The sequence below is a fragment of the Arthrobacter sp. CG_A4 genome (assembly GCF_035985125.1).
Lineage (GTDB): Bacteria > Actinomycetota > Actinomycetes > Actinomycetales > Micrococcaceae > Arthrobacter.
Map to the genome: position 1 here is coordinate 1 of NZ_JAXCID010000008.1, position 112,625 is coordinate 112,625.

The 112,625-nt window shown below is 67.3% G+C and carries 110 protein-coding genes, 1 tRNA gene and 2 pseudogenes (1 of these 113 running past the window's edge); 63 read left to right on the forward strand and 50 right to left on the reverse strand.

From position 1 onward, the window contains the following. From RCH07_RS05075 to RCH07_RS05090, 4 genes are all read left to right on the forward strand, one after another. The coding region (locus RCH07_RS05075) for an RHS repeat-associated core domain-containing protein (protein WP_326966391.1) at positions 1-588 on the forward strand (588 nt) is incomplete at its 5' end. A gap of 21 nt (positions 589-609) precedes the next feature. Further along, a complete protein-coding gene (locus RCH07_RS05080; protein ID WP_326966392.1) occupies positions 610-993 on the forward strand; it encodes a hypothetical protein in 384 nt (127 codons plus the stop codon). Then, complete coding sequence (locus tag RCH07_RS05085; protein WP_326966393.1) at positions 990-1,130, forward strand: hypothetical protein; 141 nt, start codon at positions 990-992, stop codon at positions 1,128-1,130. The genes RCH07_RS05080 and RCH07_RS05085 overlap by 4 nt, the downstream gene beginning before the upstream one ends. Before the next feature lie 32 nt (positions 1,131-1,162). After that, on the forward strand, positions 1,163-1,714 hold the full coding sequence (locus tag RCH07_RS05090) for an RHS repeat-associated core domain-containing protein (protein WP_326966394.1): 552 nt from the start codon (positions 1,163-1,165) through the stop codon (positions 1,712-1,714). A 1,710-nt stretch (positions 1,715-3,424) separates the two neighbouring features. Here RCH07_RS05090 and RCH07_RS05095 read toward each other — a convergent pair. Further along, positions 3,425-4,741, reverse strand: coding sequence for a S8 family peptidase (locus RCH07_RS05095; RefSeq protein ID WP_326966395.1), 1,317 nt, complete (start codon positions 4,739-4,741; stop codon positions 3,425-3,427). Positions 4,742-5,221: 480 nt separating this feature from the next. On the opposite strand from RCH07_RS05095, the gene RCH07_RS05100 reads away from it, so the two are divergent. Continuing rightward, complete coding sequence (locus tag RCH07_RS05100) at positions 5,222-5,971, forward strand: GAF and ANTAR domain-containing protein (RefSeq protein ID WP_326966396.1); 750 nt, start codon at positions 5,222-5,224, stop codon at positions 5,969-5,971. A 315-nt stretch (positions 5,972-6,286) separates the two neighbouring features. Here the strand turns inward: RCH07_RS05100 and RCH07_RS05105 are convergent, their stop codons facing one another. Then, the gene (locus RCH07_RS05105) at positions 6,287-6,436 is read right to left on the reverse strand and encodes a hypothetical protein (RefSeq protein WP_326966397.1); all 150 of its coding nucleotides are present in this window, start codon (positions 6,434-6,436) and stop codon (positions 6,287-6,289) included. A 551-nt stretch (positions 6,437-6,987) separates the two neighbouring features. Between RCH07_RS05105 and RCH07_RS05110 the strand changes: the two genes are divergently transcribed. Next, complete coding sequence (locus tag RCH07_RS05110; RefSeq protein WP_326966398.1) at positions 6,988-8,361, forward strand: alpha-amylase family glycosyl hydrolase; 1,374 nt, start codon at positions 6,988-6,990, stop codon at positions 8,359-8,361. On the opposite strand, the gene RCH07_RS05115 is transcribed toward RCH07_RS05110, so the two are convergent. Next, the gene (locus tag RCH07_RS05115; protein ID WP_326966399.1) at positions 8,349-8,600 is read right to left on the reverse strand and encodes a DUF2630 family protein; all 252 of its coding nucleotides are present in this window, start codon (positions 8,598-8,600) and stop codon (positions 8,349-8,351) included. The genes RCH07_RS05110 and RCH07_RS05115 overlap by 13 nt on opposite strands. 264 nt (positions 8,601-8,864) lie before the next feature. On the opposite strand from RCH07_RS05115, the gene RCH07_RS05120 reads away from it, so the two are divergent. Continuing rightward, complete coding sequence (locus RCH07_RS05120) at positions 8,865-9,287, forward strand: VOC family protein (RefSeq protein ID WP_326966400.1); 423 nt, start codon at positions 8,865-8,867, stop codon at positions 9,285-9,287. A gap of 70 nt (positions 9,288-9,357) precedes the next feature. Continuing rightward, on the forward strand, positions 9,358-9,705 hold the full coding sequence (locus RCH07_RS05125) for a cytoplasmic protein (RefSeq protein WP_326966401.1): 348 nt from the start codon (positions 9,358-9,360) through the stop codon (positions 9,703-9,705). Positions 9,706-10,075: 370 nt separating this feature from the next. Here RCH07_RS05125 and RCH07_RS05130 read toward each other — a convergent pair whose 3' ends face one another. The 6 genes from RCH07_RS05130 to RCH07_RS05155 form a co-directional block, all read right to left on the reverse strand. Next, positions 10,076-10,528 (reverse strand): cupredoxin domain-containing protein, encoded by a 453-nt coding sequence (locus RCH07_RS05130; protein WP_326966402.1) that lies wholly within the window; start codon positions 10,526-10,528, stop codon positions 10,076-10,078. Positions 10,529-10,571: 43 nt separating this feature from the next. Further along, entirely contained in the window at positions 10,572-11,213 is a 642-nt protein-coding gene (locus tag RCH07_RS05135; RefSeq protein WP_326966403.1) for a hypothetical protein, read from the reverse strand. Between the two features lie 48 nt (positions 11,214-11,261). After that, the gene (locus RCH07_RS05140) at positions 11,262-11,963 is read right to left on the reverse strand and encodes a class F sortase (RefSeq protein WP_326966404.1); all 702 of its coding nucleotides are present in this window, start codon (positions 11,961-11,963) and stop codon (positions 11,262-11,264) included. 24 nt (positions 11,964-11,987) lie between these two features. Next, positions 11,988-12,761, reverse strand: coding sequence for a CHRD domain-containing protein (locus RCH07_RS05145; RefSeq protein WP_326966405.1), 774 nt, complete (start codon positions 12,759-12,761; stop codon positions 11,988-11,990). Between the two features lie 181 nt (positions 12,762-12,942). After that, a complete protein-coding gene (locus RCH07_RS05150; RefSeq protein ID WP_326966406.1) occupies positions 12,943-13,374 on the reverse strand; it encodes a hypothetical protein in 432 nt (143 codons plus the stop codon). Positions 13,375-13,418: 44 nt separating this feature from the next. Further along, complete coding sequence (locus RCH07_RS05155; protein WP_326966407.1) at positions 13,419-13,832, reverse strand: cupredoxin domain-containing protein; 414 nt, start codon at positions 13,830-13,832, stop codon at positions 13,419-13,421. 485 nt (positions 13,833-14,317) lie between these two features. Here RCH07_RS05155 and RCH07_RS05160 point away from each other — a divergent pair, with 485 nt between their 5' ends. The 6 genes from RCH07_RS05160 (at position 14,318) to RCH07_RS05185 (ending at position 22,557) form a co-directional block, all read left to right on the forward strand. Continuing rightward, positions 14,318-14,527 (forward strand): hypothetical protein, encoded by a 210-nt coding sequence (locus RCH07_RS05160; protein WP_326966408.1) that lies wholly within the window; start codon positions 14,318-14,320, stop codon positions 14,525-14,527. An 84-nt stretch (positions 14,528-14,611) separates the two neighbouring features. After that, a complete protein-coding gene (locus tag RCH07_RS05165) occupies positions 14,612-15,430 on the forward strand; it encodes an alpha/beta fold hydrolase (RefSeq protein WP_326966409.1) in 819 nt (272 codons plus the stop codon). Then, entirely contained in the window at positions 15,427-16,098 is a 672-nt protein-coding gene (locus RCH07_RS05170) for an esterase/lipase family protein (RefSeq protein WP_326966410.1), read from the forward strand. The genes RCH07_RS05165 and RCH07_RS05170 overlap by 4 nt, the downstream gene beginning before the upstream one ends. Positions 16,099-16,206: 108 nt before the next feature. Continuing rightward, a complete protein-coding gene (locus RCH07_RS05175) occupies positions 16,207-18,255 on the forward strand; it encodes a putative bifunctional diguanylate cyclase/phosphodiesterase (protein WP_326966411.1) in 2,049 nt (682 codons plus the stop codon). Positions 18,256-18,370: 115 nt separating this feature from the next. After that, a complete protein-coding gene (mgtA, locus tag RCH07_RS05180; protein WP_326966412.1) occupies positions 18,371-21,106 on the forward strand; it encodes a magnesium-translocating P-type ATPase in 2,736 nt (911 codons plus the stop codon). 101 nt (positions 21,107-21,207) lie between these two features. Further along, positions 21,208-22,557 carry a phosphoribosyltransferase gene (locus RCH07_RS05185; RefSeq protein WP_326966413.1) on the forward strand — a complete coding sequence of 450 codons (1,350 nt, stop codon included), beginning with the start codon at positions 21,208-21,210 and terminating at the stop codon, positions 22,555-22,557. A 25-nt stretch (positions 22,558-22,582) separates the two neighbouring features. Here RCH07_RS05185 and RCH07_RS05190 read toward each other — a convergent pair whose 3' ends face one another. From RCH07_RS05190 to RCH07_RS05200, 3 genes are all read right to left on the reverse strand, one after another. Further along, entirely contained in the window at positions 22,583-23,284 is a 702-nt protein-coding gene (locus RCH07_RS05190; protein ID WP_326966414.1) for an SRPBCC family protein, read from the reverse strand. Beyond that, the gene (locus RCH07_RS05195) at positions 23,281-23,721 is read right to left on the reverse strand and encodes a hypothetical protein (RefSeq protein WP_326966415.1); all 441 of its coding nucleotides are present in this window, start codon (positions 23,719-23,721) and stop codon (positions 23,281-23,283) included. The genes RCH07_RS05190 and RCH07_RS05195 overlap by 4 nt, the downstream gene beginning before the upstream one ends. 106 nt (positions 23,722-23,827) lie before the next feature. Then, a complete protein-coding gene (locus tag RCH07_RS05200) occupies positions 23,828-24,292 on the reverse strand; it encodes a universal stress protein (RefSeq protein ID WP_326966416.1) in 465 nt (154 codons plus the stop codon). A gap of 203 nt (positions 24,293-24,495) precedes the next feature. Here RCH07_RS05200 and RCH07_RS05205 point away from each other — a divergent pair, with 203 nt between their 5' ends. Together RCH07_RS05205 and RCH07_RS05210 are read left to right on the forward strand one after the other, a co-directional pair. After that, positions 24,496-25,368: an NAD-dependent epimerase/dehydratase family protein gene (locus RCH07_RS05205; protein ID WP_326966417.1), complete on the forward strand. Its 873-nt coding sequence runs from the start codon at positions 24,496-24,498 to the stop codon at positions 25,366-25,368. Positions 25,369-25,434: 66 nt separating this feature from the next. Next, positions 25,435-26,466 (forward strand): aldo/keto reductase, encoded by a 1,032-nt coding sequence (locus tag RCH07_RS05210; RefSeq protein WP_326966418.1) that lies wholly within the window; start codon positions 25,435-25,437, stop codon positions 26,464-26,466. A 122-nt stretch (positions 26,467-26,588) separates the two neighbouring features. Here RCH07_RS05210 and RCH07_RS05215 read toward each other — a convergent pair whose 3' ends face one another. After that, positions 26,589-26,798, reverse strand: a complete 210-nt coding sequence (locus RCH07_RS05215) for a hypothetical protein (RefSeq protein WP_326966419.1) — start codon at positions 26,796-26,798, stop codon at positions 26,589-26,591. A gap of 58 nt (positions 26,799-26,856) precedes the next feature. After that, entirely contained in the window at positions 26,857-27,999 is a 1,143-nt protein-coding gene (locus RCH07_RS05220; protein WP_326966420.1) for a DNA alkylation repair protein, read from the reverse strand. Between the two features lie 87 nt (positions 28,000-28,086). Here RCH07_RS05220 and RCH07_RS05225 point away from each other — a divergent pair, with 87 nt between their 5' ends. Both RCH07_RS05225 and RCH07_RS05230 read left to right on the forward strand, forming a co-directional pair. Continuing rightward, the gene (locus tag RCH07_RS05225; RefSeq protein WP_326966421.1) at positions 28,087-28,869 is read left to right on the forward strand and encodes a phosphatase PAP2 family protein; all 783 of its coding nucleotides are present in this window, start codon (positions 28,087-28,089) and stop codon (positions 28,867-28,869) included. 41 nt (positions 28,870-28,910) lie between these two features. Next, entirely contained in the window at positions 28,911-29,219 is a 309-nt protein-coding gene (locus tag RCH07_RS05230; protein WP_326966422.1) for an MmcQ/YjbR family DNA-binding protein, read from the forward strand. Positions 29,220-29,297: 78 nt separating this feature from the next. Here RCH07_RS05230 and RCH07_RS05235 read toward each other — a convergent pair whose 3' ends face one another. Then, positions 29,298-29,882: a dihydrofolate reductase family protein gene (locus RCH07_RS05235; RefSeq protein ID WP_326966423.1), complete on the reverse strand. Its 585-nt coding sequence runs from the start codon at positions 29,880-29,882 to the stop codon at positions 29,298-29,300. Between the two features lie 77 nt (positions 29,883-29,959). On the opposite strand from RCH07_RS05235, the gene RCH07_RS05240 reads away from it, so the two are divergent. Next, a complete protein-coding gene (locus tag RCH07_RS05240) occupies positions 29,960-30,541 on the forward strand; it encodes a TetR/AcrR family transcriptional regulator (RefSeq protein WP_326966424.1) in 582 nt (193 codons plus the stop codon). A 247-nt stretch (positions 30,542-30,788) separates the two neighbouring features. Beyond that, positions 30,789-32,306 carry a glycoside hydrolase family 1 protein gene (locus tag RCH07_RS05245; RefSeq protein ID WP_326966425.1) on the forward strand — a complete coding sequence of 506 codons (1,518 nt, stop codon included), beginning with the start codon at positions 30,789-30,791 and terminating at the stop codon, positions 32,304-32,306. 15 nt (positions 32,307-32,321) lie between these two features. Here RCH07_RS05245 and RCH07_RS05250 read toward each other — a convergent pair whose 3' ends face one another. Beyond that, on the reverse strand, positions 32,322-33,401 hold the full coding sequence (locus RCH07_RS05250) for an App1 family protein (RefSeq protein ID WP_326966426.1): 1,080 nt from the start codon (positions 33,399-33,401) through the stop codon (positions 32,322-32,324). 243 nt (positions 33,402-33,644) lie between these two features. On the opposite strand from RCH07_RS05250, the gene RCH07_RS05255 reads away from it, so the two are divergent. The 4 genes from RCH07_RS05255 to RCH07_RS05270 all read left to right on the forward strand — a co-directional run bounded on the left by RCH07_RS05255 (position 33,645) and on the right by RCH07_RS05270 (position 37,091). Beyond that, positions 33,645-35,438: a glycoside hydrolase family 15 protein gene (locus RCH07_RS05255; protein ID WP_326966427.1), complete on the forward strand. Its 1,794-nt coding sequence runs from the start codon at positions 33,645-33,647 to the stop codon at positions 35,436-35,438. A gap of 432 nt (positions 35,439-35,870) precedes the next feature. Then, entirely contained in the window at positions 35,871-36,632 is a 762-nt protein-coding gene (locus tag RCH07_RS05260) for an SDR family oxidoreductase (protein ID WP_326966428.1), read from the forward strand. Between the two features lie 40 nt (positions 36,633-36,672). After that, a complete protein-coding gene (locus tag RCH07_RS05265) occupies positions 36,673-36,978 on the forward strand; it encodes a Pr6Pr family membrane protein (RefSeq protein WP_326966429.1) in 306 nt (101 codons plus the stop codon). After that, on the forward strand, positions 36,966-37,091 hold the full coding sequence (locus RCH07_RS05270) for a hypothetical protein (RefSeq protein ID WP_326966430.1): 126 nt from the start codon (positions 36,966-36,968) through the stop codon (positions 37,089-37,091). Before RCH07_RS05265 ends, RCH07_RS05270 begins: the two co-directional genes overlap by 13 nt. Here the strand turns inward: RCH07_RS05270 and RCH07_RS05275 are convergent. After that, complete coding sequence (locus RCH07_RS05275; protein WP_326966431.1) at positions 37,088-37,498, reverse strand: sterol carrier family protein; 411 nt, start codon at positions 37,496-37,498, stop codon at positions 37,088-37,090. The genes RCH07_RS05270 and RCH07_RS05275 overlap by 4 nt on opposite strands. A gap of 414 nt (positions 37,499-37,912) precedes the next feature. Between RCH07_RS05275 and RCH07_RS05280 the strand changes: the two genes are divergently transcribed. Continuing rightward, a complete protein-coding gene (locus RCH07_RS05280; RefSeq protein WP_326966432.1) occupies positions 37,913-38,353 on the forward strand; it encodes a hypothetical protein in 441 nt (146 codons plus the stop codon). Here RCH07_RS05280 and RCH07_RS05285 read toward each other — a convergent pair. The 3 genes from RCH07_RS05285 to RCH07_RS05295 form a co-directional block, all read right to left on the reverse strand. Further along, complete coding sequence (locus tag RCH07_RS05285; protein WP_326966433.1) at positions 38,350-38,739, reverse strand: hypothetical protein; 390 nt, start codon at positions 38,737-38,739, stop codon at positions 38,350-38,352. The two genes, RCH07_RS05280 and RCH07_RS05285, sit on opposite strands and share 4 nt — an antisense overlap. Positions 38,740-38,879: 140 nt before the next feature. Further along, positions 38,880-39,896: an asparaginase gene (locus tag RCH07_RS05290; RefSeq protein ID WP_326966434.1), complete on the reverse strand. Its 1,017-nt coding sequence runs from the start codon at positions 39,894-39,896 to the stop codon at positions 38,880-38,882. Between the two features lie 36 nt (positions 39,897-39,932). Then, positions 39,933-41,525 (reverse strand): molybdopterin-dependent oxidoreductase, encoded by a 1,593-nt coding sequence (locus RCH07_RS05295; RefSeq protein WP_326966435.1) that lies wholly within the window; start codon positions 41,523-41,525, stop codon positions 39,933-39,935. A 210-nt stretch (positions 41,526-41,735) separates the two neighbouring features. Between RCH07_RS05295 and purD the strand changes: the two genes are divergently transcribed. Both purD and RCH07_RS05305 read left to right on the forward strand, forming a co-directional pair. Beyond that, positions 41,736-43,052: a phosphoribosylamine--glycine ligase gene (gene purD, locus RCH07_RS05300; protein WP_326966436.1), complete on the forward strand. Its 1,317-nt coding sequence runs from the start codon at positions 41,736-41,738 to the stop codon at positions 43,050-43,052. A gap of 17 nt (positions 43,053-43,069) precedes the next feature. Continuing rightward, entirely contained in the window at positions 43,070-43,996 is a 927-nt protein-coding gene (locus RCH07_RS05305; protein ID WP_326966497.1) for a phosphoribosylaminoimidazolesuccinocarboxamide synthase, read from the forward strand. 36 nt (positions 43,997-44,032) lie between these two features. Here RCH07_RS05305 and RCH07_RS05310 read toward each other — a convergent pair whose 3' ends face one another. After that, positions 44,033-45,313: a helix-turn-helix domain-containing protein gene (locus RCH07_RS05310; RefSeq protein WP_326966437.1), complete on the reverse strand. Its 1,281-nt coding sequence runs from the start codon at positions 45,311-45,313 to the stop codon at positions 44,033-44,035. Positions 45,314-45,453: 140 nt separating this feature from the next. Between RCH07_RS05310 and RCH07_RS05315 the strand changes: the two genes are divergently transcribed. Then, the gene (locus RCH07_RS05315; RefSeq protein ID WP_326966438.1) at positions 45,454-45,696 is read left to right on the forward strand and encodes a hypothetical protein; all 243 of its coding nucleotides are present in this window, start codon (positions 45,454-45,456) and stop codon (positions 45,694-45,696) included. Positions 45,697-45,870: 174 nt separating this feature from the next. Here the strand turns inward: RCH07_RS05315 and RCH07_RS05320 are convergent. The 5 genes from RCH07_RS05320 to RCH07_RS05340 all read right to left on the reverse strand — a co-directional run bounded on the left by RCH07_RS05320 (position 45,871) and on the right by RCH07_RS05340 (position 53,396). Further along, positions 45,871-45,947: transfer RNA gene (locus tag RCH07_RS05320), tRNA-Pro, on the reverse strand. 106 nt (positions 45,948-46,053) lie between these two features. Beyond that, positions 46,054-47,883 carry an ABC transporter ATP-binding protein gene (locus RCH07_RS05325; RefSeq protein WP_326966439.1) on the reverse strand — a complete coding sequence of 610 codons (1,830 nt, stop codon included), beginning with the start codon at positions 47,881-47,883 and terminating at the stop codon, positions 46,054-46,056. After that, positions 47,880-49,754, reverse strand: coding sequence for an ABC transporter ATP-binding protein (locus tag RCH07_RS05330; RefSeq protein ID WP_326966440.1), 1,875 nt, complete (start codon positions 49,752-49,754; stop codon positions 47,880-47,882). Before RCH07_RS05330 ends, RCH07_RS05325 begins: the two co-directional genes overlap by 4 nt. Before the next feature lie 405 nt (positions 49,755-50,159). After that, positions 50,160-51,107, reverse strand: coding sequence for a metallophosphoesterase (locus RCH07_RS05335; RefSeq protein WP_326966441.1), 948 nt, complete (start codon positions 51,105-51,107; stop codon positions 50,160-50,162). 6 nt (positions 51,108-51,113) lie between these two features. Beyond that, the gene (locus RCH07_RS05340; RefSeq protein WP_326966442.1) at positions 51,114-53,396 is read right to left on the reverse strand and encodes a transglycosylase domain-containing protein; all 2,283 of its coding nucleotides are present in this window, start codon (positions 53,394-53,396) and stop codon (positions 51,114-51,116) included. A gap of 37 nt (positions 53,397-53,433) precedes the next feature. Between RCH07_RS05340 and RCH07_RS05345 the strand changes: the two genes are divergently transcribed. Genes RCH07_RS05345 through RCH07_RS05355 form a run of 3 tightly spaced genes read left to right on the forward strand, consistent with a single transcriptional unit; the run spans position 53,434 to position 55,108 of the window. Beyond that, positions 53,434-53,589, forward strand: a complete 156-nt coding sequence (locus RCH07_RS05345) for a hypothetical protein (protein ID WP_326966443.1) — start codon at positions 53,434-53,436, stop codon at positions 53,587-53,589. A 2-nt stretch (positions 53,590-53,591) separates the two neighbouring features. Then, positions 53,592-54,179: a RidA family protein gene (locus RCH07_RS05350; protein WP_326966444.1), complete on the forward strand. Its 588-nt coding sequence runs from the start codon at positions 53,592-53,594 to the stop codon at positions 54,177-54,179. A gap of 17 nt (positions 54,180-54,196) precedes the next feature. Further along, positions 54,197-55,108 carry an NUDIX hydrolase gene (locus tag RCH07_RS05355; protein WP_326966445.1) on the forward strand — a complete coding sequence of 304 codons (912 nt, stop codon included), beginning with the start codon at positions 54,197-54,199 and terminating at the stop codon, positions 55,106-55,108. Positions 55,109-55,666: 558 nt separating this feature from the next. Here the strand turns inward: RCH07_RS05355 and RCH07_RS05360 are convergent. Further along, the gene (locus RCH07_RS05360) at positions 55,667-56,344 is read right to left on the reverse strand and encodes a Crp/Fnr family transcriptional regulator (protein ID WP_326966446.1); all 678 of its coding nucleotides are present in this window, start codon (positions 56,342-56,344) and stop codon (positions 55,667-55,669) included. 238 nt (positions 56,345-56,582) lie between these two features. Between RCH07_RS05360 and RCH07_RS05365 the strand changes: the two genes are divergently transcribed. Beyond that, the gene (locus RCH07_RS05365; protein WP_326966447.1) at positions 56,583-57,767 is read left to right on the forward strand and encodes a MarP family serine protease; all 1,185 of its coding nucleotides are present in this window, start codon (positions 56,583-56,585) and stop codon (positions 57,765-57,767) included. 62 nt (positions 57,768-57,829) lie between these two features. On the opposite strand, the gene RCH07_RS05370 is transcribed toward RCH07_RS05365, so the two are convergent. The 6 genes and pseudogenes from RCH07_RS05370 to acs form a co-directional block, all read right to left on the reverse strand. Continuing rightward, positions 57,830-58,945 carry a DUF2332 domain-containing protein gene (locus tag RCH07_RS05370; protein ID WP_326966448.1) on the reverse strand — a complete coding sequence of 372 codons (1,116 nt, stop codon included), beginning with the start codon at positions 58,943-58,945 and terminating at the stop codon, positions 57,830-57,832. Positions 58,946-58,947: 2 nt separating this feature from the next. Continuing rightward, the gene (gene aroQ, locus RCH07_RS05375; protein ID WP_326966449.1) at positions 58,948-59,421 is read right to left on the reverse strand and encodes a type II 3-dehydroquinate dehydratase; all 474 of its coding nucleotides are present in this window, start codon (positions 59,419-59,421) and stop codon (positions 58,948-58,950) included. Positions 59,422-59,515: 94 nt separating this feature from the next. Further along, positions 59,516-59,737 carry a hypothetical protein gene (locus RCH07_RS05380; protein ID WP_326966499.1) on the reverse strand — a complete coding sequence of 74 codons (222 nt, stop codon included), beginning with the start codon at positions 59,735-59,737 and terminating at the stop codon, positions 59,516-59,518. A gap of 123 nt (positions 59,738-59,860) precedes the next feature. Further along, a pseudogene (locus RCH07_RS05385) lies at positions 59,861-59,986 on the reverse strand (SRPBCC family protein); the annotation flags it as partial. 4 nt (positions 59,987-59,990) lie between these two features. Continuing rightward, positions 59,991-61,223 carry a protoporphyrinogen/coproporphyrinogen oxidase gene (locus RCH07_RS05390; protein WP_326966450.1) on the reverse strand — a complete coding sequence of 411 codons (1,233 nt, stop codon included), beginning with the start codon at positions 61,221-61,223 and terminating at the stop codon, positions 59,991-59,993. A 178-nt stretch (positions 61,224-61,401) separates the two neighbouring features. Beyond that, positions 61,402-63,432 (reverse strand): acetate--CoA ligase, encoded by a 2,031-nt coding sequence (gene acs, locus RCH07_RS05395; RefSeq protein WP_326966451.1) that lies wholly within the window; start codon positions 63,430-63,432, stop codon positions 61,402-61,404. Positions 63,433-63,991: 559 nt separating this feature from the next. Here acs and RCH07_RS05400 point away from each other — a divergent pair. Genes RCH07_RS05400 through RCH07_RS05410 form a run of 3 tightly spaced genes read left to right on the forward strand, consistent with a single transcriptional unit; the run spans position 63,992 to position 66,913 of the window. After that, positions 63,992-65,413 carry a hypothetical protein gene (locus tag RCH07_RS05400; RefSeq protein ID WP_326966452.1) on the forward strand — a complete coding sequence of 474 codons (1,422 nt, stop codon included), beginning with the start codon at positions 63,992-63,994 and terminating at the stop codon, positions 65,411-65,413. Between the two features lie 10 nt (positions 65,414-65,423). Then, a complete protein-coding gene (nth, locus tag RCH07_RS05405) occupies positions 65,424-66,218 on the forward strand; it encodes an endonuclease III (RefSeq protein WP_326966453.1) in 795 nt (264 codons plus the stop codon). Then, entirely contained in the window at positions 66,215-66,913 is a 699-nt protein-coding gene (locus RCH07_RS05410) for an NUDIX hydrolase (RefSeq protein WP_326966454.1), read from the forward strand. Before nth ends, RCH07_RS05410 begins: the two co-directional genes overlap by 4 nt. Positions 66,914-67,288: 375 nt before the next feature. Here RCH07_RS05410 and RCH07_RS05415 read toward each other — a convergent pair whose 3' ends face one another. Together RCH07_RS05415 and RCH07_RS05420 are read right to left on the reverse strand one after the other, a co-directional pair. Beyond that, entirely contained in the window at positions 67,289-67,609 is a 321-nt protein-coding gene (locus tag RCH07_RS05415; RefSeq protein ID WP_326966455.1) for a YegP family protein, read from the reverse strand. Positions 67,610-67,656: 47 nt separating this feature from the next. Further along, positions 67,657-69,381 carry a bifunctional 3'-5' exonuclease/DNA polymerase gene (locus RCH07_RS05420; RefSeq protein WP_326966456.1) on the reverse strand — a complete coding sequence of 575 codons (1,725 nt, stop codon included), beginning with the start codon at positions 69,379-69,381 and terminating at the stop codon, positions 67,657-67,659. 220 nt (positions 69,382-69,601) lie between these two features. Here RCH07_RS05420 and ssd point away from each other — a divergent pair, with 220 nt between their 5' ends. The 7 genes from ssd (at position 69,602) to RCH07_RS05455 (ending at position 75,193) form a co-directional block, all read left to right on the forward strand. After that, positions 69,602-70,711 carry a septum site-determining protein Ssd gene (ssd, locus tag RCH07_RS05425; RefSeq protein ID WP_326966457.1) on the forward strand — a complete coding sequence of 370 codons (1,110 nt, stop codon included), beginning with the start codon at positions 69,602-69,604 and terminating at the stop codon, positions 70,709-70,711. A 125-nt stretch (positions 70,712-70,836) separates the two neighbouring features. After that, positions 70,837-72,096, forward strand: a complete 1,260-nt coding sequence (locus tag RCH07_RS05430) for a TadA family conjugal transfer-associated ATPase (protein ID WP_442784776.1) — start codon at positions 70,837-70,839, stop codon at positions 72,094-72,096. Beyond that, positions 72,093-72,932 (forward strand): hypothetical protein, encoded by an 840-nt coding sequence (locus tag RCH07_RS19260; protein WP_442784775.1) that lies wholly within the window; start codon positions 72,093-72,095, stop codon positions 72,930-72,932. The genes RCH07_RS05430 and RCH07_RS19260 overlap by 4 nt, the downstream gene beginning before the upstream one ends. Next, positions 72,929-73,537, forward strand: coding sequence for a type II secretion system F family protein (locus RCH07_RS05440; RefSeq protein WP_326966460.1), 609 nt, complete (start codon positions 72,929-72,931; stop codon positions 73,535-73,537). Before RCH07_RS19260 ends, RCH07_RS05440 begins: the two co-directional genes overlap by 4 nt. 347 nt (positions 73,538-73,884) lie before the next feature. Then, positions 73,885-74,169, forward strand: coding sequence for a DUF4244 domain-containing protein (locus tag RCH07_RS05445; protein ID WP_326966461.1), 285 nt, complete (start codon positions 73,885-73,887; stop codon positions 74,167-74,169). A gap of 245 nt (positions 74,170-74,414) precedes the next feature. Then, positions 74,415-74,822, forward strand: a complete 408-nt coding sequence (locus RCH07_RS05450) for a TadE family type IV pilus minor pilin (RefSeq protein ID WP_326966462.1) — start codon at positions 74,415-74,417, stop codon at positions 74,820-74,822. Continuing rightward, entirely contained in the window at positions 74,819-75,193 is a 375-nt protein-coding gene (locus RCH07_RS05455) for an Rv3654c family TadE-like protein (protein WP_326966463.1), read from the forward strand. The genes RCH07_RS05450 and RCH07_RS05455 overlap by 4 nt, the downstream gene beginning before the upstream one ends. Before the next feature lie 55 nt (positions 75,194-75,248). On the opposite strand, the gene RCH07_RS05460 is transcribed toward RCH07_RS05455, so the two are convergent. Then, positions 75,249-77,648 carry a DEAD/DEAH box helicase gene (locus tag RCH07_RS05460; protein ID WP_326966464.1) on the reverse strand — a complete coding sequence of 800 codons (2,400 nt, stop codon included), beginning with the start codon at positions 77,646-77,648 and terminating at the stop codon, positions 75,249-75,251. Positions 77,649-77,698: 50 nt separating this feature from the next. Next, positions 77,699-78,391, reverse strand: coding sequence for a GNAT family N-acetyltransferase (locus tag RCH07_RS05465; protein WP_326966465.1), 693 nt, complete (start codon positions 78,389-78,391; stop codon positions 77,699-77,701). A 171-nt stretch (positions 78,392-78,562) separates the two neighbouring features. On the opposite strand from RCH07_RS05465, the gene trhO reads away from it, so the two are divergent. Then, the gene (gene trhO, locus RCH07_RS05470) at positions 78,563-79,456 is read left to right on the forward strand and encodes an oxygen-dependent tRNA uridine(34) hydroxylase TrhO (protein WP_326966466.1); all 894 of its coding nucleotides are present in this window, start codon (positions 78,563-78,565) and stop codon (positions 79,454-79,456) included. A 119-nt stretch (positions 79,457-79,575) separates the two neighbouring features. On the opposite strand, the gene RCH07_RS05475 is transcribed toward trhO, so the two are convergent. Together RCH07_RS05475 and RCH07_RS05480 are read right to left on the reverse strand one after the other, a co-directional pair. Next, positions 79,576-80,121 carry a DUF6023 family protein gene (locus RCH07_RS05475; protein ID WP_326966467.1) on the reverse strand — a complete coding sequence of 182 codons (546 nt, stop codon included), beginning with the start codon at positions 80,119-80,121 and terminating at the stop codon, positions 79,576-79,578. 156 nt (positions 80,122-80,277) lie between these two features. Beyond that, positions 80,278-80,739 (reverse strand): hypothetical protein, encoded by a 462-nt coding sequence (locus RCH07_RS05480; RefSeq protein ID WP_326966468.1) that lies wholly within the window; start codon positions 80,737-80,739, stop codon positions 80,278-80,280. A gap of 162 nt (positions 80,740-80,901) precedes the next feature. Here RCH07_RS05480 and RCH07_RS05485 point away from each other — a divergent pair. From RCH07_RS05485 to proC, 7 genes and pseudogenes are all read left to right on the forward strand, one after another. Next, positions 80,902-81,671: pseudogene (locus RCH07_RS05485) on the forward strand (MerR family transcriptional regulator). 10 nt (positions 81,672-81,681) lie between these two features. Further along, a complete protein-coding gene (locus RCH07_RS05490; protein WP_326966469.1) occupies positions 81,682-83,319 on the forward strand; it encodes a DUF7059 domain-containing protein in 1,638 nt (545 codons plus the stop codon). Between the two features lie 179 nt (positions 83,320-83,498). Then, positions 83,499-84,224 (forward strand): ArsR/SmtB family transcription factor, encoded by a 726-nt coding sequence (locus RCH07_RS05495; protein WP_326966470.1) that lies wholly within the window; start codon positions 83,499-83,501, stop codon positions 84,222-84,224. 161 nt (positions 84,225-84,385) lie between these two features. After that, a complete protein-coding gene (gene topA, locus RCH07_RS05500) occupies positions 84,386-87,124 on the forward strand; it encodes a type I DNA topoisomerase (protein WP_326966471.1) in 2,739 nt (912 codons plus the stop codon). A 48-nt stretch (positions 87,125-87,172) separates the two neighbouring features. Next, positions 87,173-87,625: an SseB family protein gene (locus RCH07_RS05505; RefSeq protein ID WP_326966472.1), complete on the forward strand. Its 453-nt coding sequence runs from the start codon at positions 87,173-87,175 to the stop codon at positions 87,623-87,625. A 39-nt stretch (positions 87,626-87,664) separates the two neighbouring features. Further along, positions 87,665-88,711 (forward strand): Ppx/GppA phosphatase family protein, encoded by a 1,047-nt coding sequence (locus RCH07_RS05510; protein ID WP_326966473.1) that lies wholly within the window; start codon positions 87,665-87,667, stop codon positions 88,709-88,711. Positions 88,712-89,473: 762 nt separating this feature from the next. Beyond that, positions 89,474-90,307 carry a pyrroline-5-carboxylate reductase gene (gene proC, locus RCH07_RS05515; RefSeq protein WP_326966474.1) on the forward strand — a complete coding sequence of 278 codons (834 nt, stop codon included), beginning with the start codon at positions 89,474-89,476 and terminating at the stop codon, positions 90,305-90,307. Between the two features lie 18 nt (positions 90,308-90,325). On the opposite strand, the gene RCH07_RS05520 is transcribed toward proC, so the two are convergent. Together RCH07_RS05520 and RCH07_RS05525 are read right to left on the reverse strand one after the other, a co-directional pair. After that, positions 90,326-90,964: a potassium channel family protein gene (locus RCH07_RS05520; protein ID WP_442784777.1), complete on the reverse strand. Its 639-nt coding sequence runs from the start codon at positions 90,962-90,964 to the stop codon at positions 90,326-90,328. A 40-nt stretch (positions 90,965-91,004) separates the two neighbouring features. Beyond that, positions 91,005-92,435 carry a TrkH family potassium uptake protein gene (locus RCH07_RS05525; protein ID WP_326966476.1) on the reverse strand — a complete coding sequence of 477 codons (1,431 nt, stop codon included), beginning with the start codon at positions 92,433-92,435 and terminating at the stop codon, positions 91,005-91,007. A gap of 103 nt (positions 92,436-92,538) precedes the next feature. Between RCH07_RS05525 and RCH07_RS05530 the strand changes: the two genes are divergently transcribed. Both RCH07_RS05530 and RCH07_RS05535 read left to right on the forward strand, forming a co-directional pair. Then, the gene (locus RCH07_RS05530; protein WP_326966477.1) at positions 92,539-93,762 is read left to right on the forward strand and encodes an acetoin utilization protein AcuC; all 1,224 of its coding nucleotides are present in this window, start codon (positions 92,539-92,541) and stop codon (positions 93,760-93,762) included. Between the two features lie 72 nt (positions 93,763-93,834). Continuing rightward, on the forward strand, positions 93,835-94,374 hold the full coding sequence (locus RCH07_RS05535; protein WP_326966478.1) for an ArsR/SmtB family transcription factor: 540 nt from the start codon (positions 93,835-93,837) through the stop codon (positions 94,372-94,374). Positions 94,375-94,774: 400 nt separating this feature from the next. Here the strand turns inward: RCH07_RS05535 and RCH07_RS05540 are convergent, their stop codons facing one another. Next, entirely contained in the window at positions 94,775-96,142 is a 1,368-nt protein-coding gene (locus tag RCH07_RS05540; protein WP_326966479.1) for an alpha-hydroxy acid oxidase, read from the reverse strand. Positions 96,143-96,263: 121 nt separating this feature from the next. On the opposite strand from RCH07_RS05540, the gene RCH07_RS05545 reads away from it, so the two are divergent. The 3 genes from RCH07_RS05545 to RCH07_RS05555 all read left to right on the forward strand — a co-directional run bounded on the left by RCH07_RS05545 (position 96,264) and on the right by RCH07_RS05555 (position 97,650). Further along, positions 96,264-96,953 (forward strand): FadR/GntR family transcriptional regulator, encoded by a 690-nt coding sequence (locus RCH07_RS05545; protein WP_326966480.1) that lies wholly within the window; start codon positions 96,264-96,266, stop codon positions 96,951-96,953. Between the two features lie 180 nt (positions 96,954-97,133). Continuing rightward, positions 97,134-97,346 (forward strand): helix-turn-helix domain-containing protein, encoded by a 213-nt coding sequence (locus RCH07_RS05550; RefSeq protein ID WP_138768374.1) that lies wholly within the window; start codon positions 97,134-97,136, stop codon positions 97,344-97,346. A gap of 205 nt (positions 97,347-97,551) precedes the next feature. Continuing rightward, complete coding sequence (locus RCH07_RS05555) at positions 97,552-97,650, forward strand: 30S ribosomal protein bS22 (protein ID WP_003792170.1); 99 nt, start codon at positions 97,552-97,554, stop codon at positions 97,648-97,650. A 283-nt stretch (positions 97,651-97,933) separates the two neighbouring features. On the opposite strand, the gene RCH07_RS05560 is transcribed toward RCH07_RS05555, so the two are convergent. Beyond that, positions 97,934-98,752: an HAD family hydrolase gene (locus tag RCH07_RS05560; protein WP_326966481.1), complete on the reverse strand. Its 819-nt coding sequence runs from the start codon at positions 98,750-98,752 to the stop codon at positions 97,934-97,936. Positions 98,753-98,862: 110 nt separating this feature from the next. Here RCH07_RS05560 and RCH07_RS05565 point away from each other — a divergent pair, with 110 nt between their 5' ends. Then, positions 98,863-99,129, forward strand: coding sequence for a glutaredoxin family protein (locus tag RCH07_RS05565; protein ID WP_326966482.1), 267 nt, complete (start codon positions 98,863-98,865; stop codon positions 99,127-99,129). 90 nt (positions 99,130-99,219) lie between these two features. Beyond that, complete coding sequence (locus RCH07_RS05570) at positions 99,220-99,915, forward strand: redox-sensing transcriptional repressor Rex (protein ID WP_326966483.1); 696 nt, start codon at positions 99,220-99,222, stop codon at positions 99,913-99,915. Positions 99,916-99,961: 46 nt separating this feature from the next. Here the strand turns inward: RCH07_RS05570 and RCH07_RS05575 are convergent, their stop codons facing one another. From RCH07_RS05575 to RCH07_RS05585, 3 genes are all read right to left on the reverse strand, one after another. Beyond that, on the reverse strand, positions 99,962-100,654 hold the full coding sequence (locus RCH07_RS05575; protein WP_326966484.1) for a hypothetical protein: 693 nt from the start codon (positions 100,652-100,654) through the stop codon (positions 99,962-99,964). Between the two features lie 252 nt (positions 100,655-100,906). Then, positions 100,907-101,752: a hypothetical protein gene (locus RCH07_RS05580; RefSeq protein WP_326966485.1), complete on the reverse strand. Its 846-nt coding sequence runs from the start codon at positions 101,750-101,752 to the stop codon at positions 100,907-100,909. 247 nt (positions 101,753-101,999) lie between these two features. Beyond that, entirely contained in the window at positions 102,000-102,548 is a 549-nt protein-coding gene (locus RCH07_RS05585; RefSeq protein WP_326966498.1) for a YceI family protein, read from the reverse strand. 206 nt (positions 102,549-102,754) lie between these two features. On the opposite strand from RCH07_RS05585, the gene RCH07_RS05590 reads away from it, so the two are divergent. Genes RCH07_RS05590 through ccsB form a run of 5 tightly spaced genes read left to right on the forward strand, consistent with a single transcriptional unit; the run spans position 102,755 to position 107,905 of the window. Beyond that, positions 102,755-103,420: a histidine phosphatase family protein gene (locus RCH07_RS05590; protein ID WP_326966486.1), complete on the forward strand. Its 666-nt coding sequence runs from the start codon at positions 102,755-102,757 to the stop codon at positions 103,418-103,420. Between the two features lie 2 nt (positions 103,421-103,422). Next, positions 103,423-104,049 carry a TlpA family protein disulfide reductase gene (locus RCH07_RS05595; RefSeq protein ID WP_326966487.1) on the forward strand — a complete coding sequence of 209 codons (627 nt, stop codon included), beginning with the start codon at positions 103,423-103,425 and terminating at the stop codon, positions 104,047-104,049. Positions 104,050-104,064: 15 nt separating this feature from the next. Beyond that, positions 104,065-104,820, forward strand: a complete 756-nt coding sequence (locus RCH07_RS05600; RefSeq protein ID WP_326966488.1) for a cytochrome c biogenesis CcdA family protein — start codon at positions 104,065-104,067, stop codon at positions 104,818-104,820. Beyond that, the gene (locus tag RCH07_RS05605) at positions 104,820-106,799 is read left to right on the forward strand and encodes a cytochrome c biogenesis protein ResB (protein WP_326966489.1); all 1,980 of its coding nucleotides are present in this window, start codon (positions 104,820-104,822) and stop codon (positions 106,797-106,799) included. The genes RCH07_RS05600 and RCH07_RS05605 overlap by 1 nt, the downstream gene beginning before the upstream one ends. Beyond that, positions 106,799-107,905 carry a c-type cytochrome biogenesis protein CcsB gene (gene ccsB / locus RCH07_RS05610; protein WP_326966490.1) on the forward strand — a complete coding sequence of 369 codons (1,107 nt, stop codon included), beginning with the start codon at positions 106,799-106,801 and terminating at the stop codon, positions 107,903-107,905. Before RCH07_RS05605 ends, ccsB begins: the two co-directional genes overlap by 1 nt. A 488-nt stretch (positions 107,906-108,393) precedes the next feature. Here the strand turns inward: ccsB and RCH07_RS05615 are convergent, their stop codons facing one another. Both RCH07_RS05615 and RCH07_RS05620 read right to left on the reverse strand, forming a co-directional pair. Next, positions 108,394-109,524, reverse strand: a complete 1,131-nt coding sequence (locus RCH07_RS05615; protein WP_326966491.1) for a hypothetical protein — start codon at positions 109,522-109,524, stop codon at positions 108,394-108,396. Positions 109,525-109,813: 289 nt separating this feature from the next. Next, on the reverse strand, positions 109,814-110,293 hold the full coding sequence (locus RCH07_RS05620; RefSeq protein ID WP_326966492.1) for a PLD nuclease N-terminal domain-containing protein: 480 nt from the start codon (positions 110,291-110,293) through the stop codon (positions 109,814-109,816). A 200-nt stretch (positions 110,294-110,493) separates the two neighbouring features. On the opposite strand from RCH07_RS05620, the gene RCH07_RS05625 reads away from it, so the two are divergent. Further along, positions 110,494-110,817, forward strand: coding sequence for a DUF4229 domain-containing protein (locus RCH07_RS05625; protein WP_326966493.1), 324 nt, complete (start codon positions 110,494-110,496; stop codon positions 110,815-110,817). Here the strand turns inward: RCH07_RS05625 and RCH07_RS05630 are convergent. After that, positions 110,814-111,695, reverse strand: coding sequence for a 1,4-dihydroxy-2-naphthoate polyprenyltransferase (locus RCH07_RS05630; RefSeq protein WP_326966494.1), 882 nt, complete (start codon positions 111,693-111,695; stop codon positions 110,814-110,816). The two genes, RCH07_RS05625 and RCH07_RS05630, sit on opposite strands and share 4 nt — an antisense overlap. 48 nt (positions 111,696-111,743) lie before the next feature. Then, positions 111,744-112,625: the 3' portion of an AMP-binding protein gene (locus tag RCH07_RS05635; protein WP_326966495.1), read on the reverse strand. Its footprint extends 273 nt past the window's final position; only the last 882 of its 1,155 coding nucleotides appear in the window; its start codon lies beyond the right edge, outside the window — the gene reads right to left on this strand; the stop codon is at positions 111,744-111,746.

Sequence of the window (112,625 nt, forward strand, 5' to 3'; positions counted from 1 at the left end):
CTGATGCTCCGCACCAGCTCCGGGATGCAGTCCCTCTACATCTACGACGGCACCGGCAACCCCGCCGCCCTGATCACCAGCACCCCGACCATCGCCTTCGCCTACGACTACGACCCCTACGGCGTCCCAACCCTCACCGCCGACTCCGGCGGCCTCGGCACCACCCAAAACCCCTACACCTTCAAAGCCGGCATCCAGGACCGCGTCACCGGCTGGGTCAAATACGGCCAACGCTGGTACAACCCCACCCACGGACGCTGGACCCAACAAGACACCCTCGACACACCCCTGAACCCCGCCAACGCCAACCGCTACGCCTACGCCGCCAACGACCCCATCAACAACGCAGACCCCACCGGCAACTACAGCCTCTTTAGCGATGAGTATTGGAACTGTGTTGGCGGAGTTGTCCTGGCAGATACAAAGGAAGGTCTATTTTGGGGGGCCGTGGGCGGCGGCTTCGTTGGTTCTTTCATTGGAGGAGTGGGAGCGTTTCCGGGCGCCGTGATTGGCTCCGTCGGAGGCGCCCTTGGGAACGGTGTCCTCAGAGGCGGTGTCTGGGGATCCATAAGTTGCACCTGGCAGTGAAGACGTCTAGAAAGGGCTCACGTGAAGTACCGCAAAAATGATGAATTTTCGACTTCGCTGGATAAACAACGATCCAAAGAAGCACTTTCCGGGCACTTCAAATCATTGCGTCTTCGAACGGAGGAAACCGCCGACGGTTTGGAAGTTCATTCCGGATCGGACGCGATGTTTCGACTCCTTGGCCCCCTTGGGACTAGACGCATCCCAGTCGGTCTGACTATTCAACTCGAGGCCCAAAATGGACGGACGCACGTAAAATCAAGCGCGTTTGACCGGCTGGGGTGGTATCTCAACGACCACTTGGTCTTTGGTACAGAAGAGGCACTGGAACGGAAGCTCGAAAGCCTCTTACACGAGGTTCGTTCAGCTCTTGGGGAAGGCCGACAATCGAAGACCATCACTTGACCCCAATTGCATTCTGCGAAATCCCCACGGTGTCCCAGACCACCCCGAACGGGACCTACAAAGTCGCCTATGGCCGCACCGACGCCCAAGGCCTGCCCGTGATCGAGCAATACAAAAAGGACAACCTCACCGCCTAGTCGAACACGATCCGGTCACCGGGGAGGCCCTGATGCTGCGCACCAGCTCCGGGATGCAGTCCCTCTACATCTACGACGGCACCGGCAACCCCGCGGCCCTGATCACCAGCACCCCGACCATCGCGTTCGCCTACGACTACGACCCCTACGGCGTCCCGACCCTCACCGCCGACTCCGGCGGCCTCGGCACCACCCAGAACCCCTACACCTTCAAAGCCGGCATCCAGGACCGGACCACCGGCTGGGTCAAATACGGCCAACGGCGGTACAACCCCACCCACGGACGCTGGACCCAACAAGACACCCTCGACACACCCCTGAACCCCGCCAACGCCAACCGCTACGCCTACGCCGCCAACGACCCCATCAACAACACAGACCCGACCGGCCGTAATACCTGCTCGCAGTCCGGAGCAACCACTGCCGCCCTCGGTGTTGCCGCAGCTGGCCTCGCGTTCTGGGGCGGAGTGGCCACGGGCACTATAGCCGGGGCGCCGGCGGGGGCTGTCCTGGAAGCAGGTGCCCTTGCGACGGGGGTCGCGGCCGCTGTTTCCGGTGTCATCACGTTCTTTGCATGTAGCTAAGAAAGGAGTCGCTGTGCTTGCAGTGGGATTGGCCGGCATTGCAATGATCATGCTGGGCGCCGTGTACTTTATGCGTCATCCCCGGTCACGGGGGGAGCGGATCGGTCCTGCACGCGCCTGGACAATTCTCGCAATCCTCGCAGGACTCGTTCTGCTGATGCTTTTTGTTGTCGTGACGGTTTCCCGAGGTTCGATTTGACCCGTTGGTCCTAGCTCGACCTGAGTATTTCCTTCGGTCACAGTGCGGCCATGGATGCCCCATCCCCGGCGGACATTGGCAGTTGTCATTCTTTCGGCGGTGCATCGGGAAGGAGTCATCCCCCTGATCATCGCGACCGGCAGGGACAGCGGGCAATGTGGCTGCGCCGTTAGTGAGGGGTGCTCCCTATCGGCTACGCCGCCAACGACCCCATCAACAACAGTGATCCCACCGCCAAAATCTATTCGGAACTGTGGTGGGGGCCATCGTGGGAGGAGCGATTTCCGCTGCAGGAATTGGAGCGGTATGCGCACTCACCGCTGTTGTCGGATGCCTAGTCGGAGCAGCCGCGTTTGGCGCACTGGGCGGAGCCATCCTCGGGGGTGCCAATGCTGCTTCTGAGGGAGCAACCAATGAAGAAGCTGGTCGCCAAACCGCCCTCGGAGCCGTAGGCGGCGCGATCTTCGGAGTGTTCGGAAAGCTATAATTTTGGGAGGAGAAAAGGCATTGACTCTATTTGGAGGGCATAGAACCTTGAGGATCGTTGTAATTGGAATCCTCGCGGTCATCATCTGGGGCCTCGTAGGGTTCCTGATAGGCGGATGGCCACAAGCGCTTCTTTTCGGTTTTGTCGGAGGCCCAATATTGGCAGGGTTTGCCATCCTTCCACTCGTGATGAAGTCGAAGTCCGGGCGCTCTCCACGGAGGCCCAGATAGGCGGCGACTGCTACATTGTCGACAGCGACCATGCCCACACGAAAGGTCATTTATCGCATGGGCATGGCGTCTGCCGCGAGACCCTCCACCGTACCGAACGCCCTCCGCCACGGCCCGACCATCGCCTCATGACAGCTGGCCCAGACCTCACCGCACCCCCTGTACGCCTACACGTGCCATGAACGGCTGGTGTGCCTGGCTGGACGGGCAGGGCATGGACCTGCTCACCGTCACCCGTCCTGTCGTGGACGCCTACAGGCACATCCTCACCAGGGACCGGCCACCGTCGTGGCCCGACTGGCCGCGCTCTCCAGTTTCTACCGCTGCGCGCTCTCGGCCGGGCTGATCCCGGGCAATCAGGTGGAACTGGTCAAACACCCGTACGGCGTCCCGAACCTCACCGCCGACTCCGGCGGTCTCGGCACCAACCAGAACCGTTACACCTTCAAAGCCCGCATCCCGGACCGCGTCACCGGCCGGCTGGGTCAAATACGGCCAACTCTGGTACAACCCCACCCTGGGCCGCTGGACCCAACAAGACACCCTCGACGCACCCCTAGACCCCGGCCCATGCCAACCCCTACGCCGCCAACGACCCCATCAACAACAGCGAGAGAGACACCCAGCTGGAGGTCCTGCGCGGACTCGGCGCTCACACCGCCCAGGGCTACCTCATCTCACGCCCGCTTCCGCCCCAAGAGCTCGACCAAGCCCAAGATATTCCTGTCAAAGTCCACTCCGGACGGAAAACGGTGTCCCAGCGATAGTAGGGGGATCCGCTCCTGCCGGGCCGTTCAGTACTTGGCGATCTGCGCCAGATAGCCGTAGTACTGCCCCTCGATCGGGTGGAACGGGTCGCCGTCGAAACCGAAGTCGCGATTGTTCCTGTTGTAGGCCTCGGTGTGGTCCAGGAACTGTGACATCACGTCCTTGCCCGAGCCCTCGCATTCCTCGCGGCTGATGCACAGGGCCACCGATCCCGCGACCGCGGGACTGGCGAAACTGGTTCCGTGGGCCACCGCGTAGCCTCCGGGCGCCGTTGACGTTATGCAGACCCCGGGGGCGGCGAGGGTGTGGGCCTTGTCCTTTCGCTGGCTGGCGAAGTTCGAGAAGAAGGCCGGGCGGTCGTCCAGCTGGCCCAGCCGGGACCAGTCCTCCGAGCCGCAGACGGGAGCGGCCAGGCCTTCGGCTTTTCCATCGAAGTCGGCCATTGCTGTGGCGGTCAGCACCTCGTCGTAGGTGGCGGGGACGGTTCCGGCGATGTCCTCAGCTGAGTTACCGGCCGCGACGGCGTAGACCACACCGGCCTTGACCGAGCGGCAGATGGCGAAGTGCATCGGATCGATGCCCTTTCCGCAGCCGGAGGTATCGGCGCCCGGGCCGCCGATGCTGATGTTGGCCACCTGGATGTCGTTGGCTTTGTCCCTGTCCTTGCGCGTCGCCGTCACCCAGTCGATGGCGCAGATGAGCATGTCTTCGGTGATGACACCGTCGTCGTCCCCCACGCGCACGGACCACAGCGGGGTCCCCGGCGCCGTGCCGATCACGCCCAGCTTGTTGTCCTTGGCTCCGATCACGCCCGCCACGAAAGTCCCGTGGCCCACGGGATCCGTGGGCGTCACCTTGACCGGGGATCCGGAGGAACAGTCGATTCCGCCGCGCACATTCAGGTCCGGATGGGTGCCGTCGATTCCGCTGTCGATGACGGCGACATTGACGTTGACAGACGTCTTGCTGCCCTGCTGCTCCGCATCATCGGGCGGATTTCCGCCGAGGCGCAGCCACCAGAAAGGCGCCAACTGGGTGCTGGACTCCGGGTCCTTCGGCTTATCGAAGGTCCTGGCCGCTGCGATGAAGTCGACGCCCGGTTCAGTTGCGAGGCGTGCCGCCGTGGCCACAGTCATCGTGGCGGCGTAGCCGTTGACGGCTTCCCGGTAGACCGTGGACACGGTGAGGCCGTAGGTGCCCTGTTGGGCCGCGGCCGCGACAGCCGGATCGAGGCCGTCGTGGAGGACCACGATGTATTTCTGTTGCAGCTCGGCAGCGGCTGAGGGGACAGCGGCTGCGAATCCGCCGCCCGTTGCCAGCGCCGCAGCCGCGAGACTGGCCACGATTCGACGGAGCCAGGACCTGATTCTGGGGGGAGCGGCGTTCGCCCGGTATCGGCCTGGCAGTGCGGCTGCCGGTTCCGGCCGTGCTGGTGATGCCTGACGGCGGGTTGCGCTGAACATAGTGGCCTCCAGTAAGCGTCTTCGCTTTTGAGTGCCCCCTGTCCTAGCTTAGGCCCGCAGCTTTGTGATGCAGCCGGACCTTAGGGAAAACTTCGGACAGCCACCGGGCGGAGGCGGACGACGGCGGGATGTTCCCGCCGTCGTCGGCCTCCGGCGTTTCGATCAGCGCCCCTCCATGGCAACACCCTCATACTGCAGAGATAAGGCCGGATTGCCGCCAATCTCCTGCGAGGAACACGCCCGGTTAAATCCTCGTCCCAAGTTCTCCCGCCGGCCGTCGCGCGGCGGAGTATATTTCGAAGTGAGGCAGGATTATTCGAGCCGACGTTCGAGCCGGCACAGGCATAAGGAGGCGTCAGGATGGTTTCCAAGTCAGCGGAAACCGGTGACCGGACGACGGCGGAGCAGGACGCGCCGGCGATGAGCGCGGCTGACCTTGCCGCCCGCCTCGGCAATATCGCACGGGAGTTGCAGCAGGAGGATGACACGGATTCTATGCTGGCGGGAATCGTTCATGCCGTGCTGGAGTTGGTGCCGCACGTAGCCGAAGCCTCGGTCAGCCTGATCAGCGGCCGCCACGAGATCGACTCGCGGGCGGCGTCCGGCGATCTTCCGCGCCGGGTGGATGCCCTCCAAAGCCAAACGGGTCAGGGGCCGTGCATGGACGCGTCCTATGAGAAACGCGTCGTGAGCGTCCCGGATCTCAGCAAAGACCAGCGCTGGCCCGATTTTTCCCGGGCGGCCTACGACCTCGGAGCGCGGAGCATGCTTTCCTTCCAGCTGTTCGTTGACGGCGCCCACCTCGGCGCCCTGAACCTCTTCGGCAATGAGGTCGGCGTATTCGACGCCGAATCCGAGCGGATCGGGGCCCTGGTTGCAGCCCATGCGGCGGTGGCCGTGGCCGGTAGCCAGCAGGTCAGCCAGCTCACCCACGCGCTGGATACGCGGGACCTGATCGGCCAGGCCAAAGGCATCCTCATGGAACGGTTCAAGATCACCGCCCATCAGGCGTTCCTGCTGCTCTCACGGGCAAGTTCGGAGCTGAATATCAAGCTCCACGACGTAGCGGAGCAGCTGACTGTCAGCGGGGAAATGACCAAGAAGCGCTGAACGGCGTTCCGGCGGATCTGCTAGCCGGCATTTTCTCTAGTTCGTCGGGGGTCTGGGCACGGTGGCCGGGCTCAGGGACATGCCCCGCGCCGGGGACAGCGGATGGACATAGTGTCATTGTGCCCAGTCCCGGGTGCGCAGAATGGGCATGTCCCGCTGGACTGGACACCGGCCCAAGGGGACATGCCCCGCGCCGGGGGCAGCGGATGGACATAGTGTCATTGTGCCCAGTCCCGGGTGCGCAGAATGGGCATGTTCCCCGGCGCGAAAGGTCCAGGCTCCGTCTGACCTCCGACGAACTAACGAAAATGACCACTAGCCGGCTGACTTTGGCAGGCTCCACGCCGCGACCGCCACTGCGCCGCCGTTGACGATGTCTAGGGTCTTTGTTGAGCTGCTGCGGGCCACTCCGGTGAAGGAGGCGATCAGGACGGAGCCCACCTGGGTGTCGCCGGCGGTGGCCATGGCATTCCAGCCGAGGAAGGCCTGGGCTGTGGCGCCCGGATGCGGAATGAAACTCGAAACTAAGAGTCGAAGTCAGACACGGGCTTCGGCGTCTTGACCTTCGCCCTCAGCGCAGAAGCAGCCCGGTCACACCTTTTCCGCTGCGTGGGCTCCGGCGGCGGACCAGTCCGCGGAGGCGACCAGCGGGGCCCACGCGGCAATGATTGCCAACAAAATCAGAAGCAGGAACCAGCGCGGCCAAAAAAACGGCCCCCGCCGCACGTGCTTTGGTGACAACGCCTGAGTCCCCATGTTCCCGTCCCTTCAAATCTCCGCTGGTCAACCGTGGTGACCGCATCTCCGAATCCTAGGGCCTGCGCCTTGGAACTTCCTTGAGAACCGGGCCAGTTCATTCCTGACGGGCCGGAATGTGCCGGAGACACCGATCGGAGCCGCCGGTAAGCCGCCGGCCGCGCTCCGGCTGCCCGGCGTCGCCCGGCAGCCGGCAACCGCCGGCGTGGACTGGCAGAATGGGGAACTGACGTATTCTTCGAGGAAAGGCCCGTGCAGCCATGACGGAACCAGCTGTGCCGGAACCAGCTGTGCCGGAACCAGACTGGGTCCGGCACGCCGTATGGTGGCAGGTCTATCCCCTGGGATTCACCGGCGCGGAAAAAGCGGCCCTCCCCGTGGATGCGGCGGTGCAGCACCGCCTCCTGCAACTGCTCCCGTGGCTCGACTACGCGGTGGAACTGGGCGCCTCCGGCATCGCCCTCGGCCCCATATTTGCCTCCGAGACCCATGGCTACGACACCACGGACTACTTCCGGATCGATCCCCGGCTCGGTGACGACTCCGACTTCGACGAGCTGATCCGGGAGGCCCACGCGCGCGGCCTCCGGGTGCTGCTGGACGGCGTGTTCAACCATGCCGGCCGTTCCTTCCAGCCGTTCCGGGACGTCCTGGCACAGGGGCCGTCCGCCGCCACCGCACCGTGGTTCCGGCTCGAATGGCCCGCCGCCGGCTGGGCTCCGGGAGCGGAGCCGGGCTACGCGGACTTCGAGGGCCACCACCACCTCGTCGCGCTCAACCATGACGAAGCCGAGGTTGCCGAGTTCGTCGCCGGGGTCATAAAGCACTGGCTGGGACGTGGTGCGGACGGCTGGCGGCTGGACGCGGCGTACGCCGTTCCGCCGTCGTTCTGGTCCGTGGTGGTGGGCGCCGCGAAGAAGGACTTCCCGGAGGCCTACGTCGTGGGCGAGTACATCCACGGCGACTACGCCGCTGAGGTCCGCGCCGGCTCGCTCGATTCCGCCACCCAGTACGAGCTGTGGAAGGCTGCCTGGAGCTCGCTCAATGACGGGAACTTCTACGAACTTGCCTCGGCGCTGGAGCGGCACAACGCCCTGCTGAACACTTTCGTGCCGCTGACCTTCGTCGGCAACCACGACGTCACCCGGATCGCCAGCAGACTCACCGACCCGGCCCTGCTCCCGCTGGCGCTCGTGGTCCTATTCACCGTGGCCGGCACACCGTCCATCTACTCCGGCGATGAGCAGGGCTTTCGCGGCATCAAGGAAGACCGCGCCGGGGGAGACGACGCCGTCCGGCCCGCTTTCCCGGCCGAGCCGTCCGGACTCTCCGCCGTTGGCCGGCACATCTACGAACTGCACCGCCAGTTGATCGGCGTCCGACGGCGGCACGCCTGGCTGCATGCGGCCCGCACCGAAGTGCTGGCCCTGAGCAACGACCACCTGGTCTATGAAGCCAAGGGGGAGGGATCGTCACTGACGGTTGCCCTCAACCTCTCGCCCGCAGCGGCGGAACTGGAGGTGCCGGCGTCGGCCGCGGTGGTCCTGGCCGGTGAGGGGTACCTGCCGTCCGGGCGGAACGTCGTCGCGATTCCGCCGCGAGGCTGGGCAATCCTGGGCGGTCAGGACTCGTAGTTTTCAACCTGCCGGACGGGGCGCGGTGCCGCCTCGTCCGGGTTCTCGCCGTACTGCAGCTTCGCCCGCCGCTGCCGGAGAAGGTCCCAGCACTGGTCCAGGTCCTCTTCAACGCTCTTCAGCCGCGCGTGCTCCGAGCCGTGTTCATAGTCCGGTGAGGAGGAGGGCGCCTTCTCGCGAAGCGCCTGTTCTTCCTCCACCAGCGCCGAGATTCGCTCAAGGATGTGCTGTTCGTCCATGACGGCCTTCTTTCTGCGTAGCGTCCTCCCGCCAGCGTAGCGAGCCGTCGGCGCGGGGGCCAGAGCGCGGCTCGTGGCATGAATCCTCGGGAAGCGGCCGGGACCTGGCGCGCGTTCGCTGCTGCGGGCACGGCCGAATGGACTTCGGCAGACAGCTACCCAGAACGGCTGATGTGGGGCAGGATATGCCGTGTAAAAGTGCGCCGATACCGCGGCCGCAACATGGCACCCTGGCCGGCGCCCCAGCTGCAAGGAGTCACAGACATGACCACACTCAACCCGTACCTAGGCTTTCGCGACAATGCGAAAGAAGCCATGACTTTCTACCAGTCGGTGTTCGGCGGTGAGCTGACCATGAGCACCTTCGGCGACTACCACGCGAGCGACGACATTGCCGAACAGGACAAGATCATGCACGCCATGCTGACGACGGATAAGGGCATGGTGCTGATGGCAGCGGATACACCCAACAGCATGGCCTACACCGCAGGCGGCAGCGTCGCGGTGTCCCTCAGCGGCGCCGACGACGCCGAACTGCGCGGCTACTATGACAGGCTCGCCGACGGCGGAACCGTCACCGTGCCGATGGAGCAGGCACCCTGGGGGGACGTCTTCGGCATGTGCACGGACAAGTTCGGCACCGACTGGATGGTCAATGTCGGTCCAGAGCCGGGCGTGAATCCGTAGTGGGGCCGCGGTCGTCGCCGGCCCGTCGGCCTCTGGCGTGCTCCGCGCCCGTGGGCGTAGGCTCTCGCCCATGGGTAAGGATCCGGTAGCAAGCAACCCCCGGCTGTATCGGGTGGTCTTTGAAAACGAACGTGTACGGGTACTGGAGTACACCGACACACCGGGCGACAAAACTGCTGATCATCACCATCCGGACAGTGTGATGATCACGCTGAGCTCCTTCCGCCGCCGACTGTCCGGTCACGGCGACAACGTCGACGTCGAAATCCCCGCCGGGACGGCGCGTTGGCTGCCCGCCCAGGACCATTCCGGTACGAACATCGGCGACACCGCCACCCACACCATGTTCGTGGAACTCAAGGAACCGGCCCCGGCCCCGGCCGAAGGTCCGGAACCCCTCGGCCCCGCTTCGGACTAGCGGCCGCCATGTGCTCCGTTTGGATACCTGCACCCACGGTGTTGCTGCGCCTGGCGGGAGTTTCTTGGTCAGCGGCCCGAGACTTGTATCCGTGCAGGTCAGAGCCGTTTGGGCGTGGCCTGGGTGCTTGACCTAGCTTGTTAGGGCCCACTTGGAGGTTGAAGATCTTGGTGAGCTGGTCCTGGATCGGGGTGATCTCGGCGATACGCCAGTGGTCGTGGGTGGTGGCCAGTATCCGTTTGCCGAACACTTGGGTTTCCCATGCGATGCGAACGGTTTCGTTGCCTTGACGGCAGCGTCGTCAAATAACGGGACGGGTAGCACAGCGGCTGAAATTGGTTCGGCGCTGGTAGAGATCTCCCGTGGGATCCTATTTCACTGTGAGGGTTCCGCGCATGTTGCCATGGAAGTTGCAGTGGTAGGGGTAGGTGCCGGGTTTGGTCGGTGCGGTGAAGGTGCCGGCGCCGGGTTTGATGTTGGCGTCGAACGCGGAGCCGGCGTCAGCGGTGATGGTGTGCGCTTCAAGATCTTCGTTGGTGACGGTGATCTCGGCTCCGGGGCTGACGGTTTCGGCTCCCTGGTATGTGAAGCCCTTGATCAGGATTTTTGTCGAAGCCGCCGCGGCGGCTGAAGAGGCCGATCTGGGGGTTGAGGGAGTTGTTTCAGTGGTGGGGGCCGGGGCCGATGTTGGCTGTTCTGCCGCTGGTGGTGTTGCTGTCGTGCCGGGCCCGGACATGCCGGGGTTTCCGCAACCGGAGAGAGCCAGCGCCGCCGCTGCTGCGGCGAGTCCGAGCGCCCGGGTTGTTCTGATGTCGGCGGTCATGATGAAACCTTTCGTTGGCTCCGGGTGGTGGTGCGGAGGGGTGTCAGGGGTGTTCGATCCAGCAGGCGAGGATGGTGGTGGAGAGCTGGTAGGCCAGGGCGTTCCTGGTGATGCTTTCCGGTCCGATGGTGGCGGGAAGGCCGCTGGCGTCGACGTGCAGGATGAAGTTGTCTTTTTGGAAAATGGCTGACCCATCGGCGGTTTCATAGGCCGGGAAGCCCAGATTCGCGAGGCCTTCGATGGGTTTGGCTTCTTTCGCGAGGGCCTGCATCCCGTCGAAGTATTTCAATGCCGAGGCCTTGTCGGTGGCTTCCTGGACGGAGATTACCAGTGACCCTTCGTCCAGGTGGTAGGTGCAGGTGTAAGTGTTGTTAGCCCAGTCGTTGATGGTGTGCGGGTCCGAGTCCAGGTCCAGGATGGACGTGAGCCTGTCTTTTGGCTGGTTTCCGCAGACCATCAGAGCAGCGTCACTGGGACCGTTTTTGGTTGAGCCGGGCGAGGACGTTCCCCCGCCGTGATGCCCGCCGCCGTGGCGGTCTGTGTGCCCTGCCTCGGGGGAGGCTGCGGACGGGGCGGGCGTCGACACCCCCGCCGGCGCGGACACGGACCCGGCAGCGGCTGCGCAGCCAGAAAGCAGCAGAGCGGACAAGGCCAGGGAGGCCAGCAAAGTTTTGCGGTGTTTCACAGCTTTTTCCGTCCTGGCCGCCCTGTCCTTTCGGGTCAGCGGCCGTTGTTAGGCTTTGAGTTTGGCGTAGATGACGTAGTTGTCATCGAAGAGCCCGGTGGTGGGGTCGTAGCCGTCGCAGGTGATCAGCCGGAGTTCGGCGCCCGGCGTGTTTCCGTAGACCTCGAGGGTGGGGAATTGGTTTTTGCTGTAGAGGGCTCCGTGGTCAACGGTGAACACGGCGGTGCTGCCGTCAGTTCGTGAAATGTTGATTTCGGTACCGGGGGTGAGCTTCCGCAGGTCCGCGAAGACTCCGGTGTTGCCGCCGAGTGCGTTGACGTGGCCGAGCATCACGGAGGGGCCGCGTTCCCCGGGGGTGGGGGAGTTGTTATACCAGCTGGCGGGTGCGCCGCTGCCGGTGTCCGGTGGGACTTCCAGGGACCCGTTTTCGCGTAGTCCCAGCTGGAGGAGATTTGTTCGGACCCCGATCGAGGGAATGCTCAGGTTGACGGGAGCGGAGGCGCCGAGCACCGGCGGAAGCTGCTGTGCGGGCAGAACCTCCGCGGGGGCGGGGGGTGGTGTGGCCGCAGTTGTCGGGGGAGGGACGGTCGGGGTGGCCGAGGCCGAAGCCGAGGCTGCAAGGGAAGCGGGCGGGGCGGACCCGGCATCGGTGGTTCCGGCGGCGCAGCCGGCCAGGGACAGCAGGAGCAGAACCCCGGCCGCCACCGAGGCCCGGAGGCCTCCGTGGCGGCCGGGATTCTTGGTTCTCACAGTAGTGATCCGTTCAGTCGGTGCTTAGGCTGCCGCGCCGGCCGTGATGCGGCGGCGCACGACGTAGGCTCCGCCGGCGAGGGCGACGAGGACGAGGCCGCCGCCGAGGGCGAGGGCTCCGGTGTCGGTGCCGGTTTCCTGGGTGACGCCGGTGTCAGCGCCGCCTGCGGGCATTTTCATCTGACCGGCCTTCAAGGTCCCGCACAGGGCAGGGGACGTGGCGGCCAGCGGAAGGCTCGGAACGATGTCGCTCTTCGCCGCCTGGGCGGCAGTGCTCAGCGTGGCCGGGTCCAGGCCGTGGACGACCACAACCGCGGTTCCTGCTTTCAGGGATGCCTGGGTCTCTGCGTTCAGTTCGAACGTGCGGTCGACGGTGTAGGACGCGCCCTGGCCGGCGAGCTTAAGATCCGTACCGGCTGCCGGGCTGGTGTCGCCACTGGTGGAGAGCGTGGTCTGGATGGGGCCGTAGGACGGGTCACCCTCGGTGGTGGAGATGACCTTGTCGCCGTCCTTATCGGCCGAGGGGGCCGGGCAAACACCCTGCTTGCCGCCGTGGATGTGCTGGACGTGCGGGTAGGGGGCGTCCATGAAGGTTGCGGGCATCCCCGAAACCTTCAGGACAACGTGGGCCTGGTTGCCCGTGACATCAACAGTGATGGTGCCGGAGCCTGCACTGCCGTTGAGCTGACCCAGCGTGGACTGGTAGGACTGGTCCGCGGCCATGGCCGGGGAGCCGGAAAGGGCCAGGGCGGCCAAAGCCAGGGTGGGGACGGCCATAAAGCGAAGTGTCTTATTCATGGGGAAATCTCCTTTGTACACGCGCATGTGATGTTGGCGCCCCTGAAGAAGGGGCCACCGGTACTTCGGAGCAGTACCGGGAAAGGATGGGAATGAATATGGTCGCCGCCACATATTTCCTGGCAGGGCTCTGCCTGCCCGTCGCCCGGCGGACTTCCAGGGCCCGGTGAACATGCCTGGATCAGGCGGCTGAAGCACTGCGGCGGCGGCCCCGGGCAGTTGGCCGTGATCCCGGCAGGCTCGTCTGCAGCAAGACGTATCCGGCCACAGCCAAACCACCCGCGGCAGCTTCAGCCGCGGCCGTGACAACCTTGGCAACGTACCAGACGGGTTCATACATGGCAGGCAGCGGACCAAGGGCTGGGATTTGGACATACCGGTAGAGGATGACTGCGGCCAACGATGACAGGGCCACCACTGCTGCGGCCGCGAAAGCGGTCCGTGACCCCTTGAGTAGAACGAACACCGCGGCCAGGACCGCGACTCCTGCCTGGATCAAAAAGAGTGTGCCTTGCCCGAGGCCGCCCGGGGCGGCTTGCTGGTAGCCCGGTGCGAGCTGGACATGGACCACGGCACTGGCGACCAGGCCCGCCGCGACAAAGATACGCAGCACCCAAACGGTGTACTTGCGATTGGCTGGGTTTAGTTCCGACCGGTTCATTTCACGACCAGCGTCCCGGTCATCTGCGGATGAAAACTGCAGATGACTCCGTACTCGCCCGGGTCATCGGGCGCCCGAAAAATCACCGTCGCGCCGGCGGGGACCTCAATGTCGAATCCGCCCTGGTCCTTGGCGGTCAGGGTGTGGGGGGCGCTGTCCGCGTTCGTCACCGTCACCATCGCCCCCGGCTTCACCGACGACGGAACCTCGTAGGCGAAGTCCCGGATCGTAATGACCGCCTCAGCGGCCTGCGCCGAAGCATTGGATGACGGGGCCGAGGAACTGCCGGCGGCAGGCGGCGGGGATGACGGATCCCGCCCCTGTGCGGCGCACCCCGTAAGGCCGACCAACGACACGGCCGCAGCTACGGCTAAAATACGATTTATTGCTTTCATGATAATCCCCTTCACAGGGGTGTTATTCTCCGCGCACGCCGGACGACGCGCTCATCAGGAAACTACCCCGCGCACCTTATTCGCCGCCGCCGCCCCGACGGACTGCCCGGCCGGCATCCCGGCTGTATGTTTCCCAAGGATTCGAGGCGCCGCAGCAACTTGGCTGGCCATGATGCCGGGAGAAAGTTTCCTGATTAGAAACACAGCACGCTTACGGTCTGCATAGGGTGACTCCAGCGGGCGCGTTATCAGCATCGACAGGTAGGGCCCCTTCGCGTGGTCTACGGGCGTGGCTCCGGGCGTGTTGTTCCCCGGACGCGAGCAAAACACAAATAACCCGGATGCTCCCCCTCCGGCGCCAGAAACCGCCGAATTCGTGTTCGACGCGCGGGCGTCCTGCGGGTCCGCGTGTTCCCCTCCTGCCGGGGGCACGGCTATCCTGTAAACGGCCAGGGCCCCGCACAGTCGAGTCCACCTTTCCTGGCCAAGAGAGGCATGCAATGACCGAGAAGCTGCACCTCAAGCCCGAAGACGAGTTTCCTGAGGACCTCAGCAAGGTGAAGGACCAGGATCTGCAGGTCCTCGACAGCCAGGTCCAGCGCCAGTTGGACTACGAATACGTGGCCGAGGGCGCACCGAATCCGGAGACCGAGTTCCGGCACTATGACCTCGACGAGGAGTTCAGCGAACGGGACAAGCGCGACGAGTAGCCGGGGCGGTTCTGTCAGTATGCTTACTAGGCACCGGTAAAGCGGAACCGAACAAGGCAGTACAGAACAGAAACGAGTCCCACCATGAGCAGGCCCGACCGAATAGAGATCGAGGCCGCAGGCCACGTCGGCCATGTGTTCGCTTCCCGCCGTCCGTCCGCCCTGGCCCCGTTCCCGGACAAAGCGCAGGCAAGGCTCGCTGTGGTGCTCATCCACGGGATCGGCGCCTCGCACCGCTACCTGCGTCGGCTCCACGCGCTACTGGCGGAATCCGTGGACACCTACTCGATCGACCTGCCCGGTTTCGGCGCCACGCCCAGGCCTGAACACACTCTCGCGGTCGCCGACCACGCCACGTACATCCTCGGCGCCATGGAACAGCTCGGTGTGCTGAAGTTCGTGATCGTCGGGCACTCGATGGGAAGCCAGTTCGTCACGGAGGCCGCCCTGCAGCAACCTGGGCGGATTCCCTACGTGGTCCTGATGGGACCGGTGGTGGATTCGAAGCGCCGCACCGTGGCACAACAGACCCTGGCGCTGGGCCTCGACAGCCTGCTCTACGAGAGCCCCTCCTCGAACGCTATCGTCTTCACCGACTACCTCCGCTGCGGGCCGCGCTGGTACCTCAAGACCCTGCGGGTGATGATGGATTACCCCACGGACCAGAAGATCACCCGCGTCACGGCGCCGGTCCTGGTGCTGCGCGGCGCCAACGATCCGGTGGCCTCCACCGACTGGAGCCGCCGGCTGGCCGAGCTGGCCCCAAAAGGACGGATGCTGGAAATCCAGGGAACTGGCCACGTGGTCCAGCACAACCGCGCCGCCGAGGTGGCCGAGGCCATCACGGCCTTCGCCGGGCTCCGAACCGCGGCCACCTACACTCCGCAGGCAAACCCGGCATGAGCGGCCCGCTCCAGGCCGCCCGCTGGTGGTGCCAGGACTACCTCTATGCTCTCCGGCGGCAGCTGGGCAGCGCGGTTTCCAGGACGCGCCCGGTCGATTTCCTTAGCGGAACCGGCCGGCCCGTCGTCGTCATTCCGGGAATCTATGAGGACTGGCGCTTTATGCAGCCGCTCGTGAAGCGACTGCACGACGCCGGGCACCCCGTGCATGTGGTGACGGTGCTGCAGCGGAACCGGCTCGCGGTCCCCCAGGCGGCGGAGCTGATTGCCGGCTACCTCCGGGACAGGAATTTGAAGGACGTGATGATCGTCGCCCACAGCAAAGGCGGGCTGATCGGCAAATACGCGATGATGTCCCTGGACCCGGACGGGCGCATCACGGGCATGGCCGCCGTGTGCACCCCGTTCTCCGGCTCCCGCTACGCGGCCTTCATGCTGCTTCCGAGCCTGCGCGCCTTCTCGCCCCGGAACGCGGTGACCGTGCAGCTCTCGCGGGAGGAACGCGTCAACCAACGCATCACTTCCATCTACGGGATCTTCGACCCGCACATCCCCGAGGGCAGTTTGCTGCCCGGCGCCCGGAACATCCGGCTGGAAACCGCCGGCCACTTCAAGATCCTGGCTCACGAGGACACCATAGGAACCATCCTCGACGCGGCGGCTGTCTAGCGCCACGTGCGGCGTTCCGGGGGTCAAAGGTGGGTTACCCTGTCAGTGAACCCACCTTTCCCGCAACCCGTTTCCCGCAACCCGGACTGACTATTCGAAGGCTCAAGCATGGCTTATCAGGGACGGCCGCATCCGGTGGGGCCCGGTGCCTCGCTCGATGTAGCCGACGGCATTCCCCGGGAGCTCCTTGACCGTGCTTTCGCGGCCACCTCGGAGATCTCCCTCATTACAGACGCGCAACAGAACATCCTGCACGCGAGCCGCTCCTTCACGGCCATCACCGGATACTCCGAGGTCGAGGTACTCGGTACCAACTGCCGCATGCTCCAGGGCCCCGGAACCGCGCCGGAAGCTGTAGCGGATATCCGGGCGGCCCTGGCCCGGGGCGAAAAGATCCAGCGCGAGGTCCTCAATTACCGCAAGGACGGATCTCCGTTCTGGAATGCCCTGAAAGTCACACCACTCCTGGACGAGAGGGGCCAGGTCACGCACTTCGTGAGTGTGCAACGGGACATCAACGCCCGGATGGCCCTGCACGAACAGCTCCGCTTCCAGGCGACCCACGATCCGCTGACGGGCCTGCCCAACCGCGCCGCCCTGGACGCCCACCTCCTTAGGGTATTGGACACCGACGGCGGCTCCCGGCCGGTGTTCGCCGTCGGCCTGATAGACCTCGATGGGTTCAAAGGAGTCAATAATTTCTACGGCCATGAGGCCGGGGATGTCATCCTCAAGGACTGGGCCGCCCGGATGCAGGCCCGGCTCCAGCCGGGGGAGTTCCTCGCCCGGCTGGGCGGCGACGAGTTTGTCCTCGTGATTCAGGACGCCCCGGAGACTGAGGCACCGCAAACGCTGGCCGCCGCGCTGCAGCGGCTGGGGCTCAGCGTCGAATCACCTTTCAAAGCCGCCGGCGATGAGATCTTCGTGGCCATGAGTGCGGGTTTGGTGCTCTCGCCGCGCGACGGATCTGACATGCGCACCCTCCTGCTCAACGCGGACGCTGCCCTCAAGCTGGCCAAAGCCCGCGACGGCGGTCCGTCCGGCTGGTGGAAGCTGGCTAAGGGAACCGCTGGGAACACGCCTGCTCCCGGGTCTCCTCCGCCAGCAGCAACGTCCACGGCAGGGAATGCCCAGGGAGCCGATGGCGGCGGGGAATTGATGGACCTATACCGCGAACGCCTTTTCGCCGGCGGACTGGAGATCTTCATGCAACCCGTTGTGGATCTCCGGGACGGGAGCCTGTACCTGTTCGAATCACTTGCCCGGCTCCAACTGGAAGACGGCAGCCGCGTTCCCCCGGCCGCGTTCCTCCCCCATCTGGGCCCGGCCCAGATCGCCCGGCTGTTCCGGCTCGGACTGGACCAGGTGCTGGCGCAGCTCGCCGAATGGGACGCCGTGGGGCTCTCCACCAAGGTTTCAGTCAACCTCGCGCCGTCTACGCTGCTGGACCCGGATTGCCCGCGGTTCATTGAAGAGGCCTTGGTGCGGCACGGAATTGCGCCGCAGCGGCTCGTCCTGGAACTGCTCGAGACTGAGAGCATCGGCTGGGACATGCTCAGCGGTCCGCTCAACCGGCTCGTCGAGCTGGGCGTCGGTCTCGCCATGGATGATCTCGGAGCCGGCTACAGCAGCCTCAAACGCCTCTCAATGCTTCCTTTCACCGCCGTGAAGATTGACAGGGACATGCTCACCGGCCTGCACAGCAGCCCGCTGGAAACGCTCAGCCTGATCGCAACTCTGGTCCAGATCGGCCGCGATTTCGGCATGGCTGTTGTCGCCGAAGGCCTGGAAGACCTTGGCATGACGGAGGCTGTGGCCGTGCTCGGCGCCCAGTACGGCCAGGGCTATCACCTCGCCTGGCCGATGCCCGCTGCCGAGGCGCCCGGCTGGTCGACGGATTTCGAATCCCGGATCGTCCCACGCCAGATCAGGACCGCGCTGGGCGCCCTGGCGTATCACTGGAAGTTCGTGCGTCTCGGTTCCCCACACCCGGCCACGATTCTGGAGTGCCCGTTTACCGCCTACCTCGAATTCCGTGGGGCCCGGCCGGGCGATGTTGACCGCTGGCACACCCAGCAGCACCGTGCGGCAGGCAGCTCCGGGGCCAGCCAAATGATTGTTGATTGGTTGATCAGCGAAATCCGCGGCGGTTCCTGACGGCTGGAGGTCACGCCAAGTGCCCGCCCGGGGCCGGGGAATCGGCGTGCATGCGAGGAAGTATTCAGCTTTCGGACGTAACCTAGGCCTAACACGACACTTGAACGGATCCTGCATGCCACAGCTCGATCTACGGGAGCAATCAGTCCCGTCGCTGGCGATCGCCGACGCCGCCCGCCGGCCCGCGGACGAGGTGGTGGCGCGGCTTGGTTCCAGTGCGCTCGGCCTCGGCAGCGAGGAGGCATCGAAGCGCCTCGCCGAACACGGGCCAAACGCGGTGCGCACCCACCGGGCCAGCGGCTGGGCGGTCCTGGGCCGGCAACTCCGCAGCCCCATCCTCATCCTGCTGCTTATCACGGCAGGGCTGTCGCTTGTCCTGGGCGACGCCACAAACTCGATCGTGATCGGCGTGATCCTGCTGGTCAGCGTGGGTCTCGGCTTCAGCAATGAATTCCGTGCCGAACGCGCCGCCGAGGCGCTGCACACCCGAGTCACCCACCGGGCCGTCGCGGTCCGCGACGGGGCCGCCGTCGAAATCGAAGTGACCGCCCTGGTGCCCGGCGACGTCGTGCATCTGTCCATTGGTGCGATTGTCCCCGCCGATATGCGGCTGCTGGCGGCGCAGGACCTGCTCTGCGATGAGAGCATCCTGACCGGGGAGTCGTTGCCGGCTGCCAAAGATCCCACACCGGTGGCCGGCACCGCTGCACTGGGGGACTTGACGTCGTGTCTCTTCATGGGGACCGTGATCCAGTCCGGAAACTGTACCGGCGTGGTGTTCGCCACCGGCGGGCGGGCGGAATTCGGGCGGATCGCCCTTGGCCTTGGGGAGCGGCAGCCCGAGACTGAATTCCAGCTGGGTCTCAAAAGGTTCTCCTATCTCCTGCTGCAGGTGGCCGCCGGCCTCACCTCGCTGATCTTCATCGCGAACCTGCTGTTGCACCGGCCCGTGATCGAGTCGCTGCTGTTCTCGCTCGCAATCGCCGTCGGGATTACGCCGCAGCTGCTGCCCGCCGTCGTCAGCACCAGCCTGGCCACCGGGACCCGGCAGCTGGCCAAACGCGGGGTCCTGGTCAAACGGCTGGTCTGCATCGAGGACCTCGGCGACATGGACATCCTCGTCACGGACAAGACCGGGACGCTGACCGAGGGCCAGATCAGCTTCACCTCCGCCCTTCCCGCCAGCCCCGGCGTCGCGCCCGGCGAGCTGCTCACCCTGGGACTATTAGCCACCGAGTCCGGTTACGCAGAGTCAAAGGCGTCCGCGGTGGGCCTGAATCCGCTGGACGCCGCGCTGTGGACCTCCGCCGACGCCGCGGACTTCGAGCCTGCCCGGTATGAACGGCTCGACGTCATCGACTTCGATCACGTCCGTCGCCGGACCAGCGTGCTGGTGAGTGAGGCGGGTGCCCCGGCCTACATGGTTACCAAGGGATCGCCGGAGGATGTGCTGGCTCTCTGCGCGGACACACCGGCCGGCGTGCAGGCAGTGCTGGATGAACAGTTCGACGCCGGATCCCGGGTGGTTGCCGTCGCCACCCGGGCAGCCGAGGGCCTGACGGCGATCGCGCCGGCGGACGAAAAGGACCTGGTCCTCGCCGGTTTCCTCATCTTCCTGGACCGGCCCAAGGCCACCGCCCGCGCCTCGCTGGACCGGCTCGGGCAGCTCGGCATCACGGTCAAGATCGCCACCGGGGACAACGCCAAAGTGGCTGAAAAGGTGTGCGCCGAGCTGGGGGTGCTCTCCGGCGGAACGCTGACCGGCGCCGCGGTCGAGGCACTGTCCGATCCGGAACTGGCCGACGCGGCACGCGAGGCGAGCATCTTCGCCCGCGTCTCACCCGAGCAGAAGGCCCGGATCATCCGGCTGCTGCGGCAGAGCGGCGGCTCCGTCGGGTTCATGGGTGACGGCGTCAACGACGCGCTGGCGCTGCACGCCGCGGATATTGGCATCTCCGTGGACAGTGCCACCGACGTCGCCAAGGACGCCGCCGACGTCGTGCTGCTGGACAAGGACCTGGGCGTCCTGGCCGAGGGCGTGATGGAGGGCCGGCGGATCTTCGCCAACACCATCAAGTACGTGCTGATGGGCACGTCCAGCAACTTCGGTAACATGTTCAGCGCCGCGTCGGCCTCCGTGGTCCTGAGCTTCCTGCCGATGCTGCCGGGGCAGATCCTGCTCAACAACCTGCTTTACGACGCCGGCCAGCTCGCCATCCCGGGGGACCGCGTGGACAAGGAGCAACTGCTGGCACCCTCGCACTGGGACATCGCCTTCATCCGGCGTTTTATGTTCCTCTTCGGCCCGATCAGCTCTCTATTCGACTTCGCCACCTTCGCCCTGATGCTGTTCGTGTTCAACGCGGTCCCGGGCGAATTCCGCGCCGGCTGGTTCATCGAGTCCATCGCCACGCAGACACTGATCATCTTCGCGATCCGGACGCGGCGCGTGCCCTTCTACCGCAGCAGGCCCTCCGCAGGGCTGCTGGGCGCCTCGCTGGGGGTGGTGTCCCTGGGCATCTTCCTGCCGCTTTCGCCGCTGGCCGGTGTGTTGGGCTTCGATCCGCTGCCGGTGCCGTTTTTCCTGGCCCTGCTGGGGATGGCCGCGGTCTATCTGGTCCTGGTCGAAGTGGCTAAACGCTGGTTCTTCGCCCGCGCCGCCCAGCAGCTTGTCCAAGTCAAGTCTGCGGGCGCCCCCCGCCGCGGCGGCACCCACCACATCGCGCGCCGCGCCGCCCGGTTCAGCACCGCGGCGGCAGGGCCATTCCTCCGCACCCGGGTGTTTCACAACCGGGGTCCCGGCCGGAGCCGAATCCGGGCACAAAGGCCCTCACCTCCCGGCGGTTCCTGACCCATAGTGGGAGGGAGCGGCCACATGGCCTGTTTTCCCGGCCTGCGGAGCGTATGCCTGGATGAGCCCACGGCCGCTGTCCCGACTGGAAAGCCATGCTGATGAGCATTTTCGAAGACAGGGTCGACGCCGGCCGGCAACTGGGGAGGCGGCTGGTGGAACTGCGGGGCCAAGATGTTGTGGTCCTGGGCCTACCCCGCGGCGGTGTCCCGGTGGCGTTCGAGGTTGCCGCGGCGCTGGACGCGCCCCTGGATGTGATCGTGGTGCGCAAACTCGGCCTTCCTTACCAGCCGGAGCTTGCCATGGGGGCGGTCGGCGAAGGTGGCGCTCGGGTGCTGGAAGAGCATGTACTCGCGCATTCCCGGGTATCCCAGCAGGAGTTAACAGCCGTCGAAGAGCACGAACGCGCCGTGCTGGAGAACCGGGTGGCCCGGTTCCGGAAGGGACGGACCCGGCAGGACCTCACCGGACGCACCGCCGTGATCGTCGATGACGGCATCGCCACTGGATCCACTGCCCGGGTGGCTTGCCGGGTCGCGCGGAAGCTCGGCGCCGCACGGGTGATCCTGGCCGTGCCGGTGGCTCCGGCCGATACCTTGTCGAGCCTGTCCGAGCCGGATGAGCTGGTCTGCCTGGCCACGCCCCAGCAGTTCTCCGCCGTCGGCTGCCACTACCGGGACTTTTCACCGACCGAAGACGGCGAGGTGGTGCAGCTTCTCGACGCCGCAGCCAAGCGCCTGCAAGCCTCGCCGCCTGTTTCCAGCAACGGGACGGGTGCCGCAGCCCAGCATGCCGCGGACTTGGATGAGGACGTGGAGATCCCGTGCCACGATGTGCGGCTACAGGGCCGGCTGCACCTTCCCGTTCCGGCCCGGGGAGTGGTGCTGTTCGCGCACGGAAGCGGCAGCAGCCGGCACAGCCCGCGGAACAGGTTCGTCGCGGGCATGTTGCAACAGGCGGGGCTTGGCACCTTGCTGCTGGACCTGTTGACGCCTGGCGAGGAACGCAACCGCGCCAACGTCTTCGACATCGACCTGCTGGCGCGCCGGCTATCTGCGGCCACTGACTGGCTCGCCATGAGGGACGACACCGCCTCCTGCAGGGTGGGCTACTTCGGCGCGAGCACAGGCGCCGGTGCCGCACTACTGGCGGCCACGGAACCCGCCGCGAGGATTGACGCCGTCGTCTCCCGCGGCGGCCGACCGGACCTGGCCGGGCCCCGGCTCCCGGCCGTCCGGGCGCCTACCCTCCTGATCGTGGGCAGCTACGACCACGAGGTGCTCGAACTCAACCGCCAGGCGAAGTCCATGATGCGCTGCCCCAACCAGTTGGCCGTCGTCCAGGGCGCCACCCATCTCTTTGAGGAACCCGGCACGCTGGCGGCGGCCGCCATTCTCGCCAGGGACTGGTTTGTGGAATACCTGTTGCCCCCCGGGCAACGCCGGCGATGAAGCTTGTCTTAGCCGATTTCGCCGTTTACCTCCCGTACCTCGGCGGGCGGCTGCCCTCGGCCCGGGACTTAATGCCAAGAAGCATACGCCGCTCCATCAGGAATTGCAGCGGTTCCAGTAGCGGGCGGAAGACCAACCCCAACGGCAGGGGTGAATAGTCGTATCGGGTGCGGGACAGTAACCGCGTGGTGCGGGCGTCCACCGGCAGCAACACGAAAGTCCAGCCCAGCTCGAGTCGCGGGCCGGTGGCCGCACCGTCGGAGGAGGTGATCCTCCCGGTGCGCGGATCCATCGTGCCGCCGAGGGCCAGCACGGACGCGGTCTCCAAGCGCCGGACCGGAATCCCGACGTCGGGCGCCAGCGGGATGACATCACCGACGTCGAGCTGCTGGAATTCCGGGAGGATCCCGTCCGCGCTGTGCATGCCCAGGCCTGCTGCGTTCTCCAGCGCATCGTAGCTGTACATGCCACCCCGCCCTGCTCCCAGCTGGACGAGCCACGGCCAGATCCGTTCGGCCGGTGCCGCGATGGTCACGGCCCGGGTGGTCTGCATACGCGGCGTCCGCACCAGCTCGTCACCGGGCAGCGGTCCGGCGGCCTCCTGCACCGTCGCACCCCACTTCAGCAGCCGGGGCCGGACGGCGAGGACATAGACGCCGGCTGCCGCTGCCGCGGCCAGGGCCGCCAGCGGGCCACGAATCCGGATTGCCGGCCGGGAACTGCTCATGGTGTAGCTACTTTCTGCAGCTGGTGCTGGTCTCGCCAATGCGCGGTGGCGGACGGGATGAGGAACGCCAACGCCGGAACACTCCAGAACCAGAAGCCCCAGCCGAACAGCATGAGCCCCAGATGAAAGGCGATCACGCCGGCCCACCCGGCGCTGGCCCACGTTCCGCCGCCGAGCAGTAGCAGCCCTAAGGTGAGCTCGCCGAGGCAGAGTGCCAAGCCCCAAAGCGCGGGGTTCGACATAAAGACGTCGCGCCAAGCGGCGGTGATGAAGGGCAGCAGGGCTTCGTCGGCGAAGTGGCGGTAGAATTCCGGTCCCGCGGCCACGATCCCCAAGTGGATACCGCCGGTGAAGAGGAAGAATGCGCCCACTATCTTTCCGGGCAGCCCGGTGGTCCGCCGTTGCCGGGCTGTCCCGGGTGCCTGAATCTGTGCCATCGCTCCTACCTTTCCCGGGCAAGTGACAGAAGATGCCTCGCAGCGGTGGGGAGAGTGACCGAAGCGGTGGGAATCCAGAGCCCCGGGACCGGCCACCGGCTCAATGTCATCCCCCAGCCTGGTCTTCTCTTGCCTCCTGGCCGACCACGAGCACCGGGCAGTAGGCGTGGGCAGCGCAGGCGCCGCTCACCGAACCCATGACCTGGGCCAGGAACCCGCCCCGCCCGCGCCTGCCGACCACCAGAAGTTGGGCGTCGCGGCTCTCATCGACGAGGACCTTGGCCGGTGGGCCAAACTTCACCGTCCTGGTCAGCCCATCCGGCAGGGCGCTGCCGAAAGCCCGTTCAAGGGACTGGTCCACGAGGCGCTTGGCCGTCTCCTCCAGTTCGGTGGTGGTAACCGTCCGCTCTTCGGGAAGGTGGGAGGCGAGGAAGAAATCCGATGTGCCCACGCAGGTGATAACCTCCAGCGGGGCGTTCAGGCCCGCCGCCATGCGCCCGGCGAGCCGGAGCGCCGTCGTCGAAAACTCTGAACCGTCCACGCCCACGACTATCCGCTGATCAACATTCATGGCCCCCAGCCTGCCCGGTCTTTCCGGCAGCGGCTAGGGCCAAAAGTCATGCGGAAGTCACCCCGCGTGCTGCACCGCACCCGGATGTGGGGAACTCATTGGTCCTGCGCTTGTTCCTACGACGCGGAGGATCAGCCGAGGGGGCTGTGCACCGTCCCCGGCCCGCTCTAGGGTGGAACAGACCCTACCTAAGAGGAGTACTGATGAGAGTTGCTGTTACCGGAGGAAGCGGAAAGCTGGGCCGGAGCGTCGTCCGGCGGCTGAGCGAGGACGGCCATGAGGTCACCAACCTGGACCGCGCCGGTGTGCGCGGCCACGGCTACACCGAGGTGGACCTGCGCAACTACGGCCAGGTGGTTGATGTGTTCTTGGGGCTGGAGGACCGCCATGCGGGTTTCGACGCCGTCGTGCATCTGGCCGCTATCCCGGCCCCCGGCCATGCACCGGACGCCGCGACGTTCGAGAACAATATGCAGGCCACGTACAACGTTTTCCAGGCCGCCCGCCGCGCCGGGATTAAGAGGATTGTCTACGCCTCCAGCGAGACCGTGCTGGGGCTGCCGTTCGACGTCGACCCTCCCTATATCCCGGTGGATGAGGATTATCCGGCCCGGCCGGAGAGCACCTACTCGCTGGTCAAGCACCTCGAGGAGCAGATGGCCATCCAGCTCACCCGCTGGGACCCTGAGCTGAGCATCACGGGCCTGCGGTTCTCCAATGTGATGGATCCCGAGGACTATGAGGAGTTCCCCGCCTTCGACGCCGACGCGACCCTGCGCAAGTGGAACCTCTGGGGCTACATCGACGGCCGCGACGGCGCGCAGGCTGTGGCCCGCGCCCTGGAGCACGCGAAGCCCGGCTTCGAGGCGTTCATCATCGCCAACGAGGACACCGTGATGAGCCGGTCCAGTGCGGGCCTTGCCGCGGAGGTGTTCCCGAACGTCCTGGTGGTCAAGGAGCTCGGCGAGCACCAGACCATGCTCTCGATCGACAAGGCCAAGCGGCTGCTTGGCTACGCGCCCGAGCACAGCTGGCGGAACTATCACCCGCTCCGCACCACCCCGACCGAAGACTGACCCGAAGACGGGCCCGATTGAAGACGGACCCGCACACCACTGACACGGACAATACTGAGGAGAATCATGCAATACCGCACCCTGGGTAACAGCGGCGCCGTGGTCTCCAGCTATGCGCTGGGTACCATGACGTTTGGCGCCGAAGCCACCGAGGAGCAGTCCCACGCCATCCTCGACGACTACCTCGCGGCGGGCGGCAACTTCATTGACACCGCCGACGTCTACGCCGCCGGCGTCTCGGAGGAGATCATCGGCCGCTGGCTCGCCGCCCGCCCGGAAGCCCGCGACGAGGTGGTGCTGGCCAGCAAGGGCCGCTTCCCGATGGGCACGGCCCCGAACGACGTCGGCACCTCCCGCCGGCACCTGACCCGGGCGCTGGATGATTCGCTCCGGCGGCTGGACGTGGAACAGATCGACCTGTACCAGCTGCACGCCTGGGACCCGGTCACCCCGCTTGAGGAATCGCTGCGGTTCCTGAACGACGCCGTCAGCAGCGGGAAGATCGCGTACTACGGCTTCTCCAACTTTCTGGGCTGGCAGCTGACCAAGGCCGTGCACCTGGCCAGGGCCCACGGCTGGAGCGAACCCGTGACGCTGCAGCCGCAGTACAGCCTGTTGGTCCGCGAGATCGAATCCGAAATCGTGCCCGCCTCGCTCGACGCCGGCATCGGCCTGCTGCCCTGGTCGCCGCTGGGCGGGGGCTGGCTCTCCGGCAAGTACAAGCGTGATCAGCCGCCCACCGGTGTTACAAGACTGGGCGAGAACCCGGACCGCGGTATGGAGGCCTGGAAGGGCAGGAACGCCGACCCGCGGACCTGGGAAATCATCGAGGAAGTCGAACACATTGCCGGCCGGCACGGCGCAAATCCTTCGCAGGTGGCGCTGGCGTGGCTGGCGGACCAGCCGGCCGTGAGCTCGGTGATCCTGGGGGCCCGTACGACCGAACAGCTCGCCGACAACCTTGAGGCCGCGGAGCTCCGGTTGACCGAAGGGGAGATGATGCGGCTCAGTGAGGTCAGCCGGCCGCGCGTCGGAGTGTATCCGTACGGGCCGCTGGCGCAGGAGCAGCGCAGCCGGAAAATCGACGGCGGCCGCTGAAACAGCAACGCGGGGTCACTTAGCGCCTATCCGACCGCAGTCGATGGGCGCTAAGTGACCCCGCGTTGGTTCTCCGGGGCTGGGATTTCAGGCCTGCGCCGAAGGCACCCCAGACTTCCGGCTCAGTGAATGAGCTCCCGGGTCATGCCGAACGGGACCTGGTCCGTGAGTGCCGCGGTGTAGTGGCCCGGCTTGTGGCGCGTGAGCAGGATTCCGTGCGTCCCCGCGGCCATGGCGAGCTGCTGCAGCCCACGCACAGCGTCGTTCAGGCGGTCGTCCAGGACGTGCCGGTTGTCGACCTGGATCTCAATGGACTCGGTACTGATGGTCATTGCACTGTCTTTCTTGGCATACTTCGCGTCGGCCCCAACAATTCAAGCGACAGTAACGTCATATTTGTGGGTCCGTCAAATCACCATGCGGGGTCGTGAACGCGGAGGTGTGGACCACAAACCCGGTCGGGGCGTAGCGTACGCCGTTGACCTGCAACTCCAGCATATGCGCACCTGAATAGTGCACCCTGGTGGTCATCTGGCGGAAGGAGTGGCGCTTGGCGAACGTCCGGGTCTCGCCCGGGGCGAGGACGGGGGTTCCCAGCTTGAACACCTTCACGGCCAGGGTGCCGTTCGCCTTGGCATAGTGCACCGCATAGTCGACGGCGAGGCGCGCCTCCGCGGGGCCGTTGTTGGTGATCTCAAACTCAAAGCGCAGCTCGCCGGGGAGCTCGACGTCGGGGCGGTCCAGCCGCGGCGGTGTGACGGCGAGCGACGCCGGCGGGAATCCCAGCAGCTCGAGCGCCCCCGGGTGGGCCTTCTTGAGCAGCGTGCGCAGCCCGTGCCGGACCACCTTGGGCGTGTTGTCATCCGGCGCGGCCATCCACGCCGTGGCGGTGGCCACCATCAGATCCGGCGCGTGGCGGGCGAGGTCGTTGAGGTGGTTCGCGACCGAGCGCCGGACGTCCTCCACCGGGTCCCGGTACAAGGCGTCAAGAATCGGCACGGTGGCGGACGGCCGGGCCGCGATCCCGGGGACCCGGATCGCCCAGGGCAGATAAGGCCGTGTCCCCTCGCTGGCGAGCCGGCGGACGTGCCAGTCCGGGTGTGAGGTCCAGCCCCGGACGACTGTCAGCGCCCGGTCCAGATCCGCGGCGAGGAGCCGCCTGACCGCAAACTCAGCGGTGAGCCGCGGCGTCAGTTCGGCGAGCAGCCGCAGGCAGTCATCGAAGTCGCCGGGAGCCGGTGAGGTGAGGGCCAGCGCGACGGCGGTTTCCGTCACCGGCCAGATCATCCAGCCGGTGAAGTCCGGTTCGTCCAGGGCGCGGCGGAAGGTGCCGGCCGCCGTCGGGTAGTCCTGGGGAAGATCCGCGAGCAGGGCACGGCTCACGAGGTCTGTCCGTTCCCGTAGGCTCAGCTCGTCCAGCCCTCTGCCGGCCACGGCCAGCTGGGCCCAGCCGGTGCCGGGCGACGCCGCGGTAAGGATCCGGCGCAGCGCGCCGACAACAGCCGGGTTGATCAGTTCATTCATGGCGCCCATTGGTTCAGGCTATCGGCACCGACGGACCGCCGATCCACGGTAATCTTCAGCGGTAGTCAACACACGGCGCAGAGGCGGGAACCGGGCATGGCGGAAAAGCACACGGGGAAATCACCGGGCTGGTGGCGGACCTTCCACGACAAGTTTGTGGTGGAGGAACGCTTCATCAGCGGACCTGCCCGGGACAGTCTGTACCGGACCGCCGTCGGGCTCATGCTCCTCGGCACCGTGCTGTTCGTCGTGATCCTGGCCGGCGTCCTCGTCCAGGGCGGTCTCACCGCCCTGGACGAACCGGCCCGGTCCTGGCTCCTGACACTGCGCTCCGAGACCCTCACAACCAGCATGATCATCCTCGCGATCGTGTTCGGTCCGGTTGCCCTGCCGGTCATCGTCCTGGTGGCGACCGTCGTCTGGGGGGTGCTGGCACGGCATGCCTGGCGTCCCCTCCTGCTGGCCGCCGCCATGCTGACCGGGGTAATCCTTGCCCAGATCATCGGGCGCACCGTCGGCCGGGAACGGCCGCCCGTGGACCTGATGCTCTTCGGCGCCGACTTCACTTTCTCCTTCCCGTCCGGGCATGTCCTCGGCGCGTCAGACTTCCTGCTGGTCGGCACCTTCCTGATTTTCTCCCGCCGGCGCAACCACAAGGCCGCCCTGATCGGGTTCGTCCTCGCCGGCATCGGGGTCTTCTTCGCGGCCATCAGCCGGCTCTACCTGGGCTACCACTGGCTCACTGATGCCCTTGCCTCGGTGTCCATTTCGTTTGTGGTGCTGGGCGCGGTTATCGCGCTGGACACCTGGCGGACCGCTCGGGTCCGCGGTGAACGGATCACCGGCACGCTTTCGAAGGCAGACTCGAGCGGGGACTAGCGGCCCCTTGTTCGTCCGGGGCGGCGGTGCCACAGTTGACCATGGCCACCGAAGACGACGTCCGCCGCGCTGCCCTGGCACTGCCGGGTGTGACCGAGCGGCCCAGCTGGGGCCAGCCGGCCTGGTTTGCAGCCACGCTCATGGCCCGGATCTGGAAAGACGGTGTGCTCACCGTTAAGACCGAGGAACGGGAGGCCCTGGCAGGGACGGCTCCGGAAACCTATTTCTGGACCCCCCATCACGAACGATCGCCGCAGCTTGTCCTGGTCCGGCTGGACCGGATCGACGTTGAAGAGCTCGGGGAACTGCTGGAGGAGTCGTACGGAATCGCCGGCGGAAGACGGCGTTAGGCACCGCCCAGCTGCCTGGTCGGCGCGCTGCTGGTTGCCTGTTGCCTCATCTATTGATGGTGGACTGGCGACTGGCCTTCACTCCTGGCGCTGAGTTCCGGTCAGGTATGTCGCGAGGTTGACCCCGCCCGGCAACGGCTCGATTCCGACGGCCTGCAATTCGCGGGGCCGAGCGTCGCCCCCGAAGAGCGGGATTCCGCTACCCAGCAGAACCGGATTGATTTTCAACTGGATCTCATCGATGAGGTCAACGAGCTGGCCGGCAAGTTCGCCGCCGCCGCACAGCCAGATGTCCAAGCCAGGCTCGTTCTTCAGCTCGGCAATCTGCACGGCGATGTCGCCTCCCATGACCTCGACACCGGACGGCTCAGGGAGATCCTGATGGGCGACGACGATCTGCCGCAGATGCGGGTAAGCACCGCTGGCCAAGCCAGCAGCCACGGCCGGGGCGTGGGTGCGGCGACCCATGATGACAGTGTCGAAACGACGAGGTGCTTCCGTCACGCCGAATGTTTCTCGCAAGTGCCCCGGGCAGGTTTCGGGGTAGCGCGCAAAGATGTTCGCCAGGGTTTCAGACTGCACGGGGAAGCAAGCGACGTCGCCCGCTGGGTCGGCAATGAAGCCGTCGATCGAGGTGGCGACGTAGTACACAAGCCGGCGCATAAAAGACTCCAATCAATACAGCTGTTGTAGTTGCCCCTAATGTACAACATCTGTAGTGATTGACGTAGCCTGTCAGCATGGTTTCCAACCCTGGCCGTAGAGTGAACGTCACTGACGCAGCTCTCCTGATCCTCGGACGTGACGGCAGCCGTGCCCTCACCCACCGGGCCGTAGACAGACTTGCAGAGGTTCCCTCGGGAACCTGCGCCAACTACTTTCCAACCCGCGCGGCCCTCCTGCTCGCCATGGCCCAGCGCATCTTCGATCGACTTGGGCCTGACCCGGATCACCTCCTGCAGCTCGAGCAGGTGGCGGAACAGGACGCGCTAGCGGAATACGCGGGTTACGTCGTGGAGCGCCTCACCCTCAATCCTGATCTGGCCCGCGCCCTCATCGAACTGCGCCTTGAGGCCTCCCGCGCGCCAGAGGTTTACGAGGCCCTCGCGCCGTTCCTGCGTCAGGGCCTGAGTGACGACCTTGCCTTCCATCACGCCCGGGGCCTTGGTGGCGACCCGCTCGTGGTCCTTCTTCTGCACCACCTCGTGAACGGCATCCTGCTCGACCACCTCACGATTCCCCTCGACCCCAAGAACGATCCCGTGGCCACCGCCAAAGAGGCAGCCGGGCGTATTGCTTTGAAAGCCGCCAGCTCCGAGTGACCCTCGTCGTACGACCGTCAGGTAGCCATATGGCCCCCACTTACTCCGGGGCGGGCCGCTGGCCCCGGCCGGGGCTCTGGGCCAGCGGGTCAGGGCCACCAACTCATCAGAAACCCGGCGCTGGCGCACCCGTTTTGCGGAAATATTAGCTGAGGCGGCGCGACGCTGGGCCCCGGGTCGTGGCGTGAGACGCCGGCGAGGCCTAAAATCAGTCTACTGCCTGAAACTACATAAGGGACCCCCGCCGATGAATGCCTCCGCCAAGGACCTGGCCGCGCTGCTTCCGCCCCGCTTTACCCTGGGGGTGGCGACTGCCGCTTTCCAGATTGAAGGCGCACTGGACGAGGACGGACGCGGCCCCTCGGGGTGGGACGTTTTCGCGGCCAAGCCCGGCTCGATCGTGGACGATCACAGCCCCGCCGTCGCGTGCGACCACTACCACCGGATGCCCGAAGACGTGGCGCTGATGCGGGAACTCGGGATCGACTCGTACCGGTTCTCGCTGTCCTGGTCCCGCATCCAGCCCGGCGGCAGCGGCCCGGTCAATCACGCGGGCCTGGACTTCTATGACAGGTTGATCGACCTGCTGCTGGCCAGCGGGATCGCACCGATGGCCACGCTGTACCACTGGGATACGCCTCTGGAACTGGATGCGGCCGGCGGCTGGATGAACCGGGACACGGCCTATCGGCTGGGTGAATTCGCCGCCATCGCCGCGGACGCCTACGGAGACCGCGTGACGCGCTGGGTCACCGTCAACGAACCCGCCACCGTGAGCACCAATGGCTACATGCTGGGAATGCACTCGCCGGGCGAAACCCTGATGCTCAAGGCGCTGCCGAGCGTTCACCACCAGCTGCTGGGCCACGGGCTGTCGCTGCAGGCGCTCCGGGCCGCCAATGTGCCGGGAGAAATCGGGATCACCAACGTCTATTCACCGATGGTGCCCGCCTCGGTCAACCCGCTGGACAAAGTCAGTGCCGGCCTGATGGACGTGGCCCAGAACCGGCTGTACGCGGACCCCGTCCTGCTCGGCAAGTACCCGGATAGCATCCGGATCGCCACGTTCTTCTCTTCGTTCAGCCCGTCCAGCGAGGACATGGAACTGATCTCGCAGCCGCTGGACTTCTACGGGCTGAATTACTACATGCCCACGCGCGTGGCGTCCGGCCCGGGCGAGGGTGCCGTGCCCGAGGGTATGGCCGCGGCGATGGGCGATGACCTGGGCGGCACGGCACCCGGCTCCCCACTCCACATCGCGTCGTTCCCGGATACGGAAACCACCGCGTACGGCTGGCCGATCAAACCGGAATACATGGCCGTTGCCCTGTCCGAAATGGCCGAGCGCTACCCAGACCTGCCGCCGGTCTTCATCACCGAGGGCGGGGCGAGCTTTAAGGACCTCGAGATCCGGGACACGGACGGCCGGCTCATCGTCCCGGACGAGCGGCGCGTGAACTTTCTGGCCGACCACATTGGCAGCGCCATCGAAGCGACGTCGCCCGGCGGCCCCGCGGAGTCGATCGATCTGCGCGGCTACTATGTATGGTCCCTGATGGACAACTTCGAATGGTCCGGGGGCTACAAGCAGCAGTTCGGCCTGCTGCACGTGGACCGTGAAACGCTTGACCGCACACCGAAGGCCTCCTACTACTGGCTCCAGGAGCTGCTCGCGGCGCGGCGCGGGGATGTCGTCCCGGAGTCTCCCGACGCCGGTGTCCCGGCGGAGGCGTCCGACGTCGACCGCTTCCGTACGGTGGGCTAGCACCGCCCGGCTGGGCTAGCGGGGCGGCTGCAGCAACTCGAGGTCCTGGAGGCCTTTCGCCAGGCCTGCGCCGTCGGGGGAGTAGATCCATGGCACGGTGGAACCGGTGTGGTCGCCGGAATCCGTGTGGCCGCCGGCCAGCACGGCTTCGCCGGCGGAGAGCTGACGGATGCCGATGGCGGCCACGCGGTCCGCATGCTGCCGGGCGAAGTCGGAGTAGATGGCCTCGTCATGCTGGCCGTTGTCCCCGAACAGCAGCCAGCGCATGTTCGGGAACTGCTCGGCCAGCAGGTCCAGGTTCCGCCGCTTGTGCTCCTGCCCGCTGCGGAACCAGCGGTCCTGGGTCAGGCCCCAGTCGGTGAGCAGCAGCGAGCCGGCGGGGTACATGTTGCGGCTCAGGAAACGCGCGAGCGTCGGCGCCGCGTTCCAGGGTCCGGTGGACACATAGATCACCGGCGCGTCCGGGTATTCCACCGTGAGCCGGTCCATCAGCACGGCCATGCCGGGCGTCGCCATCCGGGCCCGCTCGTTCAGGACGAAGGTGTTCCACAGTGCGAGGAAAGGTCGCGGGACGGCAGTGAGCATGATTGTGTCATCGATGTCAGACACTATGCCCAGCCTGGTATCGGCGGAAACGACGTAGATTCTGGCTTCCACCGGCTCGGTTCCCTCGGCCCGCAAAACGGCGGTGTGCCACCCAGGACTGAGGGACACCCTGACCACCGTGTCCACGATGCCGCCGCGGTCCGCGTCTACCAGGGCGGTGACGCCGCCGATTTCGATCACCACCTCGGTGAACTGGATCGGCACACTAGTGAAAGCCCGCCAGCCGCGGATGTTCTGGTTGCCGTTCTGGGCTGCATGTTCCGCCCGGCTCCCGGGGGCCAGCCTGGTGGTGAGGACCACGCGGCCGAGTACGCGGACCCATTCGGTGGATCCGTACCCCTGGTACGCGATGGTCTGCGGGATGAAGTTCCAGCGCCGGGCTGCCTTCAGGCGGAGGGCGTTGACCGCGTCCGCGACCGAGTGGGCCAGCCGGAACGCACGGTTGCCGGACACCGGCTGCTGCTGGGGGGACTGCGACGCCAATTTCATGCCTCCACTCTCCCACAGAGATGCGGCGGCCCGGGTACCGCGGCTGCGCGGACCGGCCGCCGCCTCATGCTGGCGACGGCGCAGACGTAGCGCTTCCTGTGAGGCGTCCGCAGCCTACCGGCGCTCGCCTCTGCCGGCTTTCCGGGATGGCGGGGACACCACTCGATCGTCCTTTCACCGCGGATGGCAGGAGGAGGCACAGGATCCTAGGCCCGGTGAGGGGTGTGTGGCACTGTAAGTGCCATGGCCCGCATCGAGGATTATGCAATGGTCGGCGATACCCACACCGCCGCCCTGATTAGCACCGAAGGTTCCATCGACTGGCTGTGCCTGCCGCGTTTTGACTCGCCGGCCTGCTTCAGTGCCCTGCTGGATACGCCCAGGGCGGGCCGCTGGCTGCTGGCGCCGGAAGGCGGTGGCGAATGCACACGGCGGCATTACCGCAAGGGCACGCTCATCCTGGAAACCGAATGGGAGACGCCCACCGGCAAGGTCAGGATCATCGACTTCATGCCGCCCCGCGACGGGGCCGCGGACCTTGTGCGGATTGTGGTGGGGGTCCGCGGCTCGGTCCGGATGCGGGGCGAGCTGGCCCTGCGCTTCGACTACGGCCACATCGTTCCCTGGGTCCGCCACGACGAGAACGGGATCCACGCTGTTGCCGGGCCGGACGCCGCCTACCTCGTGACGAAGGCGCCCCTGCGGGGCGAGCGCCTGCAGACAATCAGCGAATTCACCATCAGGGCAGGGGAGCGCCTGCCGTTCGTGCTGACCTGGACACCGAGCCACCTGTACCGCCCGCGTGCCGTGGACCCGGAAGCAGTCCTCGCGGCCACCGAGAAGTTCTGGCAGCACTGGTCCGCAAAGTGCAAGATCACGGGCCCCTACCGCGAAGCGGTCCAGCGCTCACTGATCACGTTGAAGGCGTTGACCTTCGCGCCCACCGGCGGGATTGTGGCGGCCATAACCACGTCCCTGCCGGAGGAGCTGGGCGGCACCCGGAACTGGGACTACCGCTTCTGCTGGCTCCGTGACGCCACGCTGACGCTCCAGGCGCTGCTGGCCGCGGGCTACACCGAAGAGGCTGCCTCCTGGCGGGACTGGCTGCTGCGGGCGGTGGCGGGGGACCCCGCTGACCTGCAGATTATGTATGGCCTCCACGGTGAGCGCCGGCTGCCGGAGCTGGAACTGCCCTGGCTGCAGGGCTATGAGAAGTCCGCTCCGGTAAGGACGGGCAACGGTGCCGCGGGGCAGTTCCAACTGGATGTCTGGGGTGAAGTGCTGGACTGTCTGTCGCTGACCCGGAATTCGCTCCTGACGAGCACGGATGAATCCTGGGACGTCCAAGTGGCGCTGATGGAGCATCTCGAGACCGTGTGGAGCCGGCCGGACAACGGGCTTTGGGAGATGCGCGGACCGCGGCGGCATTTCACCCACTCCAAGGTGATGGCGTGGGTAGCGGCCGACCGCATGGTCAAGGGCGTCCGGGACTTCGGCCTAACCGGACCGGCGGACCGTTGGGAGGACCTCCGCGATACCATCCATGCCGAGGTCATGGCCAAAGGGTTCGACGCCGAACGGAACACCTTCGTACAGTCCTACGGCGGGCCGGAGCTCGATGCGAGCTTGCTGCTGATCCCGCGGGTGGGCTTCCTTCCGCCGGATGATCCCCGCGTCATCGGGACCATCGACGCGATCCAGCGCGAACTCACCCACGACGGCTTCCTGCTGCGCTACCGACCGGCAGAAAGCGACGACGGGCTGCCTGGCGAGGAGGGAGTGTTCCTCGCCTGTTCGTTTTGGCTGGTGGAGGCGCTGCTGGGCGTGGGCCGGCATCACGAGGCCAGGGAACTGTTCGAACGGCTACTGGCGCTGCGCAACGACGTCGGGCTCCTGAGCGAGGAGTGGAGTGTCGAGGACGGGCGGCAGCTGGGCAACATGCCGCAGGCGTTCAGTCACTTCGCGCTGGTGCTGAGCGCCATGGAGCTCCATGACGACGGCTTCCACCGCAGTGACATCCCGCTCCTGGGCAGCTGACCTGACTGTTGGCGTTTCCGGCCAACGGCGTACTACCACCATCACCGTCTGCTGGCTTTGGTGATTTTGGCTATCCGAAGAGGCATATGGAGAGTTTTCCGCAGAGCGGCCATGAGTCGGGGCGGGTGCCGCGGCTCGCCATCGATAGGTCGTCCAGGGCTGCCGCCGCGTCCGGGGACAGCCGCCGGACGCAGTCCGACGTTCCAGCCCAGTTACTCCGTTCCGGAACCCGTTTCCGCACAAAGGACCCGCGGGATCCCGCGGCATTCCGCGGGTGCCGGCTGGCGCGCGTGGAAGTAACTGGGCGGGAGCGTCGTGCCGGCACCGCGGAGTTTACGCGGAACACTGCCGCGGGCCGTCATCTCGGCATACGCTGGCGGGGCACCCGTCCATCCAAACCAGCCGCCCGGCACACCGCCACAGGAGACCGCCATGACACCCCACCATCAGCTCGGCCCGGTCGCGGTTGTCACCGGGGCCGGCTCCGGGATCGGCAGGGCAGTGGCCCGGCTCATGCTGGCCGAAGGCTACCGGGTGGCGCTGGCCGGCCGCCGCGGGGAACAGTTGCTCGAAACCGCCGCGGGCCATGCGCAGGCGCTGGCAGTTCCGTGCGACGTCACGGTGCCCGACGACGTCGAGCGGCTTTTTACCGCCGCGCTCCAGCGCTGGGGCAGGGTGGATGTGCTGTTCAACAACGCCGGCGTGTTCGGCCCCTCCGCCGCGGTGGACGAAATCAGCCTCGCGGACTGGGACGCCACCGTAGCCGTGAACCTGACCGGGTTCATGCTGTGCGCCGGGGCCGCGGTCCGGGTCATGAAGGCGCAGTCGCCGCGGGGCGGCAGGATCATCAACAACGGCTCGATCGCCGCGCACTCGCCCCGTCCGCGGACGGTCGCCTACACGGTGACGAAACACGCCATGACCGGGCTGACCAAGAGCATCGAGCTGGACGGCCGCGGCTTCGGCATCACCTGCGGGCAGATCGACATCGGCAACACCGCCACCGGACTGATGGAGACCATCGGCGTCGGGGACGGGGCACTCCAGGCAGATGGCTGCCGCCAAGTGGAGCCGACGTTCCCGGTCGCGGACGCCGCCCGTGCTGTGCTGTTGATGGCCGGAATGCCGCCCTCCGCGACCGTGGGATCCGTGCTGATCACGGCGGCCGGGATGCCGTTCATCGGGCGCGGTTAGCTGAACTGTCGTCCGCGGATGGTCCGCTGGTGGTGCGGCCATGGTTTACATGACTATCACGGGGATTGTTTACTCCCTGCTGCTGAGCGACGTTGAAGTCAATACGCCAATTCCCTGGGTGAATGTTGTCCTGCACTTCACGATTCCCACGGTGATGGTGATCGACTGGCTTGTGGACCTGCCCAGAATCCGGGTCTCGTTGCGTGAATCCCTGATCTGGCTGGCGTTTCCGCTGCTATATCTGGTGTATAGCCTGCTGCGCGGGCCGATCGTTGGCTGGTACCCGCACCCGTTCCTGGCCCTCGGGACAACGGCTACGCGTCCGTGGCGGTCATGTCGGTCCTGATCGGGATCGGATCCTTTGTCTTTGTTGCCATCGCCGCCTGGTCCTCGCGTTTGCAGAACGCCGTCCCGCACCCGGCGTCGGCGAGTCCCTCGAGCCTGGACCGGGCGGTTTAGAGCGGCAGCAGCCCGGACAGGTCGGCGCGCAGTCCCGAGGCGGCCACCTTGCCGGCGGTGACGGCGTCGGCCCAGCTCAGTTGTCCGCTGACCATAGCCAGCCAGGTGGCGGCGTCGCACTCGATGACGTTGGGTGGGGTGCCGCGGGTGTGGCGGGGTCCCGCCACGCACTGCGTCACGCCGAACGGCGGAACCCGGACCTCCACCGAGTTCCCGGGCGCCCGGGCGGTGACTTCCTCCAGGGAGTAGCGCACCGCCGTCGCGAGCGTGCTGCGCGGGAGGGGGGCGGCCGCTTCGGCGACTGCGCCGGTTCCCGTGGAGCCCGACGCCGGGGCGTTGGCTTTAAGCCACGCGTCCAGTGCGGCGCGGCCCTCGTCTAGAGCTATCCGCCGTCTTTGAACAACCACAAATATTCCCTCCCGGCTATTGGCAATAGCCGCCACCGGCGGCCTATTCCACCCTACGTCACCCGGCAATTCATCGGATGTTAATGAACTGAACGGCTTTCTGTCCTCAACATACGAAGCTGAGTATTTTGGCCCGAAGCGGGCGAGGATTGCGGGATCTGAATACAAGTGGAATCCGGCATTAATCACGTAGTCGATTTGCTAGCGTGGCTCGCTTTCGGACGGCCATGCTCGAAGTACAGCTCGCCGAGGCGACGGCAGCATTTGACGGCGCGGACGGCACCAGAAGGTGGATCGTGGAGCGCGGCACCGGATATCCAGCCGGGAATAATGGCAGTAATGGATCGAACGACATGGGGGATCACTCGCCTTTTACGTCCCATTTCTCGTTGGCACAGCAGTGAAGGTCCGATTATGCGTACTTTCGACATTTCGCAGAACTCCGCCCAAACGACATTCGACTGGTCCACTCTCAGCGACTTCTACGCCGAGGCGTCACCCTACTTCCCGGTTGCAATCGCCGGCGCCATTGTCTGGGGCCTCTGGCTCTACCGGTTCATTTTCTCGCACCGGGCGCGGCCAATTGTGTCGGATTTCCAGGCCGCCACCTCGGTGATTGTCCCGTCATTCCATGAGGATCCCGACATTCTTATGAGCGCGCTGGAGTCCTGGCGGCAGCAGCGGCCCAACGAGATCATCATTGTGCTTGACGTCGAGGATCTGGCGGCCTACGGACGCATCACCGCGCTGGGCGATAAGACCATCCGGCCCGTCCTTTTCCACCACGTGGGCAAACGCTCGGCGCTCGGCGCCGGCGGCCCTGGCCGGGCCGCCGCCAGTGCCGCGGTCAGTTAATCGGCGGTGGACACGGTCACCGTGCCGCCGGGGTCGGGGTCGGGGTCGGGGACCGGTGCCGGGGGTGCCGTTGCCGCAGCCCGCGTCGGAGGGTCCGCCGACGCCGTCGGGCCGGCCGCCGTGGGGACGGCACCCGCCGACGGGCCGACGTCAGACGGTGCAGCACCCGCCGACGGGCCGACGTCGGACGGTGCGGGGGCCTCGGGTGCCGGCGTCCGGGGTTCGGCCGCCGTGGCGGGGGAGGTCCGGGCTGTCAGAACCGTGGCGGGGTACAGCTGGGCGGAGGGAACGGCGCCGAGGGCCAGCACCATCACGCCGGTGGCAAGGATGGGCCAGAGCTGCAGTGCCCGGAGCCGCAGCGCAGAGGGCTGATCGGCATTCACCATGCTGCTCCGTCCGGTAGCAGGGGCTCTGTGGCAGGTCCAGCTGCCAGGGATCGAAGGTGCCAACCGCGGCATACCGGGGCCGGAACTATCCAGACTGCCTGATCCCGGTCCATGAGTCCAGCACTGGCCGGTCCGTGACACTAATCCAGCAGTGCCGAAACGGCGCGGCCCAGCCGGATTTTGCCCACCGGCCGGCCGCCGCCAAGCACGGGGTCGACGACCTTTTCCAGCACGCTTGCCACCTCAGGGATCTCGACGGCGCCGGCAGCCGCGAGCAGGGTCAGCCCCACCAGCGTCGTCGCCCGGATGTTGCCGTCGAGGATCTTGACGGCAACGGACGCCCCGGTGGGGGTCGCCATCACCAGCACGCCCTCGGCGCCGATCTTGGCGAGGACGCCGAGGTCGTCCATGACGATTGTGTTGCACCCGCCCTTGCCCTGCACGGCCCATGGGTAGTCCAGCATTGAGGTGGCGATCGTGGCGGCGCGCGCATTGGAGTTCTTGTCCCCGGGGGCTTTGGCCAGCTTTGAAAAGGCCCGGGCCAGCCCGGTCAGCGAAACGGCAGCGACGGGAGCGCCGCAGCCGTCGATGCCGAGGTGCGCGATGCTTTCGCCGCAATACTCTTCGATGACCGAGCGGATGCTCTGCTGCAGCGGGTGGTTGGGTTCGAGGTAGCTGTGCGTATCCCAGCCGTTTTCGGTGCAGGCCCACAGGAAGGCGGCGTGCTTGCCGGAGCAGTTGAAGGCGAGCCTGGATTTGCCGCGCTCGGAACGGACCAGCCAGTTCCGGGCGGTCTCGTCCTCAGGCCAGGCCGCAGGGCACTGCAGCTGCTCTTCCTTGACACCGGCGGCCTTGAGCATGCCCTCGACGACATCCATATGGTCAAGCGAGCCGACGTGGCTGCCGCAGGCGATCGCTACCTGGGCGCCGCGCAGCGGGACGCCGGACTGCATCGAGGCGAGGGCCTGCAGCGGCTTGAGCGTGGACCTGGCGTAGATGGGGGTGGTGATGTCGCCGAGTTCGGTGACCACAGTGCCGTCGCCGGCCATAACCACGGCAGCGCCGATATGGCGGGATTCGACAAAACCGCTGCGTTCTACCACTGCCAGTTCGACGGCGGACTCGACGGTGAAGGTGGCACGCGAATTCAGGGGCATGCAGCAAGTCTATGGTGCACTGCGGGGATACCCCGGCTATTCCACGGTCACCATGACGGACTGCCAGCCGGACGCGCCGTCGGGCACCGGATCCGCCCGCTTTTCCGTCTGCACTTCGCCGCTTGCATCGGTGGCGCGCGCTTTGATGTAGTGCGGGCCGGGGGTGGCCTCCCAGTCGAAGGACCACTGCCGCCAGGTGATGACGGAGGCCTCCGCGGAGAGTACAGCCTCGGTCCAGGGCCCGCCGTCGATCTGCACCTCGACCTTGGTGATACCCCGGGTCTGGGCCCAGGCGGTGCCGCCAATGGCGACCTTACCGGCCGGGACCTTGGCGAAGGATTTTGGCACTTCCACCCGCGCCATGGTCTTGATCGGGCCACGCTCGGACCAGCCGCGCTGCGTCCAGTAGGCCTTGCTGTCGGCAAAACGGGTGACTTTCAGGTCCACCACCCATTTGGTTGCGGAGACGAAGCCGTACAGCCCCGGGACTACCATCCGGACGGGATAGCCGTGGTCGAGCGGCAGGGCTTCGCCGTTCATGCCGATGGCCAGCATCGCGCCGCGGTCGTCCTGGAGCACCTCCAGCGGGGTGGAGGCGCTAAAGCCGTCCACTGAGGTGGAGAGCACCATGTCGGCGCCGTCCTTGGGGCGGGCCATCTTGAGTACCTCGCGGATGGGCATGCCCATCCATTTGGCGTTGCCGGCCAGGTTCCCGCCAACCGGGTTTGAGACGCAGGTCAGGCTGACATGGGATTCGATCAGCTTCGCGTCGAGCAGGTCCTGGAAGCTGAGGCGGACTTCCTGCTCCACGAGGCCGTGGATGCGCAGTTCCCAGTCCAGGGCGTCAATTTCCGGCACGCTCAGTGCGGTGTCGATCCGGTAGAAGTCGTTGTTGGGTGTGAGCCAGGGCGTGACGCCGGGAGCCGCGGACTGGACGCCGGCAGGCACTGGGGCGGCAGCCGTCGCCGGGGCCGGGAGCTGAAGGGATTCGCGGGCCTGTGCCACACTGCTGCTGGCCGCGCTGAGCAGTCGTCCGCCGGTCGCGGCGATCGCCGATGCCGCAGCGGTGACGCCGGTCGCGGCGAAGAAGGCGCGGCGGCTGGTGGCGGGCCGGTCGGGTTCCTTGGCAGCACGATCAGAGGCCATGTCCGGCCACTGCCGCATCCGCCACAGCCGCGAGATCAGGAGCCGCAGCACGATCAGCCCGGCTAGGGTGCCGATCAGCGAGGGAATCGCGTCCAGCGGCCGGACGCTGGCGCGGGTCACGACGCTGGCAACGATCACGGCGCCCATCAGTAGCACACCCGCGACACCGAGCGCCCAATTGCGGTAGGCCACAATGCCCAGCACACAAGCGAGCAGCAGGATGGTTACCGCCATGCCGACGAAGAGGGCGGCCTTGTCGTTGGTGCCAAATGTGGCGATGGCGAAATCCTTCATCCACGGCGGCGTGAAGTCGATGAAGGTCGATCCGAGGGCGATCAGCGGGGTCGCCCGCGCCGTGAAGAAAGCGCCGATAAGTTCCGCAACGGAGAGGACGACGGCGGCCGCGGCCACGCCTGCCAGCGCGGCCAGGGCGGTGGGGCCTGCGAGCCTTTTTATGGGCTTCTGCTTGCGGTGCTTCTTCATACAGGGACTTCGTAACTGCCCGCCCCGCGGATTGTCCCCCCGTCCGCGGGACATGTCCATTCTTCGTGCCCGGGCGTGGGCATAGTGGCATTGTGTCCGGTGCCCGCGGCCAGGGCTGGGCATGTCCTGTGGCTCGTGAAGGGACTGGGCATGTCCAGCCGTGGTCACAGCTTAGGAGCCTGACGGGTCCGCCAAGTACCCTTGGGGACTGTGAAGGTACTTGTCATCGGCCCCGGCGGCCGCGAACACGCCATTGTCCGGTCCCTGCTTGCCGACCCGAACGTTTCCGAGGTCCACGCGGCCCCGGGCAACGCCGGCATCAGCAAACTGGTCCCCACACACGCGATCGACGCAAGCGACCCCGACGCCGTCGCCGCCCTGGCAACCCGGCTGACAGCCGACCTCGTGGTGGTCGGCCCGGAGGCACCGCTCGCCGCGGGCGTGTCCGACGCCGTCCGCGCGGCGGGCATCGCGGTGTTCGGCCCCAGCAAGGCCGCGGCCCAGCTTGAAGCCTCCAAGGCCTTCGCCAAGGAAGTCATGGCCGAGGCCGAGGTTCCCACCGCGATGGCGCGCGTGGCGTCCAACGCCGAGGAAGCCGCCGACGCCCTCGACACCTTCGGCGCGCCCTATGTCGTCAAGGATGACGGGCTGGCCGCGGGCAAGGGCGTGGTGGTCACCAACAACCGCGCGGAGGCCCTGGCCCATGCCCAGAGCTGCTTCAATGCCGGCGGAGTCGTGGTGATAGAGGAATTCCTCGACGGCCCCGAGGTCTCCGTGTTCGTCCTCTGCGATGGCAGCAACACCGTAGCCCTCGCCCCGGCCCAGGACTTCAAGCGGATCTTCGACAATGACGAGGGCCCCAACACCGGCGGCATGGGCGCCTACACCCCGCTGGACTGGGCCCCGGAGGGCCTGGTCCAGGAAGTCATCGACCGGGTGGCCCAGCCCACGGTCAAACAGATGGCCCTCCGCGGCACCCCGTTCGTCGGCGTTTTGTTCGTCGGCCTCGCCCTGACCTCCCGAGGCACCCGAGTCATCGAATTCAATGTCCGCTTCGGCGACCCGGAAACCCAGGCCGTCCTGCCCCGGCTCAAGACGCCCCTCGGCGGGCTGCTTATGGCCGCTGCCAGGGGCGAACTGGACAAGGCCCAGCCGCTGCGGTGGTCCAGGGAGTCAGCCGTCGCCGTCGTCGTCGCTGCTGCGAACTACCCGGACGCACCCCGCACCGGGGACCGGATCCGCGGGCTGAAGAAGGCCGGGTCCCTCGAGGGCGTCCACATCATCCATGCCGGCACAAGGTTCGACGACGAAGGCAAAGTGGTGTCCGCCGGCGGGCGCGTTCTGGCCGTCGTCGCAGTGGGAACCGATCTGGTGGAGGCCCGCGAGCGGGCGTACGACGGCGTCGAGCTGGTCCAGCTGGACGGCTGCCAGTTCCGCACCGACATCGGCGGGAAGGCGGCCCGCGGCGAGATCCGAGTGTTGAGCCCCGGGATGCCGTCCGGCACGAAAGCAAAGGCACAACCGTGAGCGCAACCGAATTCCCGATGCCCAACGGCGGCCTCACTACCGCGACGCTGGATCTGCCTGGCTGGAAGCACATTTACTCCGGCAAGGTCCGTGACCTTTACGTGCCGGTGGATCAGTCCATCTCCGAGCGCTTCGGCCGGGAGTGCGTCCTGGTAGTGGCCAGCGACCGCATCAGCGCCTATGACCACGTGCTTGCCAGCGAGATCCCGGACAAAGGCCGCATCCTGACCCAGCTGAGCCTGTGGTGGTTCGGGCAGCTCGGCGTGGAACACCACGTGCTCGCGTCCACGGTCGGGGGAGGCGTGCCGGCGGCGGTGGACGGCCGTGCGATGATCTGCATGAGGCTGGACATGTTCCCGGTCGAATGTATTGCCCGCGGCTACCTCACCGGCTCGGGCCTGGCCGAGTACAAAGAGTCCCGCACCGTGTGCGGTATCCCGCTTCCGGAAGGCCTGGTGGACGGATCCCGCCTCACCGAGGCCATCTTTACACCCTCCGCGAAGGCAGCGGTGGGTGAGCACGACGAGAACATCAGCTACGACGCCGTTGTGGAGATCGTGGGCGAGGACATCGCGGCCCGGCTGCGGGAGCTGACCCTGGAGATCTACACCAAGGCTGAGGAAATCGCCCGTGGCCGGGGCATTGTCCTGGCCGACACTAAGGTGGAGTTCGGCTTTGACGCCGCCACCGGCATCATCACCCTCGGCGACGAGGTGCTCACCCCGGACTCCTCACGGTTCTGGGATGCCGCCACTTATGAGCCGGGCAGGGCCCAGCCGTCCTACGACAAGCAGTACGTCCGTGACTGGCTGACCTCGCCGGAGTCCGGCTGGGACCGGGCCTCCGCTGTGCCGCCGCCGGCGCTTCCGGCCGACGTCGTGGCCCGCACCCGCAGCCGCTACCTCGAGGCCTACGAAAAACTCACCGGCCGAGCGTTGGGCTAGGCGCGCCCGCCCGAGGATTGACCCGGGCACGTCCGATTAGGCGTTCGCCTGGGTCCCAGACGCGGCGGCGGCTTCGGCGCGGCGCCGGGCAAGCCTGATCTCCAGCACGGCGTCCATCGCCTGCTGGACCCGGTCCGAGGCCCCGGCCGCGCTGAACTCCTTCTGCGCTTCTTCAAGGTAGGCGAGGGCCTCGTCGGATTCGCCGGCGGCCTTGAGCGCCCTGCCGAGCAGGAGCGCCACCTCACCGGCAGTGTGCCGGGCGAGCGTCCCACGCTCGGCATGGATCTCCCGCAGTTTCTGCACGGCCGCGACGATGTCGCCGGTCAGGTAGAGCCAGCGGGCGCGGATGAAGGCAACCTCGAGCTCGTCTGCCCTGTTGCCGCCCACGATCGAGAGGGCCAGTTCCGCACGCTCGATCGAGTGCAGCGTTTCAGGTTCCACGATTCCGGAGGATAGGCGGACTGCGGCGGACGCCTTGTTGAACCGGGCCCAGAGGTCAATGTCGTTCGCGGGCGAGAGCAGCTTGGCGGCCCGCTCGTGATACTTGATCCCCTCGGGGTAATCGTGGCGCATGAAAGCGACGTTCCCGATGACCCAGGCTACCTCGCCGGCCAGTTGGGGCATGGACTGGTCATCAATCTGCGCGTTCATGTCCCGGCAGTACCGCCAGGCCTCCTCGAGCCTGCCGCTTTCGGCCAGCGCGCCGATCAGCGCACGCAGGGCGCCGATGATGAGAGTGGAGCCTTTGGGCAGCTCGGCGCAAAGGCGCACCGCTTCCTGTGCATGTTCGACGGCGACAGCCAGCTGTCCTTGGCCGTGGCATACCGCGGCAAGCATCTGTAGCGCGCGGACTCCGAGGCCGGCCGACTCAGCTGCCATCGGATGGTCCAGCAGGCGCTGCACGAGGTTCTGGCATTCCTTGAGCTCGCCCTGCTTCATGAGGGATTCGGCCTGCATATAGGTCATATTCCACCATGCGCTGGTGTTCCTTGCCTCAAGAGCGATCTGGGCCGCCGCTTCGGCGTGGGTAGCCGCCAGCACGTAATCCCTCAGGTCCCAGGCCTGGCGGGCATACAGCCCGGCCAGCACGTATTCGGCGTCGCTGACGGAAACCGGCTGGTTCCAGGCTTCCAGTGCCTTGGGTGCGAGCTCGAGCCTGCGGGCGAGCTCCTCGATGACCACTGGCGTGGGTTCGCGGCGTCCGGTTTCGAGCAGCGAGATGTAGCTGGCCGAGTAAACGCCCCCGCCCAGCACCGCTTGGGTCAGGCCCCGTTCCAGCCGTTCCGCGCGGAGCTTCTCCCCGAATCCGTTCCCCACGGATACCTCCTAATTCCGGACATTCTTTGTACTAAATGCTTGACAGCCTCTGTGGAAATCATTTTACAATGTGTGTCAACAAGGGCAGTGCTGACTTGGTGACGACCCGACTCTATCCCCGACTCATATTGAGGAACTCCATGTTGAAGAAGATTGCAGCCGGCGCCCTACTGGCGGGCGCCCTGGCGTTCACCGCCGCGGCCCCCGCGGTGCTGTCCATCAATGCCATCGGCAACTGGCCTGACCCCATGGGCGCAACTCTGGCGATCGGCAACTGGCCAGATCCCATGAGCTCAACCCATGGCAATCTCTCGGCGATCGGCAACTGGCCGGACCCGATGACCTACTCCACCAACATCGGCAACTGGCCGGACCCGATGTAGGCAGCACCTCTTTGACAGCCCCGGGACATGTACCAACAGTGTCCCGGGGCTGCTTTTTGCCGATTGCCCCGCAGTTCGGGTTAACAAGAGCCGGGGTTCGCAAAAAGTCGGCGCTTACTGAAGCCCGGGTTTCACACAAAAGAGGGCCTTCCGGTGGAAGACCCTCTTTTTGGCTGGTCGGGATGACAGGATTTGAACCTGCGACCTCGTCGTCCCGAACGACGCGCGCTACCAAGCTGCGCCACATCCCGATCCGCTGCTACAAAAGCAACTTCACAAGACTAGCCGATTGGTGCCCCGGATGCGAAATCGCCGCCGGCTTGCCGCTGAAACGAGGCGAAACAGCCGCGGAAAAACTCAGACGAGCGAATCCTTCCACGCCCCGTGCAGTTGCGCGAAGCGCCCGCCGCCGCCAATCAGATCCGCCGGCGATCCGTCTTCGACCACACGCCCGTCGTGGACCACAAGCACCCGGTCCGCGCTCTCCACGGTGGACAGGCGGTGCGCAATAATGAGCGCGGTCCGTCCGGGCCCGGCGCCGGTACCCTCGAGGAGCCTGGCGAGAGCGCTCTGCACGAGGCGCTCGGAGGGGATGTCCAGCGAGGAGGTCGCCTCGTCCAGGATCAGCACCGCCGGCCGTGCCAGGAACGCCCGGGCAAAGCTGATCAGCTGGCGCTGCCCGGCCGAGACGCGGCCACCGCGCTTGTTGACGTCGGTGTCGTAGCCCTCGGGAAGAGCCCGGATGAACCCATCGGCACCCACGGCCTCCGCCGCTGCCTCGATCTCCGCCCGGGCGGCGTCCGGCCGGCCCAGGGCGATGTTGTCCGCGACGGAGCCGCTGAACAGGAAGGCCTCCTGGGTGACCATCACGACGTTCCGCCGCAGATCCGCCGTCGTGAGCTGCCTCAGGTCCACGCCGTCGAGCGTGAGTGAACCGGCAGAGACGTCGTAAAAGCGGGCGATCAGCTTGGCCAGGGTGGATTTTCCGGCGCCGGTCTGGCCCACCAGGGCCACGGTCTGCCCGGCGGGGATGTGCAGGTCCATCGGGGGGATGATCACCGGTCCGTCGCCGTAGCGGAACTCGACGCCGGTGAAGTCGATGGCACCCTTGGCCTCGCGCAGGGCTACCGGGTTCCTGGGCGGCCGGACCGTGGGCACCTCCTCGAGCAGCCCGGACACCTTCTCGAGGGCCGCCTGGGCGCTCTGGAACGAGTTGTAGAACATCGCCATCTGGTCCACGGGCTGAAAAAAGCGTTTGGTGGACAGGATCAGTGCCAGCAGCACACCGACGGCGAGTTCGCCGCCGAGCACCCGGAAGCCGCCGAACAGCAGCACGACGGCGACGCAGACGTTTCCGATCAGCACCAGGCCGGGCTGGAAGACGCCGCTGAGGTTGATGGTGCGGACGGTCACCTTTCGGTAGTCCTCGGAGAGAGCGGCGTACCGTGCGGCGTTCTCGCGTTCCTTGCGGAAGGCCTTGACCGCGCGGATGCCCGTCATGGTTTCGACGAAGTGGACGATCAGCCGGGCCGAGACCACCCGGGATTCGCGGAAGGCGATCTGGGAGTGCTTCTGGTACCAGCGGGCCAGGAGGTACATCGGCACGCCGGCTGCCAGCACAAGGAGCCCGCTGCGCCAGTCCAGCGCGAACACCGTGGCGGCCGTGAACACCATAAATACCAGCCCGGAGGCCAGCGAGCTGACGCCGGAGTCCAGGAGCTCGCGCAGCGCCTCGAGGTCCGAGGTCTGCCGGGCGATAATACGGCCGGAGGTGTACTTCTCGTGGAACTCCAGGCTCAGGCGCTGGGTCTGCCGGAAGACCCGGACGCGGAGGTCCAGCAGCATCGCCTGGCTGAGCTTCGCCGTCGAGTTCACGTACAGGGCGGTGAGGCCTCCCGCCGCGACGGCGGCAGCGAGGTAGGCGACGCCGGCGAGCAGGAGCGGGAGGTTATCGCCCGCGCGCAGGGCAGGCAGGGCCCGGTCGATGCCGAAGGCGATCAGGGCCGGTCCGGCGACGCGGGCTGCCTGGGAGAGCACGACGGCGGCGATTGTGAGCCAGAACCGGCGGCGGACGGGGCGGATCAGGGAGCCCAGCAAGGCCAACGAGCGGCGCCTGACCGTCTTGCTTTCGCTCTTGGTCAGGTGCGCGTTGTCCTCGTTGGCGGTGCCGAAGGTTGCGCTGCTCATCGGGAAATCTCCTCCGCATTGAGGTCGGACAGTTCGGAGTCCAGCAGGTCCGTGTCCAGGTCCCGGGGTTCCGGGTCGAGGCTGGCGATCACGTGGCGGTAGTGGCTGTTCCCGACGAGCAGTTCGGCGTGGGTGCCGACGGCGCTGATCCGGCCGTCCTCCAGCAGCGCCACCCGGTCCGCCAGCGCCACGGTGGACGGGCGGTGGGCGACGATCAGGGTGGTGGTATCGGAGAGGACTTCCCGCAGCCGGGCCTCGACCAGTTCCTCGGTGTTGACGTCCAGGGCCGAGAGCGGGTCGTCGAGGACCAGCACTCTGGGCCGGGCAGCGATGGCGCGGGCCAGGGCGATGCGCTGCCGCTGGCCGCCGGACAGGCTCAGTCCTTCCTCGCCGATCAGGGTGTCCGGGCCCTCCGGCAGGGAGTACGCGAAGTGGGCCTGGGCAACGTCGAGTGCTTCGTCCAGGGCTTTCTCGCGGTCTTCTGCGGACGGGATGGGGGCTAGGGTGCCGGGGGTTGACGCGCCGGGGGCTGACGCGCCCGGGGCGCCGAGCATCACGTTGTCGCGGACCGAGCTGGAGAACAGGGTGGTGTCCTCGAACGCGACGGCGACCACGGACCGCAGTTCCTCGATGCTGAACTCGCGGAGGTCCACGCCGTCGATCGTGATGGAACCGTCCGTGACGTCGTAGAGGCGGGGGACCAGCTGGAGCAGGGCGCTTTTGCCGCTGCCGGTGATGCCCACCAGGGCCATTGTCTCGCCCGGCCTGATGTCCAGGTTGATGTCCGTGAGGATGGGGGTGTCCGGGGCGTCCCCGTAGGCAAACGTGGCGTGCTGGAAACTGAGGGCGCCCTTGAGCCGGGCGGGGCTGCGCGGGTGTTGCGGGCTGGTGATGGTGTTCACCGAGTCCATCACCTCGAAGTGCCGGTCCAGCACGCTCTTGGCGTTGAGGGCCATCGCCAGCAGCAGGCCGCAGAACTCGACGGGGGCGGCGATCACGGCCGCCGTGGCGAAGAACGCCACCAGCGCGCCGATGGAAAGTTCGCCGGTGGAGGCCAGCAGAATCCCGACGACGAGCCCGGTGCCAAGGGCGAGTTCGGGAAGCAGTGTGACGATGAGGCTGAAGGCGGCCAGGTGCTTGGCCTTGGCAACCTCGGTCTGGCGGAGTTCCTCGGCCTGTTCGTTGAAGTTTTCCAGCGCCTCGCGGCTGCGGCCGAACGCCTTGAGCACGCGGATGCCGTGGACGGACTCCTCGACCGTGGTGGCGAGGTCGCCGGCCTGGTCCTGGCTGCGGCGGGCCACCTTGCCGAAGCGGGTGCGGAAACGGTAGCCGTAGATCATGATCGGCACGGCGGCGGCCGTGAATATGAGCGCCAGCTGCCAGCTCATCGAGAACATAACGCCGACGCCGATCAGCACCGTCAGGGTGGTCACCACCAGCATGATGGCGCCGAACGCCATCCAGCGGCGCAGGAAGTTCAGGTCTGTCATGGCGCGGGAGAGCAGCTGCCCGGAGCCCCAGCGGTCATGAAAGGAGACCGTCAGATCCTGCAAATGGCCGTACAGGGACACCCGCATCCGGGTCTCCACCGTGGTCGCGGGGTTGATGACGAAGGTGCGGCGCAGCGCGACGAGGCCGGCCTCGGCGGCGCCCAGGCCCAGGATGGTCAGAGAGGCGATCCATACCGCGTCCGTGCCCCCGCCCGGCTGCAGAGAATCGTTGATGAGCACCCGCAGCACCTGGGGGATGGCCAGGGCCACCACGCTCGCCAGCAGTGCACAAAGCAGGCCCATGATGAGCCGCGGCATAATCGGCAAGACGAGCGGATAGAGACGGCTGATGGACGCGAAAAACGGGGTTTGCTTGGCCATGCCTGCTTCTTAGAAACGCGACGGCTTCAGTCGCGACGGCGAATTGTCAGACGCAATGTCAGACGAAATGTCAGACGAAACTGGAGGTAGTTTCCTGTAGCAACTACCCTAGGCCATCGGGTGACCGGGTTCACATGAATTGCGACAGCTTCGGGATCTCGCCCAGTCATTACATACCGCAATGACCGCCCGGCGCCCCGCCCCCCGCGGGACCTGTCCAGTCCTCGCCGCGAGGGGCGGGCATCAGCCAGCCGCCGGCGGGGACATGCCCAGTCCTGGCCGCCGGGAGTGGACATAAATCCACTATGTCCATTTGTCACACCCGGGGGAGGGCATGTCCCGTGGTGGCGGGGGAACGGGCAGGGGGAACGGGCATGTCCCGTGGTGGCGGGGGAGTGGGCGGGCTCAGGAACGGGAGGTGAGCGTGAGCAGCACGGCCTCGGGCCTGCAGGCGATGCGGATCGGGGCGAAGCGCGAGGTGCCGATCCCGCCGGAGACGTTCACCGGCGTCGTGCGTCCGTTGCTTTCCCAGTTGTTCAGGCCCTTGGCGCGCCAGGTGGGGATGTCGCAGTTGGCGAGGAGGGCGCCGTAGCCGGGCAGGCAGATCTGGCCGCCGTGGGTGTGACCGGCGAGGAGAAGATCGGCGCCGTCCTCGGTGAAGTGGTCCAGCACGCGCTGGTAGGGGGCATGGACGACGGCCACCCGTAAATGCGGTGTAGCGTCCTGGCCTGTGGTGCCGCGTGGCCAGCCGGCGTACTGCTCGAGGCCCAGGTGCGGATCGTCAACGCCGGAGAAGTCGAAGCGCAGCCCCTTGAGTACCACCGACTGGCAGCGGTTGGTGAGGTCCACCCAGCCGGCCATGCCGAAGCCGGCACGCAGCCGTGGCCAGTCCAGTGTGCCCGGATCTTTGGGTACCGAGGACGGCCCCAGGAGGTAGCCTGCCGGGTTCTTCAGCCGGGGGGCGAAATAGTCGTTGGAGCCGGGCACAAAGACGCCGGGGAACTCCATCAGCGGGCGCAGCGCCGCCAGCACGGGGTCCACCGCCTTGGTGTGGCTGAGGTTGTCGCCCGTGTTCACCACCAGATCGGGCTTCAGCTCCGCCAGTGATGCCAGCCATTCGGCCTTCGTATCCTGGCCCGGGACGAAGTGGATGTCGGACAGGTGCAGCACGCGGAAGGGGCCGAAGCCGGCAGGAAGGACCGGGAGGGTCTCCTCGCGCAGCACAAACTGGTTCTTCTCCCACAGGCCGTAGCCGGTGGCGGCGGCACCTGCCGCGGCGCCAACCGCGGCGGTGACGGCGAGGCCGCGCCCGATGCTTCGGGCGCGGCCTGCCAGGTCATTCTCCCGGGCCATCGGTTACTACTTTTTTTCTTTGGGCGGTTCGGGCGCGGGGGCAGGAGGTGTGGACGGGGCGGGGCTGGACGGAACCGGGCTGGACGGGGCCGGCGTCGCCTGCGTCGACGGCCTGGGCACGGGTGCCGGTGCCGGCCCTGTGACCAGGTTCGACGGCGGCGCCGGGAACGGGTTGGTGCCGTACGCCGGTGCCACCTGGGTCATGTAGTTCGAGAACTGCGGGCCAGCGATCATGTACCCGTCAATGCCCTTATAGAACTTGTCGTTGACTGTGACGTTCTGGCCAGGCCGGTCCTGGCCGCCCAGAGCGTCGCCGAACCAGGTCGCCGTCGCCAGGCCCGTGGTGTAGCCCACCACCCAGGTGGAATTATTTGTATCGTTGGTGCCGGTCTTGGCGGCGATCGGGAAGCTGGTCCGGGTGGAGATCCGCGGCTGGATCAGCGAGCCGGAGCCGCGGTTGAGAACTTCCTGCAGCGCGAAGCTGACACCCCGGGCCACCTCCGGTTTGATCGCGTCGCGGCAGCTCGTGGCCTGGGCCGGGAGCTGGGCGCCGGTCGCATCCGTCACCGAGGCGATGGCGATCGGCTCGCAGTATTTGCCGTCGTTCGCGAAGGTGGCGAAGGCGCTGGCCATGGTCAGCGGGGAGGTCTGGAGGGCGCCGATCAGGTTGGACAGACGCGTCATGGGAACGGGCTCGTTGGTCTGGCCGGCGTGGATACCCGCGGCGTCGACGATCTTCTGGATGCCGCAGAGGTCCACCTGGGCCGCGGTGGCGAACGTCATCGTGTTGATCGAGTTCGCCAGGCCGTCGACGACTCTCATGGGCTTGTAGTAGTTCTCTTCGGCGTTCTGCAGATCCTTGGCAGCGCCCAGGCCCTCTTCCGCCGTATTATAGGCGCCATCCACGGGTGTAGGACAGGTGTTCTTCCACCGGTAGTTCAGGGGATAGCGCCGCACTGCCCCGTTGAGGACGGTGTTCATGGATTTTCCCTCGTCGAGCCACTGCGCGAAGGTAAACGGCTTCATCGTGGAACCGGGCTGGAAACCGCCCAGGCCGCCAAGGTCGTTGCCCTGGGTGTCCTTCATATCAACGTTGAAGTTGATGACGGTATTGAACTTTCCCTCGGCCTCAAGGACCTGGGTGTTCTGAGCCATCGAGATGATCTTGCCCGAGCCCGGCTGCACGGAGACCAGCGAGGCGCCCCACTTGTCCGGGTTCGCCCCGGCGGAGCCGTCAACCTGGGCCTGTGCCACAGCCTGGGCATTCGGGTCCAGCGTGGTCTTGATGGTCAGGCCGCCGCGGAACACTTTCCGCTCGCGTTCCTTCGCATCGGCGCCATAGGCGGGGTTGTTGAGCAGCAGGTGTAGCACATAGTCGCAGAAATACGGGGCCGTCTGCGAATAGGGGCAGCCCTGGCGTGCCGGGGTGACCTTGGTTTCCACCGGGGTGGCGACGGCGGCGTCGTAGTCGGCCTGCTGGATCTTGCCCTGGGTCAGCATCAACTCGAGGACCAGGTCACGGCGGACCTTGGCGTTCTCCGGGTTGTTGATCGGGTCGAAGAAAGACGGGCTGTTGACCAGACCGGCCAACAGGGCGGCCTGCGGAAGGGTCAGGTCCTTGGCGGTGGTGCTGAAGAAGAACTTGGAGGCGGCTTCGATGCCGTAGGCGTCCCGGTTGAAGAACACGATGTTGAGGTAGCCCTCAAGGATCTGTTCCTTGGTGAACTTCTTCTCCAGCGCGATGGCGAGCTTCATTTCGCGGAGCTTGTCCCCGACGCCCTTGTTGACACCGTTCAGCAGGACTTCGTCGCCCTTGCCCTCGGCCTCGAGGGAGGAGTTGATGACGTTGTTGACGTACTGCTGCGTGATGGTCGAGGCGCCCTGCTTGTTGCCGCGGGCGGTGCTGACAAGTGCACGCATGATGCCGGTGGTGTCCACGCCGCCGTGCTCGTAGAAGCGGTTGTCCTCGATGGCGATCACCGCGTCCTTGACGTACGGCGACATCTGGTCCAGGGACACCCGGGTGCGGTTTTCTGCGAACAGATTCGCGATCACGCTGCCGTCGGCCGCAAGGATAGTGGTCGACTGGCTGGGCGGATCCACCTGCAGCTCCGCCGGGAGGGTGTCAAAGAATTTGATCGATCCGCTCGCCGTGTTGCCGGAAACCGCCGCGGCCGGGACTAACAGCCCCGCCACCAGGACGCCACACATGGCGCTCACACCCAGGAAAAGAAAGATCTTTCCGAGAGTGGTGGCCGTGTCGAATAAAGGGTTCTTGCCTGTCGCCATGTTTTCCACTTTACCGGCAAGTACTAGGCTTTAGCTCATGACCAAATGGGAGTACGCCACGATTCCGCTCATTATCCACGCCACGAAGCAGATTTTGGACCAGTGGGGAGACGGCGGCTGGGAGCTTGTCCAGGTTGTTCCGGGCCCCGAGGGAAACGGCCTGGTTGCCTACCTGAAGCGGGAGAAGCAGTAGCCATGGGCACCCCAGCATCGGCGGCGCAGGACGCCTCGGCTGCCGCGGGTCCCGCCGGCAACACCACCGCTGCCGCGGGCGCGTCGTCGGGCGCGGGCGCATCGTCCGCCGTCGAACAGCGCCTCGCCGAACTCGGCCTGACCCTGCCGGAGGTCGCCGCGCCGGTGGCCGCCTACGTTCCCGCCGTGATTTCGGGCAACCATGTCTATACCTCCGGACAGCTGCCGTTCATCAATGGCGGGCTGGAGGCCACGGGCAAGGTGTCCGCCGGCACGGAGGCGGCCGCCGACGAGGCCACCGTGTCCCCGGAAGCGGCAAAGCGCTACGCCGCGGTCTGTGCCGTCAACGCCCTGGCCGCCGTGAAGAGCGTCATCGGGGACCTGGACCGCATCACCCGGATCGTCAAGGTGGTGGGCTTCGTCTCCTCCGACCCGTCCTTCACCGGCCAGCCCGGCGTCATCAACGGCGCCTCTGAGCTGCTGGGCAAGGTCCTCGGCGACGCCGGCCAGCACGCACGGTCCGCCGTCGGCGTCGCCGTCCTGCCGCTCGACTCACCGGTTGAGCTCGAACTGATCGCCGAATTCGCCTAGAGCGCCGGTTACTTCCCATGCCTAAGTTAGTCCGACGCCTGTTTGTCCTTCCCCCGGATCTTGAGGGGGCGGCCCGCAGCTGGCGTGAACATGGCGACCGGACGCCCCGTGCCGCCCGTTTCGCGTCTTCCGTGATACTCCTTCGGGATTCACCCACGGGTCTGGAAACCTGGCTGGGTTACCGGCCGGGCACGTCGCCGCTGGGCGTGCTCGCCTTTCCCGGCGGATCGCTGCAGGCGTCCGACGACGACGCGGTCGGCTGGCTGGGCCCCTCGCCGCAGCATTGGGCCGAGCAGATGGGCACGGCCGACGTCGGGCTGGCGCGCCGCCACGTGGTGGGTGCCATCCGGGAACTGTTCGAGGAGACCGGCATCCTGCTGGCCGGGCCGGACCTCACCAGCACCGTGGAGGCGACCTCGACGGGCGAGTGGATGCGCGCCCGGGTGGCCGTGGCGGAGCAGGAGAAATCCTTCACCGAGCTGCTCGCCAAGCGCGGGCTCTCGGTGCGGACGGACCTGCTCAAGCCGCTGGTCAACTGGCTCAGTCCGGCCTTCGCGCACCGCCGCTTCAACACCCGGTACTTCGCGGCCACCCTGCCCATGAACCAGAAGCCCTCACTGCTGGCCGGCAAGGGTGTCTGGGGCCGCTGGGTCTGCGTCCGCGGCGTGATCAACGAGCGGGAGACCACCGTGCTCGGCGACGAGGTGGGCCAGGCGAACACGGCCGGCCGGCACCTCGGCGAGCTCCTGGTGCCGGGTTCTGAGATCATGCTGGAAAAGATGGCCGGGGCCAACGGCTGCATCGCCTACCTCAGCTATAAGCGCAAGGCCCATGTGTACCAGCCCGAGCTCGTCGAGGAAGACGGCAGGCTCATGCTCGAAGTCGAGGCAGCAACAACCGTCGCAGGCGACCCGCAGCGCGAGCGCTAGCGCGTTTCCGCGCCGCACGGTGGCCCGCCCGCGGCGGCGCCCTCGGGCGGGGGCGGGGGGTGCGGCAGTCGGCTCGGGTGCCGGCAACTCACTCGGGTACCGGCCCGCGGGCTTGTCCCGTCTTCGGCCCTACCAATGGACATGCCCCGGATCAGCCCGCGGATCTGGGGGGACATGCCCCGCGCTAGCCCTGGCCGGTGGACATAGTGGCATTATGCCCATTCCTCCCCGCCAGGAGTGGACATGTTCCGCGGCCCGACTCGCCAGGACTGGACATGTCCCGCGGCCCGACTCGCCAGGACTGGACATGTCCCGCGGACCGGTGGGCACGACTTGAGACGTCCCGCGTTCAGCCCGTCCTGCCGTTGGACATGCTCTCTGCTGTCCCGGGCCGGTGGACATACTGGCATTATGCCCATTCCTCCCCGCCAGGACTGGACATGTCCCGCGGACCGACCCGCCAGGACTGGACATGTCCCGCGGAAGGTGCGGCGTTCCAGACGCCGAAGGCCGGCTCCGTTTCCACGGGCCGGCCTTCGGGGTCTGCTGCTGAACGGTTTAGCGCGAGCGCTGGCGGAGCCGCTGCATGTCGAGGATGACGACGGCCCGGGCCTCGAGACGGAGCCAGCCGCGCTGCACGAACTCGGCAAGTGCTTTGTTGACTGTCTCGCGGGATGCGCCGACAAGCTGGGCCAGCTCCTCCTGGGTGAGCTCGTGGGCAACCAGGACGCCGTCGGTCGCGGGACGGCCGAAGCGGTCGGCCAGGTCCAGCAGCGCCTTGGCGACACGGCCGGGAACGTCAGAGAAGACGAGGTCCGAGAGCGAATCGTTGGTGCGGCGCAGGCGCCTGGCCAGGGCCTGCAGCAGCTGGGCGGAGACCTCCGGGCGAGTGCGAAGCAGGGTGTTGAGGCTCTCGTTCCTCAGGCCGGCTAGCCGCGTTTCCGAGACGGCCGTTGCCGTGGCGGTGCGCGGGCTCGGATCGAACAGTGCCATTTCGCCGAACAGCTCGCCCGGACCGAGGATGGCGAGCAGCGATTCACGGCCGTCCGGGGACGTGCGTCCGAGCTTCACCTTGCCGGAGACGATGAAGTACAGCTGGTCACCCTGGTCACCTTCCCGGAAAACCGAGGCTCCGCGTGAGAGGTCCACCTCGGTGAGCTCATCCGTCAACAAACGGAAAGCCTCGTCGTCGAGCGTGGCGAAAAGGGGTGCGCGGCGCAATACCTCGATGTCCATAAAATCTCCTGACTAACTGTGTCGGCTGGGGCGCTTCAGCCATTGTTTCAGAATTTTGCCGTCTCTGTGACGTACTTGGCACCGAAACGCCCCAGACGACGCCAGACGGACCACAGAAAGAGCACACATGGACCACGCCGGGAAGTTGCCGGGCGCCTGCGTCCGCTCGGTAATCCGCTCGGTAAACTGTCAGCCTGCGCCGGTAGAATCGGGGCTTACCTGCCTATAAGGAGCACCGGTGTTCGGCTTGACCATTTTGGACCTCGTGTTGATACTGACGCTGCTGTCCTACCTGATCCATGGCCTGCGCAACGGCTTCGTGGTAACAGTCGGCGGCATCGCGGGGTTCGCCGCGGGGGCCGTGGCGGCGTTTGTGTCTGTCCCGATTGTCAGCGATTTTGTGGACGACAGCGGCTGGCGGCTCACCGCGATCATTGCCGCCGCCGTGCTGCTCATGTTCCTGGGCCACGGCCTCGGCACAGCGATCGGGCGCCGGATTCGCAGCGTGGTCAGGATCAGCCCGCTCCGGGCCGTGGACCGGGTGGCCGGCGGCGGCGTGAACGTGGTGGTGTCCGCCCTGGTGATGTCGATGCTGGCGTTCAGCATCGGCGCGCTCGGCGTCCCCCTGGTCTCCCAGCAACTCGCCGAGTCCAGAGTGATCCGGTTCATCGACGGCGTGACGCCTACCCCGCTGAAGACATCGATGGCCCAGCTGCGGTCCACCGTGATCGGCGAGGGCATTCCGACGCTGTTTGCGGGCATCGGGCAGGGCCAGCCCGTGGCCGTCCCGGACGCCAGCACTGACACGCCCGCGCTGAACAGTGCAGCGGCGTCGGTGCTGAAGATCGCCGGAACCGCCTTTCAATGCGGGCAGAACCAGACCGGTACCGGCTTTGTGGTCTCGCCCGGCCGCGTCGTGACCAACGCCCACGTCGTCGCCGGAGTGCCGGAACCCGTGGTCGAAATCCCGGGCGGGGGTGCGCTGCCCGGCCGCGTCGTGTACTTCGATAGCCAGCGCGACCTCGCCGTGCTGGCCGTGGACGGGCTGCGTTCCGCCCCGCTGCCGCTCAGCTCCGATCTGCCCGCCGGGAGCGCCGCCGCGTTCGCCGGCTACCCGCATGGCGGCCCGTTCCAGTCCAAGCCGGCCACTGTGCAGGACATCGCCACCGTGCTGGTCCCGGACATTTACGGCAACAACCCGGCGCCCGCGGACGTCTACCGCCTCGCCGGCGATGTCCAGCCGGGCAACTCCGGGGGCCCGCTGCTGACCGTTGACGGCCAGGTGGCCGGCGTGATCTTCGCCAAGGCCACGAGCGAGTCCTCACTCGGCTTCGCCATCACGATGACCGATCTGGGCCCCGTCGCCGCCCAGTCGCCCGGGCTCGGTAACCCGGTCTCACCGGGCCAGTGCGTCAAGAAGTAGCGTCAGGTAATAGCGCCAGGTAGTGGCGTCAGGAATTCCAGTGCGCCACGAAATAGCCGGCATCAGGAAGTAGCAGCCTGGAGCCATTCCAGGCTCTGGCCGTGCGGGCCCGCGATGGCTACGGGCTGCCCGTTGTGGGTCAACAGGAACCGGCCGCGGAGCCGCTCAGCATCCATCTCGGGCACAACACTGGAGCCGTCCGCCTGCAGGATCACGGTGTGGCCCTCGTTGGAGAGCCAATGGCATCCGCGGCCCGCGGTGAGTTCCGCGATGGTGCCGCGGAACTGTTCCCGGCCCTCTGCATCGAGATAGGCCATGACCGCGCTGTGGAACACCACGAGCGTGGCGTCCGACGGCGCCCGCCCGGCCAGGGCGACGAGCTGTTCGTTGAGGTCCCCGGCCACCAGCAGCGGCGGATCGGCCTGGGCGACGGCGATGGCCTGCCGCAGCCGCTCCCGGCGGAAGTCCTGCTCCGGCCAAATCAGCGCCTCCAGCCAGGCGACGTCGTCGGGACTGCGGACGTTGAGGGGATTGAGGTCAATGCCGGCACGCCACACCACCCGGGGGAGCTGCGCCGGCAGCGGGACTGGGCCGGTGGTGGTGCAGCGAAGCAGCGGGAAGGTGCCCGGCTGTGCGCCTGCCGGCTGCAGACGGGTCACCGCGGCGCGGCCGGGATCCGCGCTGCCGGCTGCCGGGTCGCCGGGGTCAGCGCTGCCGGCGTCGAACTCATAGCCGTAGCGGTCAGGGAAGAGCGCGAGCCCGGCCGAGGCGCCCACTTCGATGAGCGCCAGCGGTCGGCCCTCGGTGGCCGCGATCCGGGCGAGGGATGGCAGCAGTGTCGCGCAGCGCCCCGCTTCGTTGGTCTGGGTGGCGCGGGCGAGCACGGTCCGCGAGATCTCGTCCCAATGCTCATCCAGGAAGCTTCGGAACTCCCGGTAGGGGCTGATCTGCGCGCCCAGGAAGCGCGCCGCGGCGAGCAACAGCAGCGGCTGGCGCTTGTTGTGCGGCCACTCATCGATCCGCCGGATCAGCTCCGGATCCTCCGCTATGGCCACCGACCAATCCTCGTAGCACAAGGAGTTGCCGGGCGCGTCGACGGTGCCGAAGTGCCGGTACCACTGCGCGGTGGCCGGTTCCGCGGCGGGTTCCGGTGCGGCTGCGGGATCAGCGGGGGACATGCTCAGTCCTGGCCGGTCTGCAGCCCGGCGAGGTATTCGATGCCGAAGCGGTAGCCCAGGATCCCGGCGCCGGCGATCACGGCCTTGCTGATCTCCGAGAGATAGGAGTGGTGCCGGAACTCCTCGCGGGCGTGGACGTTGGTGATGTGGACCTCGACGGCGGGCAGTTGCACTGCCGAGATGGCGTCACGGATCGCCACCGAGGTGTGCGTGTAGGCGCCGGCGTTGATGACGATGCCGATCGCCTTGCCCCTGGCCGCATGGATGGCGTCGACGAGGGCACCCTCGTGGTTGGACTGGAAGCACTCGACGTCCAGCCCGTGCGCCGCGCCGGCGTCTTTGGCGAGCTGTTCGACGTCGGCCAGCGTGGCGGTTCCGTATTTCTCGGGTTCGCGGGTGCCGAGCAGGTTCAGGTTGGGTCCGTTGAGGACCAGGATGGTGCCGCGGCCGGCACCGGCGGGGGTGGCTTCGCTCATGCTTGCCAATGTATCGCGTTGCGCCGGGGGACGGGCCCATCTCGCCGCCGCCCCGGCACTTTTTTGGGACCGGGGTTGCCGCCGGCCGCGCTTTCTACCGCGTGGCGAGCCGCTCGATCCGGCGCAGCGCCAGGGCGCAGACCGGCAGATAGGCCGGCGCCCACCAGGGGACTGTGAACGTCACGAGAGCTCCGCCTTCCTGCGGAATGACCCGGTGGCCGGTGGCGGGAATTCCGGCAACGGACCACGACCAGTACCGTCCCGCCTCGAACCCGGTCACGGTGTACGGCAGGGCCACACCCAGGATGGTGCGCACCCTGCCACGGCTGCCGCTTTGGAGCCCGCTGGCCGCGGGCCCGGTTGCGGACCCGGCAGAAGGACCGGCTGCGGGCCGGCTTGCGGGCCCGGCAGAAGGACCGCGGCTTGCGGTTTCCCGGGGGTCCGCCGGTGCGGGCTCCACACCGGTGATCGACGGCCCCCAACTGGGCCACCTCCGGACATCGGTGAGGAGGGCCCACACCTCGTCGGCGGGTGCGGCGACCCGGCGCGAAACGGAGAAGGCCATCCGACTAAGCCAGGATCGCCTGAGCGGCGCGGTGGCCGCTGGCGAGGGCGCCCTGAATGGAAGCCGTCTCACGGTGGTCGCCGCAAACGATCAGCCCGGACCGGTTTTGAACGGCTTCCCGGGGCCGCAGCGGGGGAAGCTGCACCGGGAGGGCGTGCGGGACCTCCTGCCGAACCACGAGTTCCCAGCCGCTTGTGGGGGCGCCGAAGATCTCGCCGGCGTGGCGGCGGACCTCGTCGTCCGTGGGCACGGGCCGCCCCGCGCCGAAGAGCGCGGATGTCTGGATGAGGTGCCGTCCGGCAGGGGCGTAGCTGTGCGCCGCATTGGAGATCACCGCAGTGTTGACCAGCGGCCCGCCCCTGCGGGCACGGCCGTCAACGCAGAGCATGTCCACCTCGCTGGGGGCCGCACTCGCCGCAAACCAGTGCGTGAGCACCCCCTTCATGGCCGGCACGGGGTCGCCTGTCAGCCTGCCGGCGGTGAGGGGATCGGTGGCGACGACCACTTGGCGGGCCCGTAGCGCGGAATCCGCGGCGGTGACCAGCAGCGCGTTCCCGTCCGGCGTGATCGAGTCCACCCTGGTCGAGGTGCGGACCGGGGTGGACAGTCCGGCGGCCAGCTGACGGGGGAGCGCCTGCATGCCGTCGCGCGGCAGTCCCGGCACTCCGCTCGCGAACACCCGGACAAGCTGCAGGGCGAAGTCGTTGGAGGTGCTGCCTCCGTCCTCCAGCAGCACGCCGGCAAGGAACTGGTCCACCACCCGGCGGAGTTCGCCGGAGCAGCCGGCCCGGTCCAGGGCCTCCCGCAGCGGACCATCCGTGCCGCGCCCGCGCCGGGGCAGGCCAAAAGCCGGGGTGGCCCACCGCAGCAGCCCTGCGACGTCGCGGGGCTTAAGGATGCCGCTGCGCAGGGTCTGCGGGATGAGGAGGGGCTCGCGCAGAGGGTGGGCGAGGACTGCGAGGGAGTCCTCCCGGCGGACCCGGACGCCGGCGCCGAACGACTGAAGCTTCAGCGCGTCGACGTCGACCCACCGGCGCACCGCGGGGTACGCGGGATTCAGCACCTGAAAGCCGCGGTCCACCAGGAACCCGTCGATCCGGTCCGTCCGGATTCTGCCTCCGACGTCGTCGGACGCCTCCCACACCAACACCCCGCGGCCGGCGGCCTCCAGCTCGCGGGCGCACTGCAACCCCGCCAGGCCTGCACCTACCACCAGAACGTCACAAGTTTCGGTCATGACTCATCCTTTCACGGCGTCGCATTCCGGGTCCGGCGGCCTCAACGGCAGCATCGCTGGGGCAGCGTGAGCGGGCAGCAGACGACGGCGGCGCCGCCCACTGACGTGGGCCACGCCGTCGTCGAACTGTGCCCGCCAGAACCAGCGTCCGCCGAAGAACGACGCGCGCTACGCCAGGTTACTTCCGGAGCGACTGCGCGATCTGGGCCATCACGGTGTTGTCCGCCAGGGTGGTGGCGTCTCCCACCTCGCGGCCTTCGGCGACGTCCTTGAGCAGGCGCCGAATAATTTTTCCGGAGCGGGTCTTCGGCAGTTCCGGGACCACCAGAATGGTCTTGGGCTTGGCGATGGGCCCGATTTCCTTGCTCACGTGGTTGCGGAGTTCCTGCACTATAGCGTCTCCGGTGTCCACGGCGTCCCCGCGCAGGATCACGAAGGCCACGACGGCCTGGCCGGTGGTTTCGTCCGCGGCGCCCACGACGGCGGCTTCCGCAACGGCGGGGTGGGACACAAGGGCGGATTCGATTTCGGCGGTGGAGAGCCGGTGGCCGGAAATGTTCATCACGTCATCGACCCGGCCGAGCAGCCAGATGTCGCCGTCGTCGTCCTTCTTGGCGCCGTCGCCGGCGAAGTACATGGTCTCGAAGCGGGACCAGTAGGTTTCCTTGAACCGCTCCGGGTCGCCCCAGATGCCGCGCAGCATGGCCGGCCACGGTTCGCGGATGACCAGGTAACCACCGGAGCCGTTGGGCACGGATTCGCCGAGTTCGTCCACAACGTCGACGGCGATGCCGGGGAGCGGGACCTGGGCGGAGCCGGGCTTCGTGGCCGTCACGCCGGGCAGCGGGGCGATCATCTGCGCGCCCGTTTCGGTCTGCCACCAGGTGTCCACAACGGGGGCCGGGGTTTCCTTGCGTTCGCCGTTCTTCCCGGCGTTGGCACCGATGACCTCGCGGTACCACATCCAGGCTTCGGGGTTGATCGGTTCGCCCACGGAACCCAGGACGCGGATCGAGGAGAGGTCCGACTTGGCCGGGATCTCCTTGCCCCACTTCATGAACGTCCGGATGGCGGTGGGGGCGGTGTAGAGGATGGAGACCTTGTACTTCTCCACGATCTCCCACCAGCGGCCCTGGTGCGGAGAATCCGGTGTGCCTTCATAGATCACCTGGGTGGCGCCGTTGATAAGCGGGGCGTAGGCGACGTAGGAGTGGCCGGTGATCCAGCCGACGTCGGCCGTGCACCAGTAGACGTCGGTCTCCGGATGCAGATCGAAGACGGCCTTGTGCGTGTAGGCGCCCTGGGCGAGGTAGCCGCCCGTGGTGTGCAGGATGCCCTTGGGCTTACCGGTGGTTCCGGAGGTGTAGAGGATGAACAGCGGGTGCTCGGAGTCATGCCCGACGGCGGTGTGCTCGGCGGAGGCGGTCCCTACGGTGTCGGCCCACCAGTGGTCGCGGCCGTCGTGCCAGTCGACGTCCTGGCCGTTGCGCTTGACCACCACGACGTTCTGGACGGTGTGGCCGACGCGGGCCAGGGCCTCGTCGACGGCGGGCTTTAGCGTGCTGGGCTTGCCGCGGCGGTAGGTGCCGTCGGCGGTGACGACGAGCTTGGCCTCGGCGTCGTCGATCCGGGAGCGGAGCGCTTCGGCGGAGAACCCGCCGAAGACCACCGAGTGGATGGCGCCGATCCGGGCGCACGCAAGCAGCGTGATGACAGCCTCGGGGATCATGGGCAGGTACACGGCGACGCGGTCACCCTTGGCGACGCCGAGGGACTCGAAAGCGTTGGCTGCCTTCTTGACCTCCTCGGTCAGCTGCGCGTAGGTGTACGTGCGGGTGTCGCCCGGTTCGCCCTCGAAGTAGATGGCGACGCGGTCCCCGTGGCCGGCCTCGACATGGCGGTCCAGCGCGTTGTAGGCGGCGTTGATCTCGCCGCCGACGAACCACTTGGCGAACGGCGGCGTGGACCAGTCGAGGGTCTGCGTGAAGTCCTTGCTCCAGGTCAGCAGCTCGCGGGCCTGCTTCGCCCAGAAGGCGGGACGGTCGGCGTCGGCCTCCGCGTAGTCGGCGGCGGTGACGACGGCGTTCGCCGCGAACTCGGCAGACGGGGCAAACTTCCGGTTCTCCTGGGACAGGTTTTCAAAGGCGTCGCCCTGGGGCCGGGCGCCGGAATCCTGCGTGGTCGTGGAGCCTGGGATGTGCTGGGACATGGTGAACCTCATCATTCATCGATCCGTGCTGCGCAGGACCTCCGTTCCGCCGCCGTGCCGGCCGTTTGTGCGGCGTCGGGCATCGGCTGGTCACGGAGGGACCGCAAAGAGCTGTTCCGAAATACACACTAACGCCTGGGCGGCCCCCGACGTGTGCCGCGTCACACAGTGAACCGTGAGCGGTGTTTGTTAAGCGACGAATGGTGGGTAAACGGCTACTTGCGCGCCATCAGGCGGCGCATGCGGCGCTGCACCAGACGCCGGCCCATATCCGCGCCGTGTCGCGGTCCGGCATCTGGCCGTCTCGGCAGCCACCCGCAACAACCGTCAAGCTATAGCGAAGCGCTGGCGGTATCCGCTGACCCCGGCGGCTCCACACACTGCCGCTGATCTTGCCGCGTCCGCCCACGGCTTGTCAGCTAGTGATCGGCCATGCACTTGGCTAGGCTGAGATGAAGTTGTGACATCCCGATGGAGGCGGAGGGACCGTGCGCGGTCCTCTATCTGCCTGCCTCTAGGCGGCACCGCCCAGGGTGGCGCCATGCTAAGGAGAACAGTAATGAACGAGCAAGCGAACGGGCAGCTCCAGACGCCGTCCCAGAGCCAGGGCAACCGTCAGGGCTCCAGCGGCGGGAGCACACCGGCCGGCTACGGCGAACCGCCCCGGTTCACGGTGGACAAGGCGAACGGCCGGACGGCCGGCAAGAAGAACGAGGCGGTTCTGGGGCCCTTCACCATCCGCGATCTCACCGTTTTCGGCTCGACGCTGATTCTCTTCATCGCATCGCTGATCCCGATGTTTGCCGTCCGCTACAACCTGTGGAACCTGGGCAGCCTCTTCTTCCTGGGTCTCGGCGTCCTTCTTCCGCTGATCGTTGCCGCCCTGTTCGTGGCGCGCCGGGTCAGCCCCGGGACGAACGTCCGGATCGGCTCCCTTTCGGTGGACCAGTTTGCCTCCGTGGTGGCGTCGTTCACGGTGGCGTTCTTCTTCCTGGCCATCGCAGGTGCCTTCGTGCCGAGCATGCTTCTGGCGCTCGTGGGCGCGCTGGGGCTCTTTGCCGCCACTGTGCTGGGCCGCCTGATCCCATACTTCGCCGGTGATTTCCTGGGCCGCGAGGAAGCACCCGCCCACATCGTGGCCCGCGAGACGGCAGAGCCCGTCCGCAAGCCCCGGGCCCCCAAGGCTCCGAAAGACACCAGCGAACCGAAAGCCCCCAAATCGGCCGGCATCGGCCAGCTCTCCGGCTGGGCCAAGCGCCTGACCTCCGGCGGCCAGGGAACTGCCCCGGGCGCGGATACCCGCGGCAATGGGTCCCACAGCGCTGCGCCGGGTGGCGGGTCTTACGCCGGCCCGGAAGCCGCCCCCGCAGGACCGGCCCCCGCAGCACCTGGCCCGGTCGTCGGCTCGACGGCGACCCAGAACGCCGGCATCGTGCCCGCCGCAGCCGCGGCCGCAGTGCCCGCTGCGCCCGCCGAAGGTCAGACCCAGGCCGCCGCAGCCGCGCCGGCCGCCGAAGAACAGACCCGGGCCGCCGGCGTCGTAACGACCCCTCCGGCTGCGCCCGCGCCGGAGGCAGCCTCGACTCCGGACACCACGGCAGGCCGGCCGGCCCCGGACGCCCGGCTCCGGGCAGCCGCAGCGGCCGAGGAAACCCGGGCGGCCGAGGTTCCAGCTGCCGCGGGAAACAGCGCCCCCACCACCGTGAACCCGCAGGTGCGCTCGCAGGAGCCGATCGGCGCCACCGTGGATCCGGCAAGCCGCCCCGAGGAACACCAGATCCAGCCCGTCCACGAGGCGTTCTGGTTCGCCGTCGCCCAGCCCCGGACGGCCTTTGACGAGCACACCGGTGCTCCGGCGTTCGTGATTGAGCCCGGCGGCTGGGTCCTCGCCCTTGAGGACCGGGGCCATGAATTCCTGGTCCAGCACACCGACGGCCGCGCCGGCCTGTTGCGTGACCTCAGCAATATCGAACGCGGTTAGCCAGACCCCGGTGGCCGCGGAATCCGGAGAATCACTGCTGGCGCGCAAGCGCCGTGCCCGCAGGATCAACCGGGCGCTCGCCGAACAGTATCCCTACGCGCACGCGGAGCTCGATTTCCGCAGCCCGTTCGAGCTGGTGGTGGCCACCATGCTCTCCGCCCAGACTACTGACGTGCTGGTCAACCAGATCACGCCGCTGCTCTTCGCCCGGTACCCGGACGCGCGGAGCATGGCCGAGGCGGACGCTGCCGAGCTGGAAGCCATCATCAAGCCCACCGGGTTCTTCCGCGCCAAAGCCAGGAACCTGATGGCGCTGTGCACCCGCCTTGTGGACGAGTACGACGGCGAGGTGCCGGCACGGCTCGAAGACCTGGTGACGCTCGCCGGCGTCGGGCGGAAGACCGCCAACGTGGTGCTGGGGAACGCCTTCGGCATCCCCGGCATCACGGTGGACACGCACTTCGGCCGGCTGGCGCGGCGGTTCGGCTGGACAGCGTCGGACGATCCGGTCCGGATCGAGTCCGACGCCGCCGAACTGTTCGAGCCCAAGGACTGGACCATGCTCTCGCACCGGGTGGTGTTTCACGGCCGGCGGGTCTGCCATTCCCGCAAGCCGGCCTGCGGGGCCTGTCCGGTGGCCAACTGGTGTCCCAGCTACGGGATGGGCGAGACCGACCCGGAGAAGGCAAAGAAGCTGCTGAAGTATGAGCTGGCCCCCGGCCGGGAAGAGCTGCTGGCGAAACTTCTCGCCGAGACGCATCGGGCTGCCGAAATCCGGATGGAATCGCAGAGGAAGCCCGGGTGACGGCGCGCCAGGACCTCATCGACCTCGTCGCCGCCGTGGAGGCGGGCACCGCGCCGGCGGCCGATCCGCGCTGGCGCGAACTCGTCGTCGAGCCCGGCGAACGGATCCGCCGGGCCGCCGTGCTGATGCTCCTTGGCTCGCTCGACGATGTCCCGGCGACGTCCGTCAAGTTGCTGGCCCCGGCCGATCTGGACGTCCTGCTCCTGCAGCGCGCGCAGACCCTGGACGACCACCCCGGACAGGTCGCCTTCCCCGGCGGCGGCATCGACCCCGGAGAATCGGTGATCGGCGCCGCGCTGCGCGAAGCGGAAGAGGAAACGGGGCTGGACCCTGCCGGCGTCGAGGTGCTTGGCATCATGCCTGAACTTGCGCTGCCGCGGGGGAACTTCCTGGTGACGCCCGTCCTCGGCTGGTGGGCGTCGCAGTCGCCCGTGCGCGTGGTGGACTACGGCGAATCCGCCCAGGTGTTCCGGGTCCCGGTGCGGGATCTGCTGGATCCCGACAATCGGGTGATGGCGACCGTCACCCGGGCCGGGCAGACCTTCCAAAGCCCCGCCTTCACCGTTAACGGGGTGGTGGTGTGGGGTTTCACCGGGATGATCCTGAACCAGCTGTTCGAGCAACTGGGCTGGGCGGTTCCCTGGGACCGCACGCGGCTGCAGAGCGTCGACACCTGGAGCAGGCTCGACGGCTGAGCCGGGCCGCACACATTCGGGTGGCCCCCGCGGACGCTATCCTGGCGCCGCGCGGCCGCTGGTGGGCTTTTTCGTTAGTTCGTCGGGGTCTGGGCGCGGTGGCCGGGCTCTGGGACATGCCCCTCGCCGGGGGCAGCGGGTGGACATAGCGCCATTGAGTCCGGTCCCGGGTGCAAAAAATGGACATGTCCCGCTGAACTGGCACCGGCCCGACGGGACATGCCCCGCGCCGGAGCCAGCGGATGGACATAGGGTCATTGAGTCCGGTCCCGGGTGCAAAAAATGGACATGTCCCCCGGCACGAAAAGGTCCGGGCTCCGTCTGACGCCCGACGAACTAACGAAAATGACCACTATCCTGGCGCCGCGCGGGACCTTAGCCCGTTGCCAGGCGGCCGCTTGGCAACGGCCTCCTTCTGGAGCGTGACATATCCACGATCAGCCCGGTCGCGGCGTTCTCCCGTACGGCAGTGATGCCCGCTGCCGCGGCTTTGATGGTGTTGAACAGCGGCGAAACGGCGACGACCGTTCCGTCCGGTGCCGTCAGCCTGAAGAAATACTTCTTCCCGCCGGCTTCGGCGATCTCAAAAATGCCAGCCAATGTCCTGCCTCCCCAAGTCCTTGCGTCTTTGCAACAGCCGGCGGAAGTGCCGTAATAACCACCGGTCTTTTTGAGGGTAGCTGGCGCCTCCGACACAGCACAACTCTACTGACGGGTACGTTCCGGTGGGCGGCCCCGGACGGCTATTTGGCGTTGTCGTAGGAGTCCACCACCGCCACGCTGACCGGGAATTCCACCGGGATCCGGCCGAACAGCAGTTCCTTGGCGGCAGCCGCGGCGTCCTCGATGGCGCGGATGCAGTCGTCCACAGCGTCGTCCGGGCAGTGCACCATGACTTCGTCATGCAGGAAGAAAACGAGTTCCCCGCCGGGGGTTCCGGCCGAACGCATGGCGCGCAGCCGCCGTCGTAGTTCCGCCAGCCAGCAGGCCGCCCAGTCCGCCGCGGAGCCCTGCACCACGAAGTTGCGGGTGAACCTGCCCCGCGAGCGGGCAATCGAAGCGGCCCGGCGCTGTTCCTCTGCGGTGGCGGACTGCTGGCTCTGCAGCCACTGCGCCGACGGCGGCGGGCTGCTGCGGCCCAGCCGGGAGGTGACCGTCCGGCCGGCCTCGCCCTCGCGGGCCGCCTGCTCCACGAAGCCGACGGCGCGGGGATAGGTGCGGGTCAGCTGGGGCATCAGGCGCCCGGATTCTCCGGTGGTGGCTCCGTAGATCGCGCCGAGCAGCGCTATTTTGGCCTTGGCCCGGTCACCGCCGAAACCCTGCGCGGCAATGCCGGCGTACAGGTCCTTGTCCCGCGCAGCCTCGGCCATCCTGGCATCCTGCGCCAGCGCCACGAGCACCCGGGGTTCCAGCTGTGAGGCGTCGGCAACGATCAGCTTGTGGCCGGGGTCGGCATGCACGGCGCCGCGGATCTGGCGCGGAATCTGCAGCGCCCCGCCTCCGCGGGACGCCCAGCGGCCCGAGACCACGCCGCCCACCACATACTCGGGCTGGAACCGGCCGTTCTTCACCCAGGCGTCCAGCCAGGCCCAGCCGTTGGCCGCGTGCAGGCGGGAGAGCTTCTTGAACGCCAGCAGCGGCTCGATTGCCGGGTGGCTGGACTCCTTCAGCTCCCACTGCCGCGTGGTCTTGACCTCGATCCCGTTCCGGTGCAGGGCGCGCATAAGCTCCTGCGGGGAGTCCGGGTTCAGCGAAGGGGAGTTCAGCAGCCGCCGCAACTCACCGGTGAGCTCCTCGAGCCTGGCCGGGCGGTGGCCTTGGGGCGGGCGCGGACCGAGGTAATCCGCGAGGATCTGCTCGTGCAGTTCCTCCTGCCAGGGAACGCCGGTGTGCTGCATTTCGGCGGCGATCATGGCGCCCGCGGATTCGGCGGCGAGCAGGAGCTGGAGGCGATGCTTGCGGTTGTCGGTGGGGCCTTCGACGCCGGCCCCTCCCACCTGGCTCAGCGCCTCCTGCTGGGCGGCGTATTCGGCGCGGAGCTCTGCCGGGGTGTGGCGGGGCGCCCGGCGCAGCCCGGGATCTTCAAACAGGGCGCCCTGCTCGGCGGGCGGGGGCGGCGGCTGCAGCGCCCGGGGCGGCTGGTGCAGCTCGTCGTCCTGGGTCAGTTTCTCCGCGTGCTGCGCATACGTAGTGTGGGCGGTGAACTCCGAATGTGCCAGGATCGCGCCGCACAAGGTCAGGTCGTAGCAGCGTTCCAGCTCGAGCCCGGCGGCGAGCAGGGCCGGGTACCAGTCCTGGGTGCGGTGCCAGATCCAGCGCGGACGCCGCTCTTCGAGTTCACGCACGACGCCGGCCAGTCCGGCGGCGCTGATGACACGGGGTTCGGGGGCGGCCGGGTGCGGGGCGCCGTCGGCGGTGAGTTCCTGGAGGGCTGCGCCGTCAGCGTGGGCGGCGAGCAGCATGTACATAGGGTCAATTCTGCCCTGTGGTGCGGCGGCGGTTGTCCACGCAGCTTGTCCTTTGCTTGTGCGTGGTTTCCACGCGGTTGTCACGCGGCTTGTCGTTTGCCTGGCGCCGGTTTGCCCACAGATCGCGGGCGCCGGTTTGTCCACAGATCGCGGGCGCCGGTTATCCACATAGCCCGGGGCGCCGGTTCCTGCGATCCCCCGGGGGCGGCACAGTGGTGGTATGAGCAAGCACCAGCTACCGGATGCCGCTCCGGGACCGCCCCGGGATCCGGAGCGGTGGCTGCCGGGCGAGTCGTCCGAGACTCTGCTGGTGACAGGCTTGGAGATACTGCGCGACGAGGTGGAACGCATCGTGGCAGCGGCCGGAGGCCACCTGACGACGGTGCCGGATGCCAGGGAGGCGGCGCCATATTGGGACACGGCGGCCGCGGTATTGGTAGGCAGTGACATCCGCGATCTGCCGCCGCGGCGCCGTGCCCCGGCCGTGCTCGTTGGCCTGCACGGGGACGGGGACAGCCTGTGGCACCTGGCAGTCGCCGTCGGGGCCGAACGGGTGGCTGTCCTGCCCGACGCCTCTGCTTGGCTGGCCGAGTACCTAAGCCGCTCCCGCTCGCCCGCGGCCGGCGGACGCGTGCTCGGCATCACCGGGGGCTGCGGCGGGGCCGGCGCCACCACAGCGGCCATCTGGCTGGCTCAGTCGGCCGCCCGGCATGGAGCACGGGTGCTGCTGGTGGACGGCGACCCGTGGGGCGGGGGGCTGGAACTGGCGCTTGCCGCCGAGGAAACCCCCGGCCTTCGATGGCCGGACCTGGCCCAGGCCAGCGGGAGCATCGATCCGCGCCAGCTCGCGGATTCCTTGCCAGTGGCCGGCGGATTCTCGTTCCTGTCGTGGCCGGGCAATAGGGATCGATACACCGGGGTGGACGCCGGAACTGTGGCCGGTGTCCTCGATGCGGCCCGGCGCGGCTTTGAACTCGTGCTCCTGGACATCGGCCGGGGACGTGAGGCGTTGCGGGCCTTCGCCTGGGAGTGTGACCGGATAGTTGTCGTTGCTCCCGCCCAGCTGCGCGCGGCCGTGGCAACGGCGCGGCTTCTGCAGGAACTTCCTCCGGTGGACACCGCCCTGGTGGTCCGGGGGAAACCGGGGGCCGCGTTGGACGGAGCCCTGATTGCCGAGTCTGTCGGGCTGCCCATGCACGGGATCATGCCGGAAGTCAGGGGCGCCGCGGCCGCGACAGAGCTCGGACGACTGCTGGACACCGGGCGCCGGCGCAGGGTCCGGCGGTTCGCCGATGTGGTGCTCCACCTCGGCGGTGAAAATACAGGATGAGCGCATATTTGGGGCCGCGGCGGCCCGATTGGGCGCTTGAGGCCAGCTCCGGCGTCCCGCAGTTCGGTGCGGGTGCCCGCAGCCCGGTAGATGCACGGCTGCTGGAGTCGGTCCGCGAGTCCGTGATGTCCGACGCCGGGCCCGTCACCGCGTCCCGGGTCGCCGCCGCCGTGCAATCGACTGGACGGCTTCTCGGAACGGCCGGCGCACTGGCCGCGGTCGAGAGTATCAGTGCCGAACTGAACGGCCTGGGCCCGCTCCAGGCCCTCACCCGGGATCCCGCCGTGACGGACATCTTCGTCAACGGGCCGGATGCCGTCTGGCTCGATCGCGGCAACGGCCTGGAAAGGGCACCTGTCACCTTCACCGGGGAGCCGCAGATCCGCGCCCTCGCAGCCCGGCTGGTGGCAGCCGGCGGGCGCCGCCTTGATGATGGCTCTCCTTGCGTGGATGTCAGGTTGGCAGGCGGCTACCGGATCCATGCCGTGCTGCCGCCGATCTCCACCGCGGGAACCCTCCTCAGCATCAGGATCCGGCGCGAAAAGGTGTTCTCGATGGAGGAGCTGCGGACGCTCGGCATGTTCGGCCAGCTCATCCGGCAGATACTGGAACGCCTGGTCGAGCGGCGTTTGAGCTTCCTGATCAGCGGCGCCACCGGTTCGGGCAAGACGACGCTTCTCGCCACGCTCCTTGGCCTGTGCCAGCCGGGCGAACGACTCGTCCTGATCGAAGACGCGTCCGAGCTGAACCCCGTCCACCCACATGTCGTCTCGCTGGAGTCCCGGCACGGGAACCTCGAGGGCGGGGGAGTGGTGGATCTGGGCGAGCTCGTCCGGCAGGCCTTGCGCATGCGTCCCGACCGGCTGGTTGTGGGGGAGTGCCGGGGCTCGGAAGTCCGGGATCTGCTGACGGCCATGAACACCGGTCACTCCGGCGGGGGCGGGACGATCCACGCCAACACCGCGGCCGCCGTCCCCGCCCGGCTGACGGCACTGGGGGCTCTCGCCGGCATGGCCCCGGATGCAGTGCGCCTGCAGGCGGTCAGTGCCCTGGATGCCGTGATCCACGTGGAACGGGCCGGAAACCGGCGGCTCGTGGCAGCCGTTGGAGTGCTGCAGGAGAACGACGCGGGGCTGGCCGTCAGCGCAGCGTTGGACGTCCTGGCCGGCGGGATCCGCTTCGGGCCGGCGTGGCCGCAACTGGCGGACAGGCTGGGGCTGGACCTCTCTGCAGCTGCGAACGCCGCCGCGCCCGACGAAGCGCGTACGCCGGACGTAACAGTAGTTCTGGAGGGCACCGTTGTTCCGGAGGGCACACTTTTTCCGGACGGCACAGGATTGCCGACGGGACCTCGCCGCGGCCGCCGCTCCGGGAGACTGGGGTGACGGCCGCCCTGGTCGGGGTCCTGGCTGTCGCGGTGTTTCTGGCGCTCTCACCGCCGGCGATTTCAGGCAGCCGGATCCGGGCGGCGCTTGCCGTCCCGCGCGACTCGTTGGCGGGGACAGTGGTTTCCCGCCCCGGGCGGTGGTTCGCAGGCAGGACTCTGCCGGGGCGGACGCGCCGGGCGGCGCCACACGTGCCCATGACGGTGGTCGTCCAGCAATTAGCCGCACTTCTCAAGGGCGGCCGCATACCCTCGAGGCTGTGGGATGAGTTGTGGACCCTCTACGGAGGGAATTCTTCGCCTGACACACGGATGGAGCGCAACTCCGGCCGCGGAGCCGGGCTGGCCCCGGCCTCTGTGTCCATGCTTGCCGCCGCCCGCTCGGCGGCAATGCGCGGGTCTCCCGTGGGCGCGGCTATCCGCACCGCGGGTGCCGGGCCCGGCGGAAGGGGCACACGGAAGGTGGGTCGGGGCAGCCTCGCGGGAAACGATCGCAGGGTGTGGGCCGAACTCGCCGCATGCTTCGACATTGCCGAGGCGAGCGGCTGCCCGCTGGCGGACGTGCTGACGCGGTTCGCGGCGCAACTCGACGCCGAGGACGATGCAGAGGCCGCCCGCCAGACGGCTCTTGCCGGGCCCAGGGCGACGGTCCGGCTGCTCACCTGGTTGCCGGTCCTGGGTCTGGGGCTGGGTATGTTGCTGGGCGTGGATCCTCTGCGGAGCCTGCTGGGCACCCCGCTCGGGACGGCGGCGCTCGCCGCGGGCCTTGCCCTCACCGCTGCGGGGCGGATCTGGTCCGCCAGACTGGTCCGGTCGGCGGCCGGGTCGCAGCGGTGACTGCTGGCGTCGGCGGTCTCGCACTGATGGCGATTCTGCTGGCCGCAGCTGTGACGGCGTATGGCGGCCGCCGCCGGGTTCGCCGGAGACTCAACCGCCAGCTTGTGGATCGTGCTGACGCCTCAGACCCTCGAGTCTTCGGCGAGGGGTCCAAGACCGTCGTCATCGGCGACGCCGGCCTGCGCGACACGGCCATGCTCCTGGAACTGATCGGCGCGATGTTGGACGCGGGAACGGGCATCGGCCGTTCGCTGGAGCTGGTGGCGGCGCTGGCTGCACCTGAAATCGGTGTCCCGCTGAGGCCCGTCGTCTCGGCGCTCGCCATTGGCGCCGGCTGGGACACGGCCTGGCGCAGCTCAAGCGTCCGCTCACCCGGACTTCTTGCCCTGCGCGACGCCGTGGGCTTCGCCGCGCTCACCGGGGCGCCATCCTCGGCCATACTCTATGCCCAGGCTGCCCGGATACGCCGCGAACAGTTCAGGGCTGCCGAGAAACAGGCGGCAGCCCTGGGCGTGAAACTGGTCGTCCCGCTGGGTCTTTGTTCTTTGCCAGCCTTCGTATGCCTCGGCGTTGTGCCCGTGCTGCTGGCGATGCTGCCGTCGTAGGCCGGAATAACGTTGAAGCCAGAGCCGCCGCCACGCATCCCGCCGCGATATCCCGCCCTGCCGCCGCCACATCCCGCACTGTCGCCGCGGTACCGCGCCCTGCCGCCGCCGTATCCCGCACTGCCTCCGCGGCCACACCCGCCCTGCCGCCGCCACATCCCGCACTGTCGCCGTCACCTGGACTCACTCGCGCCAGTCCAAACCGCTCTTCCACAGGCCGTGCCTCCACAACCCCGCCATTGAGGTGGTTATCCACTTGGCCAGGATCGGCCCTTACCCGCCGGTGCCCGAACAGGAAGAGTCGAAGCAACCGGCGGTTCCGCCGGAGATCCAAGAAAGGAAAGCACATGCCGATCAACCAGTATGTCTCCGCCCGCAGCCGCACCGCCGCCGCCGAAACAGGAGCCGCCGAGGTGCGTGAGATCTATCCGGGCGCCAGCGCCGCGGAGCCGGTCCCGCCTGGCCGGCCCGGAAGGCTCTTTGGTTCCGAGGCCGGGATGGCAACAGCCGAATACGCGATCGCCACCTTGGCAGCGGTGAGCTTCGCGGGGATTCTCGTGTTCATCATGCGCAGTGACGAAGTCCGCGGGTTCCTGCTGAATCTCATCCGCACGGCGCTCGCCTTGCCATGAGCTGCAGGTGGCAGGACCGGGAGGAATCACCGTCAGACGATCCCCGGTCCGCGGGGCTCCTCGGCTGTGCGGTCCCCGCAGGGTTCTGGGCGTGTGGCCGAACATCCGGGCGCCTGACCACGGGCGGCCATGCCCCGCCTCGAAGGACCCCGGGACGGCGGGCATGCCGCGGGGCAGCGGCGACGCCCCCGGCTGGCCGCGTCTCGTGGCGGCCGTGCTCGGACGGCGGTAGATGCCGCGGCGCGGTGACGGCCGAATTCGCCGTGGCCCTGCCGGCCGTGCTGCTCCTGCTCGCCCTGCTGTTGGCCGGTTCGGCCGCGGGAGTGACACAGCTGCGGCTCGAGGAAGCGGCACGGGCCGGCGCGCGTGCACTGGCCCGTGGTGAGGATGCCGCGGCCGTGGACGCCATCGTCCGCCGTCTTGCCGGCGACTCGGCAGCTTCAGCCGTGGCATTCGAGGGTGAATGGCTCAGTGTTACGGTTTCCGGCCGCGTTTCCGGAACTGTCGGTTCGCTGCTGCCGTGGACCCTCTCGGCCCGGGCCTGGGCCCGGGGCGAACCGTCCAAGCCTTACGCCGCGGCCCCTGTTGAGGACACCGCGCACGACATCGCGCAGGACACCGCGCACGCGCAGCCACGAAGGCAGGCTGCGTGAACAGGCAGAGAAGTCCGGGCATAACGCGGGGGCAGCTGCAGCGCGGCTCGGGGACAGTGCTGGCGCTCGTATTGGGGCTGGTGGTCATTATGGCGTCAGCCCTGATCGTTTTGCTGGGGCAATCGGCGGCAATGGCATCCCGGGCAGCGGCTGCCGCCGATCTGGCGGCCCTGGCGGCCGCGGATGCCGCACGCGGAATCACGCCGGGTGAGCCCTGCGCCGTTGCCGGGGAGGTGGCGGGCCGGAACAACGCCGCACTCCTCAGCTGTTTCGAAGGTGCCGGGGGAACGGTGCAGGTCCGCACCGAACTCCAGGTCAGAACGTTCCTGGGTGCGGCCACCGGACAAGCCAGAGCCGGGCCGCCGCCGTAGTCTGCGTCGATCGTGTTCCGGCCGCGTTGCACGGCGGGGACGGGGAGCTGCCCGCTCAGCGGGGGTGGCCCGCCGGCTGCACCGCAGTGGCCTGGCCCGGCTGCCCGGCCCGCATCTGGTCTGTGGCGTCCTTCAGCAGCACATCGATTAGCGTGACGGCGGCGTCCTTGTCGAGGGGGTTGTTCTTGTTCCCGCACTTGGGCGACTGCACGCAGGAGGGGCAGCCGGACTCGCATTCGCAGGCCTTTATCGCATCGCGTGTGGCGGACAACCACACCCGGGCCTTATCGTAGCCGCGCTCGGCGAAGCCGGCACCGCCGGGGTGTCCGTCGTACACAAAGATGGTGGGCACACCGGTGTCGGAGTGGAGGGCCGTTGATACCCCGCCGATGTCCCAGCGGTCGCTGGAGGCTACCAGCGGAAGGAGCCCGATAGCCGCGTGTTCAGCGGCGTGCAGGGCGCCGGGGAACTGTGCCTCGATCAGCCCGGCGCCGGTCAGCGAGCGGTTGTCCATAACAAACCACACGGCCTTGGTGAACAGGTCCCTGGCGCCCAGCTGCAGGGGCTCTTCACCGAGGATCTCATTCGAGATCAGTGCCTTGCGCTGGAAGGAGACCACCTGCGTGGTCACCAGCACGTCCCCGAAATGCACGGCCACGTCGCCCCACTGTGTGGTGCGCTGTGTTTCGAGGACCTCGATCTGGGTCACGTCCCGCGCCGTGGTGTAGTAGTCCGGGTTCGCCCGGCGCACGATCACGCAGTGATCATCCTCGTTCAGCTCCTCCACAACATAGCTCTCGCCCTGGTGGACATAAACGGCGCCGGTGTGGGCCTGGTAGTGCGTCTGCGGGGAATCCATCGTCCCGAGCAGGGAACCGGTATCGGCGTCGACGATACTCACCGGGCCGCCGCCGTCGGCCCTCAGGTTCACCATGGCTGCAGCGCTCTGCGGATGGGTCCAGAACCATCCGGCGGGGCGCCGGCGCAGGTACCCCTGGGCCACCAGCTGGTCTAGGAGCCCCTCGGCTGTCCCGCCGAAGAGGTCCAGTTCGGCGTACCCCAGCGGCAGCTCGGCGGCGGCGGCGCACAGGTGCGGCCCCAGCACATAGGGGTTGGAGGGATCGAAGACCGTTGCCTCGACCGACACATCAAAGATCGCCTCGGGGTGGTTCACCAGATAGGTGTCCAGCGGGTCATCGCTCGCCACGAACGCTGCGATGGCGTCCTGCCCGGCGCGGCCCGCCCGGCCGATCTGCTGGAACAACGACGCGCGGGTACCCGGCCAGCCGGCGACCAGCACCGCGTCGAGCCCGGAGATGTCGATGCCGAGTTCCAGGGCCGAGGTGCTGGAGACGCCCAGCAGCTCGCCGGAGCGGAGGGATTTCTCCAGGGCCCGCCGTTCCTCCGGCAGGTAGCCCGAGCGGTAGGCCGCCACCCTCTGCGGCAGGCTTGGATCCACCTCGTCCAGGAGGCGTTTAGTGATCGACGCGATGGTCTCGGCGCCGCGCCGGGACTTGATGAAGGCAATGGTCCGGACCCGGGAGGACACCAGGTTGGCCAGCAGATCCGCGGTTTCAGCCACAGCGGATCGGCGTTCCTTCGCGCCGTTTTCGCCGCGGAGCTCGGTCAGGGCCGGCTCCCAGAACGCCACCGTGGTGGAGCCGTGCGGCGAGGTATCCTCGGAGACGGCCCGCACCGGCGCCCCGATAAGCCGGCCGAAGGAGGTCCCGGGCTCGGAGGCCGTTGCGGAGGCCGCGATGAACACAGGCCCGGACCCGCCGGGGTTGTAATAGGCGCAGATGCGGCGCAGCCGGCGCATCAGGTTGGCCACGTGCGATCCGAAAACGCCGCGGTAGCTGTGGGCCTCGTCGACGATCACATAGCGAAGCCGGCGGAAGAACCGCGCCCACCAGGGATGGTTCGGGAGTATTCCGAAGTGCAGCATGTCCGGATTGGCCAGGATGAAATTCGCGTGGTCCCTGATCCATCGCCGGGAGGCGGGATCGGTATCCCCGTCGTAGGTCTCGGCCCGGACGGTCGGGAGCCCCAGCGCCCGGAGGGCGGCCAGCTGGTCGGCGGCGAGGGCCTTCGTCGGGGACAGATAGAGGGTGACGGCGCCGTCGTCGTGGATCTTGCCGGGATCGGCGAGGACCCGCAGCTCTGACCGGTGGATCGCGTCCAGCGCCGGCAGCTGGTAGGCGAGCGATTTTCCGGATGCGGTGCCGGTGGCTATGACCACGTGCCCGCCGGCGTGGGCCAGCTCGGCGGCCTGGATCTGGTGGCGGTACGGCTCGTGGATCCCCAGGGCTCCGTAGGCGGTGACCAGATCGGGGTGGGCCCACGCTGGCCAGGTCGCATGGACGGCCTGACGGGCGGGGATGGTGCGCACATGACGGAGCTGTTCCGGGTTCTGGCCGCGGCCCAGCAACGGAATCAGGGACTCATGTGGGTTCACTTGTACATTCTTTCACCCCGGCTGCAATCGCCCGGGCGAGGTACAGCACTTCAGCCGACCGACAGGTCCGCGCCCTCATCCGAGGCGGAGAGCATCAGGACGTGGCACACCGTGCGCCAGCCGAGGTGTGAATACAGCTTCTGGCCGTCGAGCGAGGCGAGCAGCAGCCCGGTTTCGACGTCGTGCTCGAATGCCTGGGCGGCGAGAGCCCGCATGATGAAGCTGCCGAGCCCGCGGCGCTGGTAGCCGGGCCCGGTGACGATCTTGTCGAAAATCGCTGTGTGGTCCACCACCAGGACACGTCCGCTCGCGGCCACCTCCTCGCCGGCGTTGACCACTGCATGGTGCACGCCGTCCGCTTTTGACGGCACCCACGTAAGGTCGTCATCCGGAAGCCAGGGGTCCTCGGAATCCTGGGTCTCCATGTCAACGATCATCATCGTCTGGGAGGCCGAGGTGACATTGAGACCGTGTTCCGCTGCCAGGAAGGTGTACCGCGCTGCGTCGTTGGTGAGGATGGTCAGGATCCGGGCGGGCACTTCGGCCGTCGCCGCGGCCAGCGCCGCGAACTCCGCAGCGGAGGGATCATGAGCGAAGAATTCCCACTCGTGGGTGGTGTCCGCACGCAGGGCAGCGGGGAAGCGGCCCTCTCTGCGGGTCGCGTAGCCCCGGCAACCGGCCCAGCCGGTGACCCAGATTTCCAGCAGGTGGGTGGTGTCTTCAACCATGGCGTCCAGACTCATGAGATGAGCGTATTCCAGCCCCGCTGCAAGCAACAGGGGCCGGGTCGGGGAACCGGGCCTGCGTAGGCAATTGTGACCGCGGCGGCGTCCGCGGTTGGAGCCGGGTCTCTGGTTGTTGCCGGCCGGTACCCATAAACCGGTACCCTTAAATACGTGGCGTTGAATAAATACGTGGCTTTGAACCGAATTGTGCTCTTTTACGGGTTTACCCCTCTGCCGGATCCGGACGCCGTCCGGCTCTGGCAACGCGCCCTGTGCGAGAAACTCGGACTGACCGGGCGCATCATCATCTCCAAAGACGGCATCAACGCGACCGTCGGCGGCGGGCTGAACGCGGTCAAGCAGTACGTGAAGACCACCCGCGAATACAAGGGCTTCCACGGCATCGACGTCAAGTGGTCCGACGGCGGCGCTGAGGACTTCCCGCGGCTGAGCGTAAAGGTGCGGGACGAGATCGTGTCCTTTGGCGCCCCGGGTGAGCTCAAAGTCGATGCCACCGGTGTGGTGGGCGGCGGCGTACACCTCGCGCCAGAGGAACTGCACGAACTTGTGGCGGCCAGGAAGGAATCCGGCGACGAGGTGGTGTTTTTCGACGGGCGCAACGGCTTTGAGGCCCGGATCGGCAAGTTCAAGGACGCTATTGTCCCGGACGTCGCCACCACGCATGACTTCATCAAGGAACTCGACTCGGGCAAGTACGACACGCTCAAGGACAAGCCGATCGTCACCTACTGCACCGGCGGCATCCGTTGCGAGGTGCTTTCCAGCCTAATGATGAACCGCGGCTTCAAAGAGGTCTACCAGCTCGACGGCGGGATCGTCCGCTACGGTGAGGCCTTCAAGGACCAGGGTCTCTGGGAAGGCTCCCTCTATGTTTTCGACAAGCGCATGCACCTCGAATTCAGCGAGGACGCCACGACCATCGGCGAATGCGTCCGCTGCTCCGCACCCACGAGCAAATTCGAGAACTGCTCCAACCAGGCCTGCCGGACCCTCACCCTCTACTGCTCCGGGTGTGCCGCCGACCCGGAGACGCTGCGTTGCCCGGAAGGCTGCGTCGCCTGATTTCCCGCGGACCCCGGGCCCGCGCAACTTCCCCCGGGCCCCGGGCCCGCACAAACTTCCCGCGGACCCTGGACCCCCGCACAGGCGCCGTTCACACCTGGATCCCGGCCGGACCTGCGTCAGATCCGGCTCACGCGGTAGGCGAAGTTTGCGGCCGCGTCCGCATCGACCGTGACGGTGAGGATGGCGTCGGCGGACAGATGGACCACATTCACCCGTGAGGTCCCGCACCGCAGGCTCAGGTCCACCAGATCGTCGTCACCCTTGCCGACGCTGAAAGAAACACGCTTCGTGCTCCGGCAGGCGAGGGTCAGCGCGTAGCTTCCTTTGGGCATCAGGGTGGTATTTTGCCGGTGTTCCTCGTCGGCTTCCAGGGAGCCGTGGCCGGTCTGGAAGACCTGGCCCTTGGCGTCGGGCAACACTTGCGCAACCCACGCGTCCAGTTCCGCCCCGATGACAGGCTGGTTCAGCCCGGGGTCCCGTGGAAGGGCCGCATTCGTGAAAGCAGTGGCCGACGGTAAGGAGCCACCTTCTCTTGAGAGGCCTTCGTCGTATTCGTACGCGCAACCGGCCAGTCCTGCGCCGAGGGTCAGCACAGAACAGACTAGGACGGCGGTTGCCGCGATACGCGTCCGCGGTCCCCGCGTTGCCGACGCAAGGGGCATACCCTGACTTTAGGCCCGGCGGGCAAAGAACACCAGAGCCTAACGGCACTGCCGGCGGGCAGGGATCGGGCCCCATGGCCGGTCCGCCGCGGGATCCACGGGCGCCAGGCCGACGTCGTCCGCATAACCGCATCCGGCCGGTGGCAACGCCGGCTGTTACGCCGCAGGCGCGAGGTGGTAGCCGTAAATGAGCGGCGCGTCCACGCTCGTCGCGCTGATCTCTACCGTGCCTGCGTCGGGCACCTTGATGCGGGCTGTTTCGCGGCTTCCGTTGCAGGCTGCCCCCGCTTCCGCCAGCCTGGTGCCGTTGAGGGAAACGCTGAAGAAGGCCTTGCCGCCGCCGTCGCAGCTCATGGTCAGCGTATAACTGCCGGCCTGCACTCCCGAGGCGGCCCTCACGATCGGATCGCGGGTGAGGATTTTGCCCGCGTCCTCCAGCACAATCCTGTCGGCCGGCGGCAGCGCGGTGGCCTTCCATGACGGAACATCGGCGGATTCGATGGAACCGGGTTGGGAGCACGCCGACCCGGCCAGGACGACGGCGGCGCAGGCGGCCGCGCCGGCGAATCTCAGCCGAAGCGCCGGCGGGCCCGACGGGCGAGGGGAACGGAAAGCCATTCCTCCAACCTACCGCGTGGGAACGGTGCCCCGGCCCGGCCTCGCGGCCCCGGCCCGGCCCCGCGCCGCAGAGTCCCCGGGTGCCCCTTGACCTTGACGCGACGTCAAGCTTTAGAGTCGGAGGACAGGTCCTACGAACACGGGAGCCAGGAGGAGGGCCGCATGGACTGGTCTGTGCAACAGATCGCAAAGCTCGCCGGCACCACCAGCCGGACCCTGCGTCATTATGACCACATCGGGTTGCTCAGCCCCAGCCGCACCGGTGACAACGGCTATCGGTACTACGACCAGACGGCGCTCGTGCGGCTGCAGCGCATCGTGCTCCTGCGTGGGCTCGGGCTTGGGCTGCCTGCGGTCGCCGAAGTGCTCGGTCATGAGCCGGACGCGGAGAAGGCACTGGGCCGCCATCTGGAATGGCTGCGCCAGGAACAGGACCGGCTGGCCCGGCAATTGCCTCGGTCCAGCACACCATCGAAGCAGTGAAAGAAGGAGGAGGGATCATGGCGGAGAAGGTGTTCGACGGCTTTGACCACACCCGGTACAAGGACGAGGTGGAGGATCGCTGGGGTGAGGACACGTATGCCACTTCCGACGCCTGGTGGCGCGGAATGGGTGCGGCCGGGAAGAACGCGTGGAAGCAGCGTTCCCAGCAACTGGGCAACGACTGGATCGCGGCGGCGCAATCGGGCGCCGCTCCGGACAGCGAGACGGCCCAGTACCTGGCTCGTCGCCACGTCGAATGGCTCGCCGGCATTCCCGGGACGCCCGCGACGGGGCTCGGCACAGGCAGCAACAAAGAGGTGAAGGGCTACGTGACCGGACTCGGCGAGATGTACGCAGCCGATCCCCGCTTCGCCGCGAACTACGGCGGTGAAGCCGGGGCAGCCTTCGTCCGCGACGCGCTGCGGGTCTACGCCGAGAAGCACCTCTAAACTTGACGGGGTGACTCCCTCAACGCAATTCACGGCCGGCAACACCCCCGACGCACCCCGCAGCGACCTCAACGGGCCGCTTACATCGCTCGCCGCCGACCTGCGGACCATCGGCTACACGGTCGACGGCGTGGCGGAGCTGCTCGGTCCGGCCGCGCACGCCGCTCTCAGCCGGGACCAGCTCGTCCCCGCCCTCATTGTCACCGAACGCGCCCACCAGGGCGGGCCGACGACGGCGGCGCTCGCCGCCGTCGTCCGCTTGTGGCTGCTGGCCGAACCGCAGCGGACCGGGACGCTCGACGCCGCCCTGCCCGGCGTCCGCACGGCCGGACTGCTGGACCTCGGCCTCGTGGAACCTTCCCCGACGGGCCTGATCCAGGCAAAGGTGGACCTGCGGCCGTACGGCTGGGACCCGACCGTCGGGGACGACGGAGCCGGCAGTGGCGGGGCGGACCTGTGGGTGGCCAGCGACCTTGCCGCCCACCAGCGCCCCGGTGTGCTGCGCCACGATCACGTGCTGGGGATCGGTCAGGCGTCCACCACCCTGGTGCAGGTCACCGCGCGCCGGCATGTGGCCCGCGCACTGGACCTCGGTACCGGCTGCGGGATCCAGACGTTCCACCTGCTGCACCACGCGGACCACGTGACGGCCACCGACATCTCCGAACGCGCGCTGGCCTTCACCCGCTTCAACTTGGCTCTCAACGCCGAAGCACTGCATTTGGACCCCGCGGACCTGGAAAGCCGGGTCAGCCTGCGTCTGGGCTCCCTGCTCGAACCCGTCGCGGGCGAGGAGTTCGAGCTGGTGGTCTCCAACCCGCCGTTCGTCATCACGCCCCGCAGCGTCGGGGAGGCCGCGGCGGACCAGTTCACCTACCGCGACGGCGGACTCCCGGGGGACGAGATCGTAGCCGCGCTCGTCTCAGCGCTGCCCTCGGTGCTCGCTCCGGCCGGAACAGCCCAGCTTTTGGGTAACTGGGAGATTCCGGCGGGGGTTGTCTGGGCTGAACGGCCGCAAAGCTGGGCCAGTCCGGACATGGACGTGTGGTTCATCCAGCGCGAGCAGGTTGGCCCGCAACAGTACGCCGAGACCTGGCTGCAGGACGCCTCAGAGTCCCGCGACGGCCGGCTGTACCAGGACTCGTACGCCGCATATCTGGACGACTTTGCCTCGCGGAATGTGGCGTCGATCGGCTTTGGGATGATCTGGCTGCGGCGTCCGGCGGGAGGCTCGACGCCGGTGATGTCCCGCTTTGAGGAGATCACCTATCCGATCGAGCAGCCCGCGGGCCCGCACCTGGGCGCCGCCGTCGAGCGCGCCGACTGGCTGGCAGCCCACGATGTGGCCGCCGCGCACCTGCTGGTTGCCGAGGACGTCACCGAGGAACGGCACCAGCGGCCCGGCGCCGAACACCCCGGCGTTATCCTGCTGCGCCAGGGTGCCGGTCTGCGCCGCACCAACCTGCTGAGCACCGAGCTGGCCGGCTTCGTTTCAGCGTGCGACGGCGATCTCTCCGTCGGTCAGATCATCGGCGCCCTCGAGGCTTTGCTGGGCGGGCATGAGGGGTTCGACGCCGGGGCCTTCCGAGGCAGGCTGCTCGCCGAGGTGGCGAACCTGCTCCGGGACGGCTTCCTGCTGCCCGCCTGACACCTTCGGGGCGGCCGGGCCGGCTGACGTCTGCTGCCCGCCTGACACGTTCGGGCGGCCGCCGGGGATCCGGCAGGCAAGTTCTGACGTACCTCATTCGCCGGCGGCGAAGTGCTCCCCTGCAGGGGAGGTGTCAAGCGTTTCTTTCATAGTTTGGCGGTGCTCGGTAGACTTGTGGGGTGAATGCAGAAACCCCAGCGGCGGAGTCGCCGGTGCCGCCGGCCGTCGGACGCCGGCCGCGCCCGGAAAAGAAAGTGAAAATCACCGATCCGAAGGCGATCCGGGCTTTGGCCCACGCCGCCCGGCTGGAAGTCATTTCCGAACTGTATGCGACCCAGGCGAGCCGGACGGCCACCGAACTGGCCGCCCAGACGGGCCTCACGCCAAGCGCTATGAGCTACCACCTGCGCGCCCTGCAGAAATGGGGCATCGTGGTGCCGGCCGCCACCGCCGGCGACGCCCGCGAACGCCGCTGGCAGGCCGCCGGCACCGACTTCACCATCAACTCCGGCGGGGGAGTGGCGAGCCCCGAGTTCGCCGTGCTCGACCTGGAGCTCGACGCCTACCGCCGCCGTGTCAATGCCTACGCTAAGACCCGGGACGAGCGCCGCCGGCGCGGCGAACTCGCGGACAGCCCCTCGTCCGTGGTGCTGGCCAGCAACCTTCTGTACCTGACGCCGGCCCAGCGGGCCGAGCTGACCGAGAAGCTCTTCGACCTGCTGAAGGACTATGAGCTTGAAGACCCGGACCGGATTCCGGCAGGCACCCAGCGCATGGCGACGATGTGGTCGATGATTCCGGATGACCGCGGCCCGGCCGCCGCACCGGCACCCGGAACGGCTGCCGCGGGCCCAACCGGAACGGCCGCCGCGGGCCCCGCCGGAACGGCTGCCGGACCTGCCTGAGGCTGGTTCTCGCGGTGCCGGGACGGGCTGCTTCATTGCGTCCGGAAGCCGGGCCCGGAGACCTGCGTTTTCTACCTGAATGCGCGGGAACCCGTAAAAATATGGTGAACTAGGCGGGTATGGGCGCATCTGCCCGAGCAACCTTTTTCTGTAGGAGCACCGTGCCAAGCAAGGCCAAAACCGGTAAGAAACTCGTGATCGTGGAGTCTCCCGCCAAGAGCAAGACCATCGCCAAGTACCTCGGCGAAGGCTTCATCGTCGAGGCCTCCATTGGTCACATCCGTGACCTCCCGCAGCCTTCAGAGCTCCCCGCGGATCTGAAGAAGACCTCGGTGGGCAAGTTCGCCGTCGACATCGACAATGACTTCAAGCCCTATTACGTGGTGTCCCCGGACAAGAAGAAAAAGGTCGCCGAGCTCAAGGCCCAGCTCAAAGACGCTGACGCTCTCTACCTCGCAACCGATGGGGACCGCGAAGGCGAGGCCATCGCGTGGCACCTGCTGGAAGTGCTCAAGCCCAAGGTTCCGGTCTACCGGATGACCTTCGGTGAAATTACCAAGGAAGCCATCCACCGCGCCATGGAGAACCTGCGCGATGTGGACCAGGACCTGGTGGACGCCCAGGAAACCCGCCGCGTCCTGGACCGCCTCTACGGCTACGAGATCTCCCCGGTGCTGTGGCGCAAGGTGGCGCGCGGGCTGTCCGCCGGGCGTGTGCAGTCGGTGGTGACCCGCATGGTGGTGGACCGCGAGCGGGAGCGGATGGCCTTCCGGGCCGCCTCCTACTGGGACCTGACCGGCCAGTTCGGCGCCGGGTCCGGCTCGTTCAAGGCCAAACTGGCCATGGTCGACGGCGCGAGGGTAGCGAGCGGCCGCGACTTCAGCGACGGCGGCGAGCTCACCTCACGCAACGTCGTGCACCTCAACGAGGACCTCGCCACGTCCCTCTCAGCGGGCCTGCAGGACGCCGATTTCCGTGTCCGCTCTGTCGACACCAAGCCCTACACCCGCCGCCCCACCGCCCCGTTCACTACCTCCACGCTGCAGCAGGAGGCCGGCCGCAAGCTCCGCTTCTCCTCGAAGAGCACCATGCAGGTGGCCCAGCGCCTGTACGAAAACGGCTACATCACCTATATGCGTACGGACTCCTCCGCGCTGAGCAACGAGGCCATCACGGCCGCGCGGCGCCAGGCATCCGAGCTGTACGGCCCGGAGTACGTGCCCCAGTCACCGCGGGTGTACAGCGGCAAAGCAGCGAACGCGCAGGAGGCCCACGAGGCCATCCGCCCCGCCGGTGACTCCTTCCGCACCCCGGCCCAGGTGGCCAAGCAGCTCTCCGGCGACGAATTCCGGCTCTACGAGCTCATCTGGAAGCGCACCGTCGCCTCGCAGATGGCCGACGCCAAGGGCTCCACCGCCACCATCCGCCTCGGCGCCATGACTGTAGGCGGCGCCGCGGACCGCAGGGATGCCGAATTCTCGGCCTCCGGCACCGTCATCACCTTCCCCGGCTTCCTTTCCGCCTACGAAGAAGGCAAGGACGAGAGCCGCGGTGACGACGAATCCGAGGAAGCGCGCCGGCTGCCGAACGTGGCCAAAGGCGACGCGCTGACCGCCTCGGAGATTGCAGCCGTCGGCCACGAGACCTCGCCGCCGCCGCGGTTCACGGAAGCCTCACTGACCGCCGAGCTGGAAAAGAAGGGCATCGGACGGCCGTCCACCTACGCCTCCACCATCTCCACGATCCAGGACCGCGGCTACGTCCGGAAGCAGGGCTCGGCCCTGGTCCCCAGCTGGATCGCGTTCTCCGTGGTCCGGCTGCTCGAACAGCACTTCCACGACTATGTGGACTACGAGTTCACGGCCGATATGGAAGCGGACCTGGACAAGATCGCCAACGGCCAGGCCACGGGTACCACCTGGCTCAAGCACTTCTACTTCGGCGAAGACTCCGATCCCGGGCTGCTAAGCATCGTCAACAACCTTGGCGAGATCGACGCCCGCGACATCAACTCCATTCCGATCACCGAGGGCATCACCCTGCGCGTGGGCAAGTTCGGCCCGTATCTGGAAAGCTCCGTCCCCACGGTGGATCCGAAGACCGGCGAAGTGGTGGAGGCCGCCCGCGCCAACGTCCCGGAGGATCTGGCCCCGGACGAGCTGACGGCCGCCAAGGCGATCGAGCTGATGGAAACCGCGGCCCCCGAGGAGCGTGTGCTCGGCGCGGATCCGCACACCGGGCATACCGTCGTGGCCAAGAACGGCCGCTACGGTGCCTACGTCACCGAGGTCATCCCCGAGATGACCGACGAGCAGATCGCCAACCAGCCGGTGGAGTATTACAAGAACGGCAAGCCGAAGCCGCCGAAAAAGCCCGTCAAGGCCAAGCCGCGCACCGGGTCCCTGTTCGCCTCCATGAGCGTGGACGCTGTCACCCTGGACGAGGCACTGCAGCTCATGAGCCTGCCCCGGGTGCTCGGTCAGGATGCCGAGGGCAACCCGATCACAGTCCAGAACGGCCGCTTCGGCCCGTACCTGAAGAAGGGCACGGACTCGCGGTCCATCGGCTCGGAAGAGGAAATCTTCACGATCACGATTGAGGCGGCAGAGGAGATTTACTCCCAGCCCAAGCAGCGTGGGGCACGCGCCGCCGTACCGCCGCTGGCGGAGTTCGGCCCGGACCCGGTCTCGGAGAAGAACATCGTGGTGAAGGAGGGCCGCTTCGGCCCGTACATCACCGACGGCATCACCAATATCACCGTCCCGCGCACCACCGAAGTCGAGGAACTCACGCGGGAACGCGCCGTCGAACTCCTTGCGGAGAAGCGCGCCAAGGGGCCGGTCAAGCGGACGACGGCGGCCCGCAAGGCGCCCGTTCGCAAGGCCGCCGCAAAGAAGTAGGGGGTGCTGCCGTTTGCGGTGCCGCACGCAACGTGATCGAGTAGGAGCATGACTGAACAGCCCGATCATCTGGACCTGCAGCCGCTGAACGACCTCGAGGAGGAGCTCGCCCGGGGGGAGCAGCCGGACGCCAACCCGGTTGACGTCATCCTCGCCTTCCTCAACAACGAGGTTTACATCGTCAGTTCCGATGCGCTCGAGGGCCCCGATGCCCAGATCGAGCCGCTGGTGCTCGCAAATTCCGCCGGCAACCCTGTCCTGGCCGTGTTCTCCCACCCAAGCCGCGTCACTGAGCAGTACCTGGCCGCCGCCCCCAACGTGCTGGGCACCCAGGGTGCCGCAGTCCTCGGCAATCTCGGGGAAGAACTCGGCATGGTCATCAATCCCGGTGCCGCATTCGGCTTCGAAATCGATCCGGAAGGCGTGGCCAGCATCCGCCGCGACTTCAAGCCAAGCGAAGATCCGGCGGATGCTCCCGGGGACGACGTCGAGCCGGCCTAGCGGTTAGGCCAGCCGCTGCCGCGGGGGAATAATGGCACCATGCGTCTAGGCGTCCTCGACATCGGCTCCAATACTGTTCACCTCCTGCTGGTGGACGCCCACCCCGGCGCGCGCCCGGTGCCCTTCGCGTCGCATAAGCGGCCGCTGTCCCTCGTGCAGTTCCTCGAGAGCGACGGAAGTATCAATGACGCAGGCCAGCATGAGCTGGTCGAATTCATCCTTGAAGCCCGGGAATTCGCGGCGAGACACAAGGCCGACGACCTCCTGGCGTTCTGTACCTCAGCCCTCCGCGAGGCCACCAACGGACCCGCCGTACTGGCCCGCGTCAAGCAGGAAACCACGGTCACGCTCCGAGAACTCACCGGCAGCGAAGAAGCCTCCATGACCTTCTTCGCCGTGCGCCGCTGGTACGGCTGGGGAGCCGGTGCCATCCTGAACCTGGACATCGGCGGCGGATCCTTCGAGATGGCCTACGGCGAGGACGAACTCCCCGAACTCGCGACGTCCGTCCCGCTCGGGGCGAGCCGGCTCACCCGCGACTGGCTGGCCGAGGACCCGCCCTCGGCCAGGAGCGTCAAGGAGCTGCGCCGTTACATCCGGGCCACGCTCAAGCCGGTGGCGCGGGACTTTGAGAAGCTGGGCAAGGCGAACCATGTGGCGGGCACCTCTAAAACGTTCCGCTCGCTGGCCCGGATCGCCGGGGCCGCGCCGAGCGGCGCCGGCCCCTATGTCAAGCGCGAACTTTTCGCAGCCGATGTGGGGCTTTGGGCCCAGCGCATCTCGGCGATGGAGGTGGAGGACAGGCTGCACCTTCCCGGCGTCTCTGAAGCCCGCGCCGCCCAACTGCTGGCCGGGGCCCTGGTGGCCGAAGCAGCACTGGAGCTTTTCGAGTTCACCAGCATAGAGATCTGCCCCTGGGCGCTGCGTGAAGGTCTCATTCTCCGGCGCCTGGACCAGCTCGTCTTCGAGGGCCCGCTGGAGCCGGTGCTGCACGTCGTCCAGGGGCCTCCGGCCGAGACTCCGGCGCCGGAAGCTCAGCCGCCGGACGCTCAGCCGCCGGTCGCGGCAACTATGGACGCGGGCTAGCACCGGACGCGGGTCAGAGATCATCTTCGTTAGCTCGTCGGGGGTCAGACGGAGCCTGGACCTTTTCGCACCGGGGGACATGCGCATTTTTCGCACCCGGGACCGGACACAATGGCCCTATGTCCATCCGCAGCCCCCGGCGCGGGGCATGTCCCTTTGAGCGAGTGTCCAGTCCTGCGGGACATGCGCATTTTTCGCACCCGGGACCGGACACAATGGCACTATGTCCATCCGCTGGCCCCGGCGCGGGGCATGTCCCAGAGTCCGGCGACTGCGCCCAGACCCCCGACCACCTGACGAGAATGCCCACTAGCACCGGAGGCGGATTAATATGGAAAGCGCCGGGCGGCTTCGCAGAAGGAGCTGGGGGAACTCTTCTGCAGCCACCCGGCGCCACGCCGGTCCCGGAGGGCCGACTATCATCACTCGCACCTTGGTTGAGGCAGTCTTCATGGTAGGCGCCGACCTTGGGTGTTTCAGCAGAATTGCCTGTGCGTTGGCTGGAAAGGCGCCGGGGCGGGCGCACGGTCACCCGGCCGCTCCGCATGCAGCCCCAAAAACAGCGACGGCACCGGCCGTCCGCTGCGGGAAAATGGGGGAAAACCCGCTGCAGACCACCGGCGCCGGGCGGACATCCGCATGTCCGCCGTATCACTCGCACCCTCAATGAGGCACTCACCACACTAGTTCCGGAGATTGTGAACAGGCTGCGCCGAGCATGTGCGCTGGCTGGGAATCGGGCCGGACTGCAATGATGGGGGCATGAGTATTCGAATCGCATTCCTGGGCTGTGGGTCAATGAACGAGGCAATTTTGGGTGGCCTGATCGAGGGCGGCACCGCACCGGCGGACATCGTCGCTACGGTCCGCCGCGCAGGGCGGGCCGCCGAACTCGCCGAACGGCACCACGGCATCACGGCCATCGCCGGCGAGGAGGAGCCCGAGAACAACAAACAGGCCGCCACCGGCTCCGGCGTCGTTATCCTGGGAGTCAAGCCCGTGGGCACCGCGGACCTGGCCCGGGAAATCGGTGGTTCGCTGGCGCCGGACACGATCGTTATCAGCGTCGCCGCCGCCGTCTCGATCGAGCAGCTGGAGGCGGCGCTCCCGGCCGGCCAGCCCGTGATCCGCACCATGCCCAACACACCTGCAAAGCTGGGCCGCGGCGTCGTCTCCGTGTCGCCCGGGACCAGCTGCTCCGCCCAGCAGCTCCAGCTGGCCAAAGATCTCCTCTCCGCGGTCGGAACCGTCGTCGAGATCCCCGAAGAGCAGGTGGACGCGCTGTCCGCGATCAGCGGGTCGGGCCCGGCATACGCGTTCTATCTGGCCGAAGCGATGGCTGCGGCCGGCGTCGAACTGGGGCTCGACCCCGAGCTGTCGCTGCTGCTGGCGCGTGAAACGGTCGCCGGGGCCGGCTTTATGCTGGCCGAGCCGGGCGCGGATCCCACGGCGCTGCGCAAGGCGGTCACCAGCCCGAACGGCACCACCGAACGGGCCATCGCCACCTTCGACGAGCGGGGACTGCCGGCGATCATCGCCGCGGGCGCCCGTGCTGCGGCCGCCCGCGCCGGGGAGATCACGACGCAGCTCGCCTAGCCTCCGGGGCGGTGGGTGCTACGGCCGGGCGGCGAACCGCTCCAGCAGGTCCACGTGCCCGGACACGATGAGCATGTCCCGCGAGGACACCTTCGTCTCCGGCCGGGCATAGGTGAAGTCCTCGCCCGGGGATTTCACGCCCACAATCGTGACGCCGTACTTGGACCGGACCTTGGATTCGTCCAGGGTGAAGCCCACAGTTTCGCGCGGCGGGTACATTTTTACGATCGCGAAGTCGTCGTCGAACTCGATGAAGTCCAGCATGCGGCCGGAGACCAGGTGGGCGGCGCGGACCCCGGCGTCGGCCTCCGGGTAGATCACGTGGTTGGCGCCGATCCGGGTCAGGATTTTACCGTGCGAGGGCGTGATGGCCTTGACCCAGAGGTGCTCGATCCCAAGATCCACTAGATTGACCGTGATCAGCACCGAGGACTCGATCGAGGTGCCCACGCCCACCACCGCGGAGCTGAACTCTTGCGCGCCAAGCTGGCGCAGCGCATCGATGTTGGTAGCGTCGGCCTCCACGACGTGGGTCAGGATGTTGGACCACTTCTGCACCAGGGTCCGGTCGCGTTCGATGGCCAGCACCTCGCGGCCCTGCTTGACGAGCTGTTCGGCCGTGGATGCGCCGAAGCGGCCCAGCCCGATCACCAGCACTGGGGCGTTGTGGGCGGGGCGGTTGACGGCGCCTGAGGAACTAGCCAATGATCGGTCTCTCTTCCGGGTAGTGGTACAGCTGGCTGCGCTGGCGCAGGGCCAGGGCGGCGGCAAGGGTGACGGTCCCGACACGGCCGGCGAACATAAGGGCGGCGAGGACGTAAACGCCCGACGGCGGCAGCTCGGCACTGAGGTTCGTGCTGAGGCCCACCGTAGCGAACGCGGAAATGGTTTCAAAGAGCACCCTGTCCAGCGACGCCCCGCTGATGTGCAGCAGCAGCATGGCCGACACAGCGACGAGGGTGGCGCCGGCGACGATGACCGAGATGGCCACCCGCATGGTGCCCTCGGGGATGGTGCGGCCGTAGACCTTGACATCGGAGTCACCGCGGGCCTCGGCCGCGATCGCCAGGAACATCACCGCGATGGTGGTCACCTTTATACCGCCCGCCGTCGACGCCGAGCCGCCGCCGGCGAACATCAGGGCGTCGGTCAGCAGCATCGTGGTGGAATCCAACTGGTTCTGGTCCACCAGATTGAAGCCGCCGGAGCGCGTCATGACGGATGCGAACAGCGATTGTGTGATCTTTTCGCCAAGGTCCATGCCGCCGATGGTCCGCAGATTATCCCACTCCATCAACCCCCACAGCAGGGTCCCGGCAACCAGCAGGATCAGCGTCACCTGGATGGTCAGCTTGGTGTGCAGGTTCCATTTCCTCCAGTTGAGGCCGTTCTGCTGCAGAACCAACACCACAGGGAAGCCCAGGCTGCCAAGGAAAACACCGACCATCAGCGGGACGAGGATCCACAGATCGGTCCCGTAGGGGACGATGCCGTCCGAGTGCGGCGTGAAGCCGGCGTTGTTGAACGCGGAAATCGCATAGAACACGCCGTGCCAGACGGCCTGGCCGAAGCTTTCCCCGAGGGCGAGGAACCGGGGGATCAGCGCGACGGCGAGGGCAGCCTCGATCACCACCGACGTGACGATAACGATCCGCAACAGGGTGCCGACCTCGCCCAGGCGGCCGGCGTTCATGGCCTCCTGTGCGATCAGTTTGCCGCGGACACCGAGTTTCTTGCTGACCATGAGGGCCAGCAGGGAGGCCAGCGTCAGGGTGCCCAATCCGCCCACGAAGATGCCGATCAGGATCATGAGCTGGCCGAAGAAGGACCAGTGCACGGCGGTGGAGACCACGGTCAGGCCCGTGACGCAGACGGCGGACACCGCGGTGAACAGGGCCTGGTGCAGGGGAGTAGGATCCCCCGTGGCGGAGGACACTGGCAGCGAGAGCAGGGCGGTGAAAACCAGGATCACCACCCCGAACGCGGTCAGGGCGAGGCGGGCCGGGGAGGTGTTGGCGATATTGTCGATGAAGTCGCGCAGGCGGGTGAAAATCCACAGGCCCTCCCGCTCCGGAGTGCCGGGGTGCCAGCTTGCCGGGCTCTTGGACCTCGACTGGCTTTGCGTCATGTGTGGCTTATCCTCGCTTGAAACTGCTTCCCTGAGTAGTAAACCACTAAACCCCGCTCAATGACCGGGGAGCGGGGCGCAACGCTCGGGTAGCCTGTGAATGATGACATACCTGCCCGGGCTCGCCTCGACCACACTGCCAACCACAGTGGTGTGGGACCCAGCCATGACCGCCTACAACTTCGGCCACAGCCACCCGATGGCGCCGGAGCGGATGGAACTCACCGAACGGCTGGCCCGCAGCCTGGGGTTGCTGGACCTGGACCATGTCTCCGTGGCGGCACCGGACGTGGCTACCGACGCCGAGCTGTGCACCGTTCACAGCCCGGAATTCGTCGCCGCCGTCCGGCGCGTCAGCGCTGACCCGGAGACCCCGGACGAAGCGCGGGGGCTGGGCACCGAGGACGATCCGGCGTTTGCCGGCATGCACGAAGCCAGCGCCCGGCTGGCCGGCGGCTCCCTGCTGGCCGCCGCGGCGATCCTGGACGGCAGCGCGGTCCGTGCGGTGAACTTCGGCGGGGGCATGCACCACGCGGCGCGCGAACGCGCCAGCGGCTTCTGCATCTACAACGACGCCGCCCTTGCGATCCAGCGGCTGCTCGACGGCGGCATGCAGCGCGTCGTATACATCGACATCGACGCCCACCACGGCGACGGCACCCAAAGCATCTTCTGGGACGATCCGCGGGTGCTGACCATTTCCCTGCACGAATCCGGGCTGACCCTGTTCCCGGGCACGGGCTACGCCAATGAAATCGGCGGACCGGACGCTCAGGGCAGCGCCGTCAACGTGGCACTGCCGGCCGGCACGGGTGACGCCGGCTGGCTGCGGGCCTTCCATGCCGTGGTGCCGCAGCTCGTGGGCGCCTTCGAACCCGAGGTCATCGTCAGCCAACACGGCTGCGACTCCCACCGGCTGGATCCGCTGACCCACCTCAACATCAGCGTCGACGGCCAGCGCGAGGCCGCCACCACCATCGGCAACCTCGCCGCCCGCTACTGCGACAACCGCTGGATCTCCACCGGCGGTGGCGGCTACAACGTCATCACGGTCGTGCCGCGGTCCTGGAGCCACCTGATCGGGATCGCGTCCGGCCGTCCCGTCCCGCTCCGCGCCCCCGTCCCGGCGGACTGGCGCACCTACGTGAAGGACAAGTACGGGGCCAAGTACGGTGTGGAACCGCCCGAACTGATGGGCGACGGCGTCGACCTCTGGTGGCGCTCCTGGGAAGTCGGCTTCGACCCCAACGACAAAGTGGACCGCACCGTGATGGCCACCCGCAAGGAAATCTTCCCGCTGTACGGCCTGGACCCGTGGTTTGACTAGCCTGGTTTGGCTAGCGCCGCCGAGGCGCAATTGGTGGATGCCATCAGGCGTATATGTCGCTAGTGTGGAGGCATGGTGACAGATGACGTATTTGCCGTCATTGCTGAGGCAACCCGGCGTGACATTCTGGTATCCCTCCGCAAGGGGGACAAAGCGGTGGGGGAGCTGGTCCAGGAGCTCGAAGCAAGCCAGCCCACCATTTCCAAGCATCTGAAGGTCCTCCGCGAAGCGGATCTTGTCAGCATGCGCGCGCAGGGACAGAGGCGCTACTACACGCTGAACACCAAGCCCCTAGCCGGCGTCGCCAACTGGCTGGAGACGTTCGACGTCGGGCCGGTGGCCGCCGCGACCGCCCCGGCCCGGATCCCGGACACCTTGCCCAGGCCGGCCCCGGCGACCCTGGCCGAGGCCGCAGCCGCTCAGGCTTCACCGCCGGCCGCGGCGCTGGCCGGGCGTGCAACGGGCGGCCTGCTGAGCCCCGCCGTCGTGATCCCGGTCGGCACGGGCGGCGAGGACAAGATGCCGCAACAGATCGGCCGCACGGTGGGCCGCGCCGCCACCAAGGCCGCGGACCTGCTGGCAAACCTGCCCAAATTCGGCCGCAGGAAATAGCCCAACTAACTCGCTGCAGGGCCGTTTTGAGCGCCCGTTTTGGGCGGCCAGAACGGCCCCTGCTGTTAGCGGGCATTTTCGTTAGTTCGTCGGGGGTCGGACGGAGCCTGGACCTTTTCGCGCCGGGGGTAACGGGGGACATGCCCATTCTTCGCACCCAGGACGGGGCGTAATGACACTATGTCCATCCGCCGGCCCCGGCGCGGGGCATGTCCCTTTGGTCCGGTGTCCTGTCCAGGGGGACATGCCCATTCTTCGCGCCCGGGACTGGGCGTAATGACACTATGTCCATTCGCTGGCCCTGGCGCGGGACATGTCCCGGAGCCCGGCCGGCGCGCCCAGGCCCCGACGAACTAGTGAAAATGCGCGTTAGCCACTTGGGTTGGACTGCCGGACCCGGTCAGCGGGGGAGCAGCCGCACATGGTCGGGGGTCAGCTCGGAGATCCGGCTGACGCCGAGCAGCGCCATGGTGCGGAGCATATCGGTTTCCAGGATCTGGATGGCCCGGTCCACGCCCGCCCGGCCGCCGGCCATCAGCCCGTAGAGGTAGGCGCGGCCGATCAGGGTGAAGTCCGCGCCCAAAGCCAGCGCCGCGATGATGTCCGCGCCGCTCATGATCCCGGTGTCCAGGATGATCGCGGCGTCGCTGTTGTCGGTCCGGAGCGCGGCGGAGACCTCCGGGAGCAGGTGGAACGGGATCGGGGCCCGGTCCAGTTGGCGTCCGCCGTGGTTGGACAGCACGACGCCGTCAGCACCGTGGTCCACCACCTTGCGGGCATCGTCGACCGTCTGGATGCCCTTGACCACGAGCTTGCCCTGCCAGGTCTCACGCAACCAGTCGAGGTCCGCGAAGGTCAGGGTGGGATCGAACATGGAATTGATCAGGTCCGCGACCGTTCCCGTGTAGCGCGAGAGCGAGGCGAACGCCAGCGGCTCGTGGGTTAGGAAATTGAACCACCAGGCCGGGCGGTAGGAGGCATCCAGCACGGTCTTGAGCGTCAGCGCAGGCGGGATGGTCATGCCGTTGCGCACGTCGCGGAGCCGGGCTCCGGCGACGGCGGTATCCACCGTGACCATGAGGGTGTCGTTACCGGCCCTGGCGGCGCGTTCGATGAGTTCGAGCGAGCGGTCCCGGTCCGTCCACAGGTAGAGCTGGAACCAGTTCCGGCCGTCCGGGGCGGCGGCGGCCACATCCTCGATCGACGCCGTGCCCATCGTGGAGAGGGTATAGGGGATGCCGGCCGCCGCGGCGGCCTGGGACCCGGCGTACTCGCCCTCGGACTGCATCATCCGGGTGAATCCTGTGGGGGCAATCCCTACCGGCAGCCGGGACGGCTTGCCAAGGATCTCGGTGCCGAGGTCCACGCTGGAGACGTCGCGCAGGATGCCGGGCCGGAACTCGATGTCGAGGAACGCCTGGCGCGCACGGCGCAGCGTGATCTCGGCTTCCGCGGCCCCGTCGGTGTAGTCGAAGGGCGCTTGCGGCGTGCGGCGCTTGGCGATGTCGCGGAGGTCCCAGATGGTGCTGGCGCGGCGCATCCTCGCGGCACGGCTGAACTCCGGTTTTTTGAACTGCATGAGCGGCGCGAGGTCCGAGTACTTCGGGACGCGTCGCTTCAGGGCAGCCGGAAGAATGCTGCCCGGGTGGCCGGCCGGGGCACCCGCCGCGGGGCTGACCGGGTGGCCGCCCGCCGCGGGGCCGTCCGGCGTGGTGGCTGCGGGAGTGGTGGGCACCTCGGTGTTGCCGGGCTCGATCGTCTGCGTCATGGTTGCCTCCGGGCAGGTCTCGTTTTTCCTGGGTATCTGCATGGCTGGCGAAACTCGACCAGGGATGTGGTCCAACCACAGTCTAGCGGTGTGGTCCAACCACATCAAGTACGATGGTGCCATGCGTACCCATCAGCTTGTCCTGACGTGGATCGAGGGCGAGCTGTCCGGCGGCCGGCTGGTTCTGGGCGGACGACTGCCGGCGGAGCGGTCCCTCGCCGGGCAGCTCCAGGTCTCCCGTACTTCCGTCCGCGAGGCCATCCGGGTTCTTGAGGCCATGGGGGTGCTCCGGGCCGGGGTGGGTTCCGGCCCGGACGCGGGCACCGTGGTCATTGCCGACCCCACTGCCGCCCTGGGCTCGGCGCTCCGGCTGCACGTGGCCACCTCACACCTGCCGGTCAAGGACATTGTGGAAACCCGGGTGCTGCTGGAATCATGGGCGGCCTCACGGGCCCGCCCGGAGGCGCCGTCCCTCGCGGAGGCCGGCCGGCTGCTGGACCAGATGGACGGCTGTGCGGGTACGGAGGCGTTCCTCGAACTGGACGTCCGTTTCCATCTGGCGCTCGCCAACGCCGCGGGCAACGCCGTGGTCAGCGCCATGATGGCTTCCCTGCGCGAAGCCATCCAGGGCTACGCGGGCCGGCTCACCGGAAACCTGCCCGACTGGGACTCCACCGCGGCCCGTCTCCGCGCGGAACACCGGGGCATTCTGGCGGCCATCAGCGCCCACGACGGCGGCCGCGCGGCCCGGTTGGTCGCGGACCACATCGAGGGCTACTACGCGGAAGCCGGGCTGGGCTCAGGGGACTGACCCGCCGGCCGGACCCGTCATGGATTCCGCGGAAAGTCCCGGTGATTCCTGCAGGGCCTTTCACATTGGCATCATCAGCCCCTAGAGTATCTAACACATGGTTGTTTGATGGCTCAGCATCGGCACACCGCCATGTCAGTCAAATGGGGTTGCCGTTCGCTTGAGCAAAGGAATAGGGAAATGTCTTCGGAGGCTAACTTCTCCAACGCACGGTTCTTGACCGTGGCTGAAGTCGCGGACGTCATGCGCGTGTCCAAGATGACCGTGTACCGGCTTGTCCATTCCGGTGAAATGCCGGCTGTCCGCTTCGGCCGCTCGTACCGGGTGCCGGAGAACGCCGTCGAACAGTATCTCAAGGGTGCTGTCGTCGACGGGCACACGGAAACAGCCTGAGTCTTACCGCGGCGCCGGCTGCTGCCGGAATTCTGGCTGCAGGCGTCCGGGAGTACCTGCGGTCGTGGTGTGCCCCCGGGAGGCGGTACCCTGTTAAGGAACGTTTTACGTCATTGTAAGAACCTGTCCGTTGTTTCAGTCTGCTGCTTAGCCCGCGGACCCTTCCCAACAGGCAGGTACTGCATCTAGCCGGTAAGGAACTTTCGTGGGTTCAGTTATTAAGAAGCGTCGCAAGCGTATGGCCAAGAAGAAGCACCGCAAGCTGCTTCGCAAGACGCGCCACCAGCGTCGCAATAAGAAGTAGAGATACTTCGCAGAGTGTGAATGCCCGTTGCCTTCCAGGCGGCGGGCATTTTCATTGGGGTTTTCGACGCCGGTTTGGCCTGGCGACGCGCTTTCACGCTGGCGACGCCGGTTTGGCCTGGCGACGCGCTTTCACGCTGGCGACGCCGGTTTGGCCTGGCGACGCGCTTTCACGCTGGCGACGCGCGGATTCGCGTAGCGCCCGGCAGAATGCGCCGCGCCAGAATGAAAGCGCAGCGAAAACTGGCGCGGGGCGGATCCGCAGGTGGAAGGGTGCCCGCAGGCTACATAGTGGGGCCTCGGAAGCGGGAGAAACCCCGCCAGAGGCCGTAGATGACCCCGCCGGCCGTGGCGGCCTTGAGGCCCAGAGTCGCTGCGCGGCGTCCGGAGCGGAAATCGTAGACCGGCCAGTTGTTCTCCCGGGCGTGCCGGCGCAGCCGCGAATCCGGGTTGATGGCCACGGGATGGCCCACCATGCTCAACAGCGGGATGTCGTTGTGTGAGTCGCTGTAGGCCCAACAGCGGTTGAGGTCCAGGCCCTCGGCGTCGGCGATCCCGCGGACAGCGAGTGCCTTCGCGGGGCCGTGCAGAATGTCGCCGACCAGTCTGCCGGTGTATGCCCCGTCCACGATCTCGCCCACCGTGCCGAGGGCGCCGGTGAGGCCCAGCCGCGTGGAGATCACGGTAGCCACCTCGATCGGCGTCCCCGTCACGAGCCAGACTTTACGGCCCACCCGGAGATGCTGCTCGGCGAGGGCCTTGGCGCCCGGCCAGATCCGGGACTCGATCATTTCGTCGTAGACCTCTTCGCCCAACGCCTCGACGTCCTCCACCGTGATGCCGGCGGCCAGGGTGAGGGCGGAGTCGCGGACGGCGTGAACGTCATCCATGTTCTCGCCGCGCAGCACGAACATCAGCTGTTTCCACGCAAAACCGGCGGCCTCGCGGAGGGTGAAAGCACCGCGCTGGTGCATCTTGCGCGCCACATGGAACAGGCTGGCGCCCCGCATTAGGGTGTTATCGACGTCGAAGAAAGCGGCCTCGCCTTGCTGCGGCGGCGCAACAGGCTGTCCGGCCACGGCGACGTACTTCTCCTCGGGCATTCCCTGAGTCTAGCCAACGCGGCGGCTGGTTGCCGTCGGCCGGGCTACGGACCCCGGGCAGGCTGTGCCGTGCGTCGACGCCGGAGGGTATGCCGGGCTACCGTGGAACCATGCCCACGCCCCTCCCCGATGTAGTTCTGATCACCAAAGCCGACTGCCACCTCTGTTCAGACGCGCGCGCCGCCGTCGGCCGGGTCACGGAAGCCCTTGGCCTCGGCTGGAGCGAACAGTCGGTGGATAACGACGTGGCGTTGCGTGAGCGGTTTGCCGAGGAGATCCCGGTGGTGCTGGTGGACGGTGTCCAGCGGGATTTCTGGAAAATCGATGAAGTCCGGCTGGAGCGGACTCTGCGCAGGGCCCTTCAGCCGGGAATCTGACGCGGCGCCGCCCGAACAGCTGCCTGCTTTGTTGGCCGAACGGCCGGGGCCCTAGAGTGGGAGGCACAACGCGACGCAATGGAGCAGATAGTGACTTCGCTGGATTCAACTCCCGAGGCTGTGCACGGGGGGACGGGGGCTGCAGCAAAGCAGATTCCGCCCGCGGCCGTATCCCGGCTGACCATCTACCTGCGCGCCCTGACCACGTTGCTGGCCGAAGGGGTGGACCGGGTCTCGTCCGAGTCACTGGCCGAAGCCTCGGGTGTCAGTTCATCCACGCTGCGCAAAGACCTCTCCCACGTCGGCTCCTACGGCACCCGCGGTGTGGGCTACGAAGTGAAGTACCTCAACCGGCATATTGCCGCGGCCCTCGGCCTGACACAGGACTGGAAGGTCGCCATTGTTGGTGCGGGCAACCTGGGCAAGGCCCTCGCGCGGTACGGCGGCTTCGAATCCCGGGGCTTCGACATCGTTGCGATCTTCGACGCCGACCAGATGGTGGTGGGCAGCGAGGTCGGCTGGCTTCGGGTCAGCGACGCAGCGGATCTTCAGCAGGTGCTGCAGCGCACCGGTACCAACATGGTGGTGCTGGCGCTGCCGGCCGCGGCGGCGCAGAGTGTCTGCGACAGTGTGATTGCCGCGGGCGTCCGCAGCATCCTCAGCTTTGCCCCGGTGATGCTCCAGGTGCCGCCGGGGGTAAACCTGCGCAAGGTGGATATGGCCACTGAACTCCAGATCCTCGCCTATCACGCACAAAGGGCGCAGAACCCGGAGGATGCCGACTAGTTTCAGTCGGGCCGTCCGGATCCCGCGCCCTGCGCGCCGTGCCTGTTTAGTTGGGTGCGCCCGGCTGTCCGTACGGGTTAGCGAACGGCTGGCGCTTGCTGAAATAGGGCGAGTTCGCGGGGAGGTAGAGCAGCACGATGCCCGCGATGCCGAGGACGGCCGCCAGGGTTGAAAGACCCAGCGGGAAGAGGCTGAAGACCGACAGTGCGGCGAAGACCGTGCCCAGGATACGAGCCCAGTTCTTGCCCTTGCGGACGTTGAGGGCGACGAGGGCGTAGAGGCCGGCGCTGATTGCCGCGAAGACGAGGATGGTGCCCGTCAGAAACGGCTTGAGGTCCTCGTACGCCACGTCGGTGCCGCTGGCGCTCATCTGCTGCTGGAACATGTCCCGCATGGCGGCGCTGTCCAGGGCACCAAGGGATACCAGAAGGGAGATCACCCACACCGCACCGGAGGCGACGATGAGCCAAAACGCGATGTTGACCTGCTTCGGCATGGCCGCGGGAGCTTGTGGCTGGCCGGGGCGGCCCTGGGCATACGGGGACTGGCCGTACTCGGCCTGCCCGTACTGAGGTGGAGCCTGGCCGTACTGCGGGGCGGCGGGTGCGTTCTGGCCGTACTGAGGTGGAGCCTGGCCGTGCTGCGGGGCGGCGGGTGCGTTCTGGCCGTAGCTCGGCATCGGCTTTTCGCCCGGCGTGTTGCCGTCCGGGTTGGCCGGCGGGACGGGAGGGATACTCATGGCGGTCCTTTTGCATGTCGGTCTGGAGCGGCTACCGGGACCAGAATCCTGCCCTGCCCCCAGCATGGGTATCTCCACCGTACCGCGGGCCGGTCGCTGCGCGGATCATTCCCGAGAGGTATTCTCAGCCCGCGTACAACGCGTCCAGTGCAGTGCAAGCGGAGGGGCCGCCGCGGGGCTGGTGCCCTGCAACGGCCCCTCAGCCACCCTCAAACGGTTTCTCTCCGGCCCCGGATCAGGCGCGGCCCTGGATCAGGCGCGGCCCCGGACGGAAGCGAACCAGGCCTGGGAATTGGGCAGCCACATCAATACGGTCGCCGCGAGGCTGATGAGGAACCCGGACCAGTTGGTGCCCCGTCCGTCCACGGCGCCGGCGCTGATGATGTTCAGCAAGAGAGAAATGCCGGCAACGATCGTGAGGGCAAACCGGGCCCATTCATGGCCTTCCTTCATTTTCATGGCCAGGACAATCTGGGCCGCGGCCAGCGCGAGGGCAACGAGCGCCAGCAGCAGAACCACCAGTCCCACGCCAGGCGCGAATGCGAAGAGGACAAATGATCCGAAGAGGACGATGATGCCGCCCAGCAGGCCCAGAAGCCCGCCAATCAGCCAAACCCAGTAGGAAACTTTCAGTTCGGTCGGCATCCCAGTGACGGTGAACATGCCGGAGAGGCCACCCCGGGGCATAACGTCATTGAAGGTCTTAGGACGCCCTGCCGGCATCTCGAAGCGGAACCCGCCCGCCGGCGCAGGCCGGTCTTGCGGATACCCCTGCGGGGGTTGGCCGGAGCCCGACGGCGGCTGGTAGCCCTGCGGTGCCTGATACCCCTGCGGGGGTTGGCCGGAGCCCGACGGCGGTTGGTAGCCCTGCGGTGCCTGATACCCCTGCGGGGGTTGGCCGGAGCCCGACGGCGGCTGGTGGCCCTGCGGGGGTTGGCTGGAGCCCGACGGCGGTTGGTAGCCCTGCGGCGTCTGGTAACCCTCCGGGACCGTCGGTGTTACCTGGGGCGGCTCGGAGCCAGCGGGCGGAGCGTTGCTGCCCTGCGGCGGCTGGGCACCCGGTTGCTGCGGGGGAGTTACATCACTGGGGTTGCTCATGGCTCTCACTGTAGACCGCGCGTGTGCCGATATCTAGGAATCTGAGCCGATTGCGGACAATGCCGAGGCGCCTATATTTCAAGGCCCCGAGTTAGTCCGGCAGCACGTCCGGCAACATGTCCAGCGGCAGCCGGGCCGGGGTAATATAGGGCAACCCGCTCCATCGCGGGGATGAAGCGGGTTGCCGGCGGTTTCAAGCCGCGGTGACCGGCCCGATTTGCACGCCAGGCCGGCCCAGGAATGCTGGCTAGGCAGCCGGTGCGATGAAAGCCAGTTCGAGGTTGACGGCTACCTTGTCGCTGACCAGCACGCCGCCGGCCTCGAGGACCGCGTTCCACGTCAGGCCGAAGTCCTTGCGGCTGATGGTGGTCTCGGCGGACAGACCGGCGCGGGTGTTGCCGAACGGGTCAACCGCAACGCCGTTGAATTCGGTCTCCAGGGCCACCGGGCGGGTGACACCCTTGATGGTGAGCTCGCCCTGGAGTTCGTAGGCCTTCCCCTTGGGGACGATGTGCCTGGAGACGAAGGAGATTTCCGGGAACTTCTCGACGTCGAAGAAGTCTTCGCCGCGGACGTGGCCGTCGCGGTTGACATCGCCTGAGTCGAAGCTCGCGGTCTTGATGGTGGCGCTGACCTTCGAGTCGGCAACGTTCTCGGCGAGGTCCAGGGTGGCTTCTGCATCCTTGAACTGGCCGCGGACCTTGCTGATGCCCGCGTGGCGGACGGTGAAGGCAATCTCGCTGTGCGAGTTGTCCAGGGTCCAGGTGCCGGTGGTGACGTTGACGGGAAGTGCCATGGTGTTCTCCTTGAAGTCGGGTGTGGCGACAGATTTGATCATTGGCCGAAACCTCATTAGTTGAAGTCTCAACTAACTGCTCACCCAGTATAAACATGCATTTGCATCTTTTATTCCACCGCCGGGGAACATTTCTCAAAACCCGTCAGTTCTACCTGTTGTAGAAGATTTCGTCATTGCCCCTGCACTTTGAGAAACTGGTACACATGCCCCAAGCCACTGTTCATCTGCTCCGCCACGGTGAGGTCCACAATCCCGACGGTGTCCTCTACGGGAGGCTGCCGGAATTCCACCTCTCCGCGCTCGGCCGGGAGATGGCCCGGACGCTTGCGAAGCACTTCATTGAGCGGTCCGCGCAGGGGGCGAAGATCGTCCATCTGGCCGCCTCACCGCTGACCCGCGCGCAGGAGACGGCACAGCCCATCGCTGCGGCGCTCAACCTCGGGATCACCACCGAGGACCGGATTATCGAGGCCGCCAACTACTTCGAAGGAGCCCACGTCACCAAGGCCGAACTCCTCAAGCCGAAGCACTGGCCGATGCTGCGCAACCCGCTCCGGCCCTCCTGGGGAGAACCGTACAAGGAACAGGCGGCCCGGGTGATCGCCGCCGTCCAGGATGCCCGCCGTCGGACGATCGAACTCGGCGGCGAAGACGCAGAGGCCATTCTCGTCAGCCACCAGTTGCCCATCTGGACCACCCGCTTGAGTGCGGAGAATAAACCGCTCTGGCATGACCCGCGGAAACGCGAATGCACGCTCACCTCGCTCACCTCGCTGGTGTTCGACGACGCCGGGAACCTCGTGCGCGTTGACTACAGCGAGCCGGCTGCCGTTCTCCTGCCCGGTGCCTCAAGAACCCCGGGAGCCTGAGCATGGGCAGCACTCATCTACCCTTTGGCCGCCCGGCACCGACCCGGCGCAGCGTCCTGACAGCTGGAGGCGCGGCGATCGCCGTCGTGCTGGGCCTCTCCGCTTGCGCGCAGGAAGATGCGCTGGCCAAGCAGGCTAAGGCCGGCGACAACAAGAACTACGTGGCCGGCGACGGCTCGGTGACGGAGTTCGCCGTTGCGGACCGCAAGACCCCCATCGCCATCAAAGGCACCCTCTTCGACAGCACCGCCGTGACGCCCGATGCCTTCCAGGGCAAGGTCACCGTGCTCAACTTCTGGTTCGCCGCATGTGCCCCCTGCCGGGTCGAGGCGCCCTCGCTGGAGGCGCTGCACCAGGAATTCAAGAGCCAGGGCGTGCAGTTCTTCGGCGTGAACCTCCGCGACGAGAAAGCCACTGCGGACGCATTCGACAAGTCCTTTGGCCTCACCTACCCGAGCTTTAACGACAAGGACGGTGCGGTGCTGCTTGCTGTCTCCGGCCTGGTCCCACCGGGCGCCGTTCCCACCACACTGGTGCTGGACAAGCAGGGCCGGGTAGCGTCCCGCGTGCTCGGCGAGATCCAGAAGGGCACCCTCAAGTCCCTCATCGCAGCAGCCGTGGCCGAGTAGCGGACGGCGCAGACCATGAACAGCCCCTTTGCCGAAGCCATACTGAGCGGCTCGCTGCTGCTGGCCATCCCCGTGGCGCTCCTGGCCGGACTCGTCTCCTTCCTGTCGCCCTGCGTGCTGCCTCTTGTGCCGGGCTACCTGGGCTACGTCACCGGCCTGACCGGCGTCGACCTCCAGATGCAGAAGCGCGGCCGCATGCTGGCCGGAATCGGGCTCTTTGTCCTGGGCTTCTCGGTGATCTTTGTGCTGCTCGGCGGGGCATTCGGCCAGCTGGGCGCACTGGTCACAGGCTCGCAGAATGCTTGGATCACGCAACTTCTGGGCATCTTCGTGATCATCATGGGTGTGGTTTTCCTGGGCGGCTTTGGTTGGCTCCAGCGGGACGCCAAAATACGTGCCAGACCGCCTGCCGGGCTGTGGGGTGCGCCCCTGCTGGGCATCACCTTCGGGCTGGGCTGGGCGCCGTGCATCGGGCCCACTTTCTCCGCGGTCCAGCTGTTGAGCCTGTCCGGCGGATCTTCGGCGGCCAAGGGCGCGTTCCTGGCCTTCGTGTATAGCCTCGGCCTGGGCATTCCCTTCCTGCTGATTGCCCTGGCCGTGCGCCGCGGCATCGGCGTGATGTCCTTCTTCCGCCAGCACAGGCTCGCCATCCAACGCACCGGCGGCGGGATCCTGATTGTGCTGGGCCTGCTGATGGCCAGCGGAGTCTGGGGCACCTGGGTTTCCGCGTTGCAGTACTGGTTCCAAAACGATGTGAAATTGCCGATCTGATGAGCGAGCGAGTGAACGTAGAGAAGAAGTCCCCAGCCGGCGGCGTCACGTCCGAGGGCGGTACGCCCGGCGGCGTCACGTCCGAGGGCGTCACGCCCGAGGGCGCCAGCCCTGTGGCCGCTGCCAAGGCGGAAGCAGTCCTCCCGGTGCTCGGCCCGCTGGGCATGCTCCGATGGGCCTGGACCCAACTGACCAGCATGCGCACGGCGCTGTTCCTGCTGCTGATGCTCGCCGTCGCGGCGGTGCCCGGCTCGCTCTTCCCGCAGCGGCCCGCCAACCCGTCCATCGTCACGCAATACATCAAGGACCGTCCGGATTACGGCAAGCTTTTGGACACGCTGCAGCTTTACGACGTGTATTCCTCGGCCTGGTTCTCGGCCATCTACATCCTGCTGTTCATCTCGCTGATCGGCTGCGTGATTCCCCGCGCCATCGCGCACTACAAGGCGATGCGCTCACAGCCCCCGCGCACCCCCGCACGGCTCTCGCGGCTGCCCGAATACGGAACGCTGGTGATCGCCGCCGACGCCGGGATCCCGGCGTCGGGCGCCATCTCCGACGCCGCCGGGCTGCTGAAGAAGCGCGGCTACCGCGTTGACGTCCGGGACCCCGACGGCGCCCGGCCGTCCCTGGGCGCCGAGCGCGGCTTCCTGCGCGAAGTCGGGAACCTGCTCTTCCACACCTCACTGATCGGAGTCCTGGTCTCAATCGCAATCGGCGGCCTGTTCGGCTATAGCGGGCAGCGGATCCTGGTGGAGGGCGACACTTTCGTGAACACCCTCGTGGGCTACGACCAGTTCACTCCGGGCACCAACTTTCAGAGCGGCCAGCTGCAGCCTTACTCGGTCCAGCTGGACAAGTTCCAGGTCGCATTCGACCGCGAATCGAAGGGCAAGGTCGGCCAGCCCATCGACTTCAGAGCCGATGTGACCACGAAGGAAACCCCGGACGCGCCCGCCCAGAAGAACGTGCTGAAAGTCAATGACCCGCTGACCCTGGGCGGCACCAGCATGTACCTCACCGGCAACGGCTACGCCCCCGTCGTCACCATCCGCGACGGCGCCGGCAACGTCGCCATGCAGGGTCCGGTCGTGGCCAAGCTGCAGGGCGACAACTACTACTCGTCCGCGGTCATCAAGGTCCCGGACGCCAAGCCGGAGCAGCTCGCCTTCGCCGGCTTCTTCCTGCCCACCGCCTTCGTCACTGAGGAAGGCGTGTCCTTCAGCGGTGATCCCGAGCTGTTCAACCCCCAGCTGACCCTCAACTCCTACTTCGGCGACCTCGGGCTGGACGACGGCGCCCCGCAGAACGTCTTCGAGCTCGACGTCAAGAAGCTCACGCCGCTCAACGCCCGGAACCTCGACGCCGGCGGCATCACCCTCTCACCCGGCGCCACCTACACCCTGCCGGACGGCAAAGGCTCCATCAGCTTTGACGGCGTCAAGCGCTATATCGGCGTGGACATCCACCACAATCCGGGCCAGCTCTACGCCCTGATCTTCGCGCTCCTGGCGGTCGCCGGCCTGGTCACCTCGCTCTACGTGAACCGTCGCCGCGTCTGGGTCCGGACGGGAACCCACCAGGACGGCCGCACCATGGTCGAATACGGGCTTCTGGCCCGCGGCGAAGACCACCGGCTTGCCGGGGAGGCAACCGCGATCCGCAAGCTGCTGGCCGGTGCCTGGGATCTCGACGGCGCCGCCACCGGCTCCCAGCCGGCTCGTTCCACCGGCTCCCAGCCGGTTCCCGCCACCGGCTCCCAGCCGGTTCCCGCCACCGGCTCCCAGCCGGCTCGTTCCACCGGCTCCCAGCCGGCTCGTTCCACCGGCTCCCAGCCGGCTACCAGCGGCAAGGCGGATAATGGCCGGGCGGGCACGGACGTGTCCGGAGCCGGTAGAGCGCTGCCCTCCCCGGACCATCCCCCAGCAGACGTCATCCAGTCATCAGCCGGCTCGCGTGAGTCAAAGAAGGATCAGTAATGCCTCCCATCAACGAAACCATGGGCCAGTACAGCGAGCTGTTCATGCTCCTCGCGGCGGGCACCTACACGGTGGCGTTCATCGCCTTTGCCTGGGACCTGGCCAAGAGCAGCAAGATGTTGCGCGCGGTGGACCTCAAGGCTGCCGGGCTCGCCGATGCTGAGGCCACCCGCGTTCCCGTCACGGTTGGTGCCGGGGCCACATCGGGTGCCGTGGACCGGGCCGACTCGGACGTGGCCGGGCCGGTCGGACGGGCCGAGCGCCCGTCGTCGTCCGTTTCGCGCAGTGCCGCCGGTACCACCGGGATCGGCCAGACCGCCGACGGCGCCATGCGCTACGCCGGCGAACGGCGCGTCCCCGCCCGGGTCGCCGTCGCCCTGACCGTGCTGGGCGCGGCGATTCACGCCGCAGGCGTCATCACGCGGGCCATCGGCTCGGGCCGGGTGCCGTGGGGAAACATGTACGAGTTCCTGACTACCGGCGCGTTCGTGGCCGTGGCCGTCTTCCTGCTGGTCCTGATCCGGCGTGACCTGCGCTTCCTTGGCACGTTTGTCATTGGCCTGGCCATCATCATGCTGGTTGCGGCGTCCGTGGCCTTCTGGACGCCGGTGGGGCATCTCGTTCCCGCGCTGCAGAGCTACTGGCTGATCATCCACGTTTCCATTGCCGTGCTGTCCTCCGCACTGTTCACTTTGACCTTCGCCATGTCAGCCCTCCAGCTCGTGCAGTCGCACCGGCAGAAGACCATCGCGTCCGGCGGCGGGGACAAGCTGGGCTTCATGCGCCTGGTTCCGTCCGCGCTGAGCCTCGAGAACCTGTCCTACCGGATCAACGCCATCGCCTTCGTAGGCTGGACCTTCACGCTCATGTTCGGTGCCATCTGGGCCGAGAAGGCCTGGGGCCGCTTCTGGGGCTGGGATACCAAGGAAGTCTGGACCTTCGTGATCTGGGTGGTTTACGCCGGCTACCTGCACGCCCGCGCCACCCGCGGCTGGACCGGGACCCGCGCCGCCTGGCTGTCGATTGTCGGCTACCTCTGCGTGGTCTTCAACTTCACCATCGTGAACCAGTTCTTCAACGGCCTGCACTCCTACTCGGGGCTGTAAGCGCAGCACCGGGTCCGCGATTCGCCACCGATTCGCCACAAATGGCCGCTATGGAACCCTATTGTGCGCCGGTTTGCCACAAATGGCCGCTATGGAACCCCGCGTAGCGGCCATTCTGGTCAGATGGGTGTTGAGCGGGCCGACGATCTCCGCCGATTCGAACGAATGTCAGCTACGGAACCCCGTTCCGTGCCGATTCGCCACAAATGGCCGCTATGGAACCCTATCCTGCGCCGGTTCGCCACAAATGGCCGCTATGGAACCCCGCGTAGCGGCCATTCTGGTCAGATGGGTGTTGAGCGGGCCGACGATCTCCGCCGATTCGAACGAATGTCAGCTACGGAACCCCGTTCCACGCCGATTCGCCACGGATGGCCGCTATGGAACCCTATTCTGCGCCGGTTTGCCACGAATGGCCGCTATGGAACCCCGGGTAACGGCCAATCGCGTCAGATGGATGACGTACAAGGCGGTGCGCTGCGCGGAAACTACGATTGGGAACGGCCCGGGTGCTTTCCAGGGCCGCACCGGCCCACGCCCTGCATCGATTCGCCACGAATGGCCGCTATGCCACTCGGCTTCGCACCCGTTTGCCTCAGGTGGCCGCTGTTCCGTCGGTTTTGGCGGCCATCAGCGTCAGATGGGCGCACAGCGGGGCGTGCGCTGCGCTGTAACTTTGGCCGCACCGCAGGCAGATTGGATGCAGGAGTCCAGCCGCGCTCGGTCAGCGCAGCGCGCACGCGGCTAACGGCAGTCGGCTCCAGGCTAGGGGCGAACGGGGTCAAATCCCACTGCGTCAATACAACAACGCGCCATCCGGCATCCCTGGCATTTTCATCTCGAAAGATGTCGCTCCGACGCTGCGCCGGATTGGCGTGATGCGCGCCGTCGTACTGGACCGCGATCTTTTCCCGTTCATAGGACAGATCCGGGTCCTGGATCCAACCGCCCGTATGGTCGAATATCGGGACGTTGATTCCGGGCTCCGGAAGGCCATGGCGAGTGAGGAGCAGCCGGAGTTCGGTCTCCTTGGGCGAGTCCGTATTGGCGCGCATCAGTTCCCGGGCACGCATGGCACGCCGGTAGCCTGTTCTGCCCCGTTTCCCGGCGAGGAATGCGTCCAAAGCATCGACGGTGGTCAGAGGGTTCCTCCGATGCAGCAGGAAGTCGCCGGCAATCACCAAATCGTCGAGGCTCAGGATTCCGGCAAGATCGAACCACGTCCGCAGTGGGGAAGTGCAGCTCACCCAGTCCCCGGTCACGATCTCGTCCGGTTGGAGTGACTGCTGGTGGCCAACGACATTCTTGCGCCGCACGGCCCGCCTGCCCGGATCGCTCGTCAGATGGACGCCAATCAGGATCTTTAGTGCACTCGGCAGAGGGAAACCCCACAGCACTGCCGCAGAGAGGTGGCTCACGACGGCGCCGGTCACGGCAGTCAGGGCCCGCAAACGTGCCAGCAACGTGTCCGGGGCGGTGGTCGGGGCGCGCACTCCGAAACAGGGACTGACCAGGTCACGAGCCCGCGTCCGACGGCGGCTGAGCCCGGCGGCGCGGCCCTGGGTCACGGTGAAGGGCTGGTTTCGAAGATGCGGGGGAAGCTCGCTGGGACGGTGCATACGAGCATTCTGCTCCCGCCCGACGGGGTGCCGGGGGTTATCCACAGGTCAGGCGCAGTGTGGAGGAATAGTGGGCCTTGTGAGCGGCATGCGTGGGCGCCGATTTGTGACGGCCGTTCGGCGGAAATGGCCGCTATGCGGGCTGGTATTCCGGCCAAGTGTGGCAAACGGGTGAAGTAAATGTCCGAGACGGGGGCTTGGACGTAACCCTGAGCGGGTCCCGGGAAGGAAATGCCGGCAGGGGCCGCGGGAATCCGACAGGGCAGGGGGTAACAGGTGGCCCAGTGGGCTACTTGACCTCGTCGGTCCCCTGAGCGCCTGCGTCGTCAGAAGCGCCGGCAGCGCCTGCATCGTCGGAGGCGCCGGCGTCGCCGGAACCACGGGCGTCGCCTGCCTCGCCAGAGCCAGAGCCGGATCCGGCGGCGGTGCCGCCGTCGAGCTTGCGCTCTTTGGCGTTGAGTTCGTCCTTGAGCTTCTTAAGCCTGTCGGCCTCGGCCTGGTTGCGGCGGCGGATTTCGAGCCTGCGCAGGAAATCCGGGTCGTCGTCGGGGGCGACGGGGTGGCTGTACCTGGCCGGGGCCGGGCCGGTGCCGCGCGGGCGGCCGATCAGGAACCACAGGACTGCGCCGACCACCGGAAGAACAATCTGGACCACGATCCATGCCGGCTTCGAAATGCCTTTGGTCTGGCGCGCGTCGGTGCGGATCACATCGATGAGTCCGTAGACAAATACGACAAGTACGGCGACGGTGACCACTACACGGAGCATACGTTCAGTCTAGCCTCCGGGGAGGCGCCGGCGCCCTCCGGGGCCAGGACGACGACGAAGCGGCCGGGGCGGCGCCCTCCAGACTGTTGGACGACGACGACACGGCCGGGGCGGCGACGACGGGGCCAGGCCGTCGCTCTCCGGGTCCCGGCGGACGGCACCCCCGGGCAGGTCCGCCTCCGGGCAGCTAAACTTGAACTGTGGCTTTCCTAAAATACTCACTGATCCGTCTGGTGCTTTTCGCACCACTTTTCGCTCTGTTCCTCTACCTGCAGCTCGGATGGCTCCTCGCCGTCCTCTGCGCCGGCATGATGGCCTTCGCTATCAGCTACTTGTTCTTCCAGAAACAGCGCGCCGCGGCTGCCGAATCGCTCCACCAGCGCTTTTCAGGTATGGCCAAGCCGTTGCGCAGCGCCGGGGAAGTGGACGACGCCGACGCCGAGGACCGCCTCGTCGACGCCCACCCGGACGTCACCGTCCGCGCGGAGAACCGCACGAAGGACTCCCGGGAAACGGGCTCCTAGAAGCCTCGGCTCAGCACCAGGCCCAGCGAGAACAGCACCGCGTAGCCGAGGTTGATCAGTCCGGTCTGCTTGAGCACCGGGATCAGGCTCTTGCGCCGCCGGCCGGCGATCATCAGCCAGGACGGCATGAGGCTGGCCGGGATCAGCAGCAGTACAATCAGCATCCATGGCCGTCCCGGAGCTAGCACAACCGGCAGCAGGATCGCGACGGCGAGCATCAGGACGTAGCTTTCACGGGCGTGCTTGTCTCCGAGCCGCACCGCCAGCGTCTTCTTCCCGGCTTTCCGGTCGGTGGGGATGTCGCGGACGTTGTTGGCCATCAGCAGGGCGCAGGCAATCAGGCCCGTGCCAATCGCGCCGATGATGGCGGCAAGGCTCAGCCGGCCAGCCTGCGTGTAGGTGGTACCGAGCGTGGCCACGAGCCCGAAGAACACGAAGACGAACACGTCACCCAGGCCCAGATAGCCGTAGGGATTCTTACCGCCGGTGTAGCCCCACGCCGCGAGGACACAGCCGAGGCCCACGAGGATCAGCCACCACGCCTGCGTGATAATGACGAGGGTCAGGCCGAACACCATGGCCAGCGCAAACGCGGCGAAGGCAGCGTACTTGACCTGCCCGGGCCGGGCGGCGCCCGAGCCGACCAGCCGCAGCGGACCCACCCGGTCCTCATCGGTGCCGCGGATACCGTCCGAGTAGTCATTGGCGTAGTTCACGCCGACCTGCAGCAGCAGGGCCACGAGGGCGGCCAGGGCGGCGTTGAGCGGACGGAACGCGTCCATCTCGTACGCGGCCGCGGTGCCGATCAGGACCGGCGCAATCGCGGCCGGCAGGGTGCGCAGACGGGCGCCTTGGATCCATTGAGCGGCTGTGGCCACGGTCAGTACCTCGCGTTGATTCGGCTAAACCGGGAGTGCCCGGCCTATCTATTTTCCCTGATGCAGCCCGTGGAGCCGAACAATCATGCCGAGCCGGTCCGGTTTCCCGTTTGGCAGCATCAGCAGTTCACCCGCGACAAGTACGGTTTTCGGGGCCAGCCGGCCCAGGAGCGGCGCCCGGAGGGCACTCGCGGTGACGTCCTCGATGCCGGCCGGGGAACTGTCAGCAACCGCCACGTAGGCGGCGAGCGCGTGGCCCCACTCCGCGGAGGGGACACCGGCCACGAAGGCAGCCAGCACGCCGTCGAGCTTCTCCAGCTCCGTCTGCACATGCGCGGCGGAGACTTTCACGCCGCCGGTGATGACGACGTCGTCGGCCCGGCCGAGGACCGTGAGCTTCCCGTCCCCGTCCAGCTCGCCGAGATCGTCCGTGCGGTACCATCGGACGCCGTCGTCCTCGACGAATGCTTCCGCAGTGAGTTCCGGGGTGCCCAGATAGCCCGCGGCGATGGTGGCGCCGCCGAGCAGGATCCGCCCGTCGCCCTCCACCCGGACCAGGACGTCTTCGAGCGGGAAGCCGTCGTACACGCACCCGCCGCAGGTCTCGGCCGAGCCGTAGGTGGTCACCACGTGGACGCCAGCCGCTCGCGCCGCGGCGAGCAGTCCCGGTGACGCCGGGGCGCCGCCGAGCAGGATGGCATTGAAGCGCCGCAGCACCGCGAGCGTCTCCGCGGAGGGGGCGTCCAGCAGCCGCTGCAGCTGGGTGGGGACGAGGGACGTGAACCGGATCCTGTCCGTGAGCTCGAGCGCGGCGGTGGTGAAGGCCGCCGGGGTGAAGCCGCCGCTGAGGTCCATGACCCACGGCCGGGTGCCGGCGAAGAGCGAGCGGACCAGGACCTGCAGGCCGGCCACATACTGGACCGGGAGTGC

Bases quoted from the DNA above. Each gene is read 5' to 3' on its own strand.
- RCH07_RS05090 (WP_326966394.1), top strand. From the start codon at position 1,163: ATGCTGCGCACCAGCTCCGGGATGCAGTCCCTCTACATCTACGACGGC.
- RCH07_RS05100 (WP_326966396.1), top strand. From the start codon at position 5,222: ATGGTTTCCAAGTCAGCGGAAACCGGTGACCGGACGACGGCGGAGCAG.
- RCH07_RS05105 (WP_326966397.1), bottom strand. From the start codon at position 6,436: ATGGCCACCGCCGGCGACACCCAGGTGGGCTCCGTCCTGATCGCCTCC.
- RCH07_RS05110 (WP_326966398.1), top strand. From the start codon at position 6,988: ATGACGGAACCAGCTGTGCCGGAACCAGCTGTGCCGGAACCAGACTGG.
- RCH07_RS05115 (WP_326966399.1), bottom strand. From the start codon at position 8,600: ATGGACGAACAGCACATCCTTGAGCGAATCTCGGCGCTGGTGGAGGAA.
- RCH07_RS05120 (WP_326966400.1), top strand. From the start codon at position 8,865: ATGACCACACTCAACCCGTACCTAGGCTTTCGCGACAATGCGAAAGAA.
- RCH07_RS05125 (WP_326966401.1), top strand. From the start codon at position 9,358: ATGGGTAAGGATCCGGTAGCAAGCAACCCCCGGCTGTATCGGGTGGTC.
- RCH07_RS05130 (WP_326966402.1), bottom strand. From the start codon at position 10,528: ATGACCGCCGACATCAGAACAACCCGGGCGCTCGGACTCGCCGCAGCA.
- RCH07_RS05145 (WP_326966405.1), bottom strand. From the start codon at position 12,761: ATGAATAAGACACTTCGCTTTATGGCCGTCCCCACCCTGGCTTTGGCC.
- RCH07_RS05160 (WP_326966408.1), top strand. From the start codon at position 14,318: ATGACCGAGAAGCTGCACCTCAAGCCCGAAGACGAGTTTCCTGAGGAC.
- RCH07_RS05165 (WP_326966409.1), top strand. From the start codon at position 14,612: ATGAGCAGGCCCGACCGAATAGAGATCGAGGCCGCAGGCCACGTCGGC.
- RCH07_RS05170 (WP_326966410.1), top strand. From the start codon at position 15,427: ATGAGCGGCCCGCTCCAGGCCGCCCGCTGGTGGTGCCAGGACTACCTC.
- RCH07_RS05175 (WP_326966411.1), top strand. From the start codon at position 16,207: ATGGCTTATCAGGGACGGCCGCATCCGGTGGGGCCCGGTGCCTCGCTC.
- mgtA (WP_326966412.1), top strand. From the start codon at position 18,371: ATGCCACAGCTCGATCTACGGGAGCAATCAGTCCCGTCGCTGGCGATC.
- RCH07_RS05185 (WP_326966413.1), top strand. From the start codon at position 21,208: ATGAGCATTTTCGAAGACAGGGTCGACGCCGGCCGGCAACTGGGGAGG.
- RCH07_RS05190 (WP_326966414.1), bottom strand. From the start codon at position 23,284: ATGAGCAGTTCCCGGCCGGCAATCCGGATTCGTGGCCCGCTGGCGGCC.
- RCH07_RS05195 (WP_326966415.1), bottom strand. From the start codon at position 23,721: ATGGCACAGATTCAGGCACCCGGGACAGCCCGGCAACGGCGGACCACC.
- RCH07_RS05200 (WP_326966416.1), bottom strand. From the start codon at position 24,292: ATGAATGTTGATCAGCGGATAGTCGTGGGCGTGGACGGTTCAGAGTTT.
- RCH07_RS05205 (WP_326966417.1), top strand. From the start codon at position 24,496: ATGAGAGTTGCTGTTACCGGAGGAAGCGGAAAGCTGGGCCGGAGCGTC.
- RCH07_RS05210 (WP_326966418.1), top strand. From the start codon at position 25,435: ATGCAATACCGCACCCTGGGTAACAGCGGCGCCGTGGTCTCCAGCTAT.
- RCH07_RS05215 (WP_326966419.1), bottom strand. From the start codon at position 26,798: ATGACCATCAGTACCGAGTCCATTGAGATCCAGGTCGACAACCGGCAC.
- RCH07_RS05220 (WP_326966420.1), bottom strand. From the start codon at position 27,999: ATGGGCGCCATGAATGAACTGATCAACCCGGCTGTTGTCGGCGCGCTG.
- RCH07_RS05225 (WP_326966421.1), top strand. From the start codon at position 28,087: ATGGCGGAAAAGCACACGGGGAAATCACCGGGCTGGTGGCGGACCTTC.
- RCH07_RS05230 (WP_326966422.1), top strand. From the start codon at position 28,911: ATGGCCACCGAAGACGACGTCCGCCGCGCTGCCCTGGCACTGCCGGGT.
- RCH07_RS05235 (WP_326966423.1), bottom strand. From the start codon at position 29,882: ATGCGCCGGCTTGTGTACTACGTCGCCACCTCGATCGACGGCTTCATT.
- RCH07_RS05240 (WP_326966424.1), top strand. From the start codon at position 29,960: ATGGTTTCCAACCCTGGCCGTAGAGTGAACGTCACTGACGCAGCTCTC.
- RCH07_RS05245 (WP_326966425.1), top strand. From the start codon at position 30,789: ATGAATGCCTCCGCCAAGGACCTGGCCGCGCTGCTTCCGCCCCGCTTT.
- RCH07_RS05250 (WP_326966426.1), bottom strand. From the start codon at position 33,401: ATGAAATTGGCGTCGCAGTCCCCCCAGCAGCAGCCGGTGTCCGGCAAC.
- RCH07_RS05255 (WP_326966427.1), top strand. From the start codon at position 33,645: ATGGCCCGCATCGAGGATTATGCAATGGTCGGCGATACCCACACCGCC.
- RCH07_RS05260 (WP_326966428.1), top strand. From the start codon at position 35,871: ATGACACCCCACCATCAGCTCGGCCCGGTCGCGGTTGTCACCGGGGCC.
- RCH07_RS05265 (WP_326966429.1), top strand. From the start codon at position 36,673: ATGGTTTACATGACTATCACGGGGATTGTTTACTCCCTGCTGCTGAGC.
- RCH07_RS05270 (WP_326966430.1), top strand. From the start codon at position 36,966: ATGTCGGTCCTGATCGGGATCGGATCCTTTGTCTTTGTTGCCATCGCC.
- RCH07_RS05280 (WP_326966432.1), top strand. From the start codon at position 37,913: ATGCGTACTTTCGACATTTCGCAGAACTCCGCCCAAACGACATTCGAC.
- RCH07_RS05285 (WP_326966433.1), bottom strand. From the start codon at position 38,739: ATGGTGAATGCCGATCAGCCCTCTGCGCTGCGGCTCCGGGCACTGCAG.
- RCH07_RS05290 (WP_326966434.1), bottom strand. From the start codon at position 39,896: ATGCCCCTGAATTCGCGTGCCACCTTCACCGTCGAGTCCGCCGTCGAA.
- RCH07_RS05295 (WP_326966435.1), bottom strand. From the start codon at position 41,525: ATGAAGAAGCACCGCAAGCAGAAGCCCATAAAAAGGCTCGCAGGCCCC.
- RCH07_RS05305 (WP_326966497.1), top strand. From the start codon at position 43,070: ATGCCCAACGGCGGCCTCACTACCGCGACGCTGGATCTGCCTGGCTGG.
- RCH07_RS05315 (WP_326966438.1), top strand. From the start codon at position 45,454: ATGTTGAAGAAGATTGCAGCCGGCGCCCTACTGGCGGGCGCCCTGGCG.
- RCH07_RS05325 (WP_326966439.1), bottom strand. From the start codon at position 47,883: ATGAGCAGCGCAACCTTCGGCACCGCCAACGAGGACAACGCGCACCTG.
- RCH07_RS05330 (WP_326966440.1), bottom strand. From the start codon at position 49,754: ATGGCCAAGCAAACCCCGTTTTTCGCGTCCATCAGCCGTCTCTATCCG.
- RCH07_RS05335 (WP_326966441.1), bottom strand. From the start codon at position 51,107: ATGGCCCGGGAGAATGACCTGGCAGGCCGCGCCCGAAGCATCGGGCGC.
- RCH07_RS05340 (WP_326966442.1), bottom strand. From the start codon at position 53,396: ATGGCGACAGGCAAGAACCCTTTATTCGACACGGCCACCACTCTCGGA.
- RCH07_RS05345 (WP_326966443.1), top strand. From the start codon at position 53,434: ATGACCAAATGGGAGTACGCCACGATTCCGCTCATTATCCACGCCACG.
- RCH07_RS05350 (WP_326966444.1), top strand. From the start codon at position 53,592: ATGGGCACCCCAGCATCGGCGGCGCAGGACGCCTCGGCTGCCGCGGGT.
- RCH07_RS05355 (WP_326966445.1), top strand. From the start codon at position 54,197: ATGCCTAAGTTAGTCCGACGCCTGTTTGTCCTTCCCCCGGATCTTGAG.
- RCH07_RS05360 (WP_326966446.1), bottom strand. From the start codon at position 56,344: ATGGACATCGAGGTATTGCGCCGCGCACCCCTTTTCGCCACGCTCGAC.
- RCH07_RS05370 (WP_326966448.1), bottom strand. From the start codon at position 58,945: ATGTCCCCCGCTGATCCCGCAGCCGCACCGGAACCCGCCGCGGAACCG.
- aroQ (WP_326966449.1), bottom strand. From the start codon at position 59,421: ATGAGCGAAGCCACCCCCGCCGGTGCCGGCCGCGGCACCATCCTGGTC.
- RCH07_RS05390 (WP_326966450.1), bottom strand. From the start codon at position 61,223: ATGACCGAAACTTGTGACGTTCTGGTGGTAGGTGCAGGCCTGGCGGGG.
- acs (WP_326966451.1), bottom strand. From the start codon at position 63,432: ATGTCCCAGCACATCCCAGGCTCCACGACCACGCAGGATTCCGGCGCC.
- RCH07_RS05400 (WP_326966452.1), top strand. From the start codon at position 63,992: ATGAACGAGCAAGCGAACGGGCAGCTCCAGACGCCGTCCCAGAGCCAG.
- RCH07_RS05420 (WP_326966456.1), bottom strand. From the start codon at position 69,381: ATGTACATGCTGCTCGCCGCCCACGCTGACGGCGCAGCCCTCCAGGAA.
- ssd (WP_326966457.1), top strand. From the start codon at position 69,602: ATGAGCAAGCACCAGCTACCGGATGCCGCTCCGGGACCGCCCCGGGAT.
- RCH07_RS05430 (WP_442784776.1), top strand. From the start codon at position 70,837: ATGTCCGACGCCGGGCCCGTCACCGCGTCCCGGGTCGCCGCCGCCGTG.
- RCH07_RS05445 (WP_326966461.1), top strand. From the start codon at position 73,885: ATGCCGATCAACCAGTATGTCTCCGCCCGCAGCCGCACCGCCGCCGCC.
- RCH07_RS05465 (WP_326966465.1), bottom strand. From the start codon at position 78,391: ATGAGTCTGGACGCCATGGTTGAAGACACCACCCACCTGCTGGAAATC.
- RCH07_RS05475 (WP_326966467.1), bottom strand. From the start codon at position 80,121: ATGCCCCTTGCGTCGGCAACGCGGGGACCGCGGACGCGTATCGCGGCA.
- RCH07_RS05480 (WP_326966468.1), bottom strand. From the start codon at position 80,739: ATGGCTTTCCGTTCCCCTCGCCCGTCGGGCCCGCCGGCGCTTCGGCTG.
- RCH07_RS05505 (WP_326966472.1), top strand. From the start codon at position 87,173: ATGACTGAACAGCCCGATCATCTGGACCTGCAGCCGCTGAACGACCTC.
- RCH07_RS05510 (WP_326966473.1), top strand. From the start codon at position 87,665: ATGCGTCTAGGCGTCCTCGACATCGGCTCCAATACTGTTCACCTCCTG.
- proC (WP_326966474.1), top strand. From the start codon at position 89,474: ATGAGTATTCGAATCGCATTCCTGGGCTGTGGGTCAATGAACGAGGCA.
- RCH07_RS05525 (WP_326966476.1), bottom strand. From the start codon at position 92,435: ATGACGCAAAGCCAGTCGAGGTCCAAGAGCCCGGCAAGCTGGCACCCC.
- RCH07_RS05530 (WP_326966477.1), top strand. From the start codon at position 92,539: ATGACATACCTGCCCGGGCTCGCCTCGACCACACTGCCAACCACAGTG.
- RCH07_RS05535 (WP_326966478.1), top strand. From the start codon at position 93,835: ATGGTGACAGATGACGTATTTGCCGTCATTGCTGAGGCAACCCGGCGT.
- RCH07_RS05540 (WP_326966479.1), bottom strand. From the start codon at position 96,142: ATGACGCAGACGATCGAGCCCGGCAACACCGAGGTGCCCACCACTCCC.
- RCH07_RS05545 (WP_326966480.1), top strand. From the start codon at position 96,264: ATGCGTACCCATCAGCTTGTCCTGACGTGGATCGAGGGCGAGCTGTCC.
- RCH07_RS05550 (WP_138768374.1), top strand. From the start codon at position 97,134: ATGTCTTCGGAGGCTAACTTCTCCAACGCACGGTTCTTGACCGTGGCT.
- RCH07_RS05560 (WP_326966481.1), bottom strand. From the start codon at position 98,752: ATGCCCGAGGAGAAGTACGTCGCCGTGGCCGGACAGCCTGTTGCGCCG.
- RCH07_RS05565 (WP_326966482.1), top strand. From the start codon at position 98,863: ATGCCCACGCCCCTCCCCGATGTAGTTCTGATCACCAAAGCCGACTGC.
- RCH07_RS05575 (WP_326966484.1), bottom strand. From the start codon at position 100,654: ATGAGTATCCCTCCCGTCCCGCCGGCCAACCCGGACGGCAACACGCCG.
- RCH07_RS05580 (WP_326966485.1), bottom strand. From the start codon at position 101,752: ATGAGCAACCCCAGTGATGTAACTCCCCCGCAGCAACCGGGTGCCCAG.
- RCH07_RS05585 (WP_326966498.1), bottom strand. From the start codon at position 102,548: ATGGCACTTCCCGTCAACGTCACCACCGGCACCTGGACCCTGGACAAC.
- RCH07_RS05590 (WP_326966486.1), top strand. From the start codon at position 102,755: ATGCCCCAAGCCACTGTTCATCTGCTCCGCCACGGTGAGGTCCACAAT.
- RCH07_RS05595 (WP_326966487.1), top strand. From the start codon at position 103,423: ATGGGCAGCACTCATCTACCCTTTGGCCGCCCGGCACCGACCCGGCGC.
- RCH07_RS05600 (WP_326966488.1), top strand. From the start codon at position 104,065: ATGAACAGCCCCTTTGCCGAAGCCATACTGAGCGGCTCGCTGCTGCTG.
- RCH07_RS05605 (WP_326966489.1), top strand. From the start codon at position 104,820: ATGAGCGAGCGAGTGAACGTAGAGAAGAAGTCCCCAGCCGGCGGCGTC.
- ccsB (WP_326966490.1), top strand. From the start codon at position 106,799: ATGCCTCCCATCAACGAAACCATGGGCCAGTACAGCGAGCTGTTCATG.
- RCH07_RS05615 (WP_326966491.1), bottom strand. From the start codon at position 109,524: ATGCACCGTCCCAGCGAGCTTCCCCCGCATCTTCGAAACCAGCCCTTC.
- RCH07_RS05620 (WP_326966492.1), bottom strand. From the start codon at position 110,293: ATGCTCCGTGTAGTGGTCACCGTCGCCGTACTTGTCGTATTTGTCTAC.